At 64.2% G+C, this 115343-nt stretch carries 94 protein-coding genes, 2 tRNA genes, 3 rRNA genes, 1 other RNA gene and 1 riboswitch (1 of these 101 only partly in view); of the genes, 55 read left to right on the top strand and 45 right to left on the bottom strand.

Annotation, left to right across the window (positions count from 1 at the left end):
- The first annotated feature begins 10 nt into the window (after window positions 1-10).
- Genes CIMIT_RS02865 through CIMIT_RS02900 form a run of 8 tightly spaced genes read left to right on the top strand, consistent with a single transcriptional unit; the run spans window position 11 to window position 12593 of the window.
- Window positions 11-1012: a DUF3152 domain-containing protein gene (locus CIMIT_RS02865; RefSeq protein WP_083317150.1), complete on the top strand. Its 1002-nt coding sequence runs from the start codon at window positions 11-13 to the stop codon at window positions 1010-1012.
- 13 nt (window positions 1013-1025) lie between these two features.
- Window positions 1026-1745: a hypothetical protein gene (locus CIMIT_RS02870; RefSeq protein WP_084674247.1), complete on the top strand. Its 720-nt coding sequence runs from the start codon at window positions 1026-1028 to the stop codon at window positions 1743-1745.
- An 18-nt stretch (window positions 1746-1763) separates the two neighbouring features.
- Window positions 1764-4841: an ATP-dependent DNA helicase gene (locus CIMIT_RS02875; RefSeq protein WP_038588887.1), complete on the top strand. Its 3078-nt coding sequence runs from the start codon at window positions 1764-1766 to the stop codon at window positions 4839-4841.
- A 16-nt stretch (window positions 4842-4857) separates the two neighbouring features.
- A complete protein-coding gene (locus CIMIT_RS02880) occupies window positions 4858-8124 on the top strand; it encodes an ATP-dependent helicase (RefSeq protein ID WP_038588890.1) in 3267 nt (1088 codons plus the stop codon).
- A 20-nt stretch (window positions 8125-8144) separates the two neighbouring features.
- Window positions 8145-9248 (top strand): potassium channel family protein, encoded by a 1104-nt coding sequence (locus tag CIMIT_RS02885; protein WP_038588893.1) that lies wholly within the window; start codon window positions 8145-8147, stop codon window positions 9246-9248.
- Between the two features lie 7 nt (window positions 9249-9255).
- Window positions 9256-10005: an NAD(+) diphosphatase gene (locus tag CIMIT_RS02890; RefSeq protein ID WP_038593827.1), complete on the top strand. Its 750-nt coding sequence runs from the start codon at window positions 9256-9258 to the stop codon at window positions 10003-10005.
- Between the two features lie 6 nt (window positions 10006-10011).
- A complete protein-coding gene (locus CIMIT_RS02895) occupies window positions 10012-12072 on the top strand; it encodes an ATP-dependent DNA helicase UvrD2 (protein ID WP_269457516.1) in 2061 nt (686 codons plus the stop codon).
- A gap of 5 nt (window positions 12073-12077) precedes the next feature.
- Window positions 12078-12593: a M48 metallopeptidase family protein gene (locus CIMIT_RS02900; RefSeq protein WP_231910329.1), complete on the top strand. Its 516-nt coding sequence runs from the start codon at window positions 12078-12080 to the stop codon at window positions 12591-12593.
- Between the two features lie 179 nt (window positions 12594-12772).
- Here the strand turns inward: CIMIT_RS02900 and CIMIT_RS02905 are convergent, their stop codons facing one another.
- Complete coding sequence (locus CIMIT_RS02905) at window positions 12773-13867, bottom strand: YlbL family protein (RefSeq protein WP_051904748.1); 1095 nt, start codon at window positions 13865-13867, stop codon at window positions 12773-12775.
- Window positions 13868-13962: 95 nt separating this feature from the next.
- Here CIMIT_RS02905 and CIMIT_RS02910 point away from each other — a divergent pair, with 95 nt between their 5' ends.
- Window positions 13963-15372, top strand: coding sequence for a zinc-dependent metalloprotease (locus CIMIT_RS02910; protein ID WP_038588897.1), 1410 nt, complete (start codon window positions 13963-13965; stop codon window positions 15370-15372).
- Window positions 15373-15375: 3 nt separating this feature from the next.
- Here CIMIT_RS02910 and CIMIT_RS02915 read toward each other — a convergent pair whose 3' ends face one another.
- Both CIMIT_RS02915 and CIMIT_RS02920 read right to left on the bottom strand, forming a co-directional pair.
- The gene (locus CIMIT_RS02915) at window positions 15376-16068 is read right to left on the bottom strand and encodes a hypothetical protein (protein ID WP_038588900.1); all 693 of its coding nucleotides are present in this window, start codon (window positions 16066-16068) and stop codon (window positions 15376-15378) included.
- Window positions 16069-16146: 78 nt separating this feature from the next.
- Window positions 16147-16686, bottom strand: a complete 540-nt coding sequence (locus CIMIT_RS02920; RefSeq protein WP_038588903.1) for a PPA1309 family protein — start codon at window positions 16684-16686, stop codon at window positions 16147-16149.
- A 148-nt stretch (window positions 16687-16834) separates the two neighbouring features.
- Here CIMIT_RS02920 and CIMIT_RS02925 point away from each other — a divergent pair, with 148 nt between their 5' ends.
- Window positions 16835-19747 (top strand): UPF0182 family protein, encoded by a 2913-nt coding sequence (locus CIMIT_RS02925; protein ID WP_038593839.1) that lies wholly within the window; start codon window positions 16835-16837, stop codon window positions 19745-19747.
- Between the two features lie 72 nt (window positions 19748-19819).
- On the opposite strand, the gene CIMIT_RS02930 is transcribed toward CIMIT_RS02925, so the two are convergent.
- Window positions 19820-20296 (bottom strand): hypothetical protein, encoded by a 477-nt coding sequence (locus tag CIMIT_RS02930; RefSeq protein WP_144311799.1) that lies wholly within the window; start codon window positions 20294-20296, stop codon window positions 19820-19822.
- A 115-nt stretch (window positions 20297-20411) separates the two neighbouring features.
- The gene (locus CIMIT_RS02935; protein ID WP_051904750.1) at window positions 20412-21752 is read right to left on the bottom strand and encodes an MFS transporter; all 1341 of its coding nucleotides are present in this window, start codon (window positions 21750-21752) and stop codon (window positions 20412-20414) included.
- A gap of 263 nt (window positions 21753-22015) precedes the next feature.
- Between CIMIT_RS02935 and CIMIT_RS02940 the strand changes: the two genes are divergently transcribed.
- The 4 genes from CIMIT_RS02940 to CIMIT_RS02955 all read left to right on the top strand — a co-directional run bounded on the left by CIMIT_RS02940 (window position 22016) and on the right by CIMIT_RS02955 (window position 26104).
- Window positions 22016-22089: transfer RNA gene (locus CIMIT_RS02940), tRNA-Met, on the top strand.
- Between the two features lie 282 nt (window positions 22090-22371).
- Window positions 22372-22596: a hypothetical protein gene (locus CIMIT_RS02945; RefSeq protein ID WP_038588908.1), complete on the top strand. Its 225-nt coding sequence runs from the start codon at window positions 22372-22374 to the stop codon at window positions 22594-22596.
- A gap of 56 nt (window positions 22597-22652) precedes the next feature.
- Window positions 22653-24371, top strand: coding sequence for an ABC transporter ATP-binding protein (locus CIMIT_RS02950; protein WP_231910358.1), 1719 nt, complete (start codon window positions 22653-22655; stop codon window positions 24369-24371).
- Window positions 24368-26104, top strand: coding sequence for an ABC transporter ATP-binding protein (locus tag CIMIT_RS02955; RefSeq protein WP_038588914.1), 1737 nt, complete (start codon window positions 24368-24370; stop codon window positions 26102-26104). Before CIMIT_RS02950 ends, CIMIT_RS02955 begins: the two co-directional genes overlap by 4 nt.
- A gap of 5 nt (window positions 26105-26109) precedes the next feature.
- On the opposite strand, the gene CIMIT_RS02960 is transcribed toward CIMIT_RS02955, so the two are convergent.
- From CIMIT_RS02960 to CIMIT_RS02990, 7 genes are all read right to left on the bottom strand, one after another.
- Window positions 26110-26994 carry an SLAC1 family transporter gene (locus CIMIT_RS02960; protein ID WP_084674249.1) on the bottom strand — a complete coding sequence of 295 codons (885 nt, stop codon included), beginning with the start codon at window positions 26992-26994 and terminating at the stop codon, window positions 26110-26112.
- Window positions 26995-27060: 66 nt separating this feature from the next.
- Window positions 27061-27537, bottom strand: a complete 477-nt coding sequence (locus CIMIT_RS02965; RefSeq protein WP_038588917.1) for a response regulator — start codon at window positions 27535-27537, stop codon at window positions 27061-27063.
- On the bottom strand, window positions 27534-29447 hold the full coding sequence (locus CIMIT_RS02970) for a sensor histidine kinase (protein ID WP_051904751.1): 1914 nt from the start codon (window positions 29445-29447) through the stop codon (window positions 27534-27536). Before CIMIT_RS02970 ends, CIMIT_RS02965 begins: the two co-directional genes overlap by 4 nt.
- Window positions 29448-30908, bottom strand: a complete 1461-nt coding sequence (locus CIMIT_RS02975) for an SLC13 family permease (RefSeq protein WP_051904752.1) — start codon at window positions 30906-30908, stop codon at window positions 29448-29450.
- 39 nt (window positions 30909-30947) lie between these two features.
- Window positions 30948-32729, bottom strand: coding sequence for a phosphomethylpyrimidine synthase ThiC (thiC, locus tag CIMIT_RS02980; RefSeq protein ID WP_038588920.1), 1782 nt, complete (start codon window positions 32727-32729; stop codon window positions 30948-30950).
- A riboswitch (TPP riboswitch) is annotated at window positions 32727-32839 on the bottom strand. It overlaps the preceding gene by 3 nt.
- An 18-nt stretch (window positions 32840-32857) precedes the next feature.
- The gene (locus tag CIMIT_RS02985) at window positions 32858-33094 is read right to left on the bottom strand and encodes a hypothetical protein (RefSeq protein ID WP_038588923.1); all 237 of its coding nucleotides are present in this window, start codon (window positions 33092-33094) and stop codon (window positions 32858-32860) included.
- 45 nt (window positions 33095-33139) lie between these two features.
- Window positions 33140-34075 (bottom strand): cation diffusion facilitator family transporter, encoded by a 936-nt coding sequence (locus CIMIT_RS02990; RefSeq protein ID WP_038593854.1) that lies wholly within the window; start codon window positions 34073-34075, stop codon window positions 33140-33142.
- 250 nt (window positions 34076-34325) lie between these two features.
- Here CIMIT_RS02990 and CIMIT_RS02995 point away from each other — a divergent pair, with 250 nt between their 5' ends.
- Complete coding sequence (locus CIMIT_RS02995) at window positions 34326-36098, top strand: BCCT family transporter (protein ID WP_051904753.1); 1773 nt, start codon at window positions 34326-34328, stop codon at window positions 36096-36098.
- Between the two features lie 3 nt (window positions 36099-36101).
- Here CIMIT_RS02995 and CIMIT_RS12300 read toward each other — a convergent pair whose 3' ends face one another.
- From CIMIT_RS12300 to CIMIT_RS03020, 5 genes are read right to left on the bottom strand one after another with little or no spacing between them, the layout of a single operon-like run.
- Window positions 36102-36962 carry a GDSL-type esterase/lipase family protein gene (locus tag CIMIT_RS12300; RefSeq protein WP_084674250.1) on the bottom strand — a complete coding sequence of 287 codons (861 nt, stop codon included), beginning with the start codon at window positions 36960-36962 and terminating at the stop codon, window positions 36102-36104.
- A gap of 33 nt (window positions 36963-36995) precedes the next feature.
- Entirely contained in the window at window positions 36996-37277 is a 282-nt protein-coding gene (locus CIMIT_RS03005) for a hypothetical protein (protein ID WP_038588926.1), read from the bottom strand.
- Between the two features lie 24 nt (window positions 37278-37301).
- Window positions 37302-37739 (bottom strand): GNAT family N-acetyltransferase, encoded by a 438-nt coding sequence (locus CIMIT_RS03010; protein WP_038588929.1) that lies wholly within the window; start codon window positions 37737-37739, stop codon window positions 37302-37304.
- Entirely contained in the window at window positions 37714-38928 is a 1215-nt protein-coding gene (locus CIMIT_RS03015) for a DUF418 domain-containing protein (RefSeq protein WP_038588932.1), read from the bottom strand. The genes CIMIT_RS03010 and CIMIT_RS03015 overlap by 26 nt, the downstream gene beginning before the upstream one ends.
- Window positions 38929-38932: 4 nt before the next feature.
- Window positions 38933-40162, bottom strand: a complete 1230-nt coding sequence (locus tag CIMIT_RS03020; protein ID WP_051904756.1) for an amidohydrolase — start codon at window positions 40160-40162, stop codon at window positions 38933-38935.
- A gap of 107 nt (window positions 40163-40269) precedes the next feature.
- Here CIMIT_RS03020 and CIMIT_RS03025 point away from each other — a divergent pair, with 107 nt between their 5' ends.
- Window positions 40270-41094, top strand: a complete 825-nt coding sequence (locus CIMIT_RS03025) for a S1 family peptidase (protein WP_038588936.1) — start codon at window positions 40270-40272, stop codon at window positions 41092-41094.
- 5 nt (window positions 41095-41099) lie between these two features.
- Here CIMIT_RS03025 and hisN read toward each other — a convergent pair whose 3' ends face one another.
- From hisN to CIMIT_RS03040, 3 genes are read right to left on the bottom strand one after another with little or no spacing between them, the layout of a single operon-like run.
- Window positions 41100-41882, bottom strand: a complete 783-nt coding sequence (gene hisN / locus CIMIT_RS03030) for a histidinol-phosphatase (protein WP_038588939.1) — start codon at window positions 41880-41882, stop codon at window positions 41100-41102.
- Complete coding sequence (locus CIMIT_RS03035; RefSeq protein WP_051905013.1) at window positions 41875-42681, bottom strand: inositol monophosphatase family protein; 807 nt, start codon at window positions 42679-42681, stop codon at window positions 41875-41877. The genes hisN and CIMIT_RS03035 overlap by 8 nt, the downstream gene beginning before the upstream one ends.
- An 18-nt stretch (window positions 42682-42699) precedes the next feature.
- A complete protein-coding gene (locus CIMIT_RS03040; RefSeq protein WP_038588948.1) occupies window positions 42700-43014 on the bottom strand; it encodes a DMT family transporter in 315 nt (104 codons plus the stop codon).
- Between the two features lie 66 nt (window positions 43015-43080).
- Here CIMIT_RS03040 and prfB point away from each other — a divergent pair, with 66 nt between their 5' ends.
- The gene (prfB, locus tag CIMIT_RS03045; protein WP_038588965.1) at window positions 43081-44184 is read left to right on the top strand and encodes a peptide chain release factor 2; all 1104 of its coding nucleotides are present in this window, start codon (window positions 43081-43083) and stop codon (window positions 44182-44184) included.
- A gap of 33 nt (window positions 44185-44217) precedes the next feature.
- On the opposite strand, the gene CIMIT_RS03050 is transcribed toward prfB, so the two are convergent.
- Window positions 44218-45552, bottom strand: coding sequence for an MFS transporter (locus CIMIT_RS03050; protein ID WP_051904757.1), 1335 nt, complete (start codon window positions 45550-45552; stop codon window positions 44218-44220).
- A gap of 389 nt (window positions 45553-45941) precedes the next feature.
- Here CIMIT_RS03050 and CIMIT_RS03055 point away from each other — a divergent pair, with 389 nt between their 5' ends.
- From CIMIT_RS03055 to CIMIT_RS03075, 5 genes are all read left to right on the top strand, one after another.
- Window positions 45942-47504 carry a pyruvate carboxylase subunit B gene (locus CIMIT_RS03055; protein WP_038588970.1) on the top strand — a complete coding sequence of 521 codons (1563 nt, stop codon included), beginning with the start codon at window positions 45942-45944 and terminating at the stop codon, window positions 47502-47504.
- Between the two features lie 2 nt (window positions 47505-47506).
- The gene (gene accB / locus CIMIT_RS03060; protein ID WP_038588973.1) at window positions 47507-48049 is read left to right on the top strand and encodes an acetyl-CoA carboxylase biotin carboxyl carrier protein; all 543 of its coding nucleotides are present in this window, start codon (window positions 47507-47509) and stop codon (window positions 48047-48049) included.
- Between the two features lie 39 nt (window positions 48050-48088).
- On the top strand, window positions 48089-49465 hold the full coding sequence (accC, locus tag CIMIT_RS03065) for an acetyl-CoA carboxylase biotin carboxylase subunit (protein ID WP_038588978.1): 1377 nt from the start codon (window positions 48089-48091) through the stop codon (window positions 49463-49465).
- Window positions 49466-49496: 31 nt separating this feature from the next.
- Window positions 49497-50417, top strand: coding sequence for a DMT family transporter (locus CIMIT_RS03070; RefSeq protein ID WP_038588981.1), 921 nt, complete (start codon window positions 49497-49499; stop codon window positions 50415-50417).
- A 101-nt stretch (window positions 50418-50518) separates the two neighbouring features.
- Entirely contained in the window at window positions 50519-50956 is a 438-nt protein-coding gene (locus tag CIMIT_RS03075) for an SH3 domain-containing protein (RefSeq protein WP_038588984.1), read from the top strand.
- 75 nt (window positions 50957-51031) lie between these two features.
- Here CIMIT_RS03075 and CIMIT_RS03080 read toward each other — a convergent pair whose 3' ends face one another.
- A complete protein-coding gene (locus CIMIT_RS03080) occupies window positions 51032-52234 on the bottom strand; it encodes a PDR/VanB family oxidoreductase (RefSeq protein WP_051904758.1) in 1203 nt (400 codons plus the stop codon).
- Window positions 52235-52439: 205 nt separating this feature from the next.
- Between CIMIT_RS03080 and CIMIT_RS03085 the strand changes: the two genes are divergently transcribed.
- The 15 genes from CIMIT_RS03085 (at window position 52440) to rrf (ending at window position 69955) form a co-directional block, all read left to right on the top strand.
- Window positions 52440-53819, top strand: a complete 1380-nt coding sequence (locus CIMIT_RS03085; RefSeq protein WP_231910331.1) for an oxygenase MpaB family protein — start codon at window positions 52440-52442, stop codon at window positions 53817-53819.
- Between the two features lie 73 nt (window positions 53820-53892).
- The gene (locus tag CIMIT_RS03090; protein WP_051904759.1) at window positions 53893-55119 is read left to right on the top strand and encodes an oxygenase MpaB family protein; all 1227 of its coding nucleotides are present in this window, start codon (window positions 53893-53895) and stop codon (window positions 55117-55119) included.
- 43 nt (window positions 55120-55162) lie between these two features.
- Window positions 55163-56536: an NAD-dependent succinate-semialdehyde dehydrogenase gene (locus CIMIT_RS03095; RefSeq protein WP_038588987.1), complete on the top strand. Its 1374-nt coding sequence runs from the start codon at window positions 55163-55165 to the stop codon at window positions 56534-56536.
- 139 nt (window positions 56537-56675) lie between these two features.
- Window positions 56676-57368, top strand: a complete 693-nt coding sequence (gene ftsE / locus CIMIT_RS03100) for a cell division ATP-binding protein FtsE (protein WP_038588990.1) — start codon at window positions 56676-56678, stop codon at window positions 57366-57368.
- A gap of 2 nt (window positions 57369-57370) precedes the next feature.
- Window positions 57371-58273, top strand: a complete 903-nt coding sequence (gene ftsX / locus CIMIT_RS03105) for a permease-like cell division protein FtsX (protein ID WP_038588995.1) — start codon at window positions 57371-57373, stop codon at window positions 58271-58273.
- A gap of 16 nt (window positions 58274-58289) precedes the next feature.
- Window positions 58290-58787, top strand: a complete 498-nt coding sequence (gene smpB / locus CIMIT_RS03110) for an SsrA-binding protein SmpB (RefSeq protein ID WP_038589000.1) — start codon at window positions 58290-58292, stop codon at window positions 58785-58787.
- A gap of 26 nt (window positions 58788-58813) precedes the next feature.
- Complete coding sequence (locus CIMIT_RS03115; RefSeq protein WP_038589005.1) at window positions 58814-59470, top strand: SDR family oxidoreductase; 657 nt, start codon at window positions 58814-58816, stop codon at window positions 59468-59470.
- 69 nt (window positions 59471-59539) lie between these two features.
- Window positions 59540-59923, top strand: a transfer-messenger RNA (tmRNA) gene (gene ssrA / locus CIMIT_RS12305).
- Between the two features lie 204 nt (window positions 59924-60127).
- Window positions 60128-61147 (top strand): siderophore ABC transporter substrate-binding protein, encoded by a 1020-nt coding sequence (locus CIMIT_RS03120; RefSeq protein WP_038589011.1) that lies wholly within the window; start codon window positions 60128-60130, stop codon window positions 61145-61147.
- A 3-nt stretch (window positions 61148-61150) separates the two neighbouring features.
- Window positions 61151-62134: an ABC transporter permease gene (locus tag CIMIT_RS03125; RefSeq protein ID WP_038589016.1), complete on the top strand. Its 984-nt coding sequence runs from the start codon at window positions 61151-61153 to the stop codon at window positions 62132-62134.
- Window positions 62127-63158, top strand: coding sequence for an iron chelate uptake ABC transporter family permease subunit (locus CIMIT_RS03130; RefSeq protein ID WP_038589022.1), 1032 nt, complete (start codon window positions 62127-62129; stop codon window positions 63156-63158). The genes CIMIT_RS03125 and CIMIT_RS03130 overlap by 8 nt, the downstream gene beginning before the upstream one ends.
- Window positions 63155-63910: an iron ABC transporter ATP-binding protein gene (locus CIMIT_RS03135; RefSeq protein ID WP_038589027.1), complete on the top strand. Its 756-nt coding sequence runs from the start codon at window positions 63155-63157 to the stop codon at window positions 63908-63910. Before CIMIT_RS03130 ends, CIMIT_RS03135 begins: the two co-directional genes overlap by 4 nt.
- 625 nt (window positions 63911-64535) lie before the next feature.
- Window positions 64536-66054, top strand: a 16S ribosomal RNA gene (locus CIMIT_RS03140).
- Between the two features lie 517 nt (window positions 66055-66571).
- Window positions 66572-69656 (top strand): 23S ribosomal RNA (locus CIMIT_RS03145).
- A gap of 181 nt (window positions 69657-69837) precedes the next feature.
- Window positions 69838-69955: ribosomal RNA gene (gene rrf / locus CIMIT_RS03150) — 5S ribosomal RNA — on the top strand.
- Together the 16S, 23S and 5S rRNA genes form the textbook arrangement of a ribosomal RNA operon.
- A 580-nt stretch (window positions 69956-70535) precedes the next feature.
- On the opposite strand, the gene CIMIT_RS03155 is transcribed toward rrf, so the two are convergent.
- Together CIMIT_RS03155 and CIMIT_RS03160 are read right to left on the bottom strand one after the other, a co-directional pair.
- The gene (locus tag CIMIT_RS03155; protein ID WP_038589030.1) at window positions 70536-71183 is read right to left on the bottom strand and encodes a DUF3239 domain-containing protein; all 648 of its coding nucleotides are present in this window, start codon (window positions 71181-71183) and stop codon (window positions 70536-70538) included.
- A gap of 11 nt (window positions 71184-71194) precedes the next feature.
- Window positions 71195-72835 (bottom strand): DNA repair helicase XPB, encoded by a 1641-nt coding sequence (locus tag CIMIT_RS03160; protein ID WP_038589033.1) that lies wholly within the window; start codon window positions 72833-72835, stop codon window positions 71195-71197.
- A gap of 61 nt (window positions 72836-72896) precedes the next feature.
- Here CIMIT_RS03160 and CIMIT_RS03165 point away from each other — a divergent pair, with 61 nt between their 5' ends.
- A complete protein-coding gene (locus CIMIT_RS03165) occupies window positions 72897-75725 on the top strand; it encodes an FAD-binding and (Fe-S)-binding domain-containing protein (protein WP_038589036.1) in 2829 nt (942 codons plus the stop codon).
- Here CIMIT_RS03165 and CIMIT_RS03170 read toward each other — a convergent pair.
- On the bottom strand, window positions 75722-77758 hold the full coding sequence (locus CIMIT_RS03170) for a helicase-associated domain-containing protein (protein WP_038589039.1): 2037 nt from the start codon (window positions 77756-77758) through the stop codon (window positions 75722-75724). The genes CIMIT_RS03165 and CIMIT_RS03170 overlap by 4 nt on opposite strands.
- A gap of 56 nt (window positions 77759-77814) precedes the next feature.
- Here CIMIT_RS03170 and CIMIT_RS03175 point away from each other — a divergent pair, with 56 nt between their 5' ends.
- The gene (locus CIMIT_RS03175; protein WP_038589042.1) at window positions 77815-78009 is read left to right on the top strand and encodes a hypothetical protein; all 195 of its coding nucleotides are present in this window, start codon (window positions 77815-77817) and stop codon (window positions 78007-78009) included.
- A 170-nt stretch (window positions 78010-78179) separates the two neighbouring features.
- Here the strand turns inward: CIMIT_RS03175 and CIMIT_RS03180 are convergent, their stop codons facing one another.
- Complete coding sequence (locus tag CIMIT_RS03180) at window positions 78180-78860, bottom strand: resuscitation-promoting factor Rpf1 domain-containing protein (protein WP_038589045.1); 681 nt, start codon at window positions 78858-78860, stop codon at window positions 78180-78182.
- A 300-nt stretch (window positions 78861-79160) separates the two neighbouring features.
- Between CIMIT_RS03180 and CIMIT_RS03185 the strand changes: the two genes are divergently transcribed.
- On the top strand, window positions 79161-79544 hold the full coding sequence (locus CIMIT_RS03185) for a cold-shock protein (RefSeq protein ID WP_038589047.1): 384 nt from the start codon (window positions 79161-79163) through the stop codon (window positions 79542-79544).
- Window positions 79545-79556: 12 nt separating this feature from the next.
- Here the strand turns inward: CIMIT_RS03185 and CIMIT_RS03190 are convergent, their stop codons facing one another.
- Window positions 79557-80063, bottom strand: coding sequence for a DUF2771 domain-containing protein (locus CIMIT_RS03190; RefSeq protein ID WP_038589050.1), 507 nt, complete (start codon window positions 80061-80063; stop codon window positions 79557-79559).
- Between the two features lie 24 nt (window positions 80064-80087).
- Window positions 80088-80894, bottom strand: coding sequence for a glutaminyl-peptide cyclotransferase (locus CIMIT_RS03195; RefSeq protein ID WP_095066751.1), 807 nt, complete (start codon window positions 80892-80894; stop codon window positions 80088-80090).
- A gap of 57 nt (window positions 80895-80951) precedes the next feature.
- On the opposite strand from CIMIT_RS03195, the gene CIMIT_RS03200 reads away from it, so the two are divergent.
- The gene (locus tag CIMIT_RS03200; RefSeq protein ID WP_051904760.1) at window positions 80952-81641 is read left to right on the top strand and encodes a DUF3027 domain-containing protein; all 690 of its coding nucleotides are present in this window, start codon (window positions 80952-80954) and stop codon (window positions 81639-81641) included.
- A gap of 9 nt (window positions 81642-81650) precedes the next feature.
- On the opposite strand, the gene CIMIT_RS03205 is transcribed toward CIMIT_RS03200, so the two are convergent.
- Complete coding sequence (locus CIMIT_RS03205) at window positions 81651-82337, bottom strand: hypothetical protein (RefSeq protein WP_038589058.1); 687 nt, start codon at window positions 82335-82337, stop codon at window positions 81651-81653.
- 151 nt (window positions 82338-82488) lie between these two features.
- Here CIMIT_RS03205 and CIMIT_RS03210 point away from each other — a divergent pair, with 151 nt between their 5' ends.
- Window positions 82489-83940 (top strand): NCS2 family permease, encoded by a 1452-nt coding sequence (locus CIMIT_RS03210; protein ID WP_038589063.1) that lies wholly within the window; start codon window positions 82489-82491, stop codon window positions 83938-83940.
- Window positions 83941-84741, top strand: coding sequence for a TrmH family RNA methyltransferase (locus CIMIT_RS03215; protein WP_038589067.1), 801 nt, complete (start codon window positions 83941-83943; stop codon window positions 84739-84741).
- On the opposite strand, the gene CIMIT_RS03220 is transcribed toward CIMIT_RS03215, so the two are convergent.
- From CIMIT_RS03220 to serC, 3 genes are read right to left on the bottom strand one after another with little or no spacing between them, the layout of a single operon-like run.
- A complete protein-coding gene (locus CIMIT_RS03220) occupies window positions 84738-85583 on the bottom strand; it encodes a DUF6928 family protein (protein ID WP_038589073.1) in 846 nt (281 codons plus the stop codon). The genes CIMIT_RS03215 and CIMIT_RS03220 overlap by 4 nt on opposite strands.
- 20 nt (window positions 85584-85603) lie before the next feature.
- Window positions 85604-86605 (bottom strand): septation protein SepH, encoded by a 1002-nt coding sequence (sepH, locus tag CIMIT_RS03225; RefSeq protein ID WP_038589082.1) that lies wholly within the window; start codon window positions 86603-86605, stop codon window positions 85604-85606.
- A 52-nt stretch (window positions 86606-86657) separates the two neighbouring features.
- Window positions 86658-87785, bottom strand: coding sequence for a phosphoserine transaminase (gene serC, locus CIMIT_RS03230; RefSeq protein WP_038589089.1), 1128 nt, complete (start codon window positions 87783-87785; stop codon window positions 86658-86660).
- A gap of 203 nt (window positions 87786-87988) precedes the next feature.
- On the opposite strand from serC, the gene CIMIT_RS03235 reads away from it, so the two are divergent.
- The 5 genes from CIMIT_RS03235 (at window position 87989) to CIMIT_RS03255 (ending at window position 92946) form a co-directional block, all read left to right on the top strand.
- The gene (locus CIMIT_RS03235) at window positions 87989-89302 is read left to right on the top strand and encodes a citrate synthase (RefSeq protein ID WP_083319726.1); all 1314 of its coding nucleotides are present in this window, start codon (window positions 87989-87991) and stop codon (window positions 89300-89302) included.
- Window positions 89303-89440: 138 nt separating this feature from the next.
- Window positions 89441-89800, top strand: a complete 360-nt coding sequence (locus CIMIT_RS03240) for an FKBP-type peptidyl-prolyl cis-trans isomerase (RefSeq protein ID WP_038589105.1) — start codon at window positions 89441-89443, stop codon at window positions 89798-89800.
- Window positions 89801-89810: 10 nt separating this feature from the next.
- Window positions 89811-90647 carry an aldo/keto reductase gene (locus CIMIT_RS03245; protein ID WP_038589110.1) on the top strand — a complete coding sequence of 279 codons (837 nt, stop codon included), beginning with the start codon at window positions 89811-89813 and terminating at the stop codon, window positions 90645-90647.
- Between the two features lie 307 nt (window positions 90648-90954).
- Window positions 90955-91293, top strand: a complete 339-nt coding sequence (locus CIMIT_RS03250) for a DUF485 domain-containing protein (protein ID WP_038589118.1) — start codon at window positions 90955-90957, stop codon at window positions 91291-91293.
- Window positions 91294-91296: 3 nt separating this feature from the next.
- Window positions 91297-92946, top strand: a complete 1650-nt coding sequence (locus CIMIT_RS03255; RefSeq protein ID WP_038589123.1) for a solute symporter family protein — start codon at window positions 91297-91299, stop codon at window positions 92944-92946.
- A 305-nt stretch (window positions 92947-93251) separates the two neighbouring features.
- Here CIMIT_RS03255 and trhA read toward each other — a convergent pair whose 3' ends face one another.
- Complete coding sequence (trhA, locus tag CIMIT_RS03260; RefSeq protein WP_038589128.1) at window positions 93252-93953, bottom strand: PAQR family membrane homeostasis protein TrhA; 702 nt, start codon at window positions 93951-93953, stop codon at window positions 93252-93254.
- Between the two features lie 69 nt (window positions 93954-94022).
- Window positions 94023-94850 carry a DUF1906 domain-containing protein gene (locus tag CIMIT_RS03265; RefSeq protein ID WP_038589133.1) on the bottom strand — a complete coding sequence of 276 codons (828 nt, stop codon included), beginning with the start codon at window positions 94848-94850 and terminating at the stop codon, window positions 94023-94025.
- A 171-nt stretch (window positions 94851-95021) separates the two neighbouring features.
- Here CIMIT_RS03265 and CIMIT_RS03270 point away from each other — a divergent pair, with 171 nt between their 5' ends.
- Window positions 95022-95627, top strand: a complete 606-nt coding sequence (locus CIMIT_RS03270; protein ID WP_038589137.1) for a DUF3558 domain-containing protein — start codon at window positions 95022-95024, stop codon at window positions 95625-95627.
- Between the two features lie 323 nt (window positions 95628-95950).
- Complete coding sequence (locus tag CIMIT_RS12545; RefSeq protein ID WP_144311800.1) at window positions 95951-97486, top strand: hypothetical protein; 1536 nt, start codon at window positions 95951-95953, stop codon at window positions 97484-97486.
- 670 nt (window positions 97487-98156) lie between these two features.
- Here CIMIT_RS12545 and CIMIT_RS03285 read toward each other — a convergent pair.
- The 5 genes from CIMIT_RS03285 to CIMIT_RS03305 all read right to left on the bottom strand — a co-directional run bounded on the left by CIMIT_RS03285 (window position 98157) and on the right by CIMIT_RS03305 (window position 100630).
- Window positions 98157-98229 (bottom strand) — tRNA-Arg (locus tag CIMIT_RS03285).
- Window positions 98230-98297: 68 nt separating this feature from the next.
- Window positions 98298-98576: a mycoredoxin gene (locus CIMIT_RS03290; RefSeq protein ID WP_038589145.1), complete on the bottom strand. Its 279-nt coding sequence runs from the start codon at window positions 98574-98576 to the stop codon at window positions 98298-98300.
- 1 nt (window position 98577) lies between these two features.
- Window positions 98578-99060 (bottom strand): dihydrofolate reductase, encoded by a 483-nt coding sequence (locus CIMIT_RS03295; protein ID WP_038589148.1) that lies wholly within the window; start codon window positions 99058-99060, stop codon window positions 98578-98580.
- Window positions 99060-99860 (bottom strand): thymidylate synthase, encoded by an 801-nt coding sequence (locus CIMIT_RS03300; protein WP_038589150.1) that lies wholly within the window; start codon window positions 99858-99860, stop codon window positions 99060-99062. The genes CIMIT_RS03295 and CIMIT_RS03300 overlap by 1 nt, the downstream gene beginning before the upstream one ends.
- A complete protein-coding gene (locus CIMIT_RS03305) occupies window positions 99857-100630 on the bottom strand; it encodes a 3'(2'),5'-bisphosphate nucleotidase CysQ (RefSeq protein WP_038589153.1) in 774 nt (257 codons plus the stop codon). The genes CIMIT_RS03300 and CIMIT_RS03305 overlap by 4 nt, the downstream gene beginning before the upstream one ends.
- A gap of 46 nt (window positions 100631-100676) precedes the next feature.
- Between CIMIT_RS03305 and CIMIT_RS03310 the strand changes: the two genes are divergently transcribed.
- A complete protein-coding gene (locus CIMIT_RS03310) occupies window positions 100677-105326 on the top strand; it encodes an ATP-dependent helicase (RefSeq protein WP_038589156.1) in 4650 nt (1549 codons plus the stop codon).
- A gap of 19 nt (window positions 105327-105345) precedes the next feature.
- On the top strand, window positions 105346-106182 hold the full coding sequence (locus CIMIT_RS03315) for a DNA-formamidopyrimidine glycosylase family protein (protein ID WP_038589158.1): 837 nt from the start codon (window positions 105346-105348) through the stop codon (window positions 106180-106182).
- On the opposite strand, the gene CIMIT_RS03320 is transcribed toward CIMIT_RS03315, so the two are convergent.
- From CIMIT_RS03320 to pgi, 3 genes are all read right to left on the bottom strand, one after another.
- On the bottom strand, window positions 106154-106780 hold the full coding sequence (locus tag CIMIT_RS03320) for a DedA family protein (RefSeq protein WP_038589161.1): 627 nt from the start codon (window positions 106778-106780) through the stop codon (window positions 106154-106156). The two genes, CIMIT_RS03315 and CIMIT_RS03320, sit on opposite strands and share 29 nt — an antisense overlap.
- A 68-nt stretch (window positions 106781-106848) precedes the next feature.
- Window positions 106849-108336, bottom strand: coding sequence for a glutamate-cysteine ligase family protein (locus CIMIT_RS03325; protein ID WP_038589164.1), 1488 nt, complete (start codon window positions 108334-108336; stop codon window positions 106849-106851).
- A gap of 10 nt (window positions 108337-108346) precedes the next feature.
- Window positions 108347-109984 (bottom strand): glucose-6-phosphate isomerase, encoded by a 1638-nt coding sequence (pgi, locus tag CIMIT_RS03330; RefSeq protein ID WP_038589167.1) that lies wholly within the window; start codon window positions 109982-109984, stop codon window positions 108347-108349.
- A gap of 88 nt (window positions 109985-110072) precedes the next feature.
- Here pgi and CIMIT_RS03335 point away from each other — a divergent pair, with 88 nt between their 5' ends.
- Window positions 110073-110396 (top strand): antibiotic biosynthesis monooxygenase family protein, encoded by a 324-nt coding sequence (locus CIMIT_RS03335; protein WP_038589170.1) that lies wholly within the window; start codon window positions 110073-110075, stop codon window positions 110394-110396.
- 6 nt (window positions 110397-110402) lie between these two features.
- On the opposite strand, the gene CIMIT_RS03340 is transcribed toward CIMIT_RS03335, so the two are convergent.
- A complete protein-coding gene (locus CIMIT_RS03340) occupies window positions 110403-110696 on the bottom strand; it encodes a chorismate mutase (RefSeq protein WP_038589172.1) in 294 nt (97 codons plus the stop codon).
- A gap of 98 nt (window positions 110697-110794) precedes the next feature.
- On the opposite strand from CIMIT_RS03340, the gene pcrA reads away from it, so the two are divergent.
- Window positions 110795-113113: a DNA helicase PcrA gene (gene pcrA, locus CIMIT_RS03345; protein ID WP_038589175.1), complete on the top strand. Its 2319-nt coding sequence runs from the start codon at window positions 110795-110797 to the stop codon at window positions 113111-113113.
- Between the two features lie 9 nt (window positions 113114-113122).
- Here the strand turns inward: pcrA and CIMIT_RS03350 are convergent, their stop codons facing one another.
- Both CIMIT_RS03350 and CIMIT_RS03355 read right to left on the bottom strand, forming a co-directional pair.
- A complete protein-coding gene (locus CIMIT_RS03350) occupies window positions 113123-113815 on the bottom strand; it encodes a M23 family metallopeptidase (RefSeq protein ID WP_038593881.1) in 693 nt (230 codons plus the stop codon).
- 255 nt (window positions 113816-114070) lie between these two features.
- Window positions 114071-114799, bottom strand: a complete 729-nt coding sequence (locus tag CIMIT_RS03355) for a M23 family metallopeptidase (protein WP_038589178.1) — start codon at window positions 114797-114799, stop codon at window positions 114071-114073.
- A 228-nt stretch (window positions 114800-115027) separates the two neighbouring features.
- Here CIMIT_RS03355 and CIMIT_RS12550 point away from each other — a divergent pair, with 228 nt between their 5' ends.
- On the top strand, window positions 115028-115343 hold the beginning of the coding sequence (locus CIMIT_RS12550; RefSeq protein ID WP_144311801.1) for a cell division protein PerM. The gene runs 986 nt beyond the window's last position; only the first 316 of its 1302 coding nucleotides appear in the window; it begins with the start codon at window positions 115028-115030; its stop codon lies off the right edge, out of view.

Consider the following 115343-nt stretch of genomic DNA (forward strand, 5'->3'; position numbering starts at 1 on the left):
TTGTGAGGTTATGAGCAGTAGGCACAGACGTGCCGCGGCATCTGCGCCCACGGATGCGAAAGCGGACTGGGATGAGGATGGCGCGGAGGATTTCTTCGGCGACTGGGAGGGCGACGATGACGGCGAGGGCCGTCTCGTGCGCTTTGCCCGCGAGTACGGGTGGCGCGCGTACGCCATCCCGGTGCTGACTGTCCTGACTGTGCTTGTGCTGGTCAATATGTTCCAGCACCCCGGCTCTTCCGTGGTCGCGCCTGTCGGTGGCGCGGATGAGCAGACCGCCGCGGCCGCGGGGACCGAGGAGGCGGGCGACGGCGGCGCGCATCGCGAGCCCGCCGAGCTGCCGGAGGGCGAACACAGGGTGGAGGAGCTGCCGCCCGGCGGTCCGTTTACCCCGGCGGGCGACGGCACCTACCGCACGGTGGGGGCACCCGGCCTGAACGTGGGCGAGGGCAAGGAGCTGAAGGTGCGCTACGTCGTGGAGATTGAAAACGGGGTGGACACCACCACTTACGGCGGCGACGGCGCGTTCGCGGCGATGGTGGATGCCACGCTGGCGGACCCCCGGAGCTGGACGAACGACCCCCGCTTCGGCTTTGAGCACGTGGCGGCCGACCAGGATCCGGACGTGAAGATCCGTTTGACCTCCCAGGCCACGACCAAGGAGCTGTGTGGGGTGAACCTGGACATGGAGACCAGTTGCCGCACCACCATTACCGGCGAGGACACCGTGCTGTTGAACGAGGCCCGCTGGGTACGCGGCGCTGTGCCTTTCGAGGGTGATATAGGCCGCTACCGCCAGTACATGATCAACCATGAGGTGGGCCACGCGCTCGGTTTTGCCTCGCACGAGGCCTGCCGCGAGGAGGGGGCGCTCGCGCCGGTGATGATGCAGCAGACGCTGAGCTTGGATAACTCCCAGCTGCATTCTTTTGACCCGGAAGAGGTGTACCCGGACGACAACAAGCGCTGCCGAACCAACCCGTGGCCGTACCCGCGCCCGGCAGCGAAGTAAAGAGGGTGTGCGCATGATTCCTGAGCACGTTGTTGCCGCATTCCAACTGGAGGGCTCGGGCAGTCCGCTGGGCGCGCCGTGGGACTTTGGCCGCAAGTTTGGCAACGTCGTGGTCGCGCCCGCATCTCCGACCGCCGCGTGGTCCGGTAAGACCCGGGAGAAGCTGGCGGATGCCATCCCCGGCCTGCACGTGGCGCGCCCGGTGCGTGCGACCGACGGCCGCCTGGTGGTGGGCGGCTACTGCGCCAATGAGTTTGTCCCAGGGGCACCCGCGGCCCGCGTCGATGAGGCGATGGCCGGGGCTTTGCTTCTCGACGAGGCGTTGGCCCCCTTCACCCCGCCTTCCCCAGCTTCGCGCACGGGCATGTGGGCCGACGCCGAGCGCGCCGCCTGGCGAGACTTCGACGGCGACGTGCCGGTCGGCGGGCTGGTGACTGCGCACATGGATTTCTTGGCGTGCTGCCTGTTTGCGGGCAAGGACGCCCCGGTGCTGAGTACGTTGGTGCCCTCGGTGGAGCCGCGCCCGCGCGGGTATACGGCCGCGCAAGTGATGGTTGACGGGCTGCTTGTGCGCGCGGTGGATGCGGGCGTGATCGGGCGGTGGGCGCACGTTCCACATCTGCTGGAGCTTGCCGAGCGTGCGCTGAAGTACCGCGAAATCACTGGTGAGGCCACTATCTCGAACGTGCGTTCTGAGATTTCGCGGGTGCGCGAGCTCATCGTGTCGGCCTAGCCTGGCACACTAGCGGCCATGAACGCACCACAGATACCGCACACCCCGCGGGCCTACTTGGTCCCACGCACGCGCGAGACTACAGCGCGCTCGTGGCCGACGGCGCTGCCTGAGACCGGGCGGTGGAAGGTCGTCGGCCAGGCCGGTGCTGGCGTGACGAGCTTCCTGGTGGACACGGCGGTGGCCGCCGCGCTGCGGGCCGCCGAGCAGGGCGAGGACGCGAGCGGCATCGTCGTGCTCGCCTCCTCCAAGGAGGCGGCGGCGCGGATGCGCGCGGAGATCTCCGACCGGCTGGCCGAGAGCGGCTTTGTCAGCAGCGCGCCGCTGGTGCGCTCGGTGCATTCTATGGCTTTTGCCATCCTGCGCCAGCGATACGACCAGGAGATCCGGCTGATCTCCGGCGCGGAGCAGGACGCGGTGATCCGCGAGCTGCTGCGCGGCCAGGTGGAAGACGGTCGCGGGAGCTGGCCGGAGGAGCTGCGCCCCGCGATGGGCATGGTGGGCTTCGCCCGCCAGTTGCGTGACGTGCTGCTGCGCGCCGTGGAGCGCGGCTTGGATGCGGATGCACTCGCCGCACTCGGCGAGCGCCACGGCGTGGAGATCTGGCGTGCGGCCGCCGAATTCCTACACGAGTACCAGCAGGTCATGGCGCTGGCCGGGGGCAAGCGCTTTTCGGCCTCGGAGCTTGTCGCCGAAGTCTTGCGCGACGAGTTACAGGCGCTGTGGCACACCGTGATCGTCGACGATGCGCAGCACCTCGCGCCCGCCCCGGCCGAGTTCATCCGCCGCCTGCTTGCTCATGCCGAGCTGGGTGTCGTCGGCGGGGACGAGGCGCAGTCGATCTACCACTTCCGTGGTGCTTCGCCGCGCTTCTTCCGCGACCTCGGCGGGCTGGACCACGAGGTCATCGACTTGGGGGAGTCGCGCAGACAGCCGCGCCGCAGCGTGGCGATTGCACAGGACGGAGCCACCCAGCTGGCCGCGGTGGCCGACGCGCTGCGCCGCGCGCACTTAGAAGACGACGTGGCCTACCGGGAAATGGCGGTGGTGGTGCGCTCGACCTCGCTGATCGAGCCAGTGCGCCGCAGCCTTTTGCAAGCCGGGGTGCCGGTGATGCTCAACCCGACCGACGTGGTCCTAAGCGAGCAGCGCATCGTGGCGGCGCTGCTGCTTGGCATGCGCGCGCTGCACGAGGAGCTGGTGCCCGCGCAGTGGCGCGACCTCTTGCTCGGCCCGGTCGGCGGCACCGACCCGGTCACGCTGCGCCGCCTGCTGCGCGGGCTGCGGCGGTGGGCACCGGACACGCGCGCCGAGGAGACGCTGCACGCGCTGCTGGTGAGCCCTCAGGAGCTGCCCGACTTTGGCAGCGTGCTTACTGACCGCGAGCGCAGCCTGCTCGAGCGCGTCCGCGCGGTACTGGACGCGGGCCGGCGCGCCGAGCGCGAGGGCGGCAGCGTGGAGGACGTCCTGTGGGCGATCTGGCACGCCACCGGCCTGTCCGATCACCTGCTCGCGGTCGCGCTCCGCGGCGGGGCGAGCGGCTCGCAGGCGGACCGTGACTTGGACGCCGTGATGGCGCTTTTCGACGCCGCCGGAGACTTCACTGAGCGCCGCGCAGCCGCCGGCGTGGAGAGCTTCATCGCGGAGATCACCTCCCAGGAGCTGCCCACCGGCGTGCGCGACCGTCGGGCGGCGACGCCGGATGCGGTAGCGCTGCTCACAGCGCACGGTGTGGCGGGCCAGGAGTTCTCCCGCGTCGTCGTGGCTGGCGTGCAGGAGAATTCGTGGCCGAGCCTCGGCGAGACCGGCTCCCTGTTCCGTCAGGAGGACCTGGTGGATCTGGTGGATAACGGGGTGGACCCCGACGTGCCGGTCTCGCACACCGCGGAGCGCCTTGCCGAGGAACGCCGCCTGTTTTGGGTGGCGGTGACCCGCGCGCGCGACGCCGTGTTGGTCACCACGGTGGATGACCAGGAGGGCGACGAGTTGATTGTGCCCTCGCGGTTTATCGAGGAGTACTGCGAGGACTTCGGCATCGAAACGACCTCCGTGGTCGCCCCGTCGGAGGCGCCGCAGGGCAGCGGAAGCGAGACTGCACACGATCGCGTTCGCCTCCTGGCGCGCGACGAGGTGATAGCTGAGCTGCGCCGGGCACTGGTGGCCGAAGATTCGGATGAGGCCACCCGTGCCCAGGCAGCGCGGCAGCTGGCGCGGTTGGCGCAGGCCGGTGTGGCGGGGGCTGCGCCGGAGCAGTGGTGGGGGACGACGGGGGCGTCGACAAGCGAGGCCCTGCACCACGCGACAACTCTGTCGCCCTCGCGCATTGAGGGGCTTTTGGCGTGCCCGATGCGCGAAACGCTCGGGCGCATGGTGGGGCTGGAAGAGAACCTGGCGATGATCTACGGATCGATGGCGCACGCGTACTTGGAGGCGCTTGGGGCGGGCATGGACGAGGCGGAGGCTCGCGAGGCGACGGTAGCGGCCAGGCGCGAGGCGGAGCGCGGCCCGGCGTGGAAAACCGCACGCGAGGTGGAAGATTTCGCGGCCCTGCTCGAGCGGCTGGGCGACTGGGTGGCTGCCACGCGCGGTACCTTTGCGCTGCTGGGTGCGGAGGTGCCGGTGCACGTGGAGCTGGAAAGCGGGGTGCGCATCGCCGGGCGGCTCGACCGTCTGGAGCAGGAGGTCACCGGTGAAACGGAGGGCCCGGTGCACATCGTCGATCTGAAAACCGGTGCCACCCCGCCCACGAAGGCCGCGACGACGGACAACATGCAGCTGGCCGCCTACCAGCTCGCGCTGGCCGGGGGCACCTTCGACGGCGAGGCGGTCGTGACCGCGAAGGCAGGGGACGAGCCGCTGCACGTCGGCGGGGCGGTGCTGGTCTACCCCAACGCGAATAAATCCACGCTGGCCACCCGCGAGCAGGCATCGAAAACGCCGGAGGAGCTCGCAGACCTTGCCGAGCTTCTGGCCCCGCTGCCAAAGCAAACGGCGGGACCTGAGCTGCTTGCGACCGCAGGGCCGCACTGCGAACACTGCGCGGTGCGCGCGCTGTGCCCCATCCAACCGGAAGGACAGGTGATCTACCGTGCCTAGCGCGAACAATTCCCCGATGTCGCCGACACTTTTGTCGCGCTACCTCGGGCAGAAGTTCCCGCCCACCGAGCAGCAGGCCGCGGTTATCGGGGCTGAGCCCGGTCCGCTGCTCGTAGTGGCCGGTGCCGGAGCGGGAAAGACGGAGACCATGGCCGCGCGCGTGGTGTGGCTGGTGGCCAACGGCTACGCGCGGCCCGACGAGATCCTGGGGCTGACCTTTACTCGCAAGGCGGCGCAGGAGCTGGGCAAACGCATCCGCGACCGGCTGGCCACCCTGGCCGCCAACCGCGACCTGGTGCGCCGGCTGGATCCCTCCGGTGAGCTCGCGGACGCGCTGCAGGTTATTGCCCCGACCGTGTCCACCTACGACTCCTATGCCGGCGACCTCGTGCGTGAATACGGCCTGCTGGTTCCGGTCGAGCCGGACTCACGGCTGATCACGGACGCGGAACTGCACGCGATCGCCACCGAGGTGGTCACGGACTACGCCGGGCCGGTGATTGCCAGCGGCGGGAAGAACCCAGCGGTGGGCACCGTGGTTGGGGAGGTCCTCGCGCTTGTGACCTCGATGGGCAACGAGCTGGCCACGCCCGAGGAGGTGGACGAGCAGGCTGCGGCGTTTCTGGCGGAGACCGAGTCGCTGCCGATGGCACCGCGTGCGCGCACCGAGTTCACTCAGAAGCTGCAGAAGTGGCGCAGCACGCAAGAGGAGCGCCGGGCGTACCTGCCGCTGGCCCGCGAGCTGAACGAGGAGCTGCGGCGGCGCGGGGTAGTGACCTTCAACGAGCAGATGTCCACCGCCGCGGCACTGGCGCGCGACCATGAGCGCGTCGGGCGCGCCCAGCGGCAGCGCTTCCGGGTGGTGATGTTGGACGAGTACCAGGACACCTCCCACGCCCAGCGCGTGCTGCTACGCAGCTTGTTCGGCCAAGGCGCTGACCCCGAGCTGACGGTCACGGCGGTGGGCGATCCGATGCAGGCTATCTACGGGTGGCGTGGTGCCACCGCGGAGAACCTTGCTGCCTTTGTCGAGGATTTTCCCGTCGGCGGTTCGCCCGCGCCGAAGAAGCAGCTGACCACCTCGTGGCGCAACCCACCGGAGATCCTGGCTTTGGCCAACAGCGTGTCCGACGCGGTGTTAGGCACCAGCGAACAGCGCGCGGTCGCCCCGCTTGCGGCCCGGCCTGGTGCGGACAGCGGGGAAGTGGCCCTCGGGTTTTTCCCGACGAACGAGGATGAGCTCGCGTTCGTGGCCGACAACCTCGCCGCACAGTACCGGGAGTCCCAGGAGCAGGGCGCGTCCTTTTCCGCCGCGGTGCTGGTGCGCAAGAACCGGCACTCCGCCGAGATCGCGGAGCAGCTCGCCGCCCGCAGCGTGCCTTACGAAATCGTCGGCGTCGGCGGTCTTCTCGACGTCCCAGAGGTCGCCGACGCGCTCGCCGTGGCCACCATGCTGGTCCGCCCCGCGGACTCGGCGGCCGCACTCCGCATCCTCGCCGGCCCCGCCGTGGGACTTGGGCTTGCCGACCTTGCCGCGCTCGCCGCCCGCGCGAACAACCTGCGCGGTAGTACACAGGAAGAGGAGACGGCAGGTGAGGACGCGGCCGCACGCCTTGCAGCGCAGCTCGAGGCACTGCAAGCCCGTGCCGCAGCCCTTCACGCTGGGGCGGAAGCGCCCGCGGGACTTGCCGACGCCGTGGCAGATCTCGGCGAGCCGGAGCGCTACAGCGAGGAGGGGCTGCGCCGGCTGCGCGAGCTCGCCGCGAAGCTGCGGTATTTGCGTACCCAGAGCCTGGGCAAGCGGCTCGTGGACTTGTTCACCGACATCATTGACGTCTTCGGCATCCGCACCGAGGTGCTCGCCCGCAGCTCTGCCGCTGGCACCGTCCACCTCGAGCGCCTCCTCAGTGCGGTCGCGGCCTACCCCGGGACCAGCCTGGAAGGCCTGCTCGACTACTTCGCGCTCGCCCGCGAACACGAGGATGGCCTGGCCCCAGGTGCCGTGGCCTCCCGCACCGATCGGGTGCAGATCCTGACCGCGCACAAGGCGAAAGGGCTGGAGTGGGACACCGTCGCAGTCCTGCACGCCGACAACGCCACCTACGCCGCCAAAGCAGAGACCTTCCTCACCTGGGTGCGCAACCTCCCGGGCGCCTCCTTCGGCGACCCGGAGTACCTGGCGGACTTCGCCGAGGTGGAAAACCGGACCCAGTTTGAAAAGGCCGGTGCCGCCTGGCTGAAGCAGGTGCGCGCCGAGCTGGCGGAGGAATCCGCCCGCCTCTTTTACGTCGCCGTCACTCGCGCCGAGCGCAAGCTGCTCATCACCGGCTCGCGGACCAAACCGGAGGTTGCGCGCGAGGCGGAACCCTACGAGCACTTCGCCACCATGCGCACGCTCGTAGAGGAGCCGGTGGCGTGGGCGAGCGGGGAAGAAGCCGCGGAGACAGAGGTACCGGAACCAACAGAAGACACAGAGGACACTGCCCCCTCGGGCACCTGGCCCCACTTCGACCCCGAGCCGGAAACGCTCGCTGCCGCAGCCCGCGTCGACAAAGCACGCGAGGAACTGCCCGCGCTCACCGAGGGCGAACTCTTTGAGCTGTGGGAGCGCGACGTCACCGCGCTGATCGAGGAGCACGAACGTGCCGCGGCCCCAGCCACCGCCGTAGTCATGCCCGCCGAGCTGACTGCCTCGGACGTGGTCGCGCTCAAGGCCGATCCGGAGCAGTTCGCGCGCCGGGCGCGCAGGCCGGTGCCCTTTAAACCGAATACCTACGCCAAACGCGGCACTGCCTTCCACGAGTGGCTGGAGGAGTTCTACGGCCAACTACCCCTGCTTACCGAGGATGAGCTGCCCGGCGGCGACGAGGCGGAGGTGGATGCCGCAACGCTCAAGCGCCTAAAGCGTTCCTTCGAGCGCAGCCACTGGGCGCGGCGCAGCCCCGTCCACGTGGAGCACCCTTTCGAGCTCGCACTGGGCGAGTCGGTTGTGCGCGGCCGGATGGACGCCGTATTCCGCGACGCAGATGGCGGCTGGGTCGTGGTGGACTGGAAGACCGGGGCGAAGCCCGCGCCCGCGCAGATGGAGGCGGCGAAGCTGCAGCTGGCGGTGTATGCGGAGGCGTGGCGTCGAATAGCGGGCGACGGCAAACCGGTGCGCGCTGTGTTCTTCTACGTGCGCACAGGCGAGGACTACTCCCCGTCGGAGCTGCCGGACGCGGACCGGCTCGCAGAGCTGTTGGACGCTGGCAGTGCTAGTGTTTCGGGGTTAAGTCACTCATGAGTAGAAGGGAGCAGTAGGCGATGAGGCGGCGTTACCCCTTTGCCTGGCGGGATCGCGTCCGCGACGACGTGGACCGCTCGGACGTTCCGGTGCATACGCTCCTTGATGTCATCACCATCCCTACAGAGGAACGCACCACCCCGTGGGCGCTCATTGCCCGGCGCTTCGCCTATGCCACGATGCTCATGGTCATCGTGGCGCTGATCGTGTACCTGGACACGGATGGCTACACCGAGCCGCTGACCTTTATCGACGCGCTGTACTACTCAGCGGTGTCGCTGTCTACCACGGGCTACGGCGACATCACCCCGGTGACCCAGGACGCGCGCCTGGTCAATATCTTCGTGATCACCCCGGCTCGTGTGGCGTTCCTGATGCTCTTGGTCGGCACGACCCTGTCCGTGCTGACGGAGGATTCCCGCAAGACACTTCAGATTCAGCAGTGGAGGAGAACTGTGCGCAATCACACCATTGTGGTCGGCTACGGCACGAAAGGCCGTTCCGCTGTCGACGCCCTGCTCGCGGGCGATACCGCACCGAGCAGCATCGTCGTCATTGACTCGGATCCGGTTGCCTTGGGTCACGCCGAGAAGCGCGGCCTGGTCACCGTCCACGGCGACGGCACGAAGTCGAGCGTGCTGCGAGTCGCCGGCATTACCCGCGCACGTTCCGTCGTGGTGGCTCCGAGCTCGGACGATACGGCCGTCCTGGTCACCCTGTCGGTGCGTGAGATGGCACCGCGCGCGATGATCGTGGCCAGCGCCCGCGAGAGCGAGAACCAGCACCTGCTGATGCAATCGGGCGCGGACTCGGTGGTGGTGTCCGCCGAAACGACCGGCCGCCTGCTCGGCCTTGCCACGGTCACTCCGCCCGTGGTGGAGATGATGGAGGACCTGCTCAGCCCTGACGAAGGCTTCGCCGTTGCCGAGCGTCCGATCGCCGACGATGAGGTTGGCTCCAACCCGCGCCACCTCGCCGACATCGTGCTCGGCGTGGTGCGCTCGGGTGAGCTGTACCGCATCGATGTGCCGGAGGCGGAGACCGTCGAGCCGGGCGATCGCCTCCTGTACGTGCGCATGACGCAGCCGCAGGAGTCGCCCGAAGCGCAGAAGCCGTCGGAGTAGCGTGCCGTTGTACCTGCTTTTCGACGCCACGTTGCACTTCCCCCTCAACTCCCAGGGCCAACCGCTGCTCCTGCCTACCCTGCCGTCCGGCGTAAAGGTGACCACCAGGGCGCGGGTGAGTCCGGAGGTGACCGCGGTGCGGGTATCCGATGTGACCGCCGAGGAGCTTGCGACGCAGGCGCTAGCCGAAGCGACAGCGAGCGCGCGTGAGTGGTTCGATGATCCGCTCATCGCGCGCGCTGTCGGGCTTCTCGTCGCGCACGAGCGCGGCGGCTTCGATCCGGCAGACGGCTCCCGGCTCGCCTGGGACGCCTCGGGCGCGTTTGCGCGGGGTGCCTCTGACCGGCCTGTCTTCCCGCGGATCGATCCTTGCGTGATTGGGGTGGTGGAGCACGCCGATTCCAAGCGCATCCTGTTGGGGGAGAACCGCCGCCGGCCCGGCTACTTTACCTGCATCGCCGGCTACATGGATGTGGGCGAGCGCGCCGAGGACGCCTTTGCGCGCGAGGTGTTGGAGGAAACCGGGCGCAGGATTGCAGATGTGGCGTATGTTGGGTCGCAGCCGTGGCCACTTTCCGGGTCGTTGATGCTGGGCTTCTTTGCCAGGACCGAAGACGAGGACGCGGTGGGGGAGACCGATGGGGAGTTGAGCCGGATCATCTGGGCGACGCGCGCGGACTTGGGGCAGCTTTCACTTGCTCCGGAGGGCAGTATCGCGCGCCAGCTCATTGGCCGCTGGGCCGCAAGCGAGTTGTAGGAAGGGATGGACACGCACATGGCCGTGGACTTGAGTTTGTTGGACGAGGACCAGCGCGTCGCCGCGACCGCGCCGCGGGGGCCGGTGTGCATCCTCGCGGGCGCAGGTACCGGCAAGACTCGGACCATTACGTACCGGATTGCCAACCTGGTCGACCAAGGCATGGTGGCACCGACGAAGGTGCTCGCCGTGACCTTTACCCAGCGCGCCGCGGGCGAGATGGCCGACCGTTTGCGCACGATGGGCGTGGGCGGGGTGCAGGCGCGGACCTTCCACGCGGCGGCGCGTCGGCAGCTGCAGTACTTTTGGCCGCAGATCGCGGGCGATTTGCCCTGGAAGCTGTTGGACAACAAGTTCCCCTTAGTAGGGCGCGCCACGCGCGCGGCCGGGCTGGATTCCGGCAAGGAAATGGTGCGCGACCTGCTCAGCGAGATCGAGTGGGCGAAATCCAGCGTGATCGGCCCGGACGACTACGTCGAGCGCATCGCGGGCACCGAGCGCACCCCGCCCGCGGACCCGGCGAAAGTGGCGCAGGTCTATAAGCTCTACGAGGAGGCGAAGACTTCCCCGGACGGCATGCTGCTCGATTTCGACGACCTGTTGCTCCACGTCGCGGGCGCGTTGGAAAACGCCCCGGCGGTGGCCGAGGAATTCCGGGCGCAGTACCAGTCCTTCGTAGTGGACGAGTACCAGGACGTCACCCCACTGCAGCAGCGCGTGCTGGAGGGGTGGCTGGGCCAGCGCGACGACCTGACGGTGGTGGGCGACGCCAACCAGACCATTTACTCGTTTACCGGGGCGACGCCGAACTACTTGCTGAACTTTTCGCGGACGTACGAGCACGCGACCGTCGTCAAGCTGCAGCGCGACTACCGCTCCACACCTGAGATCACGGACTTGGCCAACACCGTCATCAGCAAGGCGCAGGGCCGGGTGGCGGGCACGCGCCTGGAGCTTAAGGGCATGCGCGAGCACGGCCCGCAGCCGACCTTTACCGCCTACGACGATGAGCCGACCGAGGCGCGCGAGGTGGCGATCAAGATCCGCCAGCTTCTCGACGCCGGCGTGCCCGCCCGCGAAATCGCCGTGCTCTACCGCATTAACGCCCAGTCCGCGGCGTTCGAAGCCGCGCTTGCCGACGCCGGGATCGTCTACCAAGTCCGCGGCGGGGAAGGCTTCTTCCAGCGCGGCGAGATCCGGGAAGCTATCCGCGCGCTCGTCGGCGCGGCCCGGCGCACGGATCTGCCCGACGACCCGGTTGCGGTGGCCCGCGCCGCGCTCGCGCCGATTGGGCTGACCCCGACCGAACCGGAGGGTGCGAAGGCGCGTGAGCGGTGGCAGACGCTCTCGGCGCTGGTCGACCTCATCGAGGAGATTGTGCGCAGTCAGGAGGCCTCCACGCTACCGGACGTGCTGCGTTCACTGCGCAGGCGCGCTGAGGCGAAGCAGCCGCCCGCCGTCGACGGTGTCACGCTGGCGAGCCTGCACGCCGCGAAGGGCTTGGAGTGGGACGCGGTGTTCCTCGTCGGCCTGGTGGAGAACACGCTGCCGATCTCCCACGCGATCAAGGCGGGCGACGTAGAGGTGGAAGAGGAGCGCCGCCTGTTCTACGTCGGCGTGACCCGCGCGCGTGAGCACCTCCATCTGTCCTGGGCACTGGCGCGCCAGGAGGGCGGGCGCAAATCGCGTTCGCGCTCGCGCTTCCTCGACGGCATCGCCCCGGAGCTGGAAGTGGAGAAGACGCCGGAGCGGGTCAAGCGCAACCGCCGCTGCCGCGTGTGCGGGAACCTCTTGGCAACCCCGGCGGAGAAGACGCTGGGCCGCCACGAGGACTGCGAGCCCGGTTTCGACGAGGAGGTCTTTGCCGCGCTGAAACGCTGGCGCCGCGACGAGGCGCGCGCCGCGGGCAAGCCCGCCTACATCGTGTTTACCGACGCCACGCTCATGTCCATCGCCGAAGCCATGCCCGCCGACACCCAGGAACTCCTCGGCATCTCAGGTGTGGGACCGGCGAAGATCGAGCAGTACGGACAGGGCGTGTTAGACACGCTCGAAGAGTTCCGGTGATGGGTGTGGGCGATTCGATCCGCCACGAGTCGGGACAGACCTACCGAGTCATCCGCTCGGCGCGGCGTACCCGCACCATCCAGAGCAGGATCGTGGACGGGATCGTGGAGATTCGCATCCCGGCCAGGCTGAGCAAAGCGCAGGAAGCCGCGGCCGTTGAGGAGATGCTGGCGAAGGTGGCCGCCAAGACCTGCTCGAGCGCTTCCAGTGATGCGGATCTGCTCGCACGTGCAGAACAGCTCAACCGGGAGGTGCTCGAGGGCAAAGCGCGTATCGGCTCCGTACGCTGGTCGGACAACCAGCGCACACGCTGGGGTTCGTGCACGACTTCTACGGGGGACATCCGGATCAGCTCGCGGCTGAAAAACGTGCCTGATTACGTGCTTGACGCCACGGTGATCCACGAGCTCGTACACACCTTCATTCCCGGTCACGGTCCCGAGTTTTGGGCGTGGGCGGATCGCGCCCCGTTTGCCGAGCGGGCCAAGGGCTACCTCGAGGCCTACCAGCGTTTTAGCTAGCACGTTTTAGCTAGCTCCGTTTGGGGTCGCCGGGCTGGTTGCAAATGGAGCTAGCTCCGTTTGGGGTCGGCGGCGGAGTGCGACCTGGCGTTTTGTTGGCGGGCGAATCGTAAATGGAGCTAGCTCCATTTGGCTGCAGGCCGTACGTTGCACGCCGTACGCTGCACGCCACACGCCGTTTATCCGCAGGCGTGCACAGACCGTCCGGCGGCGTAGTCGTCCATGGCGGCGACGGCCTCGTCGAGGTTCTTCACGCTGGCCACGGTCATGTCACCGGTATCGACGGTGCGCACCGCGTCGCAGTTGCCCTCCGGGGCGAGGAAGAGCTCCACGCCCGCGTCGCGCGCGCCGGCGAGCTTGTGGGTGATCCCACCGATGGGGCCGACCTCGCCGGATTCGGCGATGGTGCCGGTGCCGGCGACGAACTTGCCGTGGTTGAGCTGGCCGGGGCTCAGCTTGTCGATCACGGCGAGCGAGAAGATCATGCCCGCGCTCGGCCCGCCAACGTCGTTGAGGTTGTAGTTGACTGTCACATCCCCCGCGGGCTCCGAGGTCATCAGAATGCCCATCATCGGCTCGCCCTTTTCGTGCGGGTTCTCGCCCAGAGTGATGCGCACCTCTTTGGTCTCGTCTCCGCGTGAGATTTCCACGGTGAGCTCGTCGCCGGGGGCATGGGCGCGCACGGCGTCCTGGACCTCGCTGGGTTGGGTCACTTCGTTGCCGTCGACGGCGGTGAGCTCGTCGCCGGGCTCAAGAGCATCCGCGGACGGCGAGTCTTCCAACAGGTCGTGGACGATGACCCGGGTCGGTTTACCCAAATAGCGCATGGCGGCGACGGTCGCGTTGCCCTCGGAGGCGGCGAATTCAGCCTTGTTGTACTCGCGCAGCTGATCCTCGTCCAGGTTCGGCGGGAGGATCTGGCTGACCGGGACGATGGAGTCGTCGGTGGTGATCCAGCGGCCGATGGCCTGGGGGAGCGTCATGTTGGTGCGCACCGACACCGTGGTCATGTTCAAGTTGCCCGCGACCGGGTCGGTCTCGGTGCCTTCGATGTCGATGACGTCTTCGCCGTCGACGTCTCCAAGCGTGTTAAACATCGGGCCCGGGCCCTCGGCGGCGTAGGGCACAGCCAGGGTGATGTCGGTGCCGGGGATGTGGTCGATGGACAGCAGGAGGGTAAGGGCGGCGACGGGGATTGCGCCCCACGCCACCGTCGAGAAGCGCCTGCCGCGCACATCGTCTGCTGCCTGTGCAACCTCTGCCGCTTTTTTCACACAGGCAGCATAGCGCAGCCGTGTTCGCTCACAGCGTCCCGGCTGGGCACAAAAGTAGTCGCGCGAGCGCTTGCACGCTATGTATCGTGGCGTGTATGAGTAACGGATTCGGATTCTCCTTTCCCAACGACGATGACGACGAGGGCAAGCGCAAACGCGATGAGAACGACGCGTCGAACCCCTTCGCCGCGTTTGGCTTTAGCGGCGGCCAGGCTGGCGGTGGGTTCGGGGACATCCTGAACCAGTTCGGCCAGATGCTCTCCGGCATGGGCACCTCCTTTAACCAGGCCGAAGCCAAAGACCAGGCGGTGAATTTCGACATGGCCCTGCGCATGGCACGCCAGCGCGTGGGCGACAAGGCGGCGGTCGCCGCGGGCGATAAGAAGGCGGTGGAGGAGTCCCTGCGCCTGGTGGATCACTGGCTGAGCGAGACGACCACGCTGCCCGCGGCCGAGTCCAAGGCGCAGGCCTGGAACGCGGACGACTGGCTGGTGGAGACCATGCCGATGTGGAAGCGCATGGTCAACCCGGTTGCTGAGCACATGAACCGGGCGCAGATGGACCAGCTGCCGGCAGAGGCCCGGGAGATGATGGGGCCGCTGGCCGGCATGATGAATTCGATGAACTCCATGAACTTTGGCATGCGGCTGGGCCACGCGCTGGGGGATTTGGCCCAGCAGGCGCTCACCGGCACCGATTTCGGCATGCCGGTCGCGCCCAGCGGCGTCGCCTCAGTGCTGCCGAAGAACGTCACCCAGATCGCCAAGGGCTTAGAGGTGCCGGGCCAGGAGGTCATGGTCTATATCGCCGCGCGCGAGGCGGCCCGCCAGCGGCTGTTCACACACGTGCCGTGGCTGGTCGAGCGCATCGTTGCCTCGGTGGAGGAATACGCCGCTGGCCTGGAGATCGACACCTCCAATATTGACGAAGCGACGCGCAGCCTCAACCTGGAGTCGGGCGACCCGCAGCAGATTCAGGAGGCGCTGCAGAACCTGCAGAATATGGACCTCTCGCCGCGCGTCGGTTCCCGCAACGCCGCGGCCACCGCGCGCCTGGAGACCCTGCTCGCGCTCGTCGAGGGTTGGGTCGACGTGGTCGTAGATGCAGCACTGGCGGAGCGGATCCCGTCCGCGCCGCAGTTGGCCGAGGCGTGGGCGCGCCGCCGCGCGACGGGTGGTTCGGCCGAGCAGGCCTTCGCCAACATCGTCGGCATCGAGCTCGGCGCACCGAAGGTCCGCGAGGCCGCCGAGCTGTGGCGCCGCGTGGACAACGCGGTGGGCGTCAAGCGCCGCGACGAGGTGTGGAACCACCCCGACTTCCTGCCTACTGCGGAGCACCTGGACAACCCCGCCGCGTTTATCGACGGGCTGTTGGACGACACCACCGATACCGACTTTGACGCCGAGTTCAGCAAGCTCGAAGAGGAGCTGCGTAACAACCCTGACCTCAAGCGCAAGGACGGCGACGGTAAAGACGACGGCAGCGAGGACGGCACTGAGCTTTAGCCGCTAGCGGCGCGACGTCGTCTCCGAGGCCTTCGTGGTTGTTGCTTCCTGGGTCTTCTCCGTCGCGCCCTCCTCGCTCACCTCGGCGAGCCCCAGCTTGCCGATGCGCTCGCGCGGATCTTCCTGCTCAGTAGACACCAGCTGCTGCAGCACCTGGCCGCGCTCATTATCCACCACGGTGATAATCGCGGAAGTGCCCAGGGTGGACCAGCCGACGATGCGCTCGCCGTCGTCCTCCACAATCCGGGAGGAGCGAAGCTCGGTCAAAAGCTGCGTCGTCGACGCCGCCTTCGCCTCCGAGTCGAAGAACTGGAACTGCCCGATCTCCGCCCCCGAGCAGTCATAAGAGCCGCTGACTCCTGTCGCCGCGCATGTTTCAAGCTGAGTGAACAGTGACTCCGGGGCGAGGGAAGCGAAGGTTTCCGCGACCTTCGCAACCGTCTCATCTTCCGCGTCGCCACCGCGCTTGCTTGTCGACGCCCGCGTGCTCGATTCCGTGCTTGTCTCTTGCGAGGAAGACGCCGTGGGTGTCTTTTCGGTGCTCGTCGTGGGTGAAGCGCTTTCGCTTTGCACTGTGCTCTCAGCGCTCTCAATGGCTTCGGTGGCCTCAGGCGTGTCCTCCCCGCCACCGCCGCAGGCGGTGAGCGCCACTGAAGCGGCGAGCAGGGCGGGGGCGAGGATGCGGCGATGCGACACGGAAATTGGCTCCTTAGATACGTTTACACGTGCGTTGTCTACCGATAGTACGTCAAGGGTGAAGGCGACTCCCAGCCGTTACCCCAGCTCCTCTGGCTCGCGGTCCAGGCTGTAGCGCAGAGCGGCGATCACGTTTGGCGCGACGTTCGGCCCGCCGCGCAGCTCGATCTCGTCCTGGGCGAACATCCCGCGCTCCTCCAGCTCCTCCTCGGTCAGGCGCATCTGCAGCAGGGTCTGCTCGATATCCTCGCCCCGCAGCACGCCGGAGAACAGGCGGGCAGGGCGCGGTGCTGCATCGGGGCCCGCGGAAGTGTCGCGGAAGACGATCTCCTGGGCCAGGACGACGCCCTCGACCTGCTCGGGCCAAGCGACGCGGGAGACGTAGTCGGCCAGCTCGTCGCTGCCCGGGCGGATGTGTTCGGGCAGCTCTTGGACGACCAGGGTTAAGGGGGAGTGCGCGGCGTCGTCGGCAAGCTGCGTGAGCTCGTCGACAAGCAGCTGCGTCGGCACCAGCGCGAACAGGGAAGGCGGGGCGTCCCAGCCCTCGGCGTGGACGAACTCCACAGCCTCGGTCATGGCTTTATTCAGGGCTTGCTGCGAGCTGAAGTTCTGCTGCACGGGAACCTTTCTGGCTGTTTATTCGTTACACAAATTAAGCTACTTAAAGCTAGAAGCTTAATACGCACGCAAAGACTATTTCGAAGGAGCAGGATTGGCTACCCGCGTCAACCAGCCTCAACCCAACGCGAAAAAGTCGAACAAGACGATGTTGACGGCGATTATCGTCCTCGGCGTCATCTTCACGCTCGTGCCCATGCTGATCGGTCTGTACACCGATTTTCTGTGGTTCGGCGAGCTCGACTTCCGCGGGGTGTTCAACCGGGTGATCATCGCCCGGGTCGTACTATTTATCGTTTTCGCACTCCTCGGCGGGGGAATCGCTTACCTCGCGGCATGGCTGGCGTGGCGCGGTAGACCAGATGAGATGCCGGAGGCGGACCTGTTTTCGCCCAGCGCACAGTACCGCGCTTCCATCCAGCAGGGTATCCGCTCCCTGCTGGTAGCGGTGCCGCTGGTCGTCGCGGTCTTCTCCGGTCTTGCAGGCCAACGGATGTGGCGTACCTTCCTGCTGTGGTTCAACGGCTCTGACTTCGGGGTCTCGGACCCACAGTACGGTAGGGACCTCGGCTTCTACGCCTTTGCGTTGCCGGGCCTGTCCGTGGTGGTCAGCACGCTCAGCATGCTGCTCATCGTTGCATTTTTGATCGCGCTGGTAGCGCACTACCTGCTTGGCGGCATCCGCATTGGTAACAGGGCCGTCGGGCAGACTGGCTACGTCTCCAAGGCGGCTCGCGTGCAGCTCGCGGTGACCGCCGGTGTGTGGATGCTTATCAAGGCGGTCGGGTACTGGCTGGATCGCTACTTCCTGCTCTACGGGGAAAACGACATCTTTACCGGTGCGTCGTACACCTCCATCAACGCGATGCTGCCGGCCAAGATTATCCTCACCGTCATCGCGCTGATCGTTGCCGCCGCGTTCTTCGCCTCCGTGGTGTACAAGGACTTCCGCATCCCGGTGCTGGCCACCGTGCTGATGCTGGTGTCCTCCCTGGTGATCGGTAACGTGTGGCCGGCGCTTTTGGAGCAGTTCTCGGTCAAGCCGAACCGCCAGGCCAAGGAACGCGAGTACATCGGCCGCAACATCGAGTCCACCCGCTTCGCGTATGGGTTGACTGAAGACACGGTCACCTACGAGGAAAACTGGGGTGCGGACACGGTCTCGAATAACGAGGTCGCAGACGACTGGGCCACCATCAGCAACATCCGCCTGCTGGATCCGGAGATCCTGTCGCCCACCTTCACGCAGAACCAGCAGCTGCGAAACTTCTACGGATTCCCGGATCAGCTGGCCATGGACCGTTACGAGGTCGACGGCGAGATGCGCGACTTTGTCGTCGCCGCCCGTGAGATGGACCCGAAAGCCCTGCGTGAGAACCAGCTCGACTGGATTAACCGCCACACCGTCTACACCCACGGCAACGGTTTCGTCGCCGCCCAGGCCAACACGGTGGATGAGGCGGCGCAGGACGCCGGCTCCACCCGCGGTGGCTTGCCCATCTTCACGGTCTCTGATTTGCAGTCCAACGCAAAGGCCGCGGAGAAGAAGGATGCGGAAGAGCTGGGCATCCGTGTGGACGAGCCGCGCATCTACTACGGTCCGGTGATCTCCTCTGCTAAGGACGGGCTGGACTACGCCATCGTGGGCGATAACGGCCAGGGCCCGGTCGAGTACGACACGGACAGCTCCACCTACACCTACACCGGCAAGGGCGGAGTCAACATTGGCAACTGGATCAACCGCGCAGCGTACGCGGTGAAGTACCAAGAGCTGAACATGATCCTGTCGGACCGAGTCGGCGCGGACTCCAAGCTGCTGTACGACCGTGACCCGCGCGAGCGCGTGGAGAAGGTCGCGCCGTGGCTGACCACGGACTCCAAGACCTACCCGGCAGTCATTGATGGCCGCGTGAAGTGGATCGTGGATGGCTACACCACGCTGTCCCAGCTGCCGTACTCCACGCGTTCCTCCCTGCAGGACACCACACAGGATGCGCTCAACCCGGATGGCACCACCCAGCGGTTGGTGAATAACAACCTTGGGTATATCCGCAACTCGGTCAAGGCCACCGTTGACGCCTACGACGGCACGGTTGACCTCTACCAGTTCGACGAGGAAGACCCGGTGCTCGAGGCATGGATGGGTGTGTTCCCGGACACGGTGCGTCCGCACAGCGAGATCAGCGATGACCTGCGCGAGCACCTGCGCTACCCGGAGGACCTGTTCAAGGTCCAGCGTGAGCTTTTGGCCCGCTACCACGTGGACGACCCGGGCGTGTTCTTCAACAACGACGCCTTCTGGTCCGTGCCGAACGACCCGACCGCAGCAGAGGGCCGCAAGGAGCTCAACCAGCCGCCGTACTACGTGGTGGCCGCTGACCCGGAGACCAACGAGTCCTCCTTCCAGCTGATCACCCCGTACCGCGGCCTGAACCGCGAGTTCCTGTCCGCACACATGTCGGTGTCCTCGGACCCGGAGAACTACGGCAAGATCACGGTCCGCGTCCTGCCGACGAATACGCAGACGCAGGGCCCGAAGCAGGCGCAGGACGCGCTGATGTCCTCCGACCAGGTTGCGCGCGACCGCACGCTGTGGGAGGGCTCGAACGACCTGAAGAACGGCAACCTGCTCACCCTGCCGGTGGGCGGCGGCGAGATCCTCTACGTCGAGCCGATCTACTCGCAGCGCAAGGACCAGGCCTCGGCCTTCCCGAAGCTGCTGCGCGTGCTGGTGTTCTACCGCGGCCAGGTCGGCTACGCGCCGACGATCTCCCAGGCGCTCAAGCAAGTGGGCATCGACTCCAAGGCGGCGCAGGACATCGAGCTTGTCGACGAGGGCGCGTCCGACAATAAGGACGCCGACACCCCGGCTGAGAAGTCGCAGGAGGCAGAGGCCGAGGAGAAGACCCAGCCGGCCCCGGGCAACAAGGACGAGGCCATGCAGGGCATCAACGACGCGCTGCGGAACCTTGAGGGCGCTCGCGACGGCTCCTTCGAGGAGTACGGCCGCGCACTCGACCAGCTCGACCGCGCGGTGGAGGCGTATCAGAACGCCGAGTAGCGTTTAGTGGGCTAGCCGGAACGCAGGAAGCGCCGGGGACGGAAAACGTCCCCGGCGCTTTGTTATGCCTGGCTAGACCTGCGGGTTGTGCACCAGGATCCGGTCAACCTGGTCCCATAGGCCCGCGAACACGGGACGGCTGAAATCGCCAGGCAGCAACTGGTCGGTCTCGGTGAGCGCGAGCGGGTCGTCTTCCGCCCCGGCCATCCGTGCCTCTGTCACATCCAGCAAGCGGGCTAGCCGGGCAAGGTTGAGCTGGTACGCGCCGTCGAGCGCGGGCTCCGTGACCGCCTCGATCCAGCCCACCTCTTCAAACAGCGGGATGTGGGTGATGAGGATGTTGTGCCGGACCCACCCGCCCTTCCCGTTGCTCTGGCCGAAGTGGGTGATGAGTCCGGTTCGGCCGGGACGGACGGTGCCGTCGACGTCGAGAAGCGGGCCGTCGTGGTCGTCGGCCAATTGTGACATCGTGCCCAGGATCCGGTGTTCCCGCCGGGTGAGCGAGGGGATCTCCACGCTGTGCACTGCGGCTCGCAGTAATTCTGCCAAGGGCGCCTCCTTGAAGTTAAGCGGTGAGCAAGGATGTGCAATTCTAGCGCCCGCCCCGGACATGAGACTGCGAGTTCTCGAAAGAGTGGGCGATGTTTTGGTGTGCGCTCGCTAGTCAGGCGTTCTGTTCGGAAGCCTCGATGTCGGATGCGGCAGCGTTGCTCGCCTGCTTCGGGCTGTACGTCAGGATGGTGCACAGTGCACCGAAGAGGGCGACGATGCCGAAGCCGTAGAAGCCCCACGGCATGACCAGCTCGTGGCTGATCAGGATGCCGCCGAACAGCGGGCCGGCGATCGCGCCGAGGCGGCCGATGGAGGCCATCGATCCCATGGCGGTGGCGCGCAGGCGCACCGGGAATGTGGTGGCGCAGAGCGCGTAGATGATCACTTGAGCGTTCATGGCGAAGAAACCTGCGATAGCCACGATCACGAAGATCAGGCCTGGGACGTTGAAGCGCATGAGTGACAGGAAGATTGCGGAGAAGCTGAACCAGATAATCGCGATCATTCGCGGGTTGAAGCGATCCGCAAGGTAGCTGGAGGTAAACAGGCCGAACCCGGTACCGATATTCAGGACGACCAGGAAGAAGGCGGAGGAGCCGAGGTTGAAGCCGGCTTCGCGCATCATCATTGGCAGCCAGGTGTTCAGCGCGTAGATGATGAGCAGGCCGGAGAACGCCGCGCCGTAGACAGCGAGGGTGTTGCGAATCCAGCGCGGGTGGAACAGGTCCACCATTGGTGCCTTATGCACCTTTACTAGTGGTTCGTGCACGTCGACCCAGGCCAACCCGTACTTGTCCACAATATGCTGCGCTTCGGTGAAGCGGCCTTTTGCGCGCAGGAGGTCTGGAGACTCCGGCAGCCACTTCCACATCAAGAACACGAGAATCATCCCTGGTATGCCGCCGATATAAAACAGTGCACGCCAACCGAAGGAGGAGAGCATGAACACGCCGAGCAACGCCACGGTCAGCGCGCCGAGGGTGTAGCCGAAGAAGACGAGCCCGTTGGCCAGGCTGCGGCGGGACGGGGTCGCAAACTCGGTTGCCAGCACGATCGCGGTCGGGATACCGGCACCAAGACCAATTCCAGCGATGACCTTCAGTAGTCCGAAGATAAACAGGGTGGGCGACATGCCACCAAAGAAGGTGCAGAGGGAAAAGATCAGGGTGGAGACCATGAGGGTGCCCTTGCGGCCCATGCTGTCAGCACCGGGCCCGACGAGCATGGCACCGACCATCATGCCGACCATGCCGAGCGTGGCGATCATGGTGATCTGCTCTGTAGATGCCATAAAGCTTGGATCCGTTTTGAGCACGGGGATGGCTACGCCCATGATGGCAAGGTCATAGCCTTCGAGATAGACGGCGAGCATGCAAAGCCACAGCACGATGCGGGCTTTAGGGGTGAAGATGGGACCCTTCGGGGTCACGGGAGCGGAGACAGTAGTCGCCATGACACCTCCTCGGTGTGATGCGGGACAGGGGGGAGCCTAGAGATGAGTTGCGGATCACAATTGCTGAACTGCGAATCAGTATTACATAACGCTCGTTAAATGGGAAGTAGTTTGGGGCAGGAACTTTTTTGCAGAGGGTGTTGGGGTGCTTTGTTGTGCCCGCTTTTTGCGCTTTAGCTGGCGATTTGGTCTTTGGTGGGGCGGTCAGTATAGTTACTTCACGTTGCCGATACGGCAGCAGGTGAAAAGAAAATATCACCCGACGCGGGGTGGAGCAGCTCGGTAGCTCGCTGGGCTCATAACCCAGAGGTCGTAGGTTCGAATCCTGCCCCCGCTACTAAAATAAGACCCCTACCAGTGGAAACGCTGGTAGGGGTCTTTTCTTCTGCTTAAACCCGGAACCCAATGGTGTGTTGGTTTTGCGCGATCTCGGTTTCAGCAATGTCCATCAAACGCACGAGACGGGGCTTGATGTGCATTACAGGTTAGGCTAACCTAACTCGAGAATGATTGCTATCTTCTGAGAGGGCAACACAGTGCCGCTTGTGACTGACGAACCCGAGCACCTAACCCGAAACCGCTGCGTGGACGCGGCCCACACACCCGGAGACAGAACCAGATGAAGTCGATTGCCCAGATCGTCCAGCCGAGGTTCCTCAGCCGCTATGCGCGTGAACCGATGGATGCCGCCGCCGTCGAAGGGCTGCTCGCCGATAGCGGCATCGCTTACGCGCAGACGTTCGCCGAAGCCAACGGGTTGAAGCTGGGCGGAGCCTCACACGTCGGCATGGTGTACTTCCGCACTCTCACGAAGAAAAGCGCGATCGGGGAGGCGGGCAAGTGAGCGCCGTGGACGGGACCGTAGGCCCGTGGTCGCTGCTCGCCCCGATTCGGACCCGGATGCGTGCGGTGGTCGCGTTATCCGTCCTGTCGTCGGTGGCTACCGTCGCTTCGCTGGTCGGCATCATCGACATCGCAATGACGTACCCGGAGGCTCCGGAGCATCGGACGTGGTTGGCCGTGGCTGTCATCGTCGTCGCCGCAACGGTGCGCATGGCCGCGGACGGCGCCGCCGGCATGCTCTCGCACCGGGCGGATAACGACCTGCAGCTCCACCTCCGGCGCCGGCTGGTCGCCCAAATCCGGAAGTTGCCGCTGGGCTGGCTGGACGCCCGGCGCTCGTCGGGAATCATCGAGTCGGTTGAGAAGGACGTCGCGGCTGTCCACCAGCTCATGGGCCACACCGTCGGTGAGACCGTGGTGGCGGTGCTGGTTCCCCTGCTTTCCCTCATCGCGCTCGTCGTGGTGGATTGGCGGATCGCGGTGGTGGCGGTCGTCCCGGTGCTGGTCACCTTCGCCCTGATGGGCGTGATGATTTCGCGCGGAGCCGCTCTTCAGCGCGACTACGAGCGAGCCTCCGAAGGAGTGACGGCCGCGGTCATCGAGTTGGTGCGCGGTATCCCGGTGATGAAGTCCTTCGGGCGCGCTAACCAGGGCGCGGGTCGTTACGATGCCGCGGCGTTGTCGTTCGTCCGCGCGTGGTCCGCCTGGTCCCGGCAGTCGAACATCTATCTCGGGCTCATCGACGTGGTGACGTCCCCGACCACAGTCCTTGCGGTGGTGTGTGGGGCCGGCCTCGCTCTGAGGGACGCCGCGGGCGGCATACCGGAGGGTTTCGTCGCCGGGCTGGTTCTCAGCCTTGGACTCTCCGCGGCGATCGTGCGGGTGGCCATGAACTCCGAACCCATCATCGCGGGGATCGCTGCCCTGAAGTCCATCGCGGAGGTGCTGAGCACGCCGCCGATCGCCGAGCCCGCCGATCCGGTGCCCGCGCGCAGAGGCGCGCTCGAGGTCCGGAACCTGGTCTTCTCCTACGGCGATGGGCCGCGGGTCCTCGACGGGATGTCCGCGACGTTCGAACCAGGGACCCTCACTGCGCTGGTGGGGTCCTCCGGTTCCGGAAAGTCCACCGTCGCCCGGCTGTTGGCGCGTTTCCACGACCCCGTTGAAGGCTCGGTGCTGCTGGGCGGCGTCGATCTTCGCGACATCGCCGTGCGCGACGTGCACCGCTCGGTGTCGGTGGTGTTCCAAGATCCGCAGTTATTCACGCTGCCGTTGCGGGAGAACATCCGGCTGGCCAGGAGAGACGCCACCGACGACGAAATCATGGCGGCCGCGAAGCTCGCGAACCTCGATGCGGTCATCGCGGCGCTGCCGAAGCGCCTGGATTCGGTGGTCAACGTCGACGTGACCTTTTCCGGTGGTGAGGCGCAGCGCGTAGCCATCGCGAGGTCGATCGTCACGGACGCGCCGGTGCTCATCTTCGACGAGGCAACCGCTTACGCGGATCCGGCTTCCGAGGCCCTCATCCAGTCCGCAATCGAGCGTTTGGCCCGTTCGCGGACGGTGATTGTGATCGCGCACAGGTTGAGCACGATCCGCAACGCCGACCGCATCCTCGTTCTCGATGGGGGAGCGGTCGCGGAGGCGGGTACTCACGACGAGTTGCTTGCGCGCGGTGGCCGCTACCGGGATTTGTGGCGCGCGTTCACGCTCGACGACGAACCATCCGCCCCGCGGGGTACTGAATCAGACGATGAAAAGGCGGGGAACCGATGATTCGAGACTTGTGGTCGATGACGGATCGGCGCTCGAGAATGACGCTGGTGTGGCTCATTGCGTTGGCCACGCTTGCCGCGCTGGCCCAGGGAGCGGCGTTCGTCGCGCTGCTGCCGCTGCTGTCGGCTCTGGCCGAGGGAGATGATGCGACGGCGTGGCGTTTCACCGGCGTCATAGCCGGCCTCGCGGCCGCCCATGCGGTGCTGTCCCTCGCCGCGGGGACAGTCGGCAGGGCGAATTCCGCAGCGGTGCTGTCGTCCCTGCTGCGTTCCCTGGGCGAACGCGTGCTGACGTTGCCACTCGGGTACGTCACCAAGTCCACGGCCGGCCGCTTTTCGGAGATGGCGTCGTCGGGTATCGCGTTCGCGGCGTCCGTGCCGCACGTGATCCTGCGGCCCGTCATCGCCGCGGTGGTTACGCCGACCGTCATCGCCTTCGGAATTCTGGCGGTGGATTGGCGCGTCGGTTTGGTTCTTGTCGCGTCGGCGCCGGTGCTCTTCTTCGCCTACCGGGCCATTGGCCGGGTCGGCGGGGAGTCGGACGAAGCGCATGCTGAGGCCGTCGCTGCCGTCTCCGGCAGGCTGATCGAGTTCACCCACGGTCAGCAGGCGATTCGCGCCGCGGGCGACGGTTCGGCGGCGGACGTGATGGTGGATGAGGCTATCCAGGCCCAACACGATGCGTTCGCGAAGGCGACGTCGACGCAGGGGGCGGCCATTGGACGGTTGGGTTCGATCGTCCATGCGGTGTTCACGGCGGCGGTGATCGTCGCCGTGGCAGTCGCCGCGACGGGCGGGATGGCGCCGGCGCATTTGGTGCCGATACTCATCGTGCTCGTCCAGTTCACCGGACCGATCACCACGGCGGGAGCGTTGTCCGGCGGTTTCGGTGCGGGCCGCAACACGTTAGCCGCGTTGCGTGACCTGCGGGCAATCCCCGCTCTTCCCGAACCTGCCGCACCGGAGCTGCCCGACGGGCATGACGTGGAGTTCCGCGGCGTGAGCTTCGGGTACGGGGATAAGAAGGTTCTCGACGGCGTCAGCTTCCGTGCACCTCAGGGAGCGCTGGTTGCCGTAGTGGGACCGTCGGGGGCGGGCAAAACGACGGTCATGCGGCTGCTGTCGCGTTTTCACGATCCGGACTCGGGGGAGATCCTCATCGGCGGGGTGCCCTTGCCTCGGATCGGCACCGATGGCGTGAACGCGCTGGTGACCCCGGTGTTCCAGGAGACGTTTCTTTTCGACGCGTCCGTGCGGGACAACGTGGTCTTCGCCGACCCCGGATTCGGTTCCAGGCCCGGTGACGGGGACCGCTTGCGCGAGGCCGCCCGGCGTTCCGGGGTGGACCGCATCGTGGAGCTGCTGCCTTCCGGGTGGGATACCCCGGTGGGGGAGGAGGGGACGCTGCTGTCGGGAGGTGAGCGGCAGCGCCTCGCCATCGCCCGGGCGCTTCTGAAGGATTCCCCGGTGGTGCTTCTCGACGAGCCGACGTCCTCGCTGGATGCGGCCACTGAGCGGGCGATCGTCGGCACGATTGAGGCGTTGCGCGGCGATCACACTGTGATCGTCGTCGCCCATCGCCTGCACACCATCCGCGATGCCGACCTCATCGTCGTGCTTTCGGAGGACGGGACGGTCGCAGAACGGGGCACGCACGATGAATTGCTGGCGAAGGGCGGCCGCTATGCCGAGTCGTGGACCACCACGACGACGGCATCGGAGAAGCGCGGATAGCTAGTTCATCTAGCACCAGATTGGCTTAGTTCCCAGGAGCCAAAGCGCACCGCGCAGACACCCCAATGGAGGAGCAAGAGCACGAGGAGCGCCAAGGAAAGTGTGTGCCAGCCTTCGTCCCAAGCACCCAAGCACAGGGTGCCCACGGGGAAGGTAGAGCCCCACCAACCAGGGCCGTAGGGCGCCCAGTGGAGGACAGCCTCGTAGAAGCAGTACATGGCGTAGAGGACACACGGTGCGCCGAGGGTGAACATGATGAGGCCGTAAAGGTGAGCGTCGAAAAGCAATGTCGATGCTGCCGTCGACTGGCCGACAACACCGAGGGGAATCCACGCTGTACCCGCGGCGGCGCCACGCGGGCGCGTGCGGGACCAGTAGCAGTAGAGGAAGAGTGGGATCGCGGTGAAGAACGTGAGGAAGAAGCACAGCTCACCCGCGTAGTGATAAAACTCGCCGTGATGGGTGGCCAGCTGCCCGCCGGATGTCGCGGCGACCATCGGGGACACGAGCGCCAAGCCCCACGGGAACGCTGGCTCGGTGTAGTGCGCGGACTGCTTCCACAAACCCCAGAGTTGCCACAAGCACACGATGATGGCCAGTGGCGCGCCGATCCACCAGCTGGCTAGCTGGAAGGCGTCGTTGCCGGTCAGCGCAGTCCACGCCGAGCCGCACGCGAGAAGCCCCATCGTGTACATGCCCCACGCCGCCATGTTCTGGTGCTGGGGAGGCGCATTGCGCGCGCCTGCGGTGAAGATCAGCAGCAACAATGCCGCGATCAGGGCGAACACGAGCTGGCCTACGTGCAGACCGTGGAGCCCAGACAACGTGGAGGCGATAGAAGTGCCCATCAAGGCGCCGGCCCACGCGGGGCCAAACTTTGGCAACTGCATAGCCACCACGCTAGGTCTGTCACCAGCGATTTTGACAATCTCACCCCGTATGGGGTGGAACGCCCCCTAACGGCGGCGGACAATCTCCATCGCGCGCGTCGCGTCGAGGACGTCGAGGTAGGGCAGGGGATCGATATCCATGTCCTCGACGTAGTCGGTGAGCATGGTGCGCACTACCTGGTGCAGCTCGTCGACGTCCCAGGGCTTGGCAATGTAGTGGTCCAGGTTGGCCTCGTTGACCGCGCGTACCGTGTCGCGCAGCTGGGCCTGGCCGGTGACCAGGACTTTGCGGGTGGCGGCGGTGCGGTCGTCGTCCATCATCTGGACCAAGAACTCCACGCCGGTGGTGCCGGGCATGCGGTGGTCGCACAGCGCGAGTGCGAGTACGTCGCCGTCTTCGGTGAGCTCGTCGATCACCTCCCACGCTTCCTCCACGTCGGAGGCGACCTCTACGCGGATGTGCTCGGCAAAGGGCAAAAGGTCGCGCTCGACGGCGGCGCGGACTTCCGCCTCGTCCTCAAGGATCAGGATGGCAAGGTTCATGGTGTGTCTCCTTCGTCGTGTGCGTGCGGGCCGTCGATGGGCAGGCCCACGGTGGCGCAGGTGCCGTTGGTAGAAGAGGTCAGTTCGATCGTGCCGTGGTGTGCGCTGACGATGCCGCGGCAGATGCTTAAGCCGATGCCCATACCGAAGCGGACCTCCCCGTTCTTCGTGGTAAAGCGGGGCTCGAAGAGCTTATCGATGCGCTCGGGCGGGATGCCCGGTCCGTCGTCGATGACCTCGACGCGCACCCAGCCAGGCTTCGAGGCGCTTGTGCGAATCGTGATGGTGGAGCCTTTGCCGGACTCCTCGATCGCCTCGGCGGCGTTGGTGATCAGGTTCGTCCACACCTGCGCGATCTGCCCGGGCGTACACGTCACGTGCGGCAGTTCGGCGAAGTCCCGTTTGACCTCCACGCCGCGCAGTTTGTGGGCGATCAGCTGCAGGGTGTCTTCGATGCTCTGGTGCACGTCCACGTCGGTGACCGGGTCGCCGTCAGGCCGTGCGTAGGCGCGCAGCGAGGCCACCAGCTGCGTAATGCGCGTCGATGCGGTGGAGAGGTTGCGTAGGGCAGTGCCTATCGACGCCGCGTGCTCCACCGTCTCGTAGTCCAAGCGTCGATTCGCGCGCACCTGCTTGGCAAAGTCCACGTCGTGCAAGCCCGCAAGCACCCAGCGCTGGGCGAGCGCCCTATCGCCGGTGACTTCGGTCAGCTCGCGCCGCAGCGCACGGGCCTCCTTGGTGCTCACCGCATGCGAGCTGCGCGCCGCCTCCAGTGCGTGGCTGGTCGCCTCCCGCCACCTGCGGTTTGGGCTGGAGGTGATGAGTCCTTCGACGTCTTCGGCGAGGTGGTCCGCGGTGCGTTCGATCGCCGCCATTGGGTTGTTCAGCTCGTGGGCCACGCCGGCGGCGAGTTCGCCGAGCGAGGCGAAGCGCGCCTGGCTCATCAGCTCGCGGCGCGCCGCCTCGAGGTTGTGCAGTGCCGTGGTCAGCCGCGCCCGTTCTTCTTCCAACTGCGCGGTGAGCTCGTGCTGCTCGATCTGGATGTCTTCGGCGCGGCGCAGGCGGCGGTCGTAGGAGCGCACAAACAGGATATTGAACAGGCGCGAAAGCTCTGGCTCCTGGCGGATGAGGTAGTCGACCTGTTCGGTGGGCAACTGGACTGCGACCACCTCGGTGGTGGTACGGGCGGTGAAGAAGCCGACCCGGTTGCTCGCAAGCGCGAGTAGACCGATCACATGCCCGGTGGAGGCGTGGTGCATGACGATGTCGCCGGCGTCGGTAAAGCGCTGCAGCAGCACTTGACCGGAGAGCGCGAAGATGACCTCCTCGACGTAGTGGCCCTCCTTCGTCAGGTAGACCCCAGGAGGGAAGGTCAGGCGCGGTTGGTAGCCCAAGTGCTTGTCTGCGGCCTCGATGATGCGGGTGATGATCTCCTGGTCCGTCAGCCCGACGTCCAGCTCGGTGACCTCGGGTAAGTCGAAGGTGCCGGCGATCGAGGGGTCGCGCTTGGCGCGCATGTACCAGTAGCGGTTGAGCTGCTGCTGGATGTTGTGCAGGAGTGCTTCCGGCTTGATCGCCGGGGTGAACACGAGCATGTCGAGTCGGCCCATGTCTGTGAGCGCGTCCAGGCCCGCGATCTCGGGGGCGGTGGTCAGCACCATGACGCGGGTGTACTCAAAACCGGGCTCGGAGATCAGCTCCAACAGCGGGTGGTCGGCGGCGAGGCCGTCCTCGTGGACGGTGACGGTGACGAGGGCGAGCGGGTCGCCGTCGAGAAGCGAGCGCAGGTGCTCCACATTATCGGCGGCGAGGATGTCGTGCGTGCCGCCGATCGCCTCGTTGACCACCTGCTGCACGGCGCGTGTGGCCTGGGATTTGCCCACGATGGCGAGGGTGGAGCGTGGCAGCATTTAGGACACCAGCCCCATCAGCTGCCAGACGGGCGGCAGGGCGAAGATCAGCAATAGGGTGGCCGCGGTGCCGACCACGAGCCCGACCAGCGCCATCTGTGGGATGGAGATTTCCTTGGTGGCGTACGCAATCGCGTTCGGTGGCGTGGAGATCGGCAGTGCCATGCCCAGCGAGCAGGCGATCGCCACCACCGCGGCGACAACGAGCGCGTTGATGCCGTCGAGTGAGAGCGCGAGCGAGACCGCCAGCGGGACGAGTAGGTTGGCCGCCGCAGAGTGCGAGATGACGTTCGCCATGCCGAAGCCGATCAGGCCGAGGACCGCGAGGATCGCAAGCGCGCCCATAACCTCCCAGCTGACAGAGCCGACCAGCCACTCGTCCAGGCCGCTGGCACCCACGCCCGTGCCGAGTGCGATACCGCCGGAGACTAGCCACAGCACCGGCCAGTCGAGCGCCTGGACGTCCTTGCCCTTCATCACCTGCAGGCAGAGCAGCGCCACGACGGGGATGAAACCGACAGTGTTGGAGGAAATCCCGTGGAGCGGCTCGCTCATCCACAACAGGATGGTCAGGCCCGCGACGGCGTAGAAGAGCTTCGCGTCGGTAGAGGTGTTCCACTTCGAGCGCATCTCGATGGAAATGCGAGTTTCGGCGGGAATGAAGACCAGGCAGAGGAACACCCAGGCAAAGGCCAACACAACAAACATGAAGGGCACCGCCATGAGCATCCAGTCGGTAAAGGAGACGCGGATGCCGTGCTCGGCGAGCGCGCCGATCGCGATCGCGTTCGGGGGCGTGCCAACTGGGGTACCGATGCCGCCGACGTTCGCCGCCAGCGGGATCGACAGTGCCACACCGGCGCGTGTCTTGCCCGCGGGCAGCGTCTTCAGAATCGGGATGACCACCGCGAACATCGTCGCCGTGGTTGCTGTATTCGACATGAACATGCTGAGCACAGCGGTAATGAGCATGATCCCCAGCACCGTGAGTCGTGCCTTGTCCGGGAAGGGGCGCAGCATAATGGCCGCGAGGTTGCGGTCCAGGCCGAACTTTTCCGCCCCGTGCGCAATCATGAACCCGCCCAAGAAGAGAATGATCACCGGGTGGGCCAGCGCGGAGAAATAGGCGGAGGCGGGCAAAAGCTGCTCGGTAAGCGCGGGGTCTCCGCCGGTGGGGTCTACCAGCGCGCCGTCGGAAAGCAAGAGGACTTCGAGCAGGATGACCAGCACCGCCGTCGCCGTCAGCGGGACCGGCTCAAGCACCCAGAAGACGATGGCGAGCAAGAAGATCGACAGCATCCGGTGCCCGGGGGTGGACAAGGCCGGAATCTGCACGAAGAAGGGAATGAGAAAACAGATGAGGCCCAGGCCCAGGCCCACCAGCTGCTTTGTGCTCAGCTGGGGGCCTTTGGCTGCGAGCGCGGGCGGGCGTTGTTTCGAGCGGCGTTGTGTCTCCACCATGTGTCGAAGTCTACCCGGTCTCACCTGGTATTACTTGCCTTAGTCCGTGGAGTCGGCGCGCAGGTAGACTTGGGAGCCTTCCTCGCGGAACTTCTCCGCCATCTGCTCCTCCCCGACGGCGAGCGAGGGGATACCGAGGTTCTGGATGGTCTGCTGCGTGTTCGCATCTAGGGCCGCATCAATCTTGTCACCGAACTCGTCGCGGATGTCTTGGGAGATGCGCATGGAGCAGAACTTCGGCCCGCACATCGAGCAGAAATGCGCCGTCTTCGCGGGCTCTGCCGGCAGCGTCTCGTCGTGGTAGGCCTGCGCGGTGTCCGGGTCGAGCGAGAGCGCGAACTGATCCTCCCATCGGAACTCGAAGCGGGCCTTACTCATCGCGTCGTCCCAGTCGCTCGCGCCCGGGTGGCCCTTCGCCACGTCGGCGGCGTGTGCGGCAACCTTGTAGGTAATCACACCGGTCTTCACGTCGTCCTTGTTCGGCAGCCCCAGGTGCTCCTTCGGGGTGACGTAGCACAGCATCGCGGTGCCGCCGGCGGCGATGTGGGCCGCGCCGATCGCGGAAGTGATGTGGTCGTAGCCGGGCGCGATGTCGGTCACCAGGGGGCCAAGCGTGTAGAAGGGCGCGCCGCCGCACCACTGTTCTTCCTTCTCGTTGTTCAGCTGGATCTTGTCCAGCGGCACGTGGCCGGGGCCCTCGATCATCACTTGCACGTCATAGTCCCAGGCGCGCTTGCACAGCTCGCCGATGGTCTTCAGCTCGGCGAACTGCGCGGCGTCGTTCGCGTCGGCGATGGAGCCGGGGCGCAGGCCGTCGCCAAGCGAGAAGGCGACATCGTATTGGGCGAAGATCTCGCACAGTTCGTCGAAGTTCTCGTAGAGGAAGCTCTCCTTGTGGTGCGCCAGGCACCAGCCTGCCATGATCGAGCCGCCGCGGGAGACGATGCCGGTCACACGCTTGGAGGTCAGCGGGACAAACGGCAGGCGTACGCCGGCGTGCACGGTCATGTAGTCCACGCCCTGCTCGCACTGCTCGATGACCGTGTCGCGGAAGATCTCCCAGGTCAGGTCCTCGGCGATGCCGTTTACCTTCTCCAGTGCCTGGTAGATCGGCACCGTGCCGATCGGCACAGGGGAGTTGCGCAGGATCCACTCGCGGGTGGTGTGGATGTCGTTGCCGGTGGAGAGATCCATCACGGTGTCCGCGCCCCAGCGGGTGGCCCAACGCAGCTTGTCCACCTCTTCGCGGATGGAGGAGGTGACTGCGGAGTTGCCGATGTTGGCGTTGATCTTGGTCAGAAAGGCGTTGCCGATGATCATCGGCTCGCTCTCCGGGTGGTTGATGTTGTTGGGGATGATCGCGCGGCCCGCGGCGACCTCGGCGCGGACTTTTTCCACGTCGCAGTGCTCGCGCAGGGCTACGAACTCCATCTCGCGGGTGATCTCGCCGCGCCGGGCGTAGGCCATCTGGGTGACGCGTTTGCCAGCCTTTGCGCGCAGCGGCGTGCGGCTTTCGCCGCGCCACTCCTCGGAGGCGGCGCCGCGCTTGGCGGCACGGGTGCCGTCGTCAAGCAGATTGCGCTGGCGGCCTGAGTACTCCTCAACGTCGCCGCGGGCGTGGATCCACTCGCTGCGTAGCGCGGGTAGGCCTTCCTCCGGTTCGGCCCAGGGACCGCGCGTGCGGTAGAGCTTGAACGGCGCGTTCGGGCCGGTGGGGGAGTCATCCAGGTGGACTGCGGTTTCGGGGACCTCGAGCCCGTTCTTCCGCAGCGGCGCGTATGCGTGTTTGCGGTGGATTTCTTGCGCGTAGGCGTCAGTCATGACACTCCTTCAACTTCCTTCGCTGGTGCTAACCAGACAGGTTCGGACGGTGCCCGCGCGGCGTGTAGCGCGATCTCAGCCCCTACCGTGGGGCGCCCGTGTGGGATTGCGTCATAGAGTGTAGCGGCTTACAACGCGGTGCCGCCATTGAGATAGTTCACGTAGCGGACCGCGTCGTCTTTTGCGTAGAGGTAACAGAAATCGGGGTCGCTGGCGTCCTCAGCGACGTTTTCGGGATTGAGCCTTAAAGACTCAGGCGGCAGCGGTGCATCGCGCCACGTCCCGTTCGGGGTGAAAAACCCGACAACGTAACCGCGGCAGTGGTTGCCCTGGGGGTAGGTGTCCATCGATTGCGTGACCCACATGATCGGTCATCCTTTCACTGATTACACAATCCAAGAATATCGCGTTTACCTGGGCTTTGTCAGTGATTCGCTAAAGAGGGGGCCCGTACGGGTGGTGTAGCCGAAAGGCTCGACGTGGATGATGGTTTCCGCTGCGCCGAGTGTGTCGGCGATGCCGGCTTCCACCTCGTCGGCGTACGCGTGGGCATAGGAGACGGTCCACTCACCGGGCACTTGCATGACCAGACTGATCAGGCGCTCGCGCCCGAAGGCGGCGGTGCGCACGGAGGTAAACATCACCCCGTTTTCGGCGGCAAAGTCATCGAGGAAGTCGTTGAGCTTGCCCAGCTCATCATCCGGCAACACCTCCGCGAGCAGGCTCAAAATGGCGCTGCGGAGGAGCTTAAAGCCGGTGAACAAAATGTTGGCGCCAACCAGCAGCGCCACGATCGGGTCGAGGATCTCCCAGCCGGTGATGGCAACGAGCGCCATGCCCACGATGACGCCGACGGTGGTCAGCACGTCCGTAAGTAAGTGCTTGCCGTCAGCTTCCAGCGTGATAGAGCGGTAGTGCTTACCCGCCCGCACGAGCGCATATCCGGCCGCTGCGTTGAGCAAGGCAGCAACCACGGAGAACACCAGGCCGATGCCCAGTTGCTCCAGCGGCTGCGGGTGGAGGAGGCGGTCGATGGAGGTGTAGATAATGGCTACCGCCGCTACCAGAATGAGGGAGCCCTCCACCTGCGCGGAAAAATATTCAGCCTTAGAGTGGCCAAAATTGTGGTTCTCGTCCGCCGGTTTTGCCGAGAGCTTCAGCGCCCACAGGCCCACCACCGCGGCGACGAAGTTGATCACCGTCTCGATGGCGTCGGAAAGAAAGCCCACCGAGCCGGTGACCCATGTGGCGATCATCTTCAGCACGATGGTGGCCACAGAAACAGCAATGGAAAGCCACATGAAGCGTTCCAGAATCTGCTGCTCTCTGCGGAGTGACGGGGGCATGTCGGACATACGATCCTCCCAAAAATAGGGCGCTTCGGCGCCGTGTTGATATACGGTCCGAAGGTCTCGCTCACTTGGCCGGGCCAGTATGCGGCGGACAAGCCGATTGCCCGGGCGCACAGGCACCAGTATGTCGAACAACCGATTGTGGGCTACTCCCCTTCAATTGCTACCTAATTGTAGCAAGCCAGGGGAAAGTATGATTTTCGCGTACACTAGTCACCATTTTGTCCCCAACGATTGGATAATCATGGCTCGCAAACGCAGCCTGCAAACCGACCCACTCATCTTTGGTGCATCGCTCGGCTTCGTTGTGCTCTTCGTAGCCGCGACACTCGCTTTCGGCGACCGCGCCCGAGCTCTCTACGCCGATCTGTCCGGGTTCCTCATGGACCACTTCACCTGGATGTATATCGGCGGCATCTCCGCGGTGCTCATCTTCCTCATCGTCATCTTTGTGTCCCGCTTCGGCAACATGCGGCTTGGCGACGATGGGGACGAACCCGAATACAGCTACCCAGTCTGGTTCGCCATGCTCTTCGCCGCAGGCATGGGCGCGACCCTCATGTTTTGGGGCGCGGCCGAACCGCTCCACCACGCGTATAGTCCGCCGCGCGGCGACATGGACTCGATGAGCCGCGAGGCCATCGTCCAGGCCTTCGAGTACACCTTCTACCACTTCGGTATCCACATGTGGGTAATCTTCGCGCTGCCCGGACTGGCCATCGGCTACTTCGTATACAAGCGCAAGATGCCGGCGCGTATGTCCTCCATGTTCGCCCCGCTGCTGGGCCGCCGCGTCTACGAGACGCCCGGCAAGCTTCTCGACGCCCTCGGCATCATCGGCACCATCTTCGGCCTCGGCGTCTCCGTGGGACTGGGCGTGCTGCAGATCTCCGCAGGACTGAACATCCTCTGGGACGTCCCGCTGATCACCCCGGTCCAGCTGGCCATCATCTTGTTCATCACCGTCGCAGCGTGTATCTCCGTGGCGACCGGCCTGGACAAGGGTGTGAAGATCCTGTCCAACCTCAATATCGCCGCAACGATCTTCTTAATGTTCTTCGTTCTAGTGACCGGCCCGACGCTCGCGCTGATCGGACAGGTCACGGAGTCCTTTGGCATCTACGCGAATTCGCTGCCCGAGCTGATGTTCTGGGTGGATTCCTACAATGACAACCCAGGCTGGCACGCCACCTGGACCGCCTTCTACTGGGCGTGGACCATCTGTTGGTCCCCCTTTGTCGGCATGTTCTTCGCCCGCATCTCTCGAGGGCGCACCGTCCGTGAGTTCATCGGGGGCACGATCCTGTTGCCCGCTACCTTCGACCTCATCTGGTTTTCCATCTTCGGCCGCGCGGCCATGGAGATGGAGGCGGAAAAACCCGGCGTGCTCACACAGCCAGTGGTGGAGGAAGGCGATACCCCGCGCGCCCTGTTCAGCCTGCTGGCTGAGTACCCGCTCTATGCGTTCACCGGCGCTGTCGCATTGTTTGTCATCGTGATGTACTTCGTCACCTCCATGGACTCCGCGGCACTTGTGATGGACATGTTCGCCAGCGGCGAAGAAAACAAGTCTCCGGTGTACTACCGCGTTGGTTGGGTGATCGCCGTCGGTCTGGTGACCGCCGCGCTGCTGTTTATTAATGACTCCGGCATCGCCGCGCTCCAGGAGGTGGTGATCATCATCGCCTTCCCGTTCTTCATCACCTACTTCGTCATGATGTGGTCCTTGGTCAAGGCCATGAACGACGACTCGGCCGCCGCGCGCCGCTACCGCTCTCGCCAGTGGGAGAAGACCGACACCGCCGAGAAGCTGGAGGAGGGCGAGAACAAGCCCGCGCCGGGCTACGACTCGGAGGGCAACCCTGTCGACCGTCCCGAGTTCGAGTACGACGCGGAAGAGGGCACCTGGCGCTTGGAGGAGTCGCTCATCCTCGGCGAGGACGTCCAAGTCTCCAGCGACGGCCAGCCGAAGGCCGGCTCCAAAGTGAACTGGGTCGAGCAGGAAGACCCGAAGTAAGCGCTAGAGCGCCTGCGCGACCTGGTCCGCTACGAAGGCGGATCCGGCGTTGGAGGGGTGGAGCACCATGTTGTAGCCGGGGGTGGTGGTGTCGATGATGCCCGCCACCCACCGGTCCGCGTCCTTCGCACAGGTGCTGTGGCCGGTAGATAGCGCCCGAATGTCGACGAACGTTGCACCGATGAGGCGCGCGGCTTCGCGCTGGTCGTTCTGCGCGCGCTGCTCCCACTCCGCCACGCGCGGAGCAGGCACGCCGAGCGGCGCATTCGGTACCACGTTGATCAGGCAGAATTGGCCGCCCCCGGTAACGGGGAGCAGGCCGGGGATGATGATGTGTGCGTCGGGCGCGACCGCACGGACCTTTGCCGCCGCATCTTTGATGTTCTGGAAATACCGCGCGCGGATGTGCTGCGGGTCTGCGCTCTCGCCATCGATGAAGGGCCGCCACTGATCATTAATCCCGACGGCAAACGTCACCGCACGGGTGTGGCGATTAAGCGCACCGGCGCGGATTGCGTGATCCACGTGGCCCGGCAGATCCTTCGAGCGGTGGCCCGTGCACGACCAGTCCGCGACCGGGCTGTGCGTGCGCGCATCGAGCTGGCTGGGCCAGTTGTTCGGCCCCTGCAGACAACCTGCCTGGCTGCGGGTGGACTGTGAGATCCGCGTCGAAGACGTCGACGAGCCCCACCGGTTAAAGAACTTCAGCGCGGTGTCCCGGTACTGGTCCGGGTTCGAGGCAAAGGAGTCGCCGAAGACGACAACATTGCCCCCGGGCTGTGCGCTCGCAGGAGCGGCGGTTGCAGAGGTGACAGTAACAATCGCGGCAGCTGTCAGCGCGGCTATGCGGGCAAGAGCTCTCATAGACGTTGAGGTTACCTGGGAGGTGCTGCTGCCCTAGGGGCGGTCGGGTGGGCGCGTTGTGATTCGCCACAGGGCGCTGATGAGTACCGCGGTAACGAGGTAGCCACTGACCGCATAGTTGAAGAGACCGCTAGGCATCCCATCGCTCAGCACGTCGTAGAGCAGAAAAACCGGTGCGAGTGACACCATCACCACTAAGAAGCGGTATGGAGAAAGCACCTTCCGCTTCGTAGAAACGTGGATGAGGCACCCCAGCGCCGCGAAGCAGAAGGAGATGAAGAGCGCGACCACTGCGCCAAAAACCACGTAGATCATGTTGCTCCCTGACTCTTCAGTGCGTCAGGCTCGCGCGAGCCGCATGCGGCGGTGGGGCACGCCCGTGTCCAAGAACTCCTCGCCCTCGGCAACCAGGCCGAAGCGTGAATAATAACCCACCAGCCCCGACTGGGCCTCCACGATGAGGTCGCCAGGCCAGCGGGTGGTGTATTCGATGCCGGCGCGCACGATGTCTGGGCCCATGCCCGATCCGCGGTGGGCTGGGTTCACCACAAAGCGTCCAAACCGCGAGCCTGCCTCGGTGGGGAAGACGCGCGCGCAGCCGGCGAGCGTGCCGTCGTCGGCAAACGCGAGAATATGCTTGGTATTCGGGTCGGCGTCCTGGTCGTCGATTTCGTTGTACGGGCATTGCTGCTCGCCGACGAAGACGTCAACGCGCAGCTTGTACAGCGCGTGGACTTCGCGCGGGGTCATCTCATCCAGCGATTTCAGCACGATCACGGTGTGGTTCAATCCTTCCTGTTGTGCCGTAGGAGATGCGGCGGTGCGCCCACTCAAACGGGCCCTGCTTGCCGGCAGCCTCGAGGGCGGTGGCAATGACTACGGTAGCCAGCCACACTCCGGCGCTGAGCGCAAGCTTGCCGCTGATAGTCCAGTCCTGTCCCACCCCGAAGCTAAACGGGTAGACCAGCGCGATAAAGAAGAAGGTCTGCGCCAGGTAACCAGACATGGAGCGCTTGCCCAGCGCGACAAGCGGGTAGGTCCACGCGGGCGTGTCGTTATTCAGACGGGAGGTGAGCAGCGCCAGCGCGGCGAGGATGCCAGGCCCGGTGAGGCAGCCAATTGAGCTGTTGAGTAGGTGCAGGCTCGATTCCATTTCCGGGTTGAGCACGCCGATGGCGGTGAGCCCCCAGGGCAATCCGATACCGAGGATGATTACGCCGGCCAGGACCGTCCACGTCCACAGCGTCCGTGAGTGCTCCTCCGGGTTGACCAGCACGCCCTCCTTCGCCCACACATAGCCTATGGCGGCCAGGGGCACGAGCTCGAGCAGGATAAATGGGGTGGACAGCAGCATTTCCGCCGCGCCGCCCAGATTGTTGATGAAGTAGGTGCCAAAGCTTCCGACTTCTTCGTTGAGCGCGTTGCTGCCGCTCATCTTCTTCGCCACCTCGGGGATGAAGGCCGCCGAGATACCCACAAAAGAGGTCAGAAGCATGTAGAGCCCCAGGCACGAATACGAGATGATGCGTAGCACCTTGGTCGAGAGGGTGAACATCACCGCCAATAGCATGCCGACGAAGCCGTACATGGTCATGATGTCGCCAAAGAACACCAGGAACATGTGGGCCAGGCCGAACAGCGCGAGCGCCCCGTAGCGCCGGACCAGGATCTTTCGCGCCTCACCGACTGGATACTGCTTCCGGTACAGGCTAGAGACGACAAGCCCGAAGCCGAAGCCCAGCAGCGTGGCAAACATCGGCAGGCCGCGTGTGTGGACGAAGAGAGCTGCGAAGAGGGCCAACGCGGCGTCGATAAGCGAGCCCTGCGCAACCCCGCCCACGCTCCAACCGGGGCCAGACTCCGGCTGCGAGTACTGATTGATCATCCAGAACAATGAGCCGTTGGCCAGCGCGATGCCGAGTAGCGCGGTGCCGCGGGCGAGATCGGGAACAAGCAATCGTTGCATGAGACTAGTTTTTACCAGGGGTAGCACCCATCAGCCACGGGGATGCGGACACGATGATGGCGCGGGTGGCCTGATCGAGGGTCGGCTGCAGGTCAGGGGCGAAATGCGGCGAGTGGTTCGACGGGGCGGTTTCGATATCGGCGCTACTGCCCACGAACCAGTAGAAGTACGGCGCGCCGAAGGCATTGGCGATGGTGGGGAAGTCCTCCGAGCCGGACAGGCGGCCAAAGTCGCCGACTGCATCGCCGAATTGCTCGCGAAACGCCGCCATGACCGTCTCCGTGGTGGCCTCGTCGTTGTGAAACTCGGGTGCGCCGCCGAGGTGGGTAAAGGTCGGTTCGGCGGCACCGGCGGCGGCGCACTCGGCGCGGGTAATACGGCGAATGGCCTCGTTGAGCTGGTCGCTGACCGCAGTGGTGAACGCGCGGGTACTCACGGACAGCTCCGCGGTGGCCGGGATGGTGTTGGGCGAATCCCCGGCGTGGATAGCGCCGACAGTGACCACGCCCATCTCCTGCGGGGCGAGCTCGCGCGCCACGATCGTCTGCAAGCGGGTGATCACGTGTGCGGCGATGACCACCGGGTCCACGCCTTTCTCCGGCATGGAGCCGTGCGCGCCCGTGCCGTGGATGGTGATCTTGGTTTGCACGCAGGTCGCGCAGATCGGTCCCGAGAGCGCGCCCAAACCATAGTTGGGCAGCATCGGGCCGACGTGCTGGCCTAAGACCACCTCAGGGGTGGGAACCTTCTCGGCGAGCCCGTTATCCGCCATGTCCCGGGCACCAGCGCCGTTTTCTTCTGCGGGCTGGAACAGGGCGAGGAAGGTTCCAGACCAGGCATCCCGGTGCTCGGTGAGCAGCTTCGTTGCGCCGAGCAAGGCGGCGGTGTGCATGTCGTGGCCGCAGGCATGCGAGCGGCCCAGCGCCGGGTCCGCGGAGTAGGGCAGTCCCGTCTCTTCCGCGAGAGGGAGCGCGTCGAAGTCGGCACGGAAGCAGACAGTGGGCCCGTCACCGTTGCGCAGCACGCCGACCTTGCCGGTCACGCCAACGGGGATAACCTCTGCGCCCATCTGGGTGAGCTCCTCACCGATGCGGGCGCTGGTTTGGAACTCCTCGAGCGCAAGCTCGGGGTGCTGGTGGAACCACGTGTAGAGCTCCTCGCGCTCGGCACGGGTGTGGTCGAGGGAGCGTTCAAAGGGCGCGAATCGGCCGGTGAGAGCGAATGTGTCATGCATGGCACCACTCTAGCTACCTAAACGGGTGTGGTGAATGAGGTAAAAGTGACAAAAACATGGCAATGTAGAGGGGAGTTTCTGCTGGGGCCAATTAAGGGAGCGTGTCCATGTTTCGTCGCCGTCTCGTCGCCTTCGCCGCCGCTGCGCTGGCTACCGTCGCCTGCGCAGCCACACCGGCGCAGGCGCAAGTCGACCCGAACTACAACTTCCGCACCGACATGCCCTCGAAGGTGCTCGCCGGCAAACCCTTCGCCGATCGCGTGCTGCACCGCGTGCCGGGCTCGCTTCACGACGCCCCGCGCACCCCGCAAGCCGCAAAAGACGCCCAGCAGCGCGGCAAGTCCCTCTATGGTCCCAGCACCCCGATCTACGTGGGCAAGGGCCCAACCGAGGTGATGTGCACCGTGACCGTTGCGGGCTACGGCGAGCACGGCAACAAGTACGCGCTCACCGCTGGCCACTGCGGCAAGGAAGGGGACCCGGTGACTTCTGCGGACTCCTGGCAGCTGGGGCCCTCTGGCACCATCGTCAAGGTCAACCGCGAGCTGGACTACGCGCTCATCGAGCTCGGCTCCAACACCGAGGTCACCCGCTCCTACGACGGCGTGACCATCAACCACCTGGGCTCCAAGCCACTCCCGCGTGGGCAGAACGTATGCAAGAAGGGCGTGGCCTCCGGCACCACCTGTGGCATGACGCTTTCGGACTGGGACACGATGAACGTCAACCACGTCTGCGCTATGCAGGGCGACTCCGGCGCGCCCCTGTTCACCGGCGACCGCCTTGTAGGCCTGATCAACGGCGGGATGTTTCCGGCACCTTTCGACGTCCAGTGCGCCTCCCCGCTGCAGGGCCCCATCCACGCGCCCACCGGTTCGGCTCGCATGGATGCGGTCTTAAGTGATCTGGGCAACGGCTTCCGGTTGCCGTAAAAGGGCTAGTTCAGCGCCTGCAGCACTTCCTCGTGCAACAGCCCGTTGGTGGCCACCGCGTCGCCGCCGTGCGGGCCGTTATCGCCTGCTAGAGAAGTGAAACGCCCGCCGGCCTCTTGCACCAGCACGGACAAGGCTGCGAGGTCCCACAACGAGACCTCCGGTTCGGCCGCAATGTCGACCGCACCTTCGGCCACGAAGCAGTAGCCCAAAAAATCGCCGTAGCCGCGCAGGCGCCAGGTCTGCTCGGTCAGCCCAATGAACTTCTCCTGCAGGCCGCGCTCCTTCCAGCCGGCGAGCGAGGACATGGCCAGCGAGGCGTCGGCAAGCGAGTTGACGCCCGAGGCCTCCAGCTTCTTCAGCTCCCCGCCGTTGAAGCTGCGCCAGGCGCCGCCGCCTTTCGATGCGTACCAGCGGCGCGCGAGTGCGGGCGCGGAGATGACACCGACGACCGGCTCGCCGTCCACAAGCAGCGCGATGAGCGTGGCCCACACCGGCACGCCGCGCACGAAGTTCTTCGTCCCGTCGATCGGGTCGATGACCCATTGGCGACCAGAAAAGACTGCCTCGCCGCCGAACTCCTCGCCGAGTACTGCATCCGCGGGACGCGACTGCGAAAGCGTGGCCCGCAGCGCCTCCTCCACTGCGAGGTCCGCGTCGGAAACAGGGGTCATGTCCGGCTTCGATTCGACCTTCAGGTCGGCGGATTCGAAGCGGTCGAGGGTGAGCGCGTCCGCGGCGTCGGCGAGTTCGAGTGCGAGCGCGAGGTCATCGGCGTAGTTACTCATGGCCCTCAAGTCTAGACGTGATCTCCTCCACAATCTGCGCGCCACCCGCCACGCACCATGTCACCCCGCCCGCGTCCACCTTGCGCGCGAGCCCGCCGGCGGCCTCCACCAGCGCTTTGCCGGGCAGCCAATCCCAGTCCGCCACCGAGTGCTGCAGCCACGCGCCCGCCTGCCCCGCGGCGATCGTGGCCAGGTCGACCGAGCCCGCGCCGCACATCCGTACCGTCGCAGCATCTCGCACCGCGCGCAGCCACGCCTCGCGCACCGCATCCTCGCGCATGAAAGCCGGGTGCAAGTACGTCAGCAGAGCCTCGTTGCTTAGCGACGCCCCGCTCACCCCACCTACACGCTCACCGTTGACAGTGAACTCGCCCGCGTGCGCCAGCCACGTCGTGTCGAGTGCGGGGCGGTGGACGGCACCGACGAGCGGGGTGCCGGCGGCGCCGTCGTCGGTAAGCGCGAGCGCGGAGCAGAAGTAGTCCGAGCCGCGGGAGAAGTTATAGGTGCCGTCGACCGGGTCGACCACCCAGGTCCTCCCTGTGGAGGAGGCGCGCGAGGCCCCCTCCTCGCCGAGCACGCCGTCCTCGCCGCGCAGCGCCTCGAGCACCTCCGCGACGAAGGCTTCCGCCGTACGGTCCGCCTCGGTGACCACGTCGGAGACCGAAGTCTTGTAATCCGTGGTCACGTCTGCTTGACGCATGCGCAGCGCGAGTTGGCCGGCATGGGTCACTAAGGCTGCGGCGAGGGTGGCATCATCGGACGAACGGTGGGCGTGAATGAACTCAGCAGTGGACGTCATGCGGCCCATTATCCACCTTTAGACCGTCAATTTCAGGCCGACAATTCCGCCAATGATCATGAGAAGACACAGCACCTTCGCCAGTGTCACGGGTTCCTGGCCGGTCGCGAAGGAAAAGAGGACCGCGATGCCCGCGCCCACGCCCACCCAGATGGCGTAGCCGCTGCCCACGGGGAGGGTGCGTAGTGCATATGCAAGCCCGCCCATAGAAATACAGAGGGCAACAAAGAAGACGACCGAGGGCCAAAGGCGGGAAAACCCTTGAGAACGGTCGAGCGCAATCGCCCACACGGCCTCGAAGGCACCGGAGATAATGAGTACGAGCCAATCCATGGTGACCCACAGTATTGTGCGCACGCGTTCGCCCGGCGAAGACCTGCTGGACTAGACTTCGCTGGTATGCAACCGGAGACTCAGACGCGCATTACGGACCTCGATTCGAAGCTCACCACCATTGAAAAAGTGATGGACCTCGAGGAGATGGCCGCGCGCATCCGGGAATTAGAGCAGCAGGCCGCTGACCCTTCGCTGTGGGACGACCCCGCGCACGCGCAGACGGTGACCTCCGAGCTGTCCAACGTGCAGGCCCGCCTGCGCAAAGTGACCTCCCTGCGCGAGCGTATCGACGACCTGCCGGTGATGGTCGAGCTCGCAGAAGAAGAGGGCGCGCCCGACATGGCCGCCGAGGAGCTCGCGGACGTTGAGGCGAAGGTGGAATCGCTCGAGGTGCAGACCATGCTCTCGGGCGAGTACGACGCGCGCGAGGCCGTCGTGAACATCCGCTCCGGCGCTGGCGGTGTGGACGCGGCCGATTGGGCCGAGATGCTCATGCGCATGTACACGCGCTGGGCGGAAAAGCACGGACACAAGGTCGACGTGTACGACATTTCCTACGCGGAGGAGGCAGGCATCAAATCTGCCACCTTCGTCGTCCACGGTGACTACATGTACGGGCAGCTCTCGGTCGAGCAGGGCGCGCACCGGCTGGTCCGGATCAGCCCCTTTGACAACCAGGGCCGCCGCCAAACCTCGTTTGCGGAGGTGGAGGTGCTGCCGGTGGTGGAGCGTACCGACCACATCGACATCCCGGACTCGGATATTCGCGTCGACGTGTACCGCTCCTCGGGCCCCGGCGGGCAGAGTGTGAACACGACGGACTCCGCGGTCCGCATTACTCACGTGCCGACAGGCATCGTGGTGACCTGCCAGAACGAGAAGTCCCAGATTCAGAACAAGGCCTCTGCGCTCAACGTTTTGCAGTCCAAGCTGCTGGAGAAGAAGCGGCAGGAAGAAAAGGCCGAGCTCGACGCCCTCGGCGCGGGCGGTAACGCCTCCTGGGGCAACCAGATGCGCTCCTATGTGCTGCACCCGTATCAGATGGTGAAGGACCTGCGCACTAATTACGAGGTCGGCGACCCGCAGAAGGTGCTCGACGGCGACCTCGACGGCTTCCTCGAAGCCGGCATTCGCTGGCGCAAAGCAGAAGCGCAGGGCGAGAACTAACGTCTCAGCCCTGCGCTGCGCGGGTGTTGTGCTTTAAGCGTGGCGCAGGTCGATCCCCTTCGTCTCCGGCAGGATGTACATGCTGATCAGGGTCAGGATGGCCATAGCAATGACGTAGGTGCCGGAGGCCCAAGCCATGTCGTGGGCGATAAACCACTGGAAGATGTACGGTGCGGTACCACCGAAGACCGCCACCGAGATGGAGTAGGCCAGGCCGATGGAGCGGGTGCGCTGGTCAGTGGGGAAGACCTCGGACATGATCGAGGACAGCAGCGCGCCGCCGGCGGCGACCACGATGATGGCAATGGTGGAGGCGACCAGCAGGGTCCACGGGCGGTCGTCGATAAGGCCCATGAGCGGCAGCTGCAGGATCGCCAGCAGGATGGCAAAGATGTACATCACCGGCTTGCGGCCGATCTTGTCGGACAGGGCACCCCACAGCGGTAGGGCGATCAGGCCGGCGGACTGGGCGAAGACGGTGACCCAGTAGGCACCCTGGGTGGACATGCCCTGCTGCGAGATGGCGTAGGTGGAAACGTAGGACGTCCAGGTGTAGTGGGATGCAGTGACACCGGAGACCATACCGATGACCAGCAGGATGTTGAAGACGACCGGGCGGCGGTTGACGCTTTGCTCCACGGCCTCGTGGGCGCGACGGTCATCGTCCTTGTTAGCGACTGCCTCGTCGAGCTCGGTGAAGTGGTCAGACTCCTTCATGTTGCGGCGCATGTACAGTGCGAACGCTGCGGCGGCAGCGCTGAGCCAGAACGGGATGCGCCAGCCCCACGCGGCGATCTGGTCGTCGGAAAGCACGAGCGAGATGCAGCCGCCGATGACATAGGCGATGACCGAGCCACCGAAGATGGAGACGTAGACCATCGAGCCCCACTTGCCGCGCTTAGACGGCGGAGCGATCTCCGGGATGTAGCTGTTTGCCGCGGCGGACTCGCCGCCGTGAGCGAAGCCCTGGACGACGCGGATGAGCAGCAGGCCCACGGAGGCCCAGATGCCCACAGTGTCATACGAGGGCAGCAGGCCGATTGCGACGGAGGCGACCGCCATCATGATGATGGTGGTCATCAGGACCGACTTGCGGCCCTTGCGGTCGGCGATGTGGCCGAAGATGATGCCGCCGAGTGGGCGGACGAGGAAGCCGACGGCGAAGACACCGAAGGTGGCCAGAAGCGCAGAGGTCTGGTCGGCCTTGTGGAACATCGCGGCGGCGATGAACGGTGCGAACACCGCGTACGAGCTCCACTCAAACCATTCCAGGATCTGGCCAACGAGGCTGGCACCGAGGGACTTTCTGTCCGCCGGGTACTCGTGGTGATGCTCCGCCGTGGCGGGCTGGATCGAAGTTGTAGACACGGGGCCTTCCTTTATATGAGTCGGGGTGTATTGAACGGAAACTATAATGTGCATCACGTTTTACGTGATGTGATTGCCGGATCAAGCGAAATGTTTTTGTGTGTTAGGTAACTACATTTACGTTTCTGCAGGTGGTTTGGGGTGCGGTACGAAATCGTAGTGGCAGTGAATGTGCGCATAGCGAACTCGCGTGCATAATGCGTACCTAATTCGGGGGAAGTGACCTAGGGGTCGACTACGGGAAATAGTGGCGCTTTTAAGGTGCGACTTAAAATTTGTCGCAAGTCACACGGATGGGTGCTTACAATGAGTCCATCGGAGACACGCGCACTTGAGCGGGTCATAAGTTCAAAAGCTGTCCCGAATCTGGTGTTTTAAAGGAGGAAAATATGGTTGCTCTCAAACCAGAGGAACTAAGCACAGAAAGTCTCGCCGAGATTTTTGCTGCGGGTGGTCGCCCGGAGAACAGCGAGCGTGAAATTAAGATCATCGACACCACACTGCGTGATGCGCATCAGTCCATCTGGGCTACCCGTATGCGTACCGAGCACATGATGGATCTGCTCGACGACATCACCAACGCCGGCTTCGAGCACGTAGACCTCGTCGCTCCGATTCAGTTCGATGTGCCGGTGCGTTACCTCAGGGAGGACCCCTGGGAGCGTGTCCGCAAGGTGCACGAGAACGCAGCGCCGGGCACGAAGTTCCGCGCCATGGTGCGTTCGCGCAACCTGGCGTCCTTCGATTTCCTGCCGGACGATGTCATCCACGCATGGGTCGAGCGTCTCTACGCTAACGGCTTCCGCGTGATCGGTGCTTTCGATGGCCTGAACGACATTGACAACATTGCGGATACGCTGATCCTGGCCAAGGAGCTGGGTGCTGAGACCTACGGCTGCCTGTCCTACTGCTTGAGCCCGGTACATACCGACGAGCTCTACATTGACAAGGCACAGGAGCTGGTCGAGCGCACCGACGTCGACCGCATCATGCTCAAGGACGCCGGTGGCCTGCTCACCCCGGACCGCATGAAGACGCTGATCCCAGCGATCCGCAGCGCGATCGGCGAGGACCTCCCGCTCGAGGTGCACACCCACTCTCTGACCGGTCTGTCCCCGCTGACCTACATCTACGCTGCCGAGCTGGGCGTGGACTCCATCCACACCTCTATTGCTCCGCTGGCAAACGGCCAGGGTCAGCCGGCAACCCAGGCGCTTGCACGCGACCTGCGCGCACTGGGCTACAAGGTCAATATCGACGACGAGCGCGTGGATAAAGTCAGCAAGAAGCTGCAGGAGATCGCGGACCGCGAGGACAAGCCCGTGGGCAAGCCGCGCGCCTACGACGGCGTGCACTACATGCACCAGCTGCCGGGCGGCATGCTCACCAACTTTGAGTCCCAGCTGGCAACCGCAGGCCTGTCAGACCGCTTCGAGGACCTGCTCTACGAGACCGCGCGCGTGCGCGAAGAGCTCGCGTACCCGATCATGATCACGCCTTTCGCCCAGTTCGTGGGCACCCAGGCCGTGATGAACGTGATCTCGGGCGAGCGCTACTCCGTCGTGCCGAACGAGATCAAGAAGTACGCGCTCGGCCACTATGGCGAGCCGCTCGCACCGATCGACCCGGACGCGCTGGAGAAGATCAAGAAGAACGGCTCCCACGAGATCCAGGAGGGCCGCCCCGAGCTCGAGCCCGCGCTGCCCGGCCTGAAGGAGCAGTACCCGGACGACGACATCGACACGATCCTGTTGCGCGCGAACATCCCGGGTAACAACGTCGATGAGATGAAGCGCTTCGTCGCCGAAGGCCGCGCTGGCCAGGGCGAAGGCATCGCCGGCGGCGAGCTGACCAAGCTGGTCCAGAAGATCTACGAAACCACCACGACGGGCGAGTTCCACCTCAAGTCCGACGACCTTGAAATCAACCTCACCAAAAAAGGAGACAAGTAACCATGTCTGATACCAACTTCAACGAGCTGAAGTCCCTCCTCGAGTGGGTCAACCAGTCCGGCGACATCGAAGAGCTGTCCATTAAGTACGGCGACATTGAGCTCGCCTTGTCCAAGACTCCGGGTGGCCTGAGCCACCTCAAGGCTGCTCCGGCACCGGCCCCGCAGGCCGCACCGGCACCGGCCGCACCGGAAGCTGCCCCGGCTCCGCAGGCCGCACCGGCACCGGCGGCTCCGGAAGCTGCTCCGGCACCGGAGGCCGCGCCCGAGGCTGCCCCGGCGCCCGCCGCTGAGGCTCCGGCCGACGGCGTCGAGGTGAAGGCCCCGATGGTGGGTACCTTCTACGCTGCGCCGAAGCCCGGCGCTGACCCGTTCGTCAAGGTCGGCGACGAGGTCGAGGTGGGCCAGGTGCTCTGCATCGTCGAGGTCATGAAGCTGATGAACAACATCGAGGCAAAGGTTGCCGGTACCGTCAAGCAGATCCTCGTGGACAACGAGGATGCTGTCGAGCACGGCCAGCCGCTCATGATCATCGACCCGAAGTAGGTACACCCCTAAACCCCTAGAAAGGTGAGGAGACCCGCAATGACTGATTTGTTGGGGAGCGTGCTCATCGCGAACCGCGGTGAGATCGCACTTCGCATCATCCGTGCTTGCAAGGAGCTCGGTATCAAGTCCGTGTTGGCCTACTCGGAGGGCGACCGCGATTCGCTGCCGGTGAAAGAGGCGGACAAGGCCGTCTGCATCGGCCCGGCCAACGCTGCCAAGAGCTACAACAGCCCCGAGCTGGTTGTCTCCGCGGCGATGGCATACAAGGTTGACGCCATCCACCCCGGCTACGGCTTCCTGTCCGAGAAGGCGGACTTTGTCAAGATGGTCGAAGACGAGGGCATCGGCTTCGTCGGCCCCTCGTCCGAGCACATCCGCCGCATGGGCGACAAGATCGAGGCAAAGCGCATCGCACAAAGCGCCGGCGTGCCCACGGTGCCCGGCTCGGACGGCGTGGTCACTGAGTTCGACGAGGCGCTGGAGGTAGCCAAGGAAACCGGCTTCCCGCTGCTGATCAAGGCCGCTGCCGGTGGCGGTGGTCGCGGTATGCGCGTGGTGGAGTCCGAGGAGACGCTGGAGAAGGACCTCAACGAGATCATGAACGAGGCACAGTCCGCGTTCAATGATTCGTCGGTCTACATCGAGCGCTACCTTACCGACATTCGCCACATCGAGATCCAGGTGCTTGCCGACGGCGAGAACGCCATCGCACTGGGGGAGCGCGACTGCACCTCGCAGCGCCGCAACCAGAAGCTCATCGAGGAAGCGCCTTCCCCGGCGATCGACGATGAGCTGCGCGAGGGTCTCCAGCAGGCAGCGATCAACCTGTGCAAGGAGGTCGGCTACAAGAACGCCGGCACGGTGGAGTTCGTGTTCGACAACATCGAGCGCAAGTACTACTTCATCGAGATGAACACCCGTATCCAGGTGGAGCACCCGGTCACCGAAATGATCACTGGCGTGGACCTGATCCAGGAGCAGCTGCGTATCGCCTCCGGGCAGAAGCTGCGTCTGACCCAGGACGATGTGGAGATTCGTGGCCACGCTATCGAGTGCCGCATCAACGCGGAGGACCCGAACGAGAACTTCGCGCCGCGCCCGGGCACAATCGAGCACTTCCGTGCTCCCGGCGGCTTCGGCGTCCGCATGGATTCGCACATCGAATCCGGCTACACCATCCCGCCGTTCTACGACTCGATGGTGGGCAAGCTCATCTGCTGGGCAGAGGATCGCGACGCCGCGATCGAGCGCACCCTGCGCGCGCTCGGCGAGCTGACCACCGACGGCGTGGTGACCACCGGCCCGTTCCAGGCCTTCCTGCTCAACAGCGAGCAGTTCCGGAGCGGTGACATCAACACCGGTTACGTCGCCAAGATGCTCGAGTCAGCAGGCGAGATCCCGACCGAGGAGTAGCCACCCAACGTCACTGTAAGGAGATCGAGGAATGCTGGTCGCCGTGGCCATGCTGGTCGGGGCGATCGTTCCCGTCCAGACCGCTATTAACACCCGCTTTCGCCAAAGCGTGGGTTCGCCGATCGGGGCGACCTTTATCTCCTTCATCCTTGCAGTGGCAGCTTCTTCCATCATTGCCGCCATAGCCACACACACCCTGGTCCCGGACCTGGCGCTCGTCGCCTCCGAACCCTGGTGGGTGTGGCTTGGCGGCTTTATGGGCGTGATGTTCATCGCCGGCAACATCGTGCTCTTCCCAGAGCTCGGCGCGGTGCAGACCACGATCCTGCCCATCTTGGGGCAAGTGCTCATGGGGCTGCTTGTCGACGCCACCGGGCTCTTTCGCTACCCCCAAACCCCAGTCGGACCGCTCAGGCTACTCGGCGCCCTCATCGTGCTCATCGGCATTGCGATGGTGCTGGAGGTTGGTCGTGGGGTGCCGCTGCACGGCACCGCCCGCGGTTCGCGCGCCTGGGCGCTGCGTGCCTTCGGCGTGCTGATGGGGATGGGGTCTGCGACGCAGACCGCCGTCAACGGATACCTGGGCAAGGTGCTGCATAGCCCGATCCAGGCCGGGCAGATTTCCTTGGCCGTGGGCTTGATTGTGCTTTTGGTTTTGGTGGTCGTGCTGCCCGCACCTCGCGCAGCAGTGGCCTCCGGCGTTGCACCGGGGCCGTGGTGGATGTGGCTGGGCGGGCTGCTCGGTGCCGTCTTCGTCTTCGGCGGCGCGACACTATCGCCCATCCTGGGCACTGGCACCACCGTGATCGGCTCGCTCGTCGGCATGATCATCTGCGGCCAGCTGCTCGAATCTTTCGGTATCGGCGGCGGTAAGAAGGGGCTGCCCACGCCATTTAGGCTCGCGGGCCTGGCAATCGTGCTGGTAGGCGTGGCCATGGTGCGTCTGCTCTGATGGGGGTGGCAGCGGTCTGGCGATTATAGAGAATATCAAGGGAGCGGCTAGGGTATATTAATGTATCTGAATATTCCCTGTCACGTCTGAAAGGTTTTGCCGTGAAGAAGTTTGCTGCCGCAGCGCTTGCCGCCGCGATGTCCCTGTCCGTTGTTGCCCCGGCTGCGGATGCTGCGTCGAACAAGATGGAGCGGCATAATTACCAGAGTTACTGCCGAATCGTCCTTGATAACGGCAAGGGCGGGCTATACCCGCAGAAGGATGTGGAGAAGGCCAAGGACTTCAAGGTGCTCACCGATGACAATGTTGGCGCGCTGCGTGCCTCTGCCGATCTGGGCCAGGCTTTTGGCTCCTCTGATGCGGATGCCATTGCTGCGGCCAACAATGCCGAGGCTGTTCAGGCTTGCAAGGAGGGCAAGGACTACGTCTCCGAGGAGATGGACGGCTGGAAGCAGGCCGGCATCATCATCGGCGTCATCCTCGTCGCGCTGAGCGGCCTCGCATCCGTTGCAGGCCCGGCGCTGCAGCAGTTCCTCTAAGCCTGCAGGATAGTGTTAGCCCGTATCGCGTGGTGCGCGGTGCGGGCTTTGTGCTGTGCGGGGTGAACTGTGGTCCTAGAGCTTGGTGCGCCAGCGCTCGAGCGTGAGCGTGGGGGAGAGCGCACGTGAGACACAGGTAGCGAAGGCGCCGTTTTCGTGGCGCTCCTCGGTAAAGACGCTGTCGCGGTGGTCGGGGGTGCCGTCGACAACCCGCATGATGCAGGTGCCGCAGGTGCCTTCGCTGCACTGGGACAGGATCGGCACGTCCTCGTCCTCGAACACGTCGAGGACGGATTCGCCCTCGGGGATGTGGTAGGTCTCGCCGTTGAAGATCACGTCGAAGGCACCGTCGGCTTCGTGGTTGCCCGCGAGTACTTCCTCGGTCGCCCGGAACGCTTCGAAGTGGATGTTTTCCTTAGGGAGCACCTTGCTCGCAGTGGCAATGACGCTGTCCATGAATCCCTGCGGCCCACACACATACAGGTGCGTGTCCTCCGGCAGCACGTTGGACTCCGCGAGCGCCTCCTCGATGTACCCGGACTGCTTCTCGCGCTCGCCGGTGGCGAAGATGCTCTTCGTCTGGCCCTGCAGGTAGGTGTCGATGAGGTGGCGCATCAGCGCGCGCTCCTCGCTAGAAGCGAAGTAGAGCACCGAATAGTCCGCCTCCTGGATCTGCAGCTCTCGCGCAAGCGAGAAGATCGGGGCGATACCCACGCCGGCACCGACAAGGATCGAACGTTTTGCCCCTTCGGCCAGTGCAAAATTGTTTCGCGGAGGGTGGATACGAACGGTGTCGCCGGGCTCGATATTGTGCGCCGCGATCGATCCGCCGCGCGAATTGTCCTCCAGCTTGACTTCAATGCCATAGGTAGCGCGCTGGGTGCCGGGTTCTTTTCCTAAGTAGTGGGTTGGGTAGAGGGAGAACTGCCGGACAAGTTCTTCCCCTTCCGGCGTGCGGAGCAGAAAGTCGGCGTGGCAGCCGGGCTCGTACCCGGGCAGCGGGGAACCGTCCTGCGTTTCAAGCGTGATCAGCGCAATGCCGTGGGCGCGTTCGACGTCGGTGGCGACTAGCTCGATGATTTCTTCGGAGTCTGTTTGGGCAGGGGCTTGGGTCGGGGGTGCGGCTGGGGGTGCGGAAGCGGGTTGCCGGCTATTAAACGCGGCTTCTCGGTCTGCCGCATTCGGGTCGTTCTGCTTCTTCTTGCCTCCAAAGAGTGCGGAAAAACCGCCCATACCCTTGCCGTATCCCATCGCGACCTCCATTGCGAAATTCTTCATCCAAAAACGCGGTACGAATCAGTTGCCGAGCAACCTTGTAATGGATAGTATAAAGCCACGCAAAAAGTGATCGACAATACACCTAAGTGTGACTATTAGTTAAATAACACTCGTTGGTCGTTGTTGATCGCCTTCACTGGTTTTGCTGTAAGCCATATTCACCAGCCGCTGCCGCGGCCCCCTAATTAAAGGGAAGGGAACGTAAATGACTGCCAGTACAGAAGCCCGCGAGGAGCAGGGCTACCAGAACCCGGTGCGTCCGGAGGTTCTGCCGATGTCGGACAATCCCTACGAGGATTTCCGTTACTTCTACCGCGACGGGATGCCGCTGCGCCCGGCACCGAAGCGCCGGACGAGCCGCCCGGGCTGGTCCAAGCTGCGCCACAACCTCTTTGACCGTTGGCACACCGTGGCCGACGACTGGGACGGCTACGACAGCTTCCAGACCAAGCTGCTGGATGACCACATGTGGCAGACCGATGAGACGGGCGCGAAGCTGGCCGAGGCCTTCAAGCGTGACGGGGCGGAGAAGTCCCGCGCCGACTTTGAAACGGCGCTGAACGAGGGCATCGACAAGGTCGCGGACCCGGCATCGGAGCTCGTCGACTTCTTCGCGGAAGTGGACAATGTGCCGGACTGGATCGACCTTGAAGCCGCAGAACGCGGTCGTATCGCCTACTACAACGTCACCCCGTCCTCGGAGTTGCTGTCCATCGCTTTTGCCTACTGGGCCACCACGATGGAGGACCGCACCTCGGCAGCAACCGGCGAGACCGCCATGTTCGAAATTGAGTCCTTCACCCGCATCATTGAGACGGTGAAGTTCTTCGTCGACCTGGGTAAGAAGGGCGTGTTCGACCGCTACAGCGACGGCCTCAAGGCTGCGGTGCGCGTTCGCCTGCTCCACGCCCAGGCGAACCGCGGCCTGGAGAAGCTCTGGGGGCCGGATCACTACAACGAGTTCGGCCGCCCGATCGGTTCCTCCTTCCTCGTCTCCGGCGAAGGCTGGTTCGCGCTCATGCCGATCGGCGTCGACGAGTTCTTCGGTCGCCCCCACACCGGCGAGGAGTGGGACGACGTTGCCATGTACTGGGCCTGGGTGCTCTACCTCATGGGCGCGGAGGAGCGTCTCATCCCCAAGACGGGCGATGAGATGCGCAAGATGACCGACTTCATCTACGCCAACGGCGGGTACTCCTCGATGTACCACGTGCGCGTGGCCACCGCTCTGATGGGCATCCTCGAGGACCTGGACCCGCAGATGCCGGGGCAGGTGCTTGGTGCCCTGTCGCTGATTATCGGCGACGAGGAAACGCAGTTCATGGTGAAGGGCTCTCGCTTTGAGGGGACCCGCTACCTACATTGGAAGATTGCGTTCCTGCTCAAGGCGAAGGCGGAAGCGGTGATCTACCGCGTACTTGACAAGCTCCCCGGAGCGAAGGCGAGGAAGGTGAAGAAGGCTGCGGACGGCAACCCGCCGTGGTCTGACGTGCTCAAGCAGATCGAGGACTACATCGCGGAGAAGGCCCCGGACGTCAAGGCCGAGTACAAACTGCACGACACCTCGAAGGAAGGCCTGCGCTAAATCAGCGAAGGGCACCTTCGGACCCCATCCCTCACCCCTAGATACAACGACATCCTTAAAAAGGAGCACACTCATGACTCAGACATTCACTGATAACCCGTTGGCCGCGAACCACTACGACCGTTCTGACTGGCCGGCGGCGCGCGGCGACCGTGAGGCATTCGTCGCAAAGTTCGGCGAAGCCCGAGCCAAGCGCTTCGAGCAGGCACTGTGGGCGATGGACCCCATCGCCGATGCGCTCTACACCAGCGGACACAAGAGCAAAGAGATTATGCCGAACCTGCGCGAGGCGCTTGCCCGAGGTGAGGCCGACGAGAACACCTTGCCCGAGGTCAAGGCGCTTATCGACGATATGAACGCGGCCCTCGACGGCGTGGACTGGGAGCGCCTGGAGCGCGGCCAGCGCGCGGCGCTGTCCATCCCGGTGCTCGCGCAGAACCTCTCGCTCGGCCCTGGCGCGCTGGTCCACACCTACGCCACCCCGTCGATTGCCAACATCCTGGTCAACACCGGCGAGCTCACCGAGGGCGCGGTACACCGCCTGGCGTACACCACCAACTGGATCTACTCCGTCTACCTGAAGGACGGGCTGAAGCCGGGCAACGTCAGCTACATCCACACCGGCATGGTGCGTGCGATGCACGCACACGTGCGCCGCGTGCAGACTCAGCTGGGCCTGGACACCTCTGACTGGGGTGCGCCGATCAGCGAGTTCGACATGTTCCGCACCTGGTTCGACTTCACCTACATCGCCTTTACCTACCTGCGTAACCTGGGCTACCGCCTCACGCTGGAGGAGGAGCAAGACCTCTTCTACCTGTGGCGCGTCGTCGGTGTCATGCTCGGTATTCCGCGCGACATTCTGGAGCCGGAGACGGATATCGACGCATCCCAGGAAAGCATCGACGCGATCCACTTCATCGACGGCGAACCGAACGAGGCCTCCCACGCGCTTGTGGAGGCGCTGTTCAGCGGGTTCCGCACCAACGTTAAGCAGCTGCTGCCGTTCTCGGACGAGTCCATCGACGACTGGATGTACGCCGCCACCCGCATCATGCACGGCGATGAGGTGGCCGATATCTATGACGTGCCGCACGCGGCCTCGCGTCCTTTCGTCGAGCTCGACCTGCCGCTCGTCCAGCAACGCTTCGACCTGCTGCGTGCGAACCCGGAGGCGCTGGAGCAGGAGGTCAAGCAGAACCACCAGACACTGCTGGACGCTCTGACCGAAGAAACCTCCTATATGGGCCAGGACGAAGGCATCAAAATGAGCGATGGCGCTTACAGGCCAGGCGCTTAGTGCTATAGTTCACAACCGAGACAAAAACCAAGAAAGGAACACAATGGCAAATCAGTATCGCGTCCAGAACCCGGTCAACAACGAGGTCGTGGAGACCTTCGACTACGCAACTGACCAGGAGATCAAGGACATCCTGGACCGCTCCGAGGCGGCGTTCAAGACCTGGCGTCACACCTCCTACGAGGAGCGCGCTGCGATTGTTTCCAAGGCAGCACAGCTGCTGAAGGAGCGCTCCGAGGAGCTCGGCAAGATCATGGCCCAGGAGATGGGCAAGTCCGTGCCGGAAGGCGCATGGGAGGCCGACTTCTCCGGCGACATCATGCAGTTCTACGCAGACCACGCCGCCGAGCACTCGGCTGATCAGAAGGTCGACGTCCCGGGCGGTAAGGCAGTGGTGCGCCGCCTGCCGCTGGGTACGCTGCTCGGCATCATGCCGTGGAACTTCCCCGTTTACCAGGTCGCTCGTTTCGCGGGCCCGAACCTGATGAACGGCAACTGCATCATCCTCAAGCACGCGGAGATCACCCCGAAGTCCGCTGCGGCCTTCGAGGAGATTCTTAAGGAGGCAGGCCTGCCGGACGGCGTGTTCATCAACGTCTACGCCACCCACGACCAGATCGCGGACATCATCGCTGACCCGCGCGTGCAGGGCGTCTCGCTCACCGGCTCCGAGCGTGCTGGCGCGAAGATCGCGGAGACCGCTGGCAGGAACCTGAAGAAGGTTGTGCTCGAGCTCGGCGGCACTGACCCGTACGTCATCCTGGACTCCGCCGACATCAAGACCGCGGCGCAGGATGCATGGGCGAAGCGCGTGCAGAACGCCGGCCAGGTGTGCACCTCCAACAAGCGCATCATCGTCATGGACGACATCTACGACGAGTTCGTCGACGAGATGGTCAAGATCGCGGAATCCTTCAAGAAGGGCGATCCGTCCAACCCGGGCGAAAACGAGTACTACCCGATGTCCTCCCGCCAGGCTGCGGAGCTGATCGATGACCAGGTCAAGCGTGCAGTTGCTAAGGGTGCGAACCTGCGCACCGGTGGCGTGCTGGAAGACAACTCGGCGTACTACTCCCCGGCAGTGCTGACCGACCTGCCGGTGGGCTCCGACGAGTACTACGAGGAGTTCTTCGGCCCAGTCGCGGAGATCTACAAGGTATCTTCCGAGGAAGAGGCCGTCGAGCTGGCCAACAACTCCTACCAGGGTCTCGGCGGTGCGGTCTTCTCCGAGGACACTGAGCGTGCGATCAAGGTCGCTGACCAGATTGACACCGGCATGATCCACGTCAACCTCGGCCAGTACTTCTCCGCAGTGCTGCCCTTCGGTGGCGTGAAGCGCTCCGGCTTCGGTCGCGAACTGTCCGTGTTCGCGCTCGACGAGTTCGTGAACAAGCAGTACCTCTACGTGAACGACTAGGAAGTTCACAGGCGCTCGCGTCTTCGCACTGAAGATGGCGCGACGCACCTACTGCCTGCGGGAAAGCCCCGGGCCGTGCCTTTGACGCGCGCGGCCCGGGGCTTCACCTGTCACACCAGTAACAGGTAGAGTCGGAGCGGTGATCAAATTCTCGAATGTCACCAAGGTTTACCCCACGTCGACCCGGCCTGCGCTGGACAACGTGTCCTTCACCATCAATGACGGGGACTTCGTCTTTCTCATCGGCCCGTCCGGGTCCGGTAAGTCCACGTTTCTGCAGTTGATGATCCGTGAGGAAAACGTCACTTCGGGCGACATCTACTTCAACGACTTTCACGTCAACGCGCTGCGCGGCAAGGACGTCAACCTGCTGCGCCAGTCCATCGGCTACGTCTTCCAGGACTTCCGGCTGCTGCCGAAGCTCAGCGTGTACGACAACGTTGCATTTGCGCTGGAGGTGATCGGCAAATCCAAGTCGCGGATTCAAAAGCTCGTGCCGGAGGCCCTCGAACTGGTCGGCCTTGACGCAAAGGCGAACCGTATGCCGAACGAGCTTTCCGGCGGTGAGCAGCAGCGTGTGGCGATTGCGCGCGCGTTCGTCGATAAGCCTGCGCTCATGCTTGCCGACGAGCCGACGGGCAACCTGGATCCAGCCACCGCCGACGAGATTCTCGCGCTCCTTGGCCGCATTAACCGGATGGGCACCACCGTGGTGATGTCCACGCACAACGCGCGAGCGGTCAACGACATGCGCAAGCGCGTGATGGAGCTCGATTTGGGCAGGCTCGTTCGCGACGACGAGCACGGCGTCTACGGAAACGTGAGGGGATAGCAATGAACTGGAACTTTATTTTCCGCGAGGGGTTCCGCGGCTTGGGTCGCAACATCACGATGACGATCGCGCTGGTGATCACCACCGCGCTGTCGCTCGTGCTCGTCGGCGCCGGCATCCTGATTTCCCAGGCGACTTCGGACACGAAGGACCTGTACCTCGACCGAGTCGAGGTGATGATCGAGCTGGATGAGGAGATCTCGGCCAACGATAAGGACTGTTCCTCGGAGGCCTGTAAGGAAGTGCGCGACACCCTGCAGGCGGACAGCGGGGTAGAGCAGGTCACCTTCCGCTCCCGCGAGCAGTCCTTCGAACGCTTCAAGGAGCTCTTCGAGGAATCCGAGCCGGAGCTGGTGCGCGAGACTACTGCGGAGGCGCTGCCGGCAGCGTTGCACGTGCGTCTGACGGATCCGGCCGACACCACCCCGATTGAGAAGGTGGCGGACATGCCGCAGGTCACGGTCGTGACTGATCAGGCCGACACCGTGCGCGAGGCGGCCGGGACGATGGACACTTTCCGCAACGTCACCTTTACCGTGGCGGCTGCGCAGGCGCTCGCGGCGATCTTCCTGATCGTGAACATGGTGCAGCTGGCCGCCTTTAACCGCCGCGACCAGATCGGCATCATGCGCATGGTGGGTGCGTCCCGCTGGTTTACCCAGGCGCCGTTTGTTCTCGAGGCACTGATTTCCGTGTTTATCGGCGCTGTGCTGGCTACCGTGCTCACCTGGGTGGGCAAGCGCTCGATTGCCGATCCGATGCTGGGCGATCTCTATGCGTCGGCATTGATTGCGCGCGTCCCGGATTCCGCGGTGTGGACCGTCATGCCGCTCGTGGGGCTGGGCGCGATGGTTATCGGCGCGATTGCGGCGCAGGTGGCGCTTCGCTCCTACGTGCGCAAGTAGTAGACTGGTCTTCCTTATGGCCAAGAAGAGTAAAAAGAAGAAGCTGAGCAACACCGGGGTTTTGGCGACCAACCGGAAAGCTCGGCATGACTACACCATCTTGGACACCTGGGAAGCCGGCATCGTGCTGCAAGGCACGGAAATCAAGGCGCTGCGCGAGGGCAAGGTGTCGCTGGTCGAGGCCTTCGCCACCATCGACAACGGCGAAGTCTGGCTGCGCAACATGCACATCCCCGAGTACTCGCGCGGCCACTGGACCAACCACCCGCCGCGACGCACCCGCAAACTGCTGCTGCACCGCCGCGAGATCGACTCGCTAGCGGGCAAGCTTCGCGACGGCAACAAGACGCTTATCCCCCTGTCGCTCTACCTGAAGGACGGCCGAGCGAAGCTCGAGCTCGGCCTGGGGCAGGGCAAGCAAGACTACGACAAGCGCCGCGCGATCAAGCGCCGCACCGAGGACCGCGAAATCGCCCGCGACATGGGCCGCAAATTCAAGGGGATCAAGGCTTAAAGGCGTTTCCCGCTACGGTGGGGCGCATGAAGACTGCATTGATTACCGGCGCGTCGCGTGGCATTGGTCACGCGATCGCCGAGGAGCTAGGCAAAGACCACCACATCATCGCCGGAGCGTCGAAGGATGCCTCCGAGATCGTCGCTGCGCTGCCGAGCGCCGAGCCCTTCGAGGTTGACCTCACCGATTCTGCGGCGCTGTGCCGCGCAGCCGCACGCATCGAGCAGGTCGACGTGCTCATCCACGCCGCCGGGGTGCTGCACAAGGCACCCTTCGACCAGCTCAGCGAGGCCCAGTGGCGCGAGACTATGGAGGTCAATGTCCACGCCCCCGTCACCCTGACCCGCGAGCTTCTGCCCGCTTTACGACGCTCACGTGGCCTCCTCCTCACCATCAACTCCGGCGCCGGCTTCTTCGGCGTCCCCGAGAACTCCGCGTACTGCGCCTCCAAATTCGCACTGCGGGGCTTCACCGACGCCCTCCGCCTCGAAGAAGCAGGCGCAATCCGGATCACCTCGCTGCATCCGGGGCGTACGAACACAGACATGATCGCCGCCCCGGCTCACGGTGACGCGCCGAAGATGGACGCGGCGTCGGTAGCCAAGGCCGCCCGCCTTGCCGTCGACGCGGGCCCCGACGCCGTGGTGGACTTCCTCCGCATCACGCCGACCGGGATGGAATAGTCCTTGGTTCTTGCGGTTGGAATAGAGGAGAGGTAAAGTAATCCCTCCTACGGTTCCCGTAGTTGAAATGGGGTCGATTCAGGTTTCGACTTCATCGACTAAGCCAGGGGAAGCGTGCCGGTGCAGGCTGGAGACCACCGTAAGCGTCGCAGCAACCAATAAACGCAGAGAAGAACTCTCAGCGTGACTTCGCCCTCGCTGCCTAAGAGCTAGCGACCGCGAGTCTGTCAGGCCGGGGCCGTCCCCGACCCGGTACCTGGCATCGACTTAGGGGACTTGCCTTCCCGGCCTGTGAGTGGGCCGCGGAAGGGACTCCTTTTCACTCACTGGGCTCATCATCCGGACATGTCCGCCTGATCCGGAGAGCCGAGCAGAGGTAGCGTGCGGACTGCGCACGGAGAAGCCCTGGCGCGGTGATGAAGGACCCGGGTTCAATTCCCGGCGGCTCCACCGTAAAGAAATCCCGGCGAGTATCTACTCGCCGGGATTATTCTTTTCCCGGTTGGCTCACCACTACCCCCGCCAGAGAATTAGGAAACATGCGTGTAGTGTAATTATGTAATCGCACGGGGGTGAGGGTTGCCTAACCTTGGTCACTGATCTAGGTTTCTTTGAGGTAACCCTATCCTTATTTTTACGACACAAGGAGTTTTCTACATGCTTCGTCACCCACGTACCGCCCTCGCAGCGGCCATCACCGCTGCGGCCCTCGCTATTACAGGCTGCACGGCGGCTGAAGAGTCGACGGGTGGGGAGGAGACCACCGCGACGTCGGCAAGCGATGCGACGCAGGCGGAAAGCGCCGAAGGTACCGTGACCGTCGAGGACAACTACGGCTCCAAGGAGGTGCCGAACCCGCCGAAGCGCGTGGTGGCGCTGGATAACCGCTCCTTCGAGCTGCTGGACGAGTGGGGCGTCAAGCCGGTGGCGGCGGCGCGTGCGCTCGTGCCGGTGACGATCCCGGGTATTGCTGATGATGAGGACATCGTTGACATCGGCAACCACCGCGAGCCGAACCTCGAGGCGATCGTCGCTGCCGAGCCGGACGTGGTTGTCTCCGGGCAGCGCTTCGAAAAGTACGACGAGGATATTGAGAAGCTCGTCCCCGACGCAGTACTTGTGGACTTCGAGCCGCGCGATGGCGAGAGCCTGGACGCGGAGCTGATCCGCCAGACCGAGGCGCTGGGCACCATCTTCGGCAAGGAAGCTGAAGCGGAGAAGACCATCCAGGACTTCAAGGACGCGCTCGAGCGCGCGAAGAAAGCCTACAACCCGGAGCAGAAGGTCATGGCCGTGAACGTTTCCGGTGGTGAGATCGGTTACGTCGCTCCGGGCATCGGCCGCATGTGGGGCCCGCTGTTTGATCTGATCGGCATGACCCCTGCACTTGAGGTGGACAACGCATCCGACGATCACCAGGGCGATGACATCTCCGTCGAGGCGATCGCCAGCGCCAACCCGGACTGGATCCTCGCACTCGACCGCGACGCCGCGATCAAGACCCAGGACTCGCCGGCTGCGCTGACCGTGCTTTCTGATTCCGCCGCGCTGCAGAACGTGAAAGCTATTCAGGAGGACCATGTGTATGTTGCGCCGAACGACACGTACACTAATGAGTCGATCATCACGTACACCGAGATCCTGAACGAGCTCGCCGAGAAGTTTGAGAACGCTTAGTCAATGACAGCACCGCTCCAGACCGACACCCCCACCCGCCCCGCGCTCCTGAACTGGAAGCTCGGGGTGGGTGTGGGTGTTGTGCTGTGTCTGCTTGTAGCCTCGCTGGCGGTCGGCCAGTACGACATCCTCGGCACCGACGACGGGTGGGCCATGTTCCAAACCACCCGCGTGCCGCGCACAATCGCGCTCGTGCTCGCCGGTGCCGCGATGGCGATGAGCGGGCTGATCATGCAGATGCTCACGCAAAACCGCTTCGTCGAACCGACGACCACTGGTACCACCGAGTGGGCGGGGCTGGGCCTGCTGGCGTCGTACGTGTTCATGCCGGACGCGTCGATAATTGCCCGCATGCTGCTCTCCGTGGTTTTTGCCTTCGTGGGCACCATGGTGTTCTTCGCGTTTCTGCGCAAAGTGACGCTGCGCTCGAGCCTGATCGTGCCGATCGTGGGCATCATGCTCGGTGCGGTGGTCAGTTCGATTTCGACGTTTTGGGCGCTGCAGACCGACCTTTTGCAATCGCTCGGAGTCTGGTTTGCTGGCTCGTTTACCAGCGTGATCGCCGGGCAGTACGAAGTGCTGTGGGTCGTGCTGCTGGTGGTGATCGCCGTGTTCTTCTACGCCGACCGGCTCACCGCCGCAGGCCTTGGCGAGGACATCGCGACCAACATCGGGCTGAACTACAACCGCATCGTCTTCGTCGGTACTGGGCTCGTCGCCATCGCCGCCGGTGTCGTAACTGTGGTGGTAGGCAACCTGCCGTTTCTGGGGCTGATCGTGCCGAATATTGTGAGTATGGTGCGTGGCGACGACCTGCGCTCCAACCTGCCCTGGGTCTGTCTGCTGGGCATAGGAATTGTCACTGTCTGTGACTTGCTCGGGCGTACGATCATCGCGCCTTTCGAAATGCCGGTGTCTGTGATCCTGGGCGTCGTCGGAGCTGTGGTCTTTGTCGCCCTGATTGTGAGGCAGACTCGTCGTGGCTAATACAACGATCGAAGCTGGGGCGGACCGAAACGTCGGTGCGTTCCAAACCTCCAAGAGCAAGCGGCGCTACTGGCTGGTGCTCTCCGCGCTCCTGGCAGCGGCCGTGCTGTTTACCTTCGGGCTGATCGGCTACGAAAACCCGATGGAGTTCGGGTCTCGTGGCTACTGGCTCATCGCGGAGCGTCGGTCAACCGCAGTGGTAGCGATGCTGATCGTGGCCGTATGCCAGGCCGCCGCAACAGTGTCTTTCCAGACGGTGACGAACAACCGCATCCTCACGCCCTCGATCATGGGCTTTGAGTCGCTGTATATCGCGATTCATACGGCGACGGTCTACTTTCTTGGTGCGGCGGGGCTGGCGCAAGCGCACACCACGCAGATGTTTGTGCTCCAACTGGTGCTCATGGTGGGTTTGAGCTTGCTGCTGTATTCCTGGCTTCTCGTCGGGGAGGGCAACAACATGCACGCGATGCTGCTGGTCGGCATCGTCATCGGCGGGGGACTGGGCAGTGTGTCGACGTTCATGCAGCGCATGCTGACCCCGAGCGAGTTCGACGTGCTCACCGCGCGTCTCTTTGGCTCGGTCAACAACGCCGATCCTGCCTACTACCCGCTGGCGGTGCCGCTCGTGGTGGTGTCGGTCGCGCTACTCACGTGGAATGCGCAAAGGCTGAACGTGCTTGCCCTGGGCCGCGATGTGGCGATTAACCTCGGCGTGCAGCACAAGAAGCACGCAGTCTTTACGCTCGTGCTGGTCTCCGTGCTCATGGCGGTCTCCACCGCGCTGGTCGGCCCGATGACTTTCCTCGGTTTCTTGGTGGCCACGCTGGCTTACCAATTCACCGATACCTACGACCATCGCTACATCTTCCCCATGGCAATGCTGTTGGGGTACTGCATCTTGGCAGGCGCATACTTTGTCATGAATCATGTCTTCTACGCGCAGGGCGTAGTGTCCATCATCATCGAACTGGTAGGAGGGGTCACCTTCTTGGTGGTCATCCTCAGGAAGGGACGGCTGTGATCACGCTGAGCAATGTAAGCAAGGCTTACACCGAGGACGTGGCCATCGGACCGGTCAACATACAGATCCCAGCGGGTGGTATCACCGCACTCGTGGGGCCGAACGGTGCCGGGAAATCGACGCTGCTCACCATGATCGGCCGACTGCTGTCTATCGACTCCGGCACCGTCGAAATCGGCAGCATGGATGTCACCAGCGCAAAATCCAAGGATCTGGCCAAAATCATCTCGATCCTGCGCCAGGAAAACCACTTTGTCACCCGCCTGACCGTGCGCCAACTCGTTGGCTTCGGCCGCTTCCCGTACACGCAGGGCCGCCTCAACGCGGAGGACGAGGAGATCATCTCCAAGTACATCGACTTCCTCGGGCTGCGCGGCCTCGAGGGCCGCTACCTCGACCAACTCTCGGGTGGGCAGCGCCAGCGCGCCTACGTCGCGATGGTGTTGTGCCAGGAAACGGACTATGTGCTTCTCGACGAGCCACTGAACAACCTCGACATCGCCCACTCCGTGGAGATGATGAAGCACCTGTACTCCGCGGCCAAGGAATTCGGACGCACGATCATTATCGTGCTGCACGACATCAACTTCGCCGCCCGCTACGCGGACTACATCTGCGCGGCCAAAGACGGCCAGATCGCCGCCTTCGGCACGCCGGACGAGATCATGCGAGATGAGTTGTTAACCAAGATTTTCAATACGCCGGTGAAAGTCATCGAGGGCCCACACGGGCCATTGGCGACGTACCACTAACGCTTATCGATCGCTTTGCTCGCTTGAAAACCCCCACTGCGCTGGGGGTTTGCGTGTTTGTTGTGAAGATGGTTAAGTATTTTCTCGTTGCCGCGAGCGAGTAAGTCGCAGTGGGAACGAGATAATTTCACAGTGTTGCAGGCTTGGTTTGCAGGTTGTTTGGTCGGGGTTGTTCTCGATTTTGACTTTTGTTTACCTTGTGTGTAACGTTGAGATCCGCTGCTTAGCGCTGATTGGTTGTGAACTGGTTGGTGCGGGTGTGCGTGTGTTGTTTGAGAACTCGATAGTGTGCCAATGTACTTTTGTTTGTGGATTGGTTGCGTGCCTGGTTGTGCTGGCTGTGCCCTGTGTGGGTGTGGTTGGTGTGTGCCGGTGGTGCTGCCCTTGAATCTCTAATTTTGGGTGGTGTTTTGCTGGTTGCTTGGTGCGTGATGTGATTCGCGTTATTTTGTAACTATTTTTGTTTTGCCGGTCCTTGTTTTCCCTCGTCGGGTGAGGGCCGGTTTATAAACAGTAATTTGAGGATTTGCCAGTCCTGCATTGCAGTTTTTGTGGTGTGGGTTGGTTTGTTTTTGGTTAGGTTTTCAGGCTTTTCACGGCCTTGTTTCTTGCTGAAACATTTGTTTTTGTGGAGAGTTTGATCCTGGCTCAGGATGAACGCTGGCGGCGTGCTTAACACATGCAAGTCGAACGGAAAGGCCGAAGCTTGCTTCGGTACTCGAGTGGCGAACGGGTGAGTAACACGTGGGTGATCTGCCCTGTACTTCGGGATAAGCTTGGGAAACTGGGTCTAATACCGGATATGACGATCTCTTGGATGGGGTTGTGGAAAGCTTTTGCGGTATGGGATGAGCTCGCGGCCTATCAGCTTGTTGGTGGGGTAATGGCCTACCAAGGCGTCGACGGGTAGCCGGCCTGAGAGGGTGTACGGCCACATTGGGACTGAGATACGGCCCAGACTCCTACGGGAGGCAGCAGTGGGGAATATTGCACAATGGGCGCAAGCCTGATGCAGCGACGCCGCGTGGGGGATGACGGCCTTCGGGTTGTAAACTCCTTTCGCAACCGACGAAGCTTTTGTGACGGTAGGTTGAGAAGAAGCACCGGCTAACTACGTGCCAGCAGCCGCGGTAATACGTAGGGTGCGAGCGTTGTCCGGAATTACTGGGCGTAAAGAGCTCGTAGGTGGTTTGTCGCGTCGTTTGTGGAATACCGCAGCTTAACTGCGGGGTTGCAGGCGATACGGGCATAACTTGAGTGCTGTAGGGGAGACTGGAATTCCTGGTGTAGCGGTGGAATGCGCAGATATCAGGAGGAACACCGATGGCGAAGGCAGGTCTCTGGGCAGTAACTGACGCTGAGGAGCGAAAGCATGGGGAGCGAACAGGATTAGATACCCTGGTAGTCCATGCCGTAAACGGTGGGCGCTAGGTGTGAGTCCCTTCCACGGGGTTCGTGCCGTAGCTAACGCATTAAGCGCCCCGCCTGGGGAGTACGGCCGCAAGGCTAAAACTCAAAGGAATTGACGGGGGCCCGCACAAGCGGCGGAGCATGTGGATTAATTCGATGCAACGCGAAGAACCTTACCTGGGCTTGACATACACCGGATCGCTGCAGAGATGTAGCTTCCCTTTGTGGCTGGTGTACAGGTGGTGCATGGTTGTCGTCAGCTCGTGTCGTGAGATGTTGGGTTAAGTCCCGCAACGAGCGCAACCCTTGTCTTATGTTGCCAGCATTTGGTTGGGGACTCATGAGAGACTGCCGGGGTTAACTCGGAGGAAGGTGGGGATGACGTCAAATCATCATGCCCCTTATGTCCAGGGCTTCACACATGCTACAATGGTCGGTACAACGCGTTTGCGAGCTCGTGAGGGTGGGCTAATCGCTGAAAGCCGGTCGTAGTTCGGATTGGGGTCTGCAACTCGACCCCATGAAGTCGGAGTCGCTAGTAATCGCAGATCAGCAACGCTGCGGTGAATACGTTCCCGGGCCTTGTACACACCGCCCGTCACGTCATGAAAGTTGGTAACACCCGAAGCCCATGGCCCAAACKTGTTAGGGAGTGGTCGAAGGTGGGATCGGCGATTGGGACGAAGTCGTAACAAGGTAGCCGTACCGGAAGGTGCGGCTGGATCACCTCCTTTCTAAGGAGCTTTTTTAATGTGCCCACGGTTGTGGGACGTGTGGTGGTTGAGTCGCCGAGTGTGTGACTGCCACCRAWWAKTRTTTKRAAWTCCGGGTGGATGCRYAYCCGCAGKRCAYRGAKKSMCTGCGTAGCAGACCTGGGTGGTAACCAAGCTTCACAAACATTGTTTTGGGTATGTTGGCATGCTGTTGGGTGTCTGGGGCAGCACACAATGAGCTACGCCGGTTGGTGTGGTTGTGGTTGTCTTGTTGGCCTGCACGTGAATGATCATGCGCCCTGGTTGGTGTGTGGTTGTTGTGGTGTGGGTGTGTTGTGTGAGAACTGTATAGTGGACGCGAGCATCTTTCTTCTTTCCATGCTCCGCATTGTTTKKGTGGGGTGTGGGTTGATTTATTTTTGTGTTTTGCAATGTTTTGTGTTTGCAAGATCGTTTGTAAGTGTTTTGTGTATCTGCGCATGCTGTCTGCYGCTKTTKKGTGGYGAGGTGGTGTGTGTTTGTATCGTGTTGGGTAATTTGTTTGGTTATTCAGGGCGTACGGTGGATGCCTTGGCATGCTTAGCCGATGAAGGACGTGTGAGGCTGCGTTATGCCTCGGGGAGTTGTCAACAAAGCGTTGATCCGAGGATGTCCGAATGGGGAAACCCAGCACCGGTTGTGTGGTGTTACCCGCAGATGAATGCATAGTCTGTGTGGGGGTTGACGCGGGGAAGTGAAACATCTCAGTACCCGTAGGAGAAGAAAACAATTGTGATTCTGCTAGTAGCGGCGAGCGAACGTGGATGAGGCTAAACCATGTGCGTGTGAGACCTGGCAGGGGTTGCGTGTGTGGGGTTGTGGGGTGCAATGGAYCYAGGCTGCCATCTGGGTGCGTGTGTGTGCGTGTAAGCGGAAGTYRYTTGGGATGGTGTACCGGAGTGGGTGAGAGTCCCGTACGCGAATATKYGTYGMATRTGCGTTGTTGTTAKCCCCGAGTAGCAGCGGGCTCGTGGAATCTGCTGTGAATCTGCCGGGACCACCCGGTAAGCCTAAATACTAAGTGTGACCGATAGTGAAKAGTACCGTGAGGGAATGGTGAAAAGTACCCCGGGAGGGGAGTGAAAGAGTTCCTGAAACCGTGCGCTTACAATCCGTCAGAGCACCRTTGTTGTGTGTGATGGCGTGCCTTTTGAAGAATGAGCCTGCGAGTCAGCGGCATGTCGCGAGGTTAACCCGWRTGRWGGGGTAGTCGTAGCGAAAGCGAATCCTAGTTGGGTGTKTTTAGTGGCATGTCCTGGACCCGAAGCGGGGTGATCTACCCATGGCCAGTGTGAAGCAGCTGTAAGAGGTTGTGGAGGCGCGAACCCACGTAGGTTGAAAACTGCGGGGATGAGTTGTGGGTAGGGGTGAAAGGCCAATCAAACTCCGTGATAGCTGGTTCTCCCCGAAATGCATTTAGGTGCAGCGTTATATGTTTAGCTTGCCGGAGGTAGAGCKACTGGTTGGTTGAGCGGGACTATCATCTTAGCAACATCAGCCAAACTCCGAATGCCGGTGTAAGTGTGTATAGCAGTGAGACTGTGGGGGATAAGCTTCATAGTCGAGAGGGAAACAGCCCAGATCGCCGGTTAAGGCCCCTAAGGGTGTACTAAGTGGAAAAGGATGTGGGATCGCGAAGACAGCCAGGAGGTTGGCTTAGAAGCAGCCATCCTTGAAAGAGTGCGTAATAGCTCACTGGTCGAGTGGTTCTGCGCCGACAATGTAGTGGGGCTCAAGTACACCGCCGAAGCCGCGGCAATAATCCTTGTGATTGTTGGGTAGGGGAGCGTCGTGCATGGTGTGAAGCAGTACCGTGAGGAGTTGTGGACTGTGTGCGAGTGAGAATGCAGGCATGAGTAACGAGTGTAAGGTGAGAATCCTTACCGCTGGATGACTAAGGGTTCCTGGGTCAAGTTCGTCTTCCCAGGGTGAGTCGGGTCCTAAGGCGAGGCCGACAGGCGTAGTCGATGGTKAACGGGTTGATATTCCCGTACCCGTGTATGCGCGCCAAGTGATGAAGCGGTGAGACTAACCACCCTGAACACTGGCCATTGGGTGACTTTGTTGCCCTGGGTTGGTGTGATGCGTGGGGCCTGATCCGTGGTAGTCAAGTGATGGGGTGACGCAGGAAGGTAGCCAAGCCACCGGTTGGTGTGTGGTGTAAGCGTGTGGCACGACAGTGTGTGAAATGCCGCTGTCAAATGTGTGAGGCGTGATGCGTAGCCCATKKTTGGGTGATGTTGGTGATCCTATGCTGCCGAGAAAAGCCTCTAGCGATGTGTGTATACGGCCCGTACCCGAAACCGACACAGGTAGTCAGGTAGAAAATACTGAAGCGGTCGGGTGAACTGTGGTTAAGGAATTCGGCAAAATGCCCCCGTAACTTCGGGAGAAGGGGGACCCATGCTGGTTGCCATGTTTTGCGTGTGGTTGCTGGTGTGGGTCGCAGAGAAGAGAGGGGAGCGACTGTTTATCAAAAACACAGGTCCGTGCGAAGACGGTTAAGTTGATGTATACGGACTGACGCCTGCCCGGTGCTGGAAGGTTAAGAGGACCTGTTAGGCCTTTGTGGTCGAAGCGGAGAATTTAAGCCCCAGTAAACGGCGGTGGTAACTATAACCATCCTAAGGTAGCGAAATTCCTTGTCGGGTAAGTTCCGACCTGCACGAATGGCGTAACGACTCCCCTGCTGTCTCAACCACAGGCCCGGTGAAATTGCAGTACGAGTAAAGATGCTCGTTTCGCGCGGCAGGACGAAAAGACCCCGGGACCTTCACTATAGCTTGGTATTGGCATTCGGTGCGGTTTGTGTAGGATAGGTGGGAGACKWTGAWGCGGCYACGCTAGTGGTTGTGGAGTCGTTGTTGAAATACCACTCTGACCGTAGTGGATATCTAACCTTGGCCCATGATCTGGGTTGGGGACAGTGCCTGGTGGGTAGTTTAACTGGGGCGGTTGCCTCCCAAAATGTAACGGAGGCGCCCAAAGGTTCCCTCAGCCTGGTTGGCAATCAGGTGGTGAGTGTAAGTGCACAAGGGAGCTTGACTGCGAGACTTACAAGTCGAGCAGGGACGAAAGTCGGGACTAGTGATCCGGCACCTACTTGTGGATGTGGTGTCGCTCAACGGATAAAAGGTACCCCGGGGATAACAGGCTGATCTTCCCCAAGAGTCCATATCGACGGGATGGTTTGGCACCTCGATGTCGGCTCGTCGCATCCTGGGGCTGGAGTAGGTCCCAAGGGTTGGGCTGTTCGCCCATTAAAGCGGCACGCGAGCTGGGTTCAGAACGTCGTGAGACAGTTCGGTCTCTATCCGCCGCGCGCGTTGAAACTTGAAGAAGGCTGTCCCTAGTACGAGAGGACCGGGACGGACGTACCTCTGGTGTGCCAGTTGTTCCGCCAGGAGCATTGCTGGTTGGCTACGTACGGGAGGGATAACCGCTGAAAGCATCTAAGCGGGAAGCCTGTTTTAAGATGAGGTTTCATTTGAGGTGCCCAGTAGACGACTGGGTTGATAGGCCGGAACTGGAAGCACAGTAATGTGTGGAGGTGACTGGTACTAATCCACCAAATATCAAACAACAACCCCAACCACAACACACGTGGTCTTGGTAAACACATCAAACCGTGTGAAACAACAAAAGCATTCGCGTCCACTGTGCAGTCACTGACACAACACACTCGTGTGTCAACACATGCAATAAGAAAATATTGTGTCACCAACAACCAACAACACTGGTTGACTGGCATGCCCCCAAAGGTGTGTCGGTGGTTGATGGCGGCGGGGAAACGCCCGGTCCCATTCCGAACCCGGAAGCTAAGCCCGCCCGCGCCGATGGTACTGCACTCGGGAGGGTGTGGGAGAGTAGGTTACCGCCGACCCAACAACTTCAAACACAGCACCCCGCCTTGGACCCTGTACGGTCCCAGGCGGGGTGCCTTTTGTCATGCCCCGGGGTGCGTGGCCGTGGGCCGACACCCCCAGGGGGGTGGAATGAGTTTGTAATAAGCGCGCGGTTCAGCGGTGTTTGCCCTGGTGGCGGGAATTCGATTACAACATCATTCCACCACACCACCGGATCGTGGTCTGCGGGGTGCTGTTGCCATGCCCGGGGTGTGTGGGCGTGGGCCGACACCCCAGGGGGAGTGGAATCATTGTGTCACGAGCCCGCATTACAACCGTGTTTCGCCTGGTCGGCGGAAACCCGAAGCAACATCATTCCACCACACCACCGCCAAACCCGTACCCCGCGTGCCGTGCCGACACCGCCACACGCCCGCAACACACACCGAGCACCAGGCGATATCACACCAGCGGTTACACCACTGAAGCCGATGACGAACCGCTTTGTGGCGCGCGTACACCGCTATGCCCACAACGTTCCGGGCCTGGTCACGGAAGTCTAGACACAAAAAGCCCGGTCCCAATACGGAGAAGGGGTCCGGGCGCGAAAGACAACTGCTATGACAAGGCGACCAACGAGTTCTTCGCGGAAGCAACCAGCTCCGCATCCTTGCGTGCCTTCTCCAGTCGCTGCCATTGGTCTTGGGGGATCTCGGCGCGGGCGCGGGAGATAACCTGGGTGTCCGGGGTGGCCCAGGCGATCGGCATGGGTGTGATGACTTGCCACGTGTTCTTGTCGCGGGAGGTTCGCTGGCCGCCCACGGCGACGACGGGGACCTTGGTGCCGACCGTGTCATGGGTGTTCGGGATGCGCTTGACCACGCGGGAGGTAATCGCCCAACGGGCCGGGCCCTGCTCGGATGCGTTCATATCAACCAGGGCGGTCAGGGTGAGGGTGGTGCCGGCGTTATCGGTGATGATTGCGGGGGCGAGGGGGTGGGCGTCGTAAAGCGCCTGGGTCTTGCCCACCGACTTGGGCAAGAGGAGTGCCACGATGAGCATCATCACACCGAAGAGGATGAGGCCCACCGAGGCGAGGAGCCGCCAGGGCGAGGTGGGGCTGATGAAGATCCACGAGGCAATGCCGCCCAATACGCACAGGACGAAGATGGCGATGCCGGAGATCACCATGCTCTTTGTGTCTTGGAGTAGCTCGTTGTGCTGCTTGGCGTAGTCTTCATCAACCTCGAAATGAAACGTGTTCATGGCAGACAAGTCTATAGGTCGGCGGCGTCGACGAGCCGGTAGGCGTACCCCTGTTCGGCGAGGAAGCGCTGGCGGTGGACAGCGTATTCGGCGTCGAGCGTGTCGCGCGCAACGATGGTGTAGAAGATCGCCTCGGCGCCGTCCTGTTTCGGACGGAGCAGGCGGCCCAATCGCTGCGCTTCTTCTTGGCGGGATCCGAAGGTGCCGGAGACCTGGATGGCTACCGCTGCCTCGGGCAGGTCGATGGAGAAGTTGGCTACCTTTGACACCACGAGCGTGGAGATTTGGCCCTCGCGGAAGGCCTGGAAGGCCTCCTCCCGTTTCTTTGTGCTCGTCTTCCCGTGGATCAGTGGTGCGCCCGTGCGCTCAGCAATCTCCTCGAGCTGATCCACGTAGGCGCCAATGATCAGCGTCTGCTGACCTGCGTGCTGTGCGAGAAGGGTTTCGACGGCACGGAGCTTGCCGCGCGAGCAGGCGGCGAGCCGGTAGCGCTCGCGGGTCTCGGCGGTGGCGTAGGTGAGGCGCTCATCCTCGCTGAGGGTGGTGCGGACTTCGACGCACTCAGCGGTTGCGATGTAGCCGGCCATCTCGAGTTCCTTCCACGGGGCGTCGTAGCGCTTGGGTCCGATGAGCGAGAACACGTCGTCCTCGCGGCCGTCCTCGCGCACAAGCGTTGCGGTCAAGCCAAGGCGGCGGCGCGACTGCAGGTCTGCGGCCATGCGGAAGACAGGGGCGGGCAGGAGGTGGACCTCGTCGTAGATGATCAGGCCCCAGTCGCGGGAGTCGAAGAGTTCGAGGGCTCGGTACTCGCCCTTTGTCTTGCGGGTGACGACTTGGTAGGTCGCGATGGTGACAGGGCGGATTTCCTTCTTCTCGCCGGAGTACTCGCCGATCTCGTTTGGGGTGAGGGTGGTGCGGCGCAAAAGTTCGTCGCGCCACTGGCGGCCCGCCACCGTGTTGGTCACCAGGATCAGCGTGGTGGTCTGCGCCTGCGCCATAGAGGCCGCGCCTACGATCGTCTTGCCCGCGCCGCAGGGCAGCACGACCACACCGGAGCCGCCCTCCCAGAAGGATTCGGTGGCGTACTGCTGATAGTCGCGGAGTTGCCAGCCGTCCTGGTCGAGCTGGATCGGGTGGTGCTCGCCGTCGACGTAACCGGCGAGGTCCTCGACGGGCCACCCGAGTTTGGTCAGTTCCTGTTTGATCTGACCGCGGGCAGACGGGTGGACGGGGACGGAGGTGGCGTCGATAAGCGAGCCGATGAGCGGGCGAATCTTTTTACTGCGGGTGACCTCGGTGAGCAGTGCGGGCTCATCCGCTTCCAGGATGAGGCCATGGGCGGGGTGTTGCACGAGCTTGAGGCGGCCGTAGCGGGCCATGGTTTCTGCGACGCTGATGAGCAGCGGCTGCGGGACGGGGAAGCGGGAGTAGCGCTCGAGCGTGTCGACGGCCTGCTCGGCGTCGAAGCCGGCGGCGCGCGCGTTCCACAGCGCGAGCGGGGTGATGCGGTAGGTGTGGATGTGCTCGGGCGCGCGCTCGAGCTCCGCGAAGGGGGCAAGCGCGGCGCGGGCCTTCGGCGCGTCCGGGTGTGCAACCTCTAAAAGGACGGTGTTGTCCGATTGGACGATGAGGGGGCCGTCGCCGAGGGGCATGGGGCTCCTTTCTTTCCCAGAACTCGTGTGCTGGAAGTAGTCTAGCCCTAAAGTGGTACCTATGACTGCCACGATCTCCGCGCCCGATGCGCGCGTTACCGACACCCTCCACCGCGAACTTGGTACCGATTCGACCGTTCACACCTCGCTGGTGGACCGCATCAAGTACGCCCACGACGCCTCGCACTTCCTCTACACGCCGGATGCGGTGATTGAGGCGCGCGACGCACATGACGTCGCCGCCGTTTTCCGCGCCGGCCGCGCCTCCGGCACGCCGGTGGTGCTGCGCTCGGGCGGGACCTCCCTGTCTGGTCAGGGCGGGGGCAGCGGTTTGCTTGTCGACGTGCGCAAGCACTTCCGCGACGTCGAAGTCCTCGACCGCGGCAATCGGGTCCGGGTGCAGCCCGGGGCGACGGTGCGCTCCGTCAACGCGCGGCTGGCACTTTACGGGAAGAAGCTGGGGCCGGATCCGGCGTCGGAAAGCGCGGCGACGATGGGCGGCGTGATCGCGAACAATTCGGCCGGCATGGCCTGCGGCACGGAGCTGAACACCTACCGCACGCTGGAGTCGATGACCTTCGTGCTGCCGAGCGGCACCGTGATCAACACGGCGGACGCGGACGCGAACCAGCAGTTCAAGTCGCAGGAGCCGGAGCTGTTTGAGACCCTGATCCAGCTGCAGAAGCGCGTGCGGGAAAACCCGGAGTCGGTGGCGAAGATCGAGCGCCACTTCGCGCTGAAAAACACCATGGGCTACGGCGTCAACGCGTTCTTGGACTTTGATGAGCCGGTAAAGGTCTTCGAGCACCTGCTCATCGGCTCGGAGGGCACGCTGGCGTTCATCGCCGAGGCAGTGCTGCGCACCGTGCCGGTGCCGAAGGTGAAGACCACCTCGGTCGCGGTGTTCAAGAGCATCGACGCGGCGACCCGCAGCCTGCCAGACCTGTTTGCTTCCAAGGCGGCGACGCTGGAGCTGATGGACTCGCACTCGATCGAGGTCGGCCGCAGCTTCGCTTCCGTGCCGGAGGAGATTACCGGCTTTGAGGTGGATGGCCAGGCTGCGCTGCTGATTGAATACCACGCGGATGACGAGGAGGAGCTCTTTGCTCGCGAGCAGGCGGGAGCAGAGATCCTGCGGAGTCTGGACCTGCAGAACCCGGCCCAGTTCTCCACCGACGCCTCCGCGGCGGCAAAGGCCTGGGCCTTCCGCAAGGGGCTCTACGCCCAGGTGGCGGAGGCCCGCCCTTCCGGCACGACCGCGCTGCTGGAGGACGTGGTGGTGCCCGTCGGCGACCTGGCCGATACTTGCTCCGGTCTGCAGGACATGTTCGCGCAGTACGGGTATGACGACGCGGTGATTTTCGGTCACGCCAAGGACGGCAACATCCACTTCCTCATCACCGACCGCTTCGAGGGCGAGGAGAACCTCACCCGCTACAACGGCTTCAACGACGCGCTGGTGGATCTCATCCTCGGCGCCGACGGCAACCTGAAGGCGGAGCACGGCACGGGCCGCGTCATGGCTCCGTTCGTGCGCCGCCAGTACGGCGACGAGCTGTACGACGTGATGGTGCAGCTCAAGCGCGCGTGCGACCCGCACAACACGATGAACCCGGGCGTGATCATCACCGATGATCCAGAGGAGCACCTGCACAACATGAAGCTTTCCGCCACGGTGGAAGAAGCAATCGACAGCTGTGTCGAGTGCGGCTACTGCGAGCCGGTGTGCCCCTCGCGCGATCTCACCATGACGCCGCGCCAGCGCATCGTGGTGCGCCGCGCCCGCGCTCAGGCGCTTCTCGACGGCGACATGGACACCGTCCGCGAACTGGATAAAGCCTACGAGTACCAAGGCATTGACACGTGTGCGGCGGACTCGATGTGCGTGACCGCATGCCCGGTCGGGATTGACACCGGCAAGTTTGTAAAGTCGCTGCGCCGCGAAGAGGCAACCAAGGTGGAAAACGCGGGCTGGGCTGCAGCCGCGAAGGCGTGGGCACCCGCGAACAAGGTGGCGTCTGTCGCGCTCACCGGCGCGCACTACCTGCCCACCGGTTTGGTGCAGAAAGTCACCGACGTCGCGCGTGCGCTGGTGGGCGAGGACACCGTACCGCAGTACCGCCCCGAGCTTTCGAAGGGTGGGCGCACGCGCTCGAAGGTTTTCGGCGAGCGCGTGGGCAGCAAGTTCGCCGCCCCGGTCGGCGTGTTCGTCCCGGCGTGCGTGAACTCCATGTTCGGCCCGCAGGCAGACGGAGTCGGTGCCTCCGAGGCGTTCGCGCGCCTGGTAGAGCGCGCCGGGCTGGCGCTGCTCGTACCTGAGGGGATTGACTCGCTGTGCTGTGGCACCCCGTGGACGTCGAAAGGCATGACACAGGGCCACGAGGTAATGGAGCAACGCGCCCAAGCGCTGCTCATGGAGGCTACGGACGGCGGCCGCCTCCCCGTCATCGTCGACGCCTCATCGTGTACCCAGGGTTTTGCGGAGATGGCGGAGAAAGTCGGCATCACGGTCATCGACGCGATCGCGTTCGTGGAAGCACACGTCCTGGACAAGCTGGCGGTGGACCGCAAGCTGGAGTCGGTGACGCTGCACCCCACGTGCTCCTCGACCCACCTGGGGATCTTCCCGCAGCTGGTCAAGGTGGCCGAGGCCGCGGTGGAGCAGGTCAACGTACCGAAGGACTGGAACTGCTGCGGGTATGCGGGCGACCGCGGCATGCTGCACCCGGAGCTCACGGCGTCGGCAACAAAGCGAGAAGCTGCGGAGGCCAAGCGGCTGGGTGCGAAGTACCACGCGTCGTCCAACCGCACCTGCGAGCTGGGACTGACCAGCGCGACCGGCGAACCCTACCAGCACGTGCTTGAGCTGTTGGAGCAGGTGAGCCGCTAAGCCAGCTCAACCTCGGCAACGCGGGGGATGGGCAGGCGCACGACCGCATCCGTTGACTCGTTGAGGAGATCGGCTCGGCCCGCGCGGACCGAGAGCGGCAGCGCGGTGAGCGTTTGTTTCTCGCCTGCGCTGTCGAAGTAGGTGACGCGGACGTGCCTGCGGGCCCTAGCCGCGGCCTGGAGGGTCTCGGTGGGGGACTGGGCCGCAGCGGCGTGCGGCGCGCCATTTTCGTGTGCGAGGAGCCGGGCGACTAATTGCTCGGTCAGCTCTTCGCCCACGCGCTGCGTTTTGGGCAGTGCTGCAGGTGTCGGGCGGACGAGTGCAGGTTCGGGGGCGATGTCGAGCGTGGCGCCGTCTGCGTCTTCGGCGGCTGGCTGCAGGCCTGCCTCGCGCAGTGCTCTTAACAGTTTGGGCAGGGGCAGATCGGAGACGGCCACGGTTGGGGCGAGTACCCGCAGTGGGGTGTGCTGGGCAGCGGTGGCGATGAGTGCCGGGTCGGCGCTGCGGAGGTAGCTCATCGCGTGGCCGGCGCGGATGGCACCGTGGGTGCGCGCGACGTCGTCAAGCAAAAAGCTCAAAGATTGGGGCACCTCGCCCAGAGTGTGCGCCTCGAGCCAGGTCTTGAGCTCCTCGGCGGTGCGGCCGGCGTCGAAGGCGCGGCGCACCGAGGCGTCGCTGACGCGCCACACGCTGGCCAGGCCGGGGGATTCGAGCTCGGCGAAGGACTCGAGGACCGCTGCCATCGCGGGAGGGAGGGGGCCGGGCGCGAGGATGGTCAGGTCGGCCTGGGCGATGACGGCGTCGATCTCGGCGGGGACGAGCTCGCGGGTCGCGGCGGCGACGTCTTCGCGCTCAAGCAGGGCGCGTAGGGGCGTGGACGGGGTGGGCGCGAGCGCACCGAACGTGCGGGCCTCACCGCAGAGGGCGGTGACGCGCTCTGGGCGCAGGCCCGCGGCGTCGAGTGGGGCGTAGAAGAGGAGCTGCTGCGGGTCGCCGCTGTGGCGGACCACCATCTCTTTAGCGCGGCGTAGGTCGGGTTCGCGGGATTCGGAATGCAGCAGTTTGGCGGTGTCGAGTCGCCAGGGGGAGGCGAGCCAGCCCGCGAGCAGGATCGCCCACTGGTCGGCGATCGTGGCGTCGCACCAGGAGAGCGCGTCCTTGGTGGCGGCGAGGCAGTCCTGCTCGTCGACCGGGCCGCAGCCGAGAAGTCCTGCCGCGTGGCCTACCGTGATGAGCAGACGGGTGTCGAAGCCGAGGGCTTTCTCCAACGCTGCGAGCGCGCGCACGCCCACGGAGCCGTCCTTGTTTAAGGCGACGGGGGAGCGCATGAGGAAAGTAAGTAGTTGGCGCATCTGGCGCACCGCTTCGAGCCCAGCGGCGGTGGCGTCGGCGTCGACCTTCGCCTGGTCCACTTCCTGCGTCGGGGGCGGGGTGAGCGGGTGCTCGCGCGGGGTGCGGCCACGGAGGGCCAGAAGCACGGGCTCGGGTAGGCGCACAGAGTGCTCGTTGTAGCGATCGATAAGGCCTGAAGCTAGAAGGCGCGCGGCCGGGGTTGTAGGATCCGCGTCCGGTGCCGCGGCCTTGGAGACGCCGATGCCGCCGCCCGCGGCCAGGGATTCGAGGACTTTGCGCTGGCGCTCGTCGAGGGCGGCGAGCTTTGCGTCTAAATCGGCAGGGATGCGGTCGGCGACGCGCCAGGCTGGAGGCAGCGGGGCGACCGCGCCGGGGGCGACGCGTACGTCACCCTCGTTGCCCGCGGGGTAGATGAGCGCGGCGTCGGTGAGGGCGGTGATGTCTTCTGCGGGGGTGGCGGGGGTGAGTTCCGCGCCGGCGTCGACAAGCGATTGCAGCGCGGCGAGCTCTGCGGCGTTCAGCGTGCGCAGCGCCCGTGCGGTGGAGGCGGACTGCGTCAGCCTGGTGGCGAGCGACGCCAGCGACGGCGGAGGCGGGAAGAACGCGTCCGGGCGCGCGGCGATGAGGCGGCGCAGGGAGTCGGGGGTGAGCTGTGCAAGTGCGTTGGCGAAGTCAGTCATGGTGCAAATTTGTAGTTTACGTGCGTTTTGTACGCGGACATGCAAGAATAAGTGGCATGGCTAAAGATGTACAGAAGATCGGCCGCGCAAACCCGGCGTGGCCCGAGCACACCCACGGTAATGGTCACCCTGTGACGGAGCTTTCTTCGAAGCTGGCGGGCGCTTCCAGCCCCTTCGGCGACGACCTGGTCCTGCCGATGCCGGCTGAGGAAACCGGCTACGTGCACACGACCACGCGCATCAACCGCTAAAAAGGGCTGCTCGTACCGCCTGCGGCGTGATTGCGCGCTGGCAGGCGGGTTTCGCATTCCTTAAAAAGTGCCTCCCCGGGTAAAGGGGAGGCACTTTTTCATGCGCGCAGCGAAAAGCGCCGCGGCCACGCGAGGTGCGTGCGCCGCGGCGCTTAAATACAGCCTTTGGTTTAGCGCAGTGCCTGTGCCTGGACCTGGGCGATGATGCCGTTGACGTTGCCGTTGAGGACAGCGTCGATCAGCGGCTGGTTCGCCTTGTAGAAGGCGTTGTAGTCGTGGCGGTTCGCGGCGTAGGTGGTGTGCACCTGTGCCGGCACGCCGATGCCAGCGTTGTTCAGGTTCGCCACGATCTGCTTGTACAGCTGGTCCACGGCAAGCGTGGTGTCCTGCTGTGCTGCCGGGGCGGCCGCCTCAGCAGCTGCCGGTGCCGGTGCGGGGGCCGGAGCCGGGGCTGCCTGCGCAGCCTGCGCGTCGCGGTTGGTCGGTGCGGAGTTCAGGCCGAGGCTTGCGGAGCAAGCCGGCCATGCGCCCCAGCCCTGCTGTGCGAGGGTGCGCTCTGCAACGATGATCTGCTGCTCGCGGGTAGCCTGGTCGGCGGTCGGGGCGAATTCGCCGCCGCCGTATGCCTGCCAGGTGCCGTAGTTGAACTGCAGGCCGCCGTAGTAGCCGTTGCCGGTGTTGATGTGCCAGTCGCCGCCGGCCTCGCAGCCTGCGAGACGGTCCCAGTCGGAGTCCGGGGCGGCAGATGCGTGCGGGGCCAGCGCGCCGACGCCGGTGAGGGCAGCCGCTGCTGCGGTGCCCGCAAGGGCCTTCTTGGCCGGGGAAGTGGTCTGCTTGGAGTGGCGTCCCATGATCGAAAAATCCTCTCTCGGTACTGCCTTTGCAGTGCTGTCGGTTTACGTTGCGGGTCAGCCTAGCGGTTTATAACGATTGAGTCACGTTATGGGCACGGTTTGTGACCGTCCGGGGTGGACTGTGGGGGAGCGACCGCTTAACGACGCTGGTCAGCGCGTTACAAAAAGATAACGTGATCTGCATCACGTTAGGTGTGGCTGTGGTGGAGGGGAGGAGGGAAGGTACCATCACCTCTTTCGTTATTGTGAAGGTAATGCCCCCGAGGTGGGCACGAGAAAAGTAAAGGAAGATGCAATATGCCTATTGGAAAGGTGAAGTGGTTCGACGCCGAGAAGGGCTTCGGCTTCGCATCCAACCCGGGTGAAGAGGACGTCTTCATCGGCAAGTCCGTCCTCCCCGACGGCGTAGAGGAGCTCGTCCCGGGCCAGCGCGTCGAATTCGACTTCGCGGCCGGCCGCAAGGGCCCGCAGGCGCTGCGCGTCAAGGTACTCGACAGTCCGAAGCGCCGCCCGGTACACCGGCACAAGCCGGAGCAGCTGGGCAGCATGCTCGCCGACGTCATGACGATGATTGAGACGCAGGTGCAGCCGGCGCTCACGCAGGGCCGCTACCCGGAGCGCAAAGAGGCGCGCCAGGTCGCAGAAATTCTGCGCGCCGTCGCCCGCGAGCTCGACGCTTAACGGGCAGCGCCGTTAAGCGTCGTTAAGCGCGACCGACCACGTGGCGAGGACAGGGATCTCTTCCCCGTCTTCGCCTTTATCTATCTCCAGGGCGGAGACCTCAGCGACGACCAAGCGCGCGCCAGTGTCGGTCACGGCGTCGATGGTGTGCTCGTTGGCTTCGTGGGATTGGAAGACCCTCTCGTCGTTGGCGGCCGGGTCGTCGTAAATGGCGAGCAGGCGCCACCCGGAGCTGGAGATCTCCTCCGGCACCGAAATGGTCAATTCCTTCGCCTCACCCGCGTCTATCGTGGGCGGCTCGCCCCCGTCGCACTGTTCATCGAGTGGGCAGACCGTGTACGGCGCAAGTTCCTCTGCGGCCTCGCCCGCGGACACCTCAACGCGGATATCGCGCACCGGAGTAGAGGGGCTGGTGCGCTGCCACTCCAAGAAGGCGTAAATGCCCGCAACCAGCACGATCACCCCCACCGCAATGACGGCGATCTGCTTGCCCCATGAACTCGCACCCGGTTTAGCCATAGTGGTCAGTCTAAACCAGCGCCGTTACTCGGCGGGTTCGAAGGTCACGCGGTACATATCCGGCCAGCGTTTGCCGGTGAAGAGGAACTCCTCGGTGTCCGACAGGTGCGCGATGCCGTTGAGGACGTTGTTGGGGTCATCCTCGGCGTTGTTGGGGAGCGCGGAGGCGTCGATAAGCGCGGTGACCTCGCCCGTGGTGGCGTCGATGCGCACGATATCGGTGGTGGTAAAGACGTTGGCGTAGACCGCGTCGCCGACGCATTCCAGCTCGTTGAGCCCGGCCACGGGCGCGCCGTTTGCGGTGACGGTAAATCTTTCTCGCTCCGCGAAAGTTTCCGGGTCGAGGCGGCGCAGCTCCGCCGAGCCGTCGGAGAAGATCAGCTCGTCCTGGCGCGCGCACAGTCCCCAGCCCTCGCCGTCGTAGGTGGCGCGGTCAGTCTCTTCCAGCGTATTCGCGTCCCGCCGCAGCGCGACACCGTCCTGCCAGGTCAGCTGCCAAACACTATCTCCGACCTGAGTAATACCCTCGCCGAAGAACTCCGGATCCAAGTCCACGGATGCCAGCTCGGCATCAGCGTTCTCAAGCGTGCGTCGGTAAATGCGCGACTGCCCCTCCTGCCCGGTGCCCACCAAAAGCGTGCCGTCCGCGGCCACCTCGAGGCCCTGGGTAAAGCTTGCCGAATCGAAGGGGTAGCGCTCCTGCACCACAGCGCGCAGCTTCTCGACGCCACCTGCCGACGCCCCCGGCTCGACACTGGCACAACCGCCGAGCGCGAGGGCGCACGCCGTAAGCACGCCGGTGACAGAAACGGGGAAAGAGAACTGATGCATGGCACCCATGATGCACCACCGTCGCACCGTCGTGAGACTCTCGCGCATAATGGGGGCGTGTCTCAATCCAGAAAACGATCCCGCAACCGGTCCAAGAAGCGTTCCCCACTGCTGAGCGATGTCGCCATCGCCACAGCGCGCGCCGCGCTCGAGGAGATCGCCGCGCCCGAGGAAATCGGGGAGCACATCGGCGTCGGAGGACTGAGCCAAAACGTGGCCACCCACCGCTTCGAGGCCAGTGTCCCCGGCTACGACGGCTGGGAGTGGAACGCCGTGATCGCCTGCGCCACCGGCTCGACCTGGGTGACCGTCAACGAAGTCGCGCTGATGCCTGCGGCCGGTGCGCTTGAAGCCCCCGATTGGGTGCCCTACTCGGAGCGGCTACGCCCGGGTGACCTCGGCCCCGGCGATATCCTCGAGCCCGCCCCGGACGACAACCGCATCACCGCGGACTCCTTCTCCCGCCACGCCATCGTCTTCCCCGGCCGCGAGACCAAGCACTACCTCACCGAGCAGGGCCTGTCGGAAGCGGAGAAGCGCTGGCGCACAGGCGAGTTCGGGCCCAACAGCGAGTTCGCAGAAAAGGCCACCCTGCACTGCCGCACCTGCGCCTTCTACGTGCCCATGGGGGAGCCGATCGGCGAGAACTTCGGCGTGTGCACCAACGAGTACTCCGCCGACGGGCGCGTGGTCGCCTCGTCCTACGGCTGCGGCGCGCACGCCGACACCACAGTGGACCTGATCTAAACCGCCACGCTAAACCGCCACCGCGCGCTGTTCGCGCAGCTCGTTGACCTCGCGGTGCGTGGGCAGGCGACCGCGCTCCACCCACTGCCGCGCCGGGCGGGAGGTGCCGTATTCCAACCAGGTGGTCACAAGGCGGGCCCCGTAGACCGGGTCGATGACCCAGACCTCGCTTGCAAGCAGGTCCGAGCGGATGAAGCCGCCCGGCAGGTTGGCGATTTCGACGCCCTGCCCGGCGAGGATCTCCAGCACGCCGTCGAGGGCGATTGAGGCGGAGGCGCGCTCGTGGCTGGAGATGTAGGCGCGGCCGTGCTGGAGCATCACGAGTGGGGCCATGATGGCGGAGACGACCCTCCCCGTGGCGTCGACAAGCAGGCCCTCATGCGCCGGAGTTTGCGCCAACGCGAAACGTTGCCACCCCAAGTCCGGTCCGGAGTAGGCGGGGCACGTGCGCTCGTCGCGGACGGGGCGTGCCGCTACCGTGATCTCTGTCGGGGCGGGCGGCAGCGGACGTAGCTCGAGTGAGGCGGTGCCGCCGTGGATTTCCATCACTGCGCGGCGAGTTCCAGCGACCATGCTCAGGCGCACCCGCAGTCGGTTGAGCTCCGCCGAGGAAACCCCCAACTCGCGGGCGGCGGTGGCGTAACGCTCGGCGTCAATGACGCGGCCCTCTTCCACGACAAAGCTGAAAGCGTGCACGAGGTTCCTTTCGGCGCAGCGACGTAAACGGACGTATTTGTACAAATTGGCAGTGAAGTGACAGGCTATGACACGTAAAATGGCAGCGGCCCTGCGCTGCGCCACCGCACAATTCAATCACCCGGAAAAGGGATAGGGGAGAAGAACTGACGTGAGTACCGTCACCTCTAATGCCACGCCACAAGGCGGGCTCGACCGATTCTTTCATATCAGCGAGCGGGGCTCCACTGTTGGCAGGGAGATCCGCGGCGGAGTGGTCACCTTCTTCGCCATGGCCTACATCGTCTTGCTGAACCCACTGATTCTGGGCACGAGCCCGGACCGCGAGGGCGTGGTGCTGGGCATCCCGCAGGTCGCGGCCGTGACTGCACTGGCCGCAGGCGTGATGAGCATCCTCTTCGGCGTGGTAGCCAAATACCCCTTCGGCATCGCCACCGGGCTGGGGCTGAACACGCTCGTGGCTGTCACGCTCGTCGGCCAGCAGGGGCTGACCTGGCCGGAGGCGATGGGGCTCGTGGTGATCGACGGCATCATCATCGTCCTGCTCGCCATCTCCGGGTTCCGCACTGCGGTGTTTAACGCAATTCCGGACTCGATGAAGGTTGCCATGAGCGTGGGCATCGGTATGTTCATTGCCATGATCGGCCTGGTGGACGCCGGTTTCGTCCGTCGTGTGCCGGACGAGGCGATGACCACGGTGCCGGTGCAGCTCGGCTTCGGTGGTTCGATCGCGTCGTGGCCCACCTTCGTCTTCATTGTTGGCCTGCTCATCTGCGGCTTCCTGGTGGCTCGCAACATCCCCGGCGGCCTGTTCATCGGCATCGTCGTGACCACGATCATTTCCCTGATCGTCGAGCACTTCGCCGGTGCCGGCTCTTCCGCAGAAGACCCGCACGGCTGGTCTTTGGCCGTGCCGGCGCTTCCGGACTCCTTCGGCGGTGTGCCGGATCTGTCGCTGGTGGGCAACGTGGACCTTGTCGGCGCCTTCATCCACCTCGGCGTCATCGCCGCCTCCCTGCTGGTGTTTACCCTTGTGCTGGCGAACTTCTTCGACGCCATGGGCACCATGACCGCACTCGGCCGCCAGGCCGAGGTCACCGACGAGCACGGCAACCTGCCGGACATGAAGCGCGCCCTGGTCGTCGAAGGCTTTGGCGCGGTGGTCGGCGGCGCGGCGTCGTCTTCCTCGAACACGGTATTCGTCGACTCCTCGGCCGGCATTGCCGACGGCGCGCGCACCGGCCTGGCCAACGTGGTCACCGGCATCTTGTTCCTCATCGCCATGTTCTTCACCCCGCTCTACGAGATGGTGCCCATCGAGGCCGCGGCTCCAGTGCTGGTCGTCGTGGGTGCGCTCATGATGATGCAGGTGGGCAACATCGAGTGGTCGCGTTTCGACGTCGCGTTCCCCGCCTTCCTCACCATCGTGGTCATGCCGCTGACTTACTCCATTGCTAACGGCATCGGTGTCGGCTTCATCGCGTTCACCGCCATGGCGCTGTTTACCGGTAAGACGAAGCACATCCACTGGATCATGTGGCTGATCTCCCTGCTGTTCGTGGTCTACTTTGCGCAGGGCCCGATCCTGGCGGCACTGAGCTAAATGCGCACGCGTATCGAGGATCCCCAGGACCCGCGCTTAGACGACATCCGCGACCTGAAGCACTCGGACAAGGAGAAGGGCCTGGTCTTCGCCGAAGGCCCGCTCGTGGCTGGCAGGCTCGTAGAGTCTCGCTTCCCCGTCCGCGCCGTCTACGGTTTCGGTGGCAGGCTGGAGTCCTTCCTCGAAGAGTACGGGGAGGAACTTACCCGCCGCGGCGTCCCGGTCTACGAGATCACCCGCCAGCTGATGGGCGAGGTTGCAGGCTACGACATGCACCGCGGCCTGCTCGCGTCTGCGGACAAGGCTCCGGAGCGCAGCGTCGCCGAGGTGATCGACGGCGCGAGTACCCTGGTCATCCTCGAGGGCGTGGGCGACCACGAGAACATCGGCTCCATCTTTAGAAACGCCGCAGGCATGGGCGTTGACGGCGTGCTCTTCGGCGCGGCGACCGCCGACCCGCTGTACCGACGCAGCGTGCGGGTGTCCATGGGGCACGTGCTGCGCACCCCGTTCGCGCACTTAGACGGCACCACGACCACGTGGCAGCGCTCCCTCAACGAGCTGAAAGACGCCGGCTGGTGGCTGGTTTCGCTCACCCCGGCCGACGACGCCGTGCTGCTGCACGAGGCCGTGGCGGGGCACGACAAGATTGCCTTCCTCGTTGGTGGGGAGGGGCCGGGGCTCACCCGGCACGCGATGGCGGCGACGCACGTGCGGGCGAAAATCCCCATGGCGCCGGGCACCGATTCGCTCAACGTGGCGACCTCGGCCGCGATCGCCTTCTACGAGGCGCAGCGCTAGCGGTCCGAGTGCCGGATCTTCTCCCGCACCGTGGCGGCGAGGCTGCGCACGCGTCGCGCGACGCCCCGCCCGACGCGCTTGGTCGCGGCGATGGAGGCGTCGGCAAGATCAGCGAACTCGTGGCCGCCCTCGTCCGGGTCTGGCAGCTCGTAGTCGTCGTAGTCCTTCTCCGAATCAGCGAAGCGCGCGGCGACCTCGTTCACGGTCTTCGTCCGCGGCTTCTGCGTGCGGATTCTCGGCTCTGGCCGGCCGTCGATGGCGTAGCCGACCACGTGCACATCCGGGCCCTGTGGGCTCACCGGCACCCCCAGCCAAGCCTCCTGCGCCGCGACAGCCAGATCCGCAGGCTCGAAAGGCAGCGAGATGCCCCCGAGCTGTTCGGCCTTCTCGCCAGCCCAGTAGGGGGCCTCGAAGGGATCAGGCAGGCCGATGTCCTCCAGCACCACCTCTCGCGTGGCTGTGAGCGCGCGGCGCACCGTGGTGCCCGAGTAGTGGGCAAAACCCGCGAAGTCGGAGTCGGTGCCGTGGGCGAAGACGTAGGTATCGCTCGCGGGCAGGGCCTCGCGCAGATACTCGGTGACCTCCGAGATTTTGTCCATATTCTCCACGAAAGTCTGCACTACGGCGACACCGGGGTAGCCGGCGATGTAGAACTCGTCGGCACCCGGCGTGGAAGAGCGGTTGAGCGGGAACTCACCGATCGGTGTGATCGGCCATGCCGGGTTGATCTGCGCGAGCAGCTTGCGCCCGAAGCCGCGGTCGGCCTTCGGCTCGGAATTGAGCACGCCTGCGGGGTCCGGCGTGCTGACAAACCACATGGTCACAATGGCGGGGTAGGACATAGGGGCATTCCTTCCGGCAGCTACTTGCGGGGCCGCTTCGTGTTCGTGCGAACGCCGAGCAGCACGTCCTCCCAGTGTGGGGTGACGGCCTTGCGGCGGCGCTTCTGCGGCTGCTCGCCGTCCGGGTGGCGCAGGAAGTCGCCCTCGGTGACGGTTCCTTCGGTGCCCCCGGTTTCCTCGGCACCGTCTGCGTCTGCGTCTGTTTCGGCCGTTTCTTCGCGGGCGGGGCTCGCGCTGCCGTCCCAGTCGTCCTCCCCGTGCGCGTCAACCGCAGTGAGGCTGCGCACCGGCTGCACAAAGTCCGGGTCGGTCAGGTCGGCGGCAACGGAGTTGCGGGCCTCGGTAGAGGCGGGCGAGCCCATGGAGCGCTTCAGCGTCCACTGCGCCTCGTTCTCCGTCAGCCCGGCCCGCCAGCGCAGGTGGACGACCCACGGCTCGCCCGGCTCGCGGGTGGCGTCCCACGCCGCGTCGGAAAGCGAATGCCCGCGGGCCGCGAACGCGGTCGCCAGAATCTCAAAGAGGGTCAGCTTCGCCGGGCCTTCGTCGCGCACCGGGTGCGACTGCTTCGCCGCCTCCGCGATCTGCATGCGCTCCAGCACGACAGGGTGCGAGTAGGTATCGACGCGGCTGACGGCCACTCCCATCTCGTCCGCCAGCTCCTGCGAGGTAGCGCCAGCGCGAATCCGCGCTTGGATCTCGCGCGGCGGCATGGTCAGCGGGTTGGTCAGCAGCGGGTCCGGCTCCGGCAGGCCCCGCTGCTTGCTCAGGGCGCTGTACTCAGGCGTGTCGTCGTGCTCAGCGGGGGCCTCGGGCCCCTGCTTCTCGACGCCCCCTTCCACCTCTTCCACCGCAGCGGCAGGCGCGGACTCCGCCGCTGCTTCACCGTCTTCCGCCTGCTCTGCGGCAGGGGAGAAGAGCGGGGCGAACTCCGAGCGGGCGATCTGGAAGCTCACGCCTTCGGAATCCCGGAGGACGAAAAACTTCTCCGTAGACTCGTCTGCCATCAAATACAGCACGCGCATGCTTCTCCCTTCAGCCTCACAGTTCACCCCAGCCTAGCGCACCCGCAGGTGTTTACTGCTGGCCCACGCCCTGGGCAAGCAGCCAGTCGATCGCCTTGGTCAGCGTGGTGACGTCCTGGGAGTCAATCGCCGGGAACATGCCGATGCGCAGCTGGTTGCGGCCCAGCTTACGGTACGGCTCGGTGTCCAGGATGCCGTTCTCGCGCAGTGCCTTCGCCAGCTGCGCGGCGTCCACGCGCTCGTCGAAGTCGATGGTGCCAACCACCAGCGAGCGCTGGGCCGGCTCTACCACGAACGGAGTCGCCAGCTCGTGCGCGTCTGCCCAACCGTACAGGGCCTCGGCGTTCGCGGAGGTGCGCGCCACCATGCCGTCGAGCCCGCCGTTGTCGTTCATCCACTTCACCTGGTCGGCGAGCATGAGCAGGGGCGCCACGGCCGGGGTGTTGTAGGTCTGGTTCTTGCGCGAGTTATCCACCGCGGTCTGCAGGTCCAGGAAAGCCGGGATGAAGCGGCCGGAGTCCTTCACCTTGGCGATGCGCTCGATCGCAGCCGGGCTCATTGCGGCCAGCCACAGGCCGCCGTCGGAAGCGAAGCACTTCTGCGGGGAGAAGTAGTAGATGTCAGCTTCCTTCATATCCACGGGGAGCCCACCGGCGCCGGAGGTGGCGTCGACAAGCACGAGCGCGTCGGTGTCCGGGCGCTTCACCGGCACCATCGCACCCGTCGAGGTCTCGTTGTGCGCCCACGCCACGACATCGGCCGCCGTGCCGTCGAGCTCGGTCGGGGAGGGGGCGGTGCCGGGCTCGGCCTCGACGCTTTGCGGCTGATCGAGCCACGGGGCCTTCTCCGAGGCTTTCGCAAACTTCGAGGAGAACTCGCCGAAGGTGAGGTGAGCCGATTGCTTCTCGACGACGCCGAACGTCGCCGCATCCCAAAACGCGGTCGCCCCGCCCAGCGAGAGCACAATCTCGTAGCCCTCGGGCAGGTTAAACAGCGCGGACAGGCCCTCGCGAACTTCGCCGACGAGGTTCTTCACTGCCGGCTGGCGGTGCGAGGTGCCGATAATGTTCGCGCCGCGTGCAATGGCGTCAAGCTGCGCCGGGCGGACCTTGGAGGGGCCACAGCCGAAACGGCCGTCTGCCGGCAGGAGATCGGAGGGGAGAGTGGGGAAAGAGCTCATGAAAACCTACATCCTCAAAATTCGAAAAAAGACTGCGTTCGCATATGCAGTGCATAATATTATGCCTTCCGCATGCCTGTTATGTGGTCACTTTCTTTCAGATGTGGTGTTCTGGGCACGGCCTGGGGCTTGTCATGCGCGTCACAAACTTTGCTACGATGGCTTAGGTAATTCTTCGGCGATGGCCGGATTCAACGTGAGCAATCGTGGAAAGGCACACTGTGGCTTCTGAGAACAACGAAAAGGCGGTACTTCACTACCCCGGTGGCGAGTACGAAATGGACATCATGAAGGCTTCCGAGGGTAACGACGGTGTTGTCCTCGGCAAGATGCTGGGCGAGACCGGCCTGGTGACCTTCGACCCGGGGTACGTATCTACCGGCTCGACTGAGTCGAAGATCACCTACATTGACGGTGATGCGGGCATTCTGCGCTACCGCGGTTACGACATCGCTGACCTGGCGGAAAACGCGTCCTTCAACGAGGTTTCTTACCTGCTCATCCGTGGCGAGCTGCCGACCACTGACGAGCTGGAAAAGTTCAACACCGAGATCCGTCACCACACCCTCCTGGATGAGGACTTTAAGGCGGCGTTTAACGTCTTCCCGCGCAACGCGCACCCGATGGCCGTGCTGGCTTCCTCGGTGAACATTCTCTCCGCGTACTACCAGGACCAGCTCAACCCGCTGGATGAGGAGCAGCTGGACAAGGCCACCGTGCGTCTCATGGCGAAGGTGCCGATGCTGGCGGCGTACGCCTACCGCGCGTCCCAGGGTAAGCCGTACATGTACCCGGACAACGCGCTGAACGCGCGTGAGAACTTCCTGCGCATGATGTTCGGTTACCCGACCGAGCCGTACGAGGTTGACCCGGTGCTGGTTGACGCGCTGGACAAGCTGCTCATCCTGCACGCGGACCACGAGCAGAACTGCTCCACCTCCACCGTCCGCATGATTGGTTCCGCGCAGGCGAACATGTTCGTCTCCATCGCCGGCGGCATCAACGCCCTGGCTGGCCCGCTCCACGGCGGCGCAAACCAGGCTGTGCTCGAGATGCTCGAGGACATCAAGAACAACCACGACGGCGACGCCACCGACTTCATGAACCGCGTGAAGAACAAGGAAAAGGGCGTCCGTCTCATGGGCTTCGGCCACCGCGTGTACAAGAACTACGACCCGCGCGCAGCCATCGTCAAGCAGACCGCACACGACGTGCTCGAGCACCTGGGCGGCGACGAGCTGCTCGACCTGGCTATGGAGCTCGAGGAGATCGCGCTGAAGGACGACTACTTCGTCTCCCGCAAGCTGTACCCGAACGTGGACTTCTACACGGGCCTGATCTACCGCGCCATGGGCTTCCCGACCGACTTCTTCACGGTCCTGTTCGCCATTGGCCGTCTCCCGGGCTGGATCGCACAGTACCGCGAGCAGCTGGAGATGAACACCAAGATCAACCGCCCGCGTCAGATCTACACCGGCTACCAGCAGCGTGACTTCATCCCGCGCGATCAGCGCTAGGACAACCCGCAGGTAGCTGCGCCGGATACCCGCCAAGGACGGCATTTCCCTTATACTTTTGGGAAACCGTGCTTGGCGGTTTCGCATTTTCACGCGAGTTTGTCCTGAAAAGTTTGTACTTAAGGAGTATCGACACACATGGAAAAGCCCACCATCACTATCCCCGACGCGCCCGCACCGACCGACTTGGTTGTGAAGGATCTTGTGGTCGGCGACGGCGCTGAAGCGGTGGCAGGCGGCTACATCAAGGTGCACTACCTCGGCGTGGATTACGCAACCGGCGAAGAATTCGACTCCTCCTGGGATCGCGGCGAGGTCGCGGAGTTTCCGCTTGCTGGCCTGATTGAGGGGTGGCAGGAAGGCATTCCCGGCATGAAGGTCGGTGGGCGCCGCGAGCTGATCGTGCCGCCGGAGAAGGCCTACGGCCCGGCCGGTGGGGTGAGCGCACTCTCCGGGCGCACGCTTGTATTTGTTATCGACCTGATTGACGCGAACTAAGGCAGACACAATGCGCATTCCCGTTACTACTCTCAACGACGGCTACGATTTCCCGCTGCTGGGCTTAGGCACCTACAAGCTCGCCCCGGAAGACGTTGAGGCTGTCCTGCGGCGTGCCATCGAGCTGGGCTACCGCCACATCGACACGGCGGCGTTCTACGGCAATGAGGAGGCCGTCGGCAAGGCAATCGGTGACGCTATCGCTGCCGGCGACGTCACCCGCGAGGACCTGTTCGTGACCACCAAGCTGTGGAACGACGACCAGGACCGACCCGCAGCTGCGTACCAGGAGTCGCTCAAGCGGCTGAACCTAGAGTTCATCGACCTGTACCTGGTGCACTGGCCATGGCCGCAGCGCGGCCTGTACGTCTCCGCCTTTGAGGAACTGGTGCAGCTGCAGGGGATGGGGCAGCTGCAGTCGGTCGGCGTGGCTAACTTCTACCCCGAGGTGCTGGACGAGATCATCCAGGCTACCGGCGTCGCGCCGGTGCTCAACCAGGTTGAGCTGCACGCCGGGTTTACGCAGCAGGAGCTGCGCGACTACCACGCAAAGCACAACATCCTCACCGAGGCGTGGGCTCCGCTGGCGCGCGGCAAGAACTTTGATGACCCGGCGATCGCCGGTGTGGCCGCTAAGTATGATGCGACGCCTGCGCAGGTGGTGCTCGCTTACCTGCTGCAGATGGGCGTGTCGGTGGTGCCGAAGACGGCGAATCTGAAGCGACTGGAGGAAAACCTTGGTGCGCTTGAGGTCTCACTGGACGCGGAGGATATCGCTGCGCTTGATGCGGTGCAGGGTGAGCGGATGTCGGGCGACCCGCTAACTTTCCCCGGCGACGTGGACTAAACACCGCGTGTGCGCCAGGTGCACACGAGGGCCTATCTGATGAAGATAGGCCCTTTTTTACTGCGGTTTTTCATCACCCTACCTCCTGGCGGGGGTGGTCGTACGATCATTAGTTTTTCCTGCTAAAAGCATGTTTTGGGGGTGGGCGTCACTCTTTGTTGTGCTTTGCCTAAAACAATCATTCACGAGCGCGATGTGGGATAGGTAACATGCCAGGTGTTGAGTTGCAGATCACATTGAGGGTCTTCAGTGTGAGGTCGCAGCGAAGCATGAGAGAACTTGTACATGACAAGAAAGGATCGAAGCCGTGTCTGGATCGACTTCTATCCCACAACGCCGGGAGCCAACCCCGGAAGAGTTTGTGGCCATGCAGCGGAGTCCGGAGTTTCAGGAACTCCGCAAAACCTTCCGTGGGTTCACCTTCCCCGTGTCGGTCGCGTTTTTCCTGTGGTTCCTGGTCTTCGTAGTCGTCGCCACGCTGATGCCTGATGCGATGGCAACCCCGTTCCTGGGCCTCAACGTGGGGCTCTGGCTGGGGCTGGCCCAGTTCTTCACCACGTTCTTAATTACGTGGATTTACGTGAAGTGGGCGAATAAGAACCTCGAGCCGCGCGCGGCTCGTATCCGAGAAGAAATGGAGGGCTAAACGATGCAGGACTTTATCCTCGCGGCGCCAGAATCAGCTGGTGCGGGTAACCCGCTCCTGAACATCGCGGTGTTCGCGATCTTTATCGTTGTCACCCTCTACGTGGTGACTCGCGCGGGCAAAACTACGAGTGAATCGGCCGACTTCTACACCGGCGGTTCCTCCTTTAGCGGTACGCAAAATGGTCTCGCCATCGCCGGCGACTACCTCTCTGCTGCGTCCTTCTTGGGCATCGTGGGCTCAATTGCGCTAAGCGGCTACGACGGCTTCCTGTACTCCATCGGCTTCTTCGTCGCCTGGCTGGTAGCTCTGCTGCTGGTGGCGGAGCCGCTGCGTAACGTCGGCCGCTTCACCATGGCTGACGTGCTGTCCTTCCGCCTCCGCCAGAAGCCGGTCCGCGTCGCCGCAGCCTTCGGCACCCTGTTCGTGTCGCTGTTCTACCTCATCGCGCAGATGGCCGGCGCTGGCTCGCTAGTCTCCGTGCTGCTGAACCTGCACAGCTACTCCGCGCAGGCGATCTGTGTTGCGATCGTCGGTGTGGTCATGATTATTTACGTGCTGGTTGGTGGCATGAAGGGCACCACCTACGTGCAGATGATTAAGGCAGTGCTCCTGGTCGCTGGTGTGGCCGTCATGACCGTCCTGGTGTTCGTCAACATCCGCGGCGGCATGAACACGCTGTTCGACGATGCGATTAGCGCCCACGCCGCATCCGACTACATGGCCTCGCAGGGCTACGAAGCCTCTGAAATTATGAAGCCCGGCCTGAAGTACGGCGCGACACTGACCAGCCAGATCGACTTCATCTCCCTGGGTGTGACCCTCGTTCTGGGTACCGCAGGCCTGCCGCACGTGCTCATGCGCTTCTACACCGTGCCGACGGCGAAGGAAGCCCGTAAGTCCGTGACCTGGGCCATCGTGCTCATCGGTGTCTTCTACCTGTTCACCCTGGTGCTCGGCTACGCTGCTGCAGCCCTGGTTGGCCCGGACCGCATCCTCGCGGCGCCCGGTGGTGCGAACGCCGCGGCACCGCTGCTCGCCTTCGAGCTCGGCGGCTCCTTCTTCATGGCGCTGATCTCCGCTGTTGCCTTTGCGACGGTGCTCGCGGTGGTCTCCGGTCTGGCCATTACGGCCTCCGCTTCCATCGCCCACGACGTCTACGCCTCTGTGATCCGCGACGGCGAAGCCTCCGAGGACGAGCAGGTCCGCGTTTCCCGCATCACCGTGGTGATCCTGGGCATTGTGTCCATCATCCTGGGCATCCTGGCGATGTCCCAGAACGTGGCCTTCCTGGTCTCCCTGGCGTTCGCCATCGCGGCATCCGCCAACCTGCCGACCATCCTGTACTCCCTGTACTGGAAGCGCTTCAACACCACAGGCGCGGTTGTGTCCATCTACACCGGCCTGATCTCGGCGCTGCTGTTGATCTTCCTGTCCCCGGCAGTATCCGGTACGGAGACCTCGATGTTCCCGAACGCTGACTGGTCCATCTTCCCGCTGTCCAGCCCGGGCATCGTCTCCATCCCGCTCGGCTTCCTCGGCGGCATCATCGGCACCTTCCTGGGCAAGCCGGACAACTTCGAGGAGAAGCAGGCAGAGATGGAAGTCCGCTCCCTTACCGGTGTGGGCGTGGAGGCTCCGGTCGACCACTAAACCGGTCAGAGCCCCTGACTCTGTGTAAGCGCCGCCCCGGCCATCCGGTCGGGGCGGCGCTTTGCGTTGGTGAGCACGGGGGAGGTTCTGTGCGTGGGTTGGGGGAGTGTGTCTGCTGCTGCGGCCCATGGACTGGGTGTTTGTGGCGCTGTACATGGAGCTAGCTCCGTTTGAAGCAACCGTTGGTGGACGACCTGGGGTTTTGCGTCCGCCGTAACCGCAAATGGAGCTAGCTCCATTGAGGGCGGCACGCTATGACCGGCAGGGCAGACTTGCACCAATTTCGTCGCCCTCTGCTCGCAGAGCTACCCGGCCTGCACCACGACCATCCAGATGGCTACCAGGTGGCAGATCGCCGCGGCGACGGTCGCGGTGTGGAAGTGCTCGTGGTAGCCGTAGTAGCGGGCGCTGCGCCCGGGCCACTTGAATCCATACACCAGCGCGCCGAGTGTGTAAATCACACCGCCGGCAAACAGCAGCCAGACCACCGCGGCACCAGCCTCGTGCCAAAGCGTCGGAAGTAGCGGCACGATGATCCAGCCGAGCCCTACGTACACCACGACGTCGAGCCACCGCGGGTGGTTAATCCACACAAGGTTGAGGATCGCCCCGCTGATGCCGCCAGCCCACGCCACCGTCAGCATGAGCGCTGCGGTTTTCGGCGCAAAGACGATCAGACATAGCGGGGTATACGTCGCGGCGATGAAAATCGAGATGGTCGCGTGGTCCGCGCGCCGCCACCACTGCACGGTTTCGGCTCGCTGCCAGGGCCAGAGGTGATAAGCGGCGGACACCCCGAACAGCAGCACCACGCCTGCGCCGTAGAGCGTTACCCCGAGTGCCTCGTACCAGGCGATCGTCATCCACGCAAAGGTGATCAGCACCGCCGAAGACAGCGCGGACAGCGCCGCCGCGAAGAAGTGGAACCAGCCGCGAATCAGCGGGCGCTCGCCGCGGTCCGCCATGATGTAGGAGCGTTGAATCTGTCCTTCGTTGAGCACCGTCATGATTCTCCCGGGGGTTGCGGCTGTTTCTAGGGAATCACCCTAGCGCTTTTTCGCTTCTCGACGCCGCCCCTACGGCAAGTAACGACGCCAATCAACAGACGACGACAGCTGGCTCGAGCTCTGGACGAGCGCGTTGACGTCGGGAAGCGGCAGCCCGCCGGCGCGACCTGGGGTCCACTGGCCCCAATCCGCGGTGTAGACATTGTTGATGTCCACCTGCACGCCCTGGATCGTGCCGACGTACTTGGCCTTCTGGTGAATATTGGCGCGCGGGTGGAGCCGGCCTTGCGAACCCCAGTCGTGCTGCCAGAAGAACGTGCCGATGCGGTCTTCGATGCACCACTGAATCACGTTGTAGTTGCCGTACACACCCGTCTTCAGGCCTGCAGCGCTCAGCGCGAGCTGGAAAGCCTGCAGGTACGGGCGGATTTGGTTGACGTACTGGTCGCGGGTGGGGTTGTCGTCAATCGCGACGTAGATCGGGCGACCGTTCGGCCCACCTGCTGCGCGGTGAAGCTGGATCGCCTGCGGGGCGTGCTTCGCCGCACCCGCGGCACCGGCGAGCCAGTCGGCGGTCTCTGCGCGCCCGAACTGGTAGACCGACGCAGTCGCGAGGCCATTCGCGGCGAAGTCCCGCGTCTCTTCGATGGTGACAGGCTTGCCCAGCATCCAGGTCGCGCCGGGGCGGCGCTGCGAAACGTAGCGCACCGCCCCCATGTGGCCGGCGGCCTTCACCGCCGCGCCAGACGGCACCCCGGCCGAGTAATCGACCACGGTGCCCAGGATGCGGCGCTGCGCGTACGCCGGGTTGAAAGCGCCGGTAGTGGTGGCGGCCGCGGCAGAAAGGGCAGCGGCTTGGAGGAAACGACGACGGTTCAGCACTGTCGGACCTTTCAGGAGAGAAGGAGAAGACTGTCACATGCGTAACAGGAGTTTCACTTGCTGAATGTAGCACCAGACTTGGACAGTCGGCTAGCGGAGCGGTGTTATGTTCTCCGATGGCGCTGCCTGCACCGGGCCGCCATAATGGTCACTGCACGGAATAGTCTGCAGTGAACGGGGGAAGCAATGGGGAAAAAGATGTTGCCGGTTAGTCTCGGCCTTGCCGCTGCGGTGTTGGCAGGGTGCGCGAGCGATCCAGTTGAGCCGGCCGCGGAAGTGGCGGAGCCTGAAGCGCCTGCGTTTCACTTTGCGAGTGGGACGCTGGAGCTCGGAGACTTTGATCCGGCCACGCTTGGCGACGACCTCTTCGACCCCTGCGCCGAAATCTCCGCAGAGGAGTACGCGGCGGCGGGGATGACGGGGGTGGAGCCGGAGCCGGTAATCGCAGAGTCGTCGAATGGATTGGCCCTTGGTTGTGATAGCGATCCAATTGACCATGGGATTGACCGAAGCATCGTGAGCTCGCGGACCCCAGCTGCAGGTGTGTCAGAGACAGCAGGATATGAACTGAGCTATCCGGAGACTGAAGTTCCAGATGCCTACCTTATGAAGAATCCAGTAGTGTCTCCGTACCTATGCGCTGCGCAGGTTGACACGACTCGCGGGGCACTTGGCGTAAGTGTGTCGGTGAGCGGCATCAAGAAGGAGAGCATCGACGCCTGTGTCCTCGCATTGGACAACTTGGAGCGTCTGTATAAAGCATCTGGTCAGGAAGCTGCAGAAGAAATGTAGCGGGTATACCGCAGAGTCGGTACGCTCTAGCGGTGAGTCATGCATACCGTCGTGACTTCGGGGGCAAATTTAATTTTCTTGGGGGAACAATGAATCAGAGAATCAATCTTGATGTCGAAAGCGTGTTGAACGCCACCAGGACGCTAGAGGGGCTTAGCAACAGCCTTTCGAAAGACATAACTGGTGCGTTCTATGGCGGTTTACCTGGTTTTTCAACTGTGTCTGGTTTGGATGGTGTGGGGCGGACGCATTCGCGGGTGTCGTCGGCGTCTGCGCCGGAGGCGAATCGGGTGTTGGGGGAGTGGCTGCAAACAGTGGCTGATGTGCTGCGTGTCAGTGCGGAGAACACCTCGCGTGCCGATGGATCGGTTGCAGGCTTGTTGGGCTCGATTGGTGTGGTGGAACGTACTGGTGGTGCTGGCGCGGTAGCCGGTCTGATGGGGCGGACGTTGTCGCAGTATGAGAACGCGAATTCCTTTGCCAATCCGCGCCCTGCTGCGGGTGCGCAAGGATCGCTTCCGGTGTTGCATCAGCAGTTGATGGCCACCCAGGTCGCACAAGCGACAGCGGCTGCAGCATTCTGGGCGAAGAATGCGGCGTTGGTGCAGTCGGTGGTCGCCCAGTTGCCGGCGGTAGCCGGTTTGCTTGCTGATTCTTCGGAAACGGAGTTTGTCGCCCGTGCGATTGACAAGCTTGGTGAGGTGTCTCGTGTGGGCCAGGAGTACGTAGCTAGGTCGGTGTTGATGCAGGGGCATGCGGCCGGCCTGGCGCAGGTTGCGGGTGCGGAGCAGCTGATGGCCCATGGTGCTGTGGCGGTGTGGGCTGGCCTGCCGGGACCGTCGCGGGCGTTGTTTGAGCAATCGTATTTGGGGGTGTTTCCACCGAGGTTGACTGCGTCGTTGCAGCCGGTGGTGCCGGTGTTTGATCGCCTACTGCCGGATTTGGGCTCTATTCCTGGTGATGGGTTTGCGGTTGGGGATATGCCTTCCCCGCAGGTGCCGGGGTTTGAGGACGCGCCGTTGCCGCGGACGTTGCGTGATGCGTTTACTGCTGCAGGTCTTGGTGCATTGGGGCAGGCGGTGACGCCTTCCCAGGTGGTTGGTGAGTATGGGTTGCCCACCCCAGAGGTGTTAGAGCAGGTAGCTGCGAAAACGCCTGCTGGTGTGGCGGGTACCGAGGCCGCGTCGGTTGGTTTGGGTCAGCTCGCTCCCGCGGGTGCGGGTGCTGGGTTGGCACCTACGGCTGGTGCTGGTGGTGTAGGCACGCTTAGCCAGCCGGGTGCTGCTGGTCTGGCAGGCCCTGGTGGTCCGGGTGGCTCGGGTGTCGGCGGTGTCTCGCCCACGGTGGCCGCCGGTACCGGTAGTGCTAGCGGTGGTGCTGGTGGTGTGGCGGGCCCAGTCGGCACCGGTGCCGGTGCCGGTGGTGGGCGTAGATCCGGTGCACACGGTGCGCGTGGTCGCATGCCGCGTGATGCACACGCGGGCGCTGCTGCTGGTGCTGCTGTTGGTGGCGCGCTGGGTGCTGGCGCGGGCCTTGCCGGTGCCGGGGCTGGTGCTGGTATGGGCGCTGGTCGTGGTGTTGCAGGCTTTGGCGCGGGTGCGCCAGGTGCTGCAGGCCAGATACCAGGTGCGACAGCGGCCGCTGGTACCGGTGCGGGTGCGACCGGTGGTCGTGGCAGTGGTGTGATGGCTGCTGGTCCGATGGGTGCTGCTGGTGGTCGTGGTCAGGGACAAGGCAAGGCACAGGCGAAGGTCAAAGCGGTCACCAGTGCGGTGGAGCGTGATGGGAACCTGGAGGCGCTGCTGGGGCAGTCCCCGTTGGTGTTGCCGACGGTGATCGGTAACAACGTCCGCGGCTAACACACCCGGCCGAGGGGTCCGCTGCTGCGGGTTTTCCAGTCTGCGGCCGCAGACTGTGCATCCCGAGAGTCCGCGGCCGCAGACTCGTCGTCCGCAAGGATTCGTGGATGCATGGATTTCTCGGGCTTGGTGGAGTCCGCGGCCGCAGACTCCTTGGCGTCTTTGCATCCGCGGCTGTGCTGACCAAAAAAGTCTTCGGACTCCGTGCCCAAAAACCTATCGGCCTCCCAAATGGAGCTAGCTCCATTTGGATGCGCCCCGCCGGTAAAAGCCCAGGTCGCCATCCCACCGTGCGTCTAAATGGAGCTAGCTCCATCTGGGTCAGTCCCTCCGGTAAAAGCCCAGGTCGCCGTTGCACGAAATGGCCAAACGGAGCTAGCTCCATTTGGGGTCGCGTCGCCGGTAAAACCCAAGGTCGTCATCCCGCCGTGCGTCCAAATGGAGCTAGCTCCATTTAGAACGACCCCGGCACCAACCCCACGGCACAGCTCGACACCTGCAGTGCAACGTGCTGCCGCGAACAGACTCAGCTAATGCAGCCCTGCGCAGCAGCCAACAGCAGTCCGCGGCCGCAGACTCCCAGCGCCCAACCCCCGAAGGAACCCGGCAGACCCCCAAAAAACGCACCGTTCCCGCAGTTAAAACGGATAGTTTTGCGTAAAAAATTTCGCGCCCCAGAGAGGAATCGAACCTCCGACACCTTCTTTAGGAGAGAAGTGCTCTATCCACTGAGCTACTGGGGCAATAGTGCGAGGGTACCGCACCCTCGCGTGGCACTGAAAATCAGCTGCGCGATAAATCAGCTGCGCCCTTACGCGCCCGCCAGCTCCTCGTGCTTGCGGCGCACTGCGGAGGCTCCCGGGTTCGTCTCGTGCGTGCCGTCGGAGTAGAGCACAGTGGGGACGACGCGGTTGCCGTCGTTGACGGATTCGACCCAGGCTGCGGCGTCTTCGTTGCCTTCGGCTTCGACGTCGACGAGGTCGTAAGGGGTCTCGGTGCGGTCCAGGTTCTTACGCAGGCGGGCGCAGAAGGGGCACCACTCGGTGGCAAATACAGTTACGTGCGCATTGGTCTCGGGAGTCGCAGTCATGTTAAGTCGCTTTCCTTTCAAATCGTTGATGCTTAAAACGTGTGCCGGTCCTGGAAGTCTTCCACTCGCCGTCGCGTACCAGGGTGAACTCGGAGCCCAGGTGGGGCGCGAAGACCGGGTTGGGGAGGGAGGGGGCGACGTGGGCGTCGATAAGCGTGAGCGCTACGACGTCGACCAGATCAAGGGTGGCCTCGTAGATTTGGCCGCCGCCCATGATCCAGGCGTCGGTTTCTAGGTCGGGCAGGTCGGTGGAGACGAACGCCCCGTCGGACCATGCGCCCGGCTCGCGCGAGCTGAGCACGTGGTTGGCGCGGCCCGGCAGGGGCTTAAACGGCAGGGACTCCCAGGTCTTGCGGCCCATGATGACGGGGTGGCCCATGGTGACCTCTTTGAAGAACTTGAGGTCCTCCGGCACGTCCCACGGCATGTCGGTGCCGGTGCCGATGACTCGGTCGAGCGATTGCGCCCAGATTGCGCCCAGCACTAGACGGACACCTGCGCCTTGATCGTCGGGTGCGGGTCGTAGCCGACAACCTCGATGTCGTCGAAGTCGTAGTCAAAGATCGACTCCGCCTTGCGCAGCTTGAGCTGCGGGTATGGGCGCGGCTCGCGGGAGAGCTGCTCGCGGACCTGCTCGACGTGATCGTTGTAGATGTGGCAGTCGCCGCCCGTCCAGACAAGCTCGCCGACCTTGAGCCCGGCCTGCTGCGCAAACATGTGCGTGAGCAGGGCGTAGGAGGCGATGTTGAAGGGCACGCCGAGGAACATATCGGCGGAGCGCTGGTAGACCTGCATGCTCAAGGTCCCATCGACCACGTAGAGCTGGAAGAGCAGGTGGCAGGGTAAAAGTGCCATCTTGTCTAGTTCGGCGACGTTCCACGCGGAGACGATGTTGCGGCGCGAATCCGGGTTTTCCTTGAGCGTACGCAATGCCTCGGCGATCTGGTCCACGTGCGCCCCGTCCGGGGTCGGCCAGGAGCGCCACTGCACCCCATAGACTGGGCCAAGCTCGCCGTCCTCATCAGCCCACTCGTTCCAGATGCGGATGCCGTTGTCCTTGAGCCAGGAAATGTTGGACTCGCCGCGCAAGAACCAGAGCAGCTCGCCGACCACGCCCTTGAAGAAGACCTTCTTGGTGGTCAAAAGCGGGAATGAGTCGGCTAAGTCGTATCGCAGCTGGCGGCCGAACAGGCTCACGGTGCCTGTGCCGGTGCGGTCGCCCTTGGCCTTGCCGTGCTCGGAGATTTCGCGCAGCAGATCCTCGTACGGAGTGGGGATCGTCACTGGGCGACTCCCTCAAAGCTGCCGTGCTCCTCGTAGTACTTGGCGCAGGCGGCGAGGACATCGTCGGCGATCTCCGGGCGGCAGATCACCATGTCGGGGACGTAGGTGTCCTTGTTGTTGAAGCGCATGGGCGTGCCGTCGAGGCGGGAGCAGTGCAGGCCCGCCGCCAGCGAGACGCCGACCGGCGCGGCCTGGTCCCACTCGTACTGGCCGCCGGCGTGCACGTACGCGTCGTAGTCGCCCAGCAACACGTGCATGGCTTTTGCGCCGGCGGAGCCGACCTTGATGGTTTCGAACCCGAGCGCGTCGGCAACTGCCTCGGCCACGGCCGGCGGGCGGTTGCGCGAGATGGCGACCTTGCCGGCAAAGGGGCCGGAGACGTGGCGCACGTCGGAGGACTTAAACACCACACCCAGGTCCGGGAGTCCGACAGCCGCGTGGGTGGGCACGCCGTCTTCCACCAGGGCGATGTGCACGGCCCAGTCCTGGCGGCCGGTGGCGAATTCTTTCGTGCCGTCGAGCGGGTCGACGATCCAGACGCGGTTGTTGTCTAGGCGCGATTGGTCGTCCGCCGCCTCCTCGGAGAGGAATCCGTCGCCCGGGCGGTGCTGCTCGAGTACGCGGGCGATCCAGTTCTGGGCCAGGTCATCGCCGGCCTCGCCGAGCTCGCGCCCTCGCAGCAGGCCGACGCCGCGGATCCCCTTGAGGATCTCGCCGGTGCCTTGGGCAATTAGGTTGGTCAACCGGGAGTCAGAATACTGCGCAGTCATAGTTCAAACCCTACCGCAGTTTGCTGCCCCGTTATCCTTAACTTCTATGAGCACGGCAATCCTCGAGCGTTTCCATCCCCAGGTCTCCACCTGGTTCAGCGAGGTCTTCGCCGCGCCCACCCCGGTCCAAGAAGGCGCGTGGCGGGCGATTGCCGACGGCGAGAACGCCCTCGTCGTCGCCCCCACCGGCTCCGGCAAGACGCTCGCCGCCTTCCTCTGGTCGCTCAACTCGCTCGTGGAGCGGGCTGGCCAGCAGGCATTGCCTATCGACGGCGCGCAGACCTCCACCCACGGCGGCGTCCGCGTCCTCTACATCTCCCCCTTGAAAGCGCTGGGCGTGGATGTGGAACACAACCTGCGCGCCCCGCTCGGCGGGATTGCCCGCGTTGCCCAGCGCTTGGGCCGCGACATGCCGGACATCTCGGTGGGCGTGCGCTCGGGCGATACCCCGCAATCGGAGCGAAACCGGCAACTGCGGAAACCGCCGGACATTCTCATTACGACGCCCGAGTCGCTCTACCTCATGCTCACCTCGAAGGCGGCGGACATCTTGAAAACTGTGGACACGGTCATTGTGGACGAGATCCACGCGCTGGCGGGCACGAAGCGCGGCGTCCACCTTTCACTCTCACTGGAGCGCCTGCGCCGCCTGGCCGGCAACTTCCAGCGCATTGGTCTCTCGGCGACGGTGCGCCCGCTCGAGACGGTAGCGAACTTTTTGGGGCCACGGACCACCATCATCAACCCGCCCGCGGAAAAGCGCTGGCAGCTGGACGTCCACGTGCCGGTGGAAGATATGTCGGACCTGCCGGTGCCGGAGGACGCGTCGACAATTGGCGATGCCGTCATTGAGGGCGACATCGATACGCTCGAAACCGAAGCCCCGCCGGGTGCGACCTCTTCGATCTGGCCGCACATCGAGCGCGCGGTCTACGAGGAGGTGATGGCGCATCGCTCGACCATCGTGTTCGTGAACTCGCGTCGCACCGCGGAACGACTGACCAGCCAGCTCAACGAGCTGTGGGCAAAAGAACATGATCCGGAGGCGCTCTCGCCTGAAACAAGGCGCCCACCCGCGCAGCTGATGAAGTCGGTGGATACCGCAGGCCATGCCGCGCAGGTCATTGCACGCGCCCACCACGGCAGTGTGTCCAAAGACGAGCGGGCGCAGACCGAAACCATGCTCAAAGAAGGCTCGCTGCGCGCGGTGATCGCCACCTCCTCACTCGAGTTGGGGATTGACATGGGCGCGGTGGATTTGGTGATCCAGGTCGAGTCGCCGCCCTCGGTCGCCTCGGGGTTGCAGCGCGTTGGCCGCGCCGGCCACACCGTCGGCGCGGTATCCGAGGGCAGCTTCTATCCGAAGCACCGCTCCGACCTGGTGCAGACGGCGGCGCTGGTGCCGCGGATGCGGGAAGGCGCGATTGAGGAGCTGCGCACCCCGCGCAGCCCGCTCGACGTGCTCGCGCAGCAGACGGTGGCAGCGGTGGCCTACGAGGATCTAGACGTGGACGAGTGGTACGACACCGTGCGTCGCGCCTGGCCCTACCGAGACCTCGCGCGCGAGGTGTTTGACTCCGTGATCGACCTGATTACCGGCGTGTACCCCTCGACGGACTTCGCGGAGCTGCGCCCTCGCGCCGTCCTTGAAGGCACCACGCTCAAGGCCCGCCCGGGCGCGCAGCGGGTGGCGGTGACGAACGCGGGCACGATTCCAGATCGGGGAATGTTTGGAGTTTTTCTTGTCGGCGCGGACGACAAGGCACCCCGCCGCGTCGGCGAGCTGGACGAGGAGATGGTCTACGAGTCCCGCGTCGGCGACGTGTTCACCCTCGGCGCCTCGTCTTGGCGCATCGAAAACATCACCCGCGACCAGGTCCAGGTCACTCCCGCGCCGGGACATACAGGTCGGCTCCCGTTCTGGAATGGGGAGGGGCCGGGTCGGCCGTATGAGTTGGGGAAGGCGTTGGGCGCGTTTCGTCGACAAGCACGAGCAGGCGAAGGCATCGATGGCTCGCTCGACGGGTTCGCCCGCGACAACCTTGTGCGCTACCTCGAAGAACAGGAGGAAGCCACCGGCATCCTGCCGGACGAGAAAACGATCGTGCTGGAGCGTTTCACCGACGAGCTGGGCGACTGGCGCGTGGTCTTGCACACCCCGTTTGGCAAGGGTGTGAACGCCGCCTGGGCGCTGGCCACTGGTTGGCGGGTGGCGCAGGAAACGGGAATGGACGCCCAGGCCGTAGCGGGCGACGACGGCATCGTGCTGCGCCTGCCGCAGGGGGAGAAGGAACCGGACGCCTCGCTTTTCCAGTTCGATGCCGACGAGATCGCCGACATCGTCACCGAGCAGGTCGGCAACTCCGTGCTGTTCGCCTCCCGTTTCCGCGAGTGCGCCGCCCGCGCCCTGCTTTTGCCGCGCCGCAACCCCGGCAAGCGCGCGCCCCTGTGGCAGCAGCGCCAGCGCGCCGAGCAGCTTCTCGACGTCGCCCGCAACTACCCGTCCTTCCCCATCATTTTGGAGACTGTCCGCGAGTGCCTGCAGGACGTCTACGACCTGCCCGCGCTGCAGGAGGTCGTGCGCGACATCAACACCCGCGGCATCCGGATTGCCGAGGTGACCTGCGACCAGCCGAGCCCGTTCGCCTCCTCGCTGCTGTTCAATTACACCGGCGCGTTCATGTACGAGGGCGATACCCCGCTCGCGGAGAAGCGCGCCGCGGCGCTGTCGCTCGACCCTTCGCTGCTGGCCAAGCTCTTGGGCACCGTGGAGCTGCGCGAGCTTCTCGACGCCGACGTGATCGCCGAGACCGACGCCAACCTCCGCCGCCTCGGGCGCGCGAAAACCAGTGAGCAGTTTGCCGATACGCTGCGGATGGTGGGACCCGTGGACGTCGACAAGCTTGCGGACTACACCGAGGTCCCCCTGGGCACACTGGAGGAAAACCTGCGCGGCCGTGTGATGCGGGTGCGCATCGGCGGGCGCGAGCGCATCGCGCAAACGCTCGACGCCCCGCTGCTTCGCGACGGTTTGGGCGTCCCCGTCCCACCAGGCGTCGCCGCCCAAGTCGCCACGATCCCGGACGCACTGCAGCAGCTGGTGGGACGCTGGGTGCGCACCCGCGGGCCCTTCACCCTGCGCGATCTGGCCGATGCTTTCGGACTTGCCGTCGGCGCGGCCTACGAGCCGCTACATCGGCTCATTGACCAGGAAAAAGTGATCCCCGGGCACTACCGGCAGGGCGTTGACGAGGAAGAATACGTCGCCGCCGAGGTGTTGCGCATCATCCGCTCGCGTTCGCTGGCGGCGGCACGGGCGCAAACCCAACCGGTGAGCCAGTCCGCCTTCGGCCGCTTCCTGCCGGCCTGGCACAACGTGAGCGCGTCCGGAGTGCGGCCAGCCTTGCGCGGCGCCGACGGCGTGTATACGGTGCTCGAGCAGCTCGCCGGGGTGCGCCTGCCTGCCAGCGCGTGGGAGTCGCACATCCTGCCCTCGCGCGTCGGGGACTACTCGCCAGTGATGCTGGACGAGCTGACCGCCTCCGGCGAGATCCTCATCGTCGGCGCGGGCAAAGCCGGTGCGCGCGACCCCTGGATCATGCTGCTGCCCGCCGACTACGCCGAGCAGCTCGTGCCCCAGGCAGAAGAGCCCCAACTGAGCCTGACCCAAAGCCAGGTGATGGAGCGCGTCCGCGGTGGGGGCGGCTACCTCTTCGCAGACCTGCTCGGTCCCTTCGACGAGCGCACCACAACCACTGACGAACTACGCGAAGCGATGTGGGACCTCGTGGAGGCCGGGTGCCTGTCGCCGGACTCGTTTGCGCCCATCCGCGCCCGGCTCGCCGGCGGCAAGGGGAAATCAGCGCACCGCACGCGGCGTCGCCCGCAGCGCAGCCGCATCCGCTCCGGGCGCACTTCCTTTGCCAACACCACACCACCCGACATGGTGGGCCGCTGGGCCGCGACCCCGCGCGCGGACACCGACGCCACGCGCCGCTCCGTCGCGCTAGGGGAGAGCCTGCTCGACCGCTACGGGGTGGTCACCCGCGGCTCCGTGGTTGCCGAGGACATCCTCGGCGGCTTCGCCCTGGCATATAAAACCCTTTCCGGCTTCGAAGAAAGCGGCAAAGCGCTGCGCGGCTACCTCATCGAAGGCCTGGGCGCGGCGCAGTTTTCCACCCCGGCCACGATCGACCGCCTGCGCGGGCACGCGGATTCCGACGACATCATCGGCTGGCCCTCCGGCACCCGCTCTCCGGACGTCTACGTGCTCGCCGCCACCGACCCCGCCAACCCCTACGGCGCGGCGCTGCCCTGGCCCACCCAAGGTCCCACCCGCGCGGCCGGGGCCATCGTCGTGCTTATCGACGGCCTCCTCGCCGCCCACATCACCCGCGGCGGCAAAACCATGACCACCTTCTTCGAGGGCTTCCCGGAAGGGATCGGAGACCCGCTCCCACTGGTCATCGATGCCCTCGACGAGGCAGTGCGCGCCGGGCGCATGCAACCCCTGGGGGTAGAGAAGCTCAACGGCGAATCCGCCTTTGGCCTGCGCGAGTATGGAGCGCGCGTGACGCACAAGGGCGTCAAGATTGGTGCGAAGCCGGCGGCGGCACCGAAGCGGCGAGGCCGGAGCGTGGCGGAGGCACTCGGCGAGCTCGACGGGCCCGCCGAGAGTTTGAGCTTCGACGATTAGCCAGGCCTAGTATTGCACCATGCCCGAAGGTGATTCCGTCTATCAGCTCTCCAAGCGCTTGCAGTGGATGACCGGCCGCGAGGTCACGCGCACCAGCATCCGCGTGCCCCGCTTCGCCACCGTCGACTTCACGGGCATGACCTGCGAGCAGGTCTGGCCCTACGGCAAGCACCTGTTCATGCGCTTCGGACCGGAGATCCTACACACGCACCTGAAGATGGAGGGCACCTGGGCCTTCCACCGCGCGGGCCAGCGGTGGCGCAAACCCGCCCATGCTGCCCGAGTGGTGCTCTCGCTTAGCGACGCCAACCGCCCCGACATCGAACTCGTCGGCTTCTGGCTCGGACTCGTCCGGGTCTTTCCCGCCCGTGAGTACCCCCAGCAGATGGGGTATCTAGGTCCAGATCTATTGGACCCGGACTTTGACGCGGCCGAGGCGGTGCGCCGTATCGAGGCAAACCCGGATATGGAGATCGGGCGCGCGCTGCTGGACCAGCGCAACCTTGCAGGGATCGGCAACGAGTACCGCGCCGAGATCAATTTCCTGGCGGGGACCCACCCGGCGGCGAAGGTGGGGGAGGTGGACGTCGCAAAGCATGTGGCCCTTGCGCGCCGCCTGATGTGGGCAAACAAAGACTCCCCCGTGCGGGTGACCACTGGGATCAAGCGCGCGGGGGAGACGAGCTACGTGTTTGGGCGTAACCGCAAACCGTGCAGGCGCTGCGGAACGCTCATTGAAAAGGGGTTCCTCGGCGGGGAGGGGGATTTGGAGCGGGTGATCTGGTGGTGCCCACGGTGCCAGCCCGAGCCTTCGGGAAGGTGGAACGCTACTTCGCAGCGGACTTGCGCTCCTTGATGTCGCGGCGGAGGAAGTAGACGAGGAAGCCGACAAGGACCAGGATCAGGATGACGTAGGCGACCTTGGAGTAGGCGTCGACGTACTCGGTGACCATCTCCCACCGGTCGCCGAGCGCGTAGCCGAGGGAAACGAGGATGGTATTCCAGATGCCGGATCCCAGCGTGGTCCACAGGCCGAAGGTGACGAGGTTCATCCGGTCCAGGCCCGCGGGGATGGAGATCAGCGAGCGGATGCCCGGGATGAGGCGGCCGAAGAAGATCGACGCTTTGCCGTGGCGGTCGAAGAACTCGAGCGAGGCGTCCACATCGGAGGCCTTGACCAGCCACATCCAGTCGGCGATCTTGCGCAGCCGCTCCGCGCCCAGCCAGGCACCAACGCCGTAGAGGACGTATGCGCCAGCGACGGAGCCGATGATGGACCAGATCAGCACCGAGGCAAAGGTGACCGAGCCCTGCGCGGCGGTGAAACCACCCAGCGGCAGGACAACCTCAGAGGGGATCGGCGGGAAAACATTCTCCAGGAGGATGGCGAGACCAACGCCTGGACCGCCGAGCACCTCCATTAGGTTGACAATCCAGTCGACGATTGCTTGCACAGATGCTCCTTATGCGCGAAAAGGCGCGCGGCGTTGAACGGTTACATAAATCAACGGCTTATTGTGCCTTACTGAACCTCGAGAGACCAAGTGTGCACGGGCGCGCCGGACTGCTGATTTGCTATGTATTGCCTGAGCATGCGCGCCAGCGCCTCTCCGCGCTCCTTGGTTGCCGGGCGTGATTGGGGCGCAAGAGCGTTGAGCGCGTTGAGCTGCCACATCGCGCCGTTTTGTCGGGTGCGTGCGCGGTGTTCGATGATGCCGAGGTACTCGTCGGCGAGGGCCGGGTCGACGTCGAGAAGCGCCAAGCCCTCGTGCGCCATGGGGAGGAGGTGGTCGGTGACGAGTTCGGTGACGTCGATGGTGCCGAGCGTGGGCCACTGCAGCTGCGCGGTCAGCCCGTGGCGCGCGCCCTCGTGGAAGTTGTGCTCGGCCTCGGCAAAGCTGAGGCGCGACCAGACGGGGCGGGTCTGCTCGCTGAGCGCTTTGACCATGCCGTAGTAGAAGGCGGCGTCCGCGATGATGTCCTTGACCGTGGGACCCGCGGGCAGCAGGCGGTTCTCCACACGGATGTGGGAGAGCTCCGTGTTCGGATCGTAGATCGGCCGGTTCCAGCGCCAGATCGTGCCGTTGTGCAGGTTGAGATAATGCAGGCCGGGGCTCTCGCCCTTCATGAACGGCGCGCCTGCCTGCACGCGGCCCTCCGGGATGAGCGGGGAGAAGTAGCGCACGTTTTCCTCGAAGAGGTCGAAGACGCTCGTGATCCAGCGCTCGCCGAACCAGACGCGCGGGCGCACGCCCTGGTTGATCAGCTCCTGGGTGCGGGTATCGATGGACTGCTGGAACACCGGGATGCGCGACTCGTGCCACAGGCGATGCCCCATAAACAGCGGCGAGTTCGCGCTCAGCGCCGCCTGCACCCCGGCGATCGCCTGGGAGGCGTTCCACGCGTTGGCGAAGCGGTCGGGCGCGACCTGCAGGTGCAGCTGAATCGATGTGCAGGTGGACTCGGTGGCGATGTCCTCGAAATCGTGGCGGTAGCGCTCCTCGCGCCACAGGTTGAGGTGGACCAGCTCGCCGCGGGTGTCCATGATGGACTTGCTCAGGCCCGCGTAGCGATTTTCCGGCGTCATCCACTCGGTTTCCTGGAGGAACTTCGAGGTCATCGTGGGCAGCGTGCCGATCATCGCGACCTGGGAGCCGGCTGCCGACGCCGCGGCGTGCACCGCGTCCAGACGCTGGCTCAGGCCGCGCTCGAGCTGGATCAGCCCGTCGCCGCCGATGGAGAGCGGCGGGTGGTTGAGCTCCACGTTGTAGACGCCGATCTCCGACTGGTACTCGTCACCCAGGCGCTCCAGCACGGCCTGGTTGTTGGCGTGCGGGAGCATCTGATCGTCCACCAAATTCAGCTCGAGCTCGAGCCCGATGGTGCCGTGGCTGACAAACTCCGCCTCCTGCAGGTGGCGGTCGAAGACCTCGAGTTCTTCCTCGAGGCGGCGGCGGTACACCGAGCGTTGGCGAGGGGTGTACGAGTCCGAGGAGATCTGCTCGCCCATAGTGTGTGACCTACTTCTTGCTCCGGTACCAGGTAATCAGCGCGTCGGTGGAGGCGTCGCCTGTGTCCGGGGCCTGGGCACCCGCGACCGCGGCGGCCAGGTCGTTGGCCTGCTGCTTGCCCAGCTCCACGCCCCACTGGTCGAAGGAGTTGATGTCCCAGATCACGCCCTCGGTGAACACGATGTGCTCGTAGAGCGCGACGAGCGCGCCCAGGGTGTAGGGCGTAAGCTCCTCGGCCAGGATCGTGGTGGTCGGGCGGTTGCCCGGCATGACCTTGTGCGGGGCCAGCTCGCTGCTGACACCCTCGGCCTCGATCGTCTGCTGGTCCTTGCCAAAGGCGAGCACCTTCGTCTGGGCGAAGAAATTGCCCATGAGCAGGTCGTGCATGGAACCGGTGCCGTCGGCGGTGGGGAAGTCCTCCTTGGGGCGAGCGAAGCCGATGAAGTCCGCCGGGATCATGGTGGTGCCCTGGTGGAGCAGCTGGAAGAAGGCGTGCTGGCCATTCGTGCCCGGCTCGCCCCAGTAGATCTCGCCGGTGTCGTAGGTGACGGGGGTGCCGTCGTGGCGCACGGACTTGCCGTTGGACTCCATGGTCAGCTGTTGCAGGTAAGCGGGGAAGCGCGAGAGATCCTCGGAATAGGGCAGGACCGCGTGGGTCTGCACGTCAAAGAAGTTGCGGTACCACACGTTCAACAGGCCCATCAGCACCGGGACGTTGCGAGAGAACTCGGTGGTGCGGAAGTGCTCGTCCATCGCGTGGAAGCCCTCGAGCATGCGCATGAAGTCCAGCGGGCCGATCACGGCCATGAGGCTCAAACCAATCGCGGAGTCCATGGAGTAGCGACCACCGACCCAGTCCCAGAAGCCGAACATGTTGGCCGTGTCGATGCCGAACTCGGCGACCTTCTCCTCGTTGGTGGAGACCGCGACGAAGTGCTTGGCAATCGCAGACTCATCACCGTCGAACTGTTCGAGCAGCCAGCGCTTCGCGGCGTGCGCGTTTGTCAGCGTCTCCTGGGTGGTAAAGGTCTTCGAGGCGATGATGAACAGCGTCTCCTCGGCGTTGCAGCGGTCCAGCACCGCGGCCATGTCTGCCGGGTCGACGTTGGAGACGAACTCGGCGGTGATCCCGGCGGTGGCGTAGGCGCGCAGCGCCTTCGTAGCCATTGCTGGGCCCAGGTCGGAGCCGCCGATGCCGATGTTGACGACCTTCTTGATCGTGCGGCCGGTGTGCCCCAGCCATTCGCCGGAGCGCAGCGCGGAGGCGAAGTCGCGCATCCGGCCGAGCACCTCGTGCACATCGGCGGCTACGTCCTGCCCGTCGACCTCGAGGTCCTTTTCTACCGGCAGGCGCAGCGCGGTGTGAAGCACGGCGCGGTCCTCGGTGTTGTTGAGGTGGGCACCGCCAAACATCGCTTCGATCTTCTCCGCCAGGCCCGCCTCGTCGGCGAGTTGGGTGAGGGCTTCGAGCACGTCGGCGTCGATAAGCTGCTTGGACATGTCCACATGCAACCCGGCCGCTGAGAAGCTGAGCGTCTGCGCGCGCTCGCTGTCGGCCGCGAAGAGGTCACGCAGCGTGGTCTGCGAGTTCTCGGCGTGCAGTTGTTCCAGGTTCTTCCAGGCAGACGTGGACGTAATGTCGGTCATCATTCCTCCAGCAAAGATCGGATCGGATACGCCCCACGGTAGTCAAAAACCCGCCACCAAGTCGCCCGCAATGTGCATAATGGGGCCCATGAGCATTGTGAAGATCAACGCGATTACTGTCCCCGAAGGTGCTGGCGAGGAACTGGAGCGCCGCTTTGCCGCACGTAAGCACGCCATCGACTCCCAGCCGGGCTTTGAAGGCTTCCAGCTACTGCGCCCGACCAAGGGCGAGGACCGTTACTTTGTGGTCACCCGCTGGGCCGACGAGGCCGCCTACCAGGCGTGGTGGGAGGGTGCCGGCCAGGCCGCGCACGCCCACGGAGATTCCGGCGAGGCACCGAAGAAGCCCGTCTCGCAGAAGGCGGAGCTGCTCGAGTTTGACGTCGTGCTCGACTCGCTCGAGCGCGACTAGCTAGGGCTAGCCCAGTTTCCCGCGCCCAAGCCGCAGCAGGATGTTGGCGAGCGCCGGGCCTTCCTCACCGAGCTCGTCGCGGAACTGGTTGATGATGGCGACCTCGCGGGTGTGCACCAGCTTGGTGCCGCCTGACCCCATCCGGGTTTTACCGATCGCGCGGGAGACTTCCGCGCGGCGTTTCACCGCATCCAGGATGACCCGGTCGAGCCGGTCGATCTCCTTGCGGTACTGCTGAATCTCCGCGTCCGAGAGCGGATCATCGGTGCCGGAGGGCATGCGGATTGCAAAATCGCTCATGGTCTTGCATTATGCCACGCAGCCTAAGCAAGCCAATTCAACCAGGATGTTCGAACAACCGTCAGGCGATGTTGTAGGCGGTGGGTACCCTGAGGTGCATGACTGATCTCACCTTAGGACTCAACCCCCAGCAGCAGGCTGCCGTGCAGCACGAAGGCTCCCCGCTGCTCATCGTCGCCGGCGCAGGCTCCGGCAAGACCGCGGTGCTCACCCGCCGTATTGCCTACCTTTTACAACAGCGCGGGGTGGCACCGTGGCAGATCCTCGCCATTACCTTTACTAACAAGGCCGCCGCCGAGATGAAGGAGCGCGTGGCCCAGCTCGTCGGGCCAGAATCGGAGCGGATGTGGGTGGCCACCTTCCACTCCGTGTGCGTGCGTATCCTGCGCCAGCAGGCGCAGCTCGTGCCGGGGCTAAACACGAACTTCACCATCTACGACGCGGACGATTCGCGCCGCCTGCTCTCCATGATTGCCAAGGACTTCAGCCTCGATTTGAAGAAGTTCTCGGCGCGCACACTGGCGAATGCCATCTCCAATTTAAAGAACGAGCTGATCGACCCGGACGAGGCGCTGGCGAAGGCGGAGCAAACCCGCAACCCCTTTGAGACCACGGTGGCGAAAGTCTTCGCCGAGTACCAGCGGCGGCTGCGCCAGTCCAACGCGCTCGACTTCGACGACCTGGTGGGCGAGGTCGTGCGCATCTTTAAAGAGCACCCGCAGGTCACCGAGTATTACCGCCGCCGCTTCCGCCACGTGTTGGTGGACGAGTACCAGGACACGAACCACGCGCAGTACGAGCTCATCCACACGCTCGTCGGCACTGGCCCGGACGCGCCCGAGCTGGCCGTGGTGGGCGACTCGGACCAGTCCATCTACGCCTTCCGCGGTGCGACGATCCGCAACATTGAGGAGTTCGAGCGCGATTACCCCAACGCCCGCACCATCCTGCTCGAGCAGAACTACCGCTCCACGCAGAACATTCTAAACGCGGCCAACGCCGTGATCGCGCAGAACGAGGGCCGCCGGCCGAAGAAGCTGTGGACGGACCACGGCGCGGGCGAGAAGATCATCGGGTTCGTCGCAGACAATGAGCACGACGAGGCCCGCTTCATCGCCGCCGAGATCGACGAGCTCGCCGACAGAGGCGTGCCGTACTCGGACATGGCGGTGATGTACCGCACCAACAACGCCTCCCGCGCGCTGGAGGACATTTTCATCCGCTCCGGTATCCCGTACAAGGTCGTCGGTGGCACGCGCTTCTACGAGCGCCGCGAGATACGCGACATCGTCGCCTATATGAAGGTGCTGGACAACCCGGACGACACGGTGAGCCTGCGCCGCATCGTCAACGTGCCCAAGCGCGCCATCGGCGACAAGGCGCAGGCCATGGTCGCGCTGCACGCGGAGAACCAGGGGATCAGCTTTGGGCAGGCGCTTATCGACGCCGCGGCGGGCAAGGTCGACATGCTCGCATCCCGCGGCAAAAACGCCGTCGCCGGCTTTGTGGAGCTGATGGACGGGCTGCGCAAAGAAATGCCCGAAATGCGCAACGAGGTCACCGGCATGCCGGACCTCGGTCAGCTTGTCTCCCGAATCCTGGACGCGACCGGCTACCGCGAGCAGCTGGAAGCCTCGAACGACCCGCAGGACGGGGCGCGCCTGGACAACTTGAACGAGCTGGTCTCCGTGGCGCGCGAGTTCTCCTCCGAGGCCGCGAACCAAATCGCCTACATGACGGACGAGGAGCTGGACTCCGTCATGGAGGAGGGCGAGCCGGCCCCCGGCTCCCTGCAGGCCTTCCTGGAGAAAGTCTCACTCGTCGCAGATGCGGACCAGCTGCCGGACAACGAGCAGGGCGTGGTGACAATGATGACCCTGCACACCGCCAAGGGCCTGGAGTTTCCCACCGTGTTCGTCACCGGCTGGGAGGACGGGCAGTTCCCGCACCTGCGCGCCCTGGGTGACCCGGACGAGCTCGCCGAGGAGCGTCGCCTGGCGTACGTGGGTATTACTCGCGCCAAGCAGCGGCTGTATTTGACCCGCGCGATGTTGCGCTCTTCCTGGGGCAACCCGGTGACCAATCCCGCCAGTCGCTTCCTCGCAGAGGTCCCGGAGGACCTCATCGACTGGCGCAGGACCGAACCTGCCGGCAGCACTGATGCATGGGGCCAGCCCGCCCCGATCGGCGGGCAGCGCGCCCACCGTCGCCCGAGTGCCGGCCGCAGCGGCGGAGTGCGGGTGAACAAGCACCTCGACCTCGCAGCCGGCGACCGCGTCAACCACGCGAAGTACGGGCTGGGCACCGTACTCACGGTGGAGGGGGCCGGGGTGCGCGAGACGGTGACGGTGGATTTCGGTTCCTCCGGCACCGTGCGGCTTATGCTCATCGGCGGTGTGCCGATGGAAAAGCTCTAGCTAGGCTGCTTAGGCAATCCGGATGCCCTGCTGCGCGAACCAGGGCACCGGGTCAACCTGGTTCACACCGTCCGGCTTGATCTCAAAGTGGAGGTGCGGGCCGGTGGACTGACCCTCATTGCCGATCTGGGCGATCTGCTCGCCGGCACGGACGCGTTGACCGACGGCTACGTTGTAGTGCGCCATGTGGCCGTAGACAGAGACCTCGCCGCCGTCGTGCTGGATCACGACCCAGTTGCCGAAGCCCTGGGCGGGCCCAGCGTTGATGACGGTGCCGTCCATGACGGAGTAGATCGGGGTGCCCAGGCTGTTGGCGATGTCAATACCGCGGTGCATCGCGCCCCAGCGCTGGCCGTAGCCGGACGTAAAGGTACCCGTCGTCGGGGTGACTACGGTGCGGCCGTCGGAGGTGCGGCCGCGCTGCATGGTCACTCCACCGTTGCTGGTGCCGGAGTCGGGGGTGAACTGGCTGCTGATCTCCTGGCCGAGCGCGCGGGGGTCGTAGACGATGCTGTAATCGCCCACAGTCAGCGTCGCGCCGTCCTTCAGAATGGAGTCGGCGGCGGAAGCGAGGTGTTGCACTGCCTCCTGCTGGGTGGCGATGGGTGCGCCGTTGAGCGTGAACACTGGGGCCGCGATGGCCGGCGTGGCGGAAAACGCAAGCGCCGCGGCAAGGACCGCGGGAAGCAGGCGACGATGCATGTGCTCCAAACCTTTTCTTTTAGGAAAGCGAATACCGCGTTAGAATCTAGCGCGCATTTGCCGCCCAAGCAACGCCTTGACGTGCGCTTTTGTCGAAAAGTTGTGTCATTTTCCACCGTTGGTGCAGGCCAGCGCGCTGTTACTGAAGTGAAATTTGTTATTAATGTGACGGGCGCTCGGGGGTGGTGCGTCACCGGCATGAGACGCAAAAACGCCCCGACACAACAGTGCCGGGGCGAAAAGAAACGCCTTAGCCTAGAGCTGGATGCCGCGCTGCGCCAGCCACGGGGCCGGGTCGACCGGGGTGTCGCCGTCCGGGTGGATTTCAAAGTGGAGGTGGGAGCCGGTGGAGAAGCCGAGGCTGCCCATGCCGGCGATCTTCTGGCCAGCGGTCACACGCTCGCCGACAGCAACGTCGAGGCTCTGCATGTGGCCGTAGACAGAGACGGAGCCGTCCTCGTGCTTGAGGCGGATCCAGTTGCCGTAGCCCTGGGCCGGGCCAGAGTCGATCACGGTGCCGTCCATGACAGCCAGGATCGGGGTGCCGGGGGCGTTCGCAATGTCGACGCCGTAGTGGAAGGAGCCCCAGCGCGGGCCGAAGCCGGAGGTGAAAGCACCCTCGGCCGGGCGAGCGACCTGCGGTGCGCGAGCGGCCTCGTCGGCCTTCGCTACCTCGTCGGAGTGGGCGACTGCCTTGTCCAGCTGGTCGGCCAGGTTGACTACCGGCTTGTACTCGGCAATCGCCAGGATCTGTGGGGCGGACTCCAGGGCGGAGGTTGCATCGGCGACCAGCTGGTCGGTGTCTGCCGCCACGGTGACGTTCGCGTCGTTTGCAGTGGTGCCCTCGGAGGCGAGCGTTGCTGCTGCGGCACCGCTCAGGCCGGCGGTGGAGACTGCACCAGTTGCCACGGCTACCATGGCGACGCGACCCTTATTGGGAGACTGCTTCCGGTGCTTGCCGCCCTGCTTCGATGCCTTGTACATAGGTCCCCTTAGAAAATCCGACTCCGTGACCTTGGCGGCCCCGGATTGTAACCTTCCTGTTATCTACGAGTGGTTACTGTAACGAATTGGTCTCGGTAAGGCAACTGAATTCCTCAAAAAATTCTTAATCGTTGCCCACCTCACTTTTCGTTACACATCCGGGTGTAGCGGGCCGGTGGAGTGTTGTAGCTCAGGCGATAAGGGGAGAGGTGGCAGAGTTAGTTGACGATGAGCACGAATTCGAATCCCCGGTCCGCCCCGTCGTCACGCGCGCGCAGCGAAAGCCGCACCCGCGACCGCGCCGCCGCCCGCAGCCGCTCCAAGGCACGTTTGCAGCGTGCTGGAACCGCTGCGCGCGCCCAGAAGCGCGACAACACGAAAGCGCCGGAGACCTGGCAGGAGCGCCTCCGCCACTACTTCGCGTTCGCCATTGTGCCGAACGCGGTGCTCGCACTCGGTGCCGTCGCAGTGTGTTTCGCGGTACTTTTGATCGGCGGCTGGCCCCTGCCGTATCTGCCGCTGACGATTGGCGAGTTCTGGCTCG

Origin of the sequence: Corynebacterium imitans, from assembly GCF_000739455.1 — a bacterium.
GTDB lineage: Bacteria > Actinomycetota > Actinomycetes > Mycobacteriales > Mycobacteriaceae > Corynebacterium > Corynebacterium imitans.

Coding starts and splice junctions, on each gene's coding strand:
- CIMIT_RS02865 (WP_083317150.1), top strand. CDS start 11: ATGAGCAGTAGGCACAGACGTGCCGCGGCATCTGCGCCCACGGATGCG.
- CIMIT_RS02870 (WP_084674247.1), top strand. CDS start 1,026: ATGATTCCTGAGCACGTTGTTGCCGCATTCCAACTGGAGGGCTCGGGC.
- CIMIT_RS02875 (WP_038588887.1), top strand. CDS start 1,764: ATGAACGCACCACAGATACCGCACACCCCGCGGGCCTACTTGGTCCCA.
- CIMIT_RS02880 (WP_038588890.1), top strand. CDS start 4,858: ATGTCGCCGACACTTTTGTCGCGCTACCTCGGGCAGAAGTTCCCGCCC.
- CIMIT_RS02885 (WP_038588893.1), top strand. CDS start 8,145: ATGAGGCGGCGTTACCCCTTTGCCTGGCGGGATCGCGTCCGCGACGAC.
- CIMIT_RS02895 (WP_269457516.1), top strand. CDS start 10,012: ATGGACACGCACATGGCCGTGGACTTGAGTTTGTTGGACGAGGACCAG.
- CIMIT_RS02910 (WP_038588897.1), top strand. CDS start 13,963: ATGAGTAACGGATTCGGATTCTCCTTTCCCAACGACGATGACGACGAG.
- CIMIT_RS02925 (WP_038593839.1), top strand. CDS start 16,835: ATGTTGACGGCGATTATCGTCCTCGGCGTCATCTTCACGCTCGTGCCC.
- CIMIT_RS02935 (WP_051904750.1), bottom strand. CDS start 21,752: ATGGCGACTACTGTCTCCGCTCCCGTGACCCCGAAGGGTCCCATCTTC.
- CIMIT_RS02945 (WP_038588908.1), top strand. CDS start 22,372: ATGAAGTCGATTGCCCAGATCGTCCAGCCGAGGTTCCTCAGCCGCTAT.
- CIMIT_RS02950 (WP_231910358.1), top strand. CDS start 22,653: ATGCGTGCGGTGGTCGCGTTATCCGTCCTGTCGTCGGTGGCTACCGTC.
- CIMIT_RS02955 (WP_038588914.1), top strand. CDS start 24,368: ATGATTCGAGACTTGTGGTCGATGACGGATCGGCGCTCGAGAATGACG.
- CIMIT_RS02960 (WP_084674249.1), bottom strand. CDS start 26,994: ATGCAGTTGCCAAAGTTTGGCCCCGCGTGGGCCGGCGCCTTGATGGGC.
- CIMIT_RS02965 (WP_038588917.1), bottom strand. CDS start 27,537: ATGAACCTTGCCATCCTGATCCTTGAGGACGAGGCGGAAGTCCGCGCC.
- CIMIT_RS02970 (WP_051904751.1), bottom strand. CDS start 29,447: ATGCTGCCACGCTCCACCCTCGCCATCGTGGGCAAATCCCAGGCCACA.
- CIMIT_RS02975 (WP_051904752.1), bottom strand. CDS start 30,908: ATGGTGGAGACACAACGCCGCTCGAAACAACGCCCGCCCGCGCTCGCA.
- thiC (WP_038588920.1), bottom strand. CDS start 32,729: ATGACTGACGCCTACGCGCAAGAAATCCACCGCAAACACGCATACGCG.
- CIMIT_RS02985 (WP_038588923.1), bottom strand. CDS start 33,094: ATGTGGGTCACGCAATCGATGGACACCTACCCCCAGGGCAACCACTGC.
- CIMIT_RS02990 (WP_038593854.1), bottom strand. CDS start 34,075: ATGCCCCCGTCACTCCGCAGAGAGCAGCAGATTCTGGAACGCTTCATG.
- CIMIT_RS02995 (WP_051904753.1), top strand. CDS start 34,326: ATGGCTCGCAAACGCAGCCTGCAAACCGACCCACTCATCTTTGGTGCA.
- CIMIT_RS12300 (WP_084674250.1), bottom strand. CDS start 36,962: ATGAGAGCTCTTGCCCGCATAGCCGCGCTGACAGCTGCCGCGATTGTT.
- CIMIT_RS03005 (WP_038588926.1), bottom strand. CDS start 37,277: ATGATCTACGTGGTTTTTGGCGCAGTGGTCGCGCTCTTCATCTCCTTC.
- CIMIT_RS03015 (WP_038588932.1), bottom strand. CDS start 38,928: ATGCAACGATTGCTTGTTCCCGATCTCGCCCGCGGCACCGCGCTACTC.
- CIMIT_RS03020 (WP_051904756.1), bottom strand. CDS start 40,162: ATGCATGACACATTCGCTCTCACCGGCCGATTCGCGCCCTTTGAACGC.
- CIMIT_RS03025 (WP_038588936.1), top strand. CDS start 40,270: ATGTTTCGTCGCCGTCTCGTCGCCTTCGCCGCCGCTGCGCTGGCTACC.
- hisN (WP_038588939.1), bottom strand. CDS start 41,882: ATGAGTAACTACGCCGATGACCTCGCGCTCGCACTCGAACTCGCCGAC.
- CIMIT_RS03035 (WP_051905013.1), bottom strand. CDS start 42,681: ATGACGTCCACTGCTGAGTTCATTCACGCCCACCGTTCGTCCGATGAT.
- CIMIT_RS03040 (WP_038588948.1), bottom strand. CDS start 43,014: ATGGATTGGCTCGTACTCATTATCTCCGGTGCCTTCGAGGCCGTGTGG.
- prfB (WP_038588965.1), top strand. CDS start 43,081: ATGCAACCGGAGACTCAGACGCGCATTACGGACCTCGATTCGAAGCTC.
- CIMIT_RS03055 (WP_038588970.1), top strand. CDS start 45,942: ATGGTTGCTCTCAAACCAGAGGAACTAAGCACAGAAAGTCTCGCCGAG.
- accB (WP_038588973.1), top strand. CDS start 47,507: ATGTCTGATACCAACTTCAACGAGCTGAAGTCCCTCCTCGAGTGGGTC.
- accC (WP_038588978.1), top strand. CDS start 48,089: ATGACTGATTTGTTGGGGAGCGTGCTCATCGCGAACCGCGGTGAGATC.
- CIMIT_RS03070 (WP_038588981.1), top strand. CDS start 49,497: ATGCTGGTCGCCGTGGCCATGCTGGTCGGGGCGATCGTTCCCGTCCAG.
- CIMIT_RS03080 (WP_051904758.1), bottom strand. CDS start 52,234: ATGAAGAATTTCGCAATGGAGGTCGCGATGGGATACGGCAAGGGTATG.
- CIMIT_RS03085 (WP_231910331.1), top strand. CDS start 52,440: ATGACTGCCAGTACAGAAGCCCGCGAGGAGCAGGGCTACCAGAACCCG.
- CIMIT_RS03090 (WP_051904759.1), top strand. CDS start 53,893: ATGACTCAGACATTCACTGATAACCCGTTGGCCGCGAACCACTACGAC.
- CIMIT_RS03095 (WP_038588987.1), top strand. CDS start 55,163: ATGGCAAATCAGTATCGCGTCCAGAACCCGGTCAACAACGAGGTCGTG.
- ftsX (WP_038588995.1), top strand. CDS start 57,371: ATGAACTGGAACTTTATTTTCCGCGAGGGGTTCCGCGGCTTGGGTCGC.
- smpB (WP_038589000.1), top strand. CDS start 58,290: ATGGCCAAGAAGAGTAAAAAGAAGAAGCTGAGCAACACCGGGGTTTTG.
- CIMIT_RS03115 (WP_038589005.1), top strand. CDS start 58,814: ATGAAGACTGCATTGATTACCGGCGCGTCGCGTGGCATTGGTCACGCG.
- CIMIT_RS03120 (WP_038589011.1), top strand. CDS start 60,128: ATGCTTCGTCACCCACGTACCGCCCTCGCAGCGGCCATCACCGCTGCG.
- CIMIT_RS03125 (WP_038589016.1), top strand. CDS start 61,151: ATGACAGCACCGCTCCAGACCGACACCCCCACCCGCCCCGCGCTCCTG.
- CIMIT_RS03155 (WP_038589030.1), bottom strand. CDS start 71,183: ATGAACACGTTTCATTTCGAGGTTGATGAAGACTACGCCAAGCAGCAC.
- CIMIT_RS03160 (WP_038589033.1), bottom strand. CDS start 72,835: ATGCCCCTCGGCGACGGCCCCCTCATCGTCCAATCGGACAACACCGTC.
- CIMIT_RS03165 (WP_038589036.1), top strand. CDS start 72,897: ATGACTGCCACGATCTCCGCGCCCGATGCGCGCGTTACCGACACCCTC.
- CIMIT_RS03170 (WP_038589039.1), bottom strand. CDS start 77,758: ATGACTGACTTCGCCAACGCACTTGCACAGCTCACCCCCGACTCCCTG.
- CIMIT_RS03175 (WP_038589042.1), top strand. CDS start 77,815: ATGGCTAAAGATGTACAGAAGATCGGCCGCGCAAACCCGGCGTGGCCC.
- CIMIT_RS03180 (WP_038589045.1), bottom strand. CDS start 78,860: ATGGGACGCCACTCCAAGCAGACCACTTCCCCGGCCAAGAAGGCCCTT.
- CIMIT_RS03185 (WP_038589047.1), top strand. CDS start 79,161: ATGCCTATTGGAAAGGTGAAGTGGTTCGACGCCGAGAAGGGCTTCGGC.
- CIMIT_RS03190 (WP_038589050.1), bottom strand. CDS start 80,063: ATGGCTAAACCGGGTGCGAGTTCATGGGGCAAGCAGATCGCCGTCATT.
- CIMIT_RS03195 (WP_095066751.1), bottom strand. CDS start 80,894: ATGCATCAGTTCTCTTTCCCCGTTTCTGTCACCGGCGTGCTTACGGCG.
- CIMIT_RS03215 (WP_038589067.1), top strand. CDS start 83,941: ATGCGCACGCGTATCGAGGATCCCCAGGACCCGCGCTTAGACGACATC.
- CIMIT_RS03220 (WP_038589073.1), bottom strand. CDS start 85,583: ATGTCCTACCCCGCCATTGTGACCATGTGGTTTGTCAGCACGCCGGAC.
- sepH (WP_038589082.1), bottom strand. CDS start 86,605: ATGCGCGTGCTGTATTTGATGGCAGACGAGTCTACGGAGAAGTTTTTC.
- serC (WP_038589089.1), bottom strand. CDS start 87,785: ATGAGCTCTTTCCCCACTCTCCCCTCCGATCTCCTGCCGGCAGACGGC.
- CIMIT_RS03240 (WP_038589105.1), top strand. CDS start 89,441: ATGGAAAAGCCCACCATCACTATCCCCGACGCGCCCGCACCGACCGAC.
- CIMIT_RS03245 (WP_038589110.1), top strand. CDS start 89,811: ATGCGCATTCCCGTTACTACTCTCAACGACGGCTACGATTTCCCGCTG.
- CIMIT_RS03255 (WP_038589123.1), top strand. CDS start 91,297: ATGCAGGACTTTATCCTCGCGGCGCCAGAATCAGCTGGTGCGGGTAAC.
- trhA (WP_038589128.1), bottom strand. CDS start 93,953: ATGACGGTGCTCAACGAAGGACAGATTCAACGCTCCTACATCATGGCG.
- CIMIT_RS03270 (WP_038589137.1), top strand. CDS start 95,022: ATGGGGAAAAAGATGTTGCCGGTTAGTCTCGGCCTTGCCGCTGCGGTG.
- CIMIT_RS03290 (WP_038589145.1), bottom strand. CDS start 98,576: ATGACTGCGACTCCCGAGACCAATGCGCACGTAACTGTATTTGCCACC.
- CIMIT_RS03305 (WP_038589153.1), bottom strand. CDS start 100,630: ATGACTGCGCAGTATTCTGACTCCCGGTTGACCAACCTAATTGCCCAA.
- CIMIT_RS03310 (WP_038589156.1), top strand. CDS start 100,677: ATGAGCACGGCAATCCTCGAGCGTTTCCATCCCCAGGTCTCCACCTGG.
- CIMIT_RS03315 (WP_038589158.1), top strand. CDS start 105,346: ATGCCCGAAGGTGATTCCGTCTATCAGCTCTCCAAGCGCTTGCAGTGG.
- CIMIT_RS03325 (WP_038589164.1), bottom strand. CDS start 108,336: ATGGGCGAGCAGATCTCCTCGGACTCGTACACCCCTCGCCAACGCTCG.
- pgi (WP_038589167.1), bottom strand. CDS start 109,984: ATGACCGACATTACGTCCACGTCTGCCTGGAAGAACCTGGAACAACTG.
- CIMIT_RS03335 (WP_038589170.1), top strand. CDS start 110,073: ATGAGCATTGTGAAGATCAACGCGATTACTGTCCCCGAAGGTGCTGGC.
- CIMIT_RS03340 (WP_038589172.1), bottom strand. CDS start 110,696: ATGAGCGATTTTGCAATCCGCATGCCCTCCGGCACCGATGATCCGCTC.
- pcrA (WP_038589175.1), top strand. CDS start 110,795: ATGACTGATCTCACCTTAGGACTCAACCCCCAGCAGCAGGCTGCCGTG.
- CIMIT_RS03350 (WP_038593881.1), bottom strand. CDS start 113,815: ATGCATCGTCGCCTGCTTCCCGCGGTCCTTGCCGCGGCGCTTGCGTTT.
- CIMIT_RS03355 (WP_038589178.1), bottom strand. CDS start 114,799: ATGTACAAGGCATCGAAGCAGGGCGGCAAGCACCGGAAGCAGTCTCCC.